The organism is Flavobacterium palustre, from assembly GCF_014639535.1.
Taxonomy (GTDB): domain Bacteria; phylum Bacteroidota; class Bacteroidia; order Flavobacteriales; family Flavobacteriaceae; genus Flavobacterium; species Flavobacterium palustre.
Genome location: NZ_BMGA01000002.1, coordinates 403,700 through 491,583 on the forward strand (window position 1 = coordinate 403,700; position 87,884 = coordinate 491,583).

General features: G+C 34.6%; 85 protein-coding genes (1 of these 85 cut by a window edge). 51 read left to right on the top strand and 34 right to left on the bottom strand.

Features of this window, described 5'->3' with window-relative positions; translation table 11 throughout:
* Both IEV84_RS06575 and IEV84_RS06580 read left to right on the top strand, forming a co-directional pair.
* Positions 1-669, top strand: partial view of an aldose 1-epimerase family protein gene (locus IEV84_RS06575; protein WP_188493494.1) — the 3' portion only. The gene continues 186 nt to the left of window position 1, outside the view; 669 of the gene's 855 nt are visible here — the last part of the coding sequence; its start codon lies off the left edge, out of view; it ends in the stop codon at positions 667-669.
* Positions 670-790: 121 nt separating this feature from the next.
* Entirely contained in the window at positions 791-1,348 is a 558-nt protein-coding gene (locus IEV84_RS06580; protein ID WP_188493495.1) for a DUF3575 domain-containing protein, read from the top strand.
* On the opposite strand, the gene IEV84_RS06585 is transcribed toward IEV84_RS06580, so the two are convergent.
* The gene (locus IEV84_RS06585; protein WP_188493496.1) at positions 1,345-1,572 is read right to left on the bottom strand and encodes a VF530 family protein; all 228 of its coding nucleotides are present in this window, start codon (positions 1,570-1,572) and stop codon (positions 1,345-1,347) included. The genes IEV84_RS06580 and IEV84_RS06585 overlap by 4 nt on opposite strands.
* A gap of 70 nt (positions 1,573-1,642) precedes the next feature.
* On the opposite strand from IEV84_RS06585, the gene smpB reads away from it, so the two are divergent.
* The gene (gene smpB / locus IEV84_RS06590; RefSeq protein WP_188493497.1) at positions 1,643-2,098 is read left to right on the top strand and encodes an SsrA-binding protein SmpB; all 456 of its coding nucleotides are present in this window, start codon (positions 1,643-1,645) and stop codon (positions 2,096-2,098) included.
* 11 nt (positions 2,099-2,109) lie between these two features.
* Here the strand turns inward: smpB and IEV84_RS06595 are convergent, their stop codons facing one another.
* The gene (locus IEV84_RS06595) at positions 2,110-2,751 is read right to left on the bottom strand and encodes a protein-L-isoaspartate(D-aspartate) O-methyltransferase (RefSeq protein WP_188493498.1); all 642 of its coding nucleotides are present in this window, start codon (positions 2,749-2,751) and stop codon (positions 2,110-2,112) included.
* A 122-nt stretch (positions 2,752-2,873) separates the two neighbouring features.
* On the opposite strand from IEV84_RS06595, the gene IEV84_RS06600 reads away from it, so the two are divergent.
* The 7 genes from IEV84_RS06600 to IEV84_RS06630 all read left to right on the top strand — a co-directional run bounded on the left by IEV84_RS06600 (position 2,874) and on the right by IEV84_RS06630 (position 9,680).
* Positions 2,874-3,839, top strand: coding sequence for a Gfo/Idh/MocA family protein (locus IEV84_RS06600; RefSeq protein ID WP_188493499.1), 966 nt, complete (start codon positions 2,874-2,876; stop codon positions 3,837-3,839).
* 88 nt (positions 3,840-3,927) lie between these two features.
* Complete coding sequence (locus IEV84_RS06605) at positions 3,928-4,815, top strand: 3-hydroxyacyl-CoA dehydrogenase family protein (protein ID WP_188493500.1); 888 nt, start codon at positions 3,928-3,930, stop codon at positions 4,813-4,815.
* Positions 4,816-4,843: 28 nt separating this feature from the next.
* Positions 4,844-5,503, top strand: coding sequence for a YggS family pyridoxal phosphate-dependent enzyme (locus tag IEV84_RS06610; protein WP_188493501.1), 660 nt, complete (start codon positions 4,844-4,846; stop codon positions 5,501-5,503).
* Positions 5,504-5,584: 81 nt separating this feature from the next.
* Entirely contained in the window at positions 5,585-6,946 is a 1,362-nt protein-coding gene (locus IEV84_RS06615) for an exonuclease domain-containing protein (protein WP_188493502.1), read from the top strand.
* 11 nt (positions 6,947-6,957) lie between these two features.
* A complete protein-coding gene (locus IEV84_RS06620; protein ID WP_188493503.1) occupies positions 6,958-7,791 on the top strand; it encodes an ion transporter in 834 nt (277 codons plus the stop codon).
* Position 7,792: 1 nt separating this feature from the next.
* Positions 7,793-8,710, top strand: a complete 918-nt coding sequence (miaA, locus tag IEV84_RS06625) for a tRNA (adenosine(37)-N6)-dimethylallyltransferase MiaA (protein ID WP_188493504.1) — start codon at positions 7,793-7,795, stop codon at positions 8,708-8,710.
* 229 nt (positions 8,711-8,939) lie between these two features.
* On the top strand, positions 8,940-9,680 hold the full coding sequence (locus tag IEV84_RS06630) for an acyl-[acyl-carrier-protein] thioesterase (RefSeq protein WP_188493505.1): 741 nt from the start codon (positions 8,940-8,942) through the stop codon (positions 9,678-9,680).
* Positions 9,681-9,773: 93 nt separating this feature from the next.
* Here IEV84_RS06630 and IEV84_RS06635 read toward each other — a convergent pair whose 3' ends face one another.
* From IEV84_RS06635 to IEV84_RS06670, 8 genes are all read right to left on the bottom strand, one after another.
* Positions 9,774-10,475, bottom strand: coding sequence for a sulfite exporter TauE/SafE family protein (locus IEV84_RS06635; protein ID WP_188493506.1), 702 nt, complete (start codon positions 10,473-10,475; stop codon positions 9,774-9,776).
* 63 nt (positions 10,476-10,538) lie between these two features.
* Positions 10,539-10,988, bottom strand: a complete 450-nt coding sequence (locus IEV84_RS06640; RefSeq protein WP_188493507.1) for a FixH family protein — start codon at positions 10,986-10,988, stop codon at positions 10,539-10,541.
* Positions 10,989-11,024: 36 nt separating this feature from the next.
* Positions 11,025-12,458 carry a cytochrome c oxidase accessory protein CcoG gene (gene ccoG, locus IEV84_RS06645; protein ID WP_188493508.1) on the bottom strand — a complete coding sequence of 478 codons (1,434 nt, stop codon included), beginning with the start codon at positions 12,456-12,458 and terminating at the stop codon, positions 11,025-11,027.
* 129 nt (positions 12,459-12,587) lie between these two features.
* Positions 12,588-13,487: a cbb3-type cytochrome c oxidase N-terminal domain-containing protein gene (locus tag IEV84_RS06650; protein ID WP_188493509.1), complete on the bottom strand. Its 900-nt coding sequence runs from the start codon at positions 13,485-13,487 to the stop codon at positions 12,588-12,590.
* Between the two features lie 116 nt (positions 13,488-13,603).
* Complete coding sequence (locus IEV84_RS06655; protein ID WP_188493510.1) at positions 13,604-13,774, bottom strand: CcoQ/FixQ family Cbb3-type cytochrome c oxidase assembly chaperone; 171 nt, start codon at positions 13,772-13,774, stop codon at positions 13,604-13,606.
* A 110-nt stretch (positions 13,775-13,884) separates the two neighbouring features.
* A complete protein-coding gene (ccoN, locus tag IEV84_RS06660) occupies positions 13,885-16,059 on the bottom strand; it encodes a cytochrome-c oxidase, cbb3-type subunit I (RefSeq protein WP_188493511.1) in 2,175 nt (724 codons plus the stop codon).
* A 2-nt stretch (positions 16,060-16,061) separates the two neighbouring features.
* Positions 16,062-16,253 carry a cbb3-type cytochrome oxidase assembly protein CcoS gene (gene ccoS, locus IEV84_RS06665; RefSeq protein WP_188493512.1) on the bottom strand — a complete coding sequence of 64 codons (192 nt, stop codon included), beginning with the start codon at positions 16,251-16,253 and terminating at the stop codon, positions 16,062-16,064.
* A 221-nt stretch (positions 16,254-16,474) separates the two neighbouring features.
* Positions 16,475-18,865, bottom strand: coding sequence for a heavy metal translocating P-type ATPase (locus tag IEV84_RS06670; RefSeq protein ID WP_188493513.1), 2,391 nt, complete (start codon positions 18,863-18,865; stop codon positions 16,475-16,477).
* Between the two features lie 109 nt (positions 18,866-18,974).
* Between IEV84_RS06670 and IEV84_RS06675 the strand changes: the two genes are divergently transcribed.
* From IEV84_RS06675 to IEV84_RS06760, 18 genes are all read left to right on the top strand, one after another.
* The gene (locus IEV84_RS06675; protein WP_188493514.1) at positions 18,975-19,652 is read left to right on the top strand and encodes a Crp/Fnr family transcriptional regulator; all 678 of its coding nucleotides are present in this window, start codon (positions 18,975-18,977) and stop codon (positions 19,650-19,652) included.
* 184 nt (positions 19,653-19,836) lie between these two features.
* Positions 19,837-20,751, top strand: a complete 915-nt coding sequence (locus IEV84_RS06680; RefSeq protein ID WP_188493515.1) for a hypothetical protein — start codon at positions 19,837-19,839, stop codon at positions 20,749-20,751.
* Between the two features lie 192 nt (positions 20,752-20,943).
* Positions 20,944-21,189, top strand: a complete 246-nt coding sequence (locus tag IEV84_RS06685) for an AbrB/MazE/SpoVT family DNA-binding domain-containing protein (RefSeq protein ID WP_188493516.1) — start codon at positions 20,944-20,946, stop codon at positions 21,187-21,189.
* The gene (locus IEV84_RS06690; RefSeq protein WP_188493517.1) at positions 21,180-21,503 is read left to right on the top strand and encodes a type II toxin-antitoxin system PemK/MazF family toxin; all 324 of its coding nucleotides are present in this window, start codon (positions 21,180-21,182) and stop codon (positions 21,501-21,503) included. Before IEV84_RS06685 ends, IEV84_RS06690 begins: the two co-directional genes overlap by 10 nt.
* Positions 21,504-22,024: 521 nt before the next feature.
* Positions 22,025-22,786: a DeoR/GlpR family DNA-binding transcription regulator gene (locus IEV84_RS06695; RefSeq protein ID WP_066328861.1), complete on the top strand. Its 762-nt coding sequence runs from the start codon at positions 22,025-22,027 to the stop codon at positions 22,784-22,786.
* Between the two features lie 49 nt (positions 22,787-22,835).
* On the top strand, positions 22,836-24,239 hold the full coding sequence (locus IEV84_RS06700; RefSeq protein WP_066328860.1) for an L-fucose/L-arabinose isomerase family protein: 1,404 nt from the start codon (positions 22,836-22,838) through the stop codon (positions 24,237-24,239).
* Between the two features lie 10 nt (positions 24,240-24,249).
* Positions 24,250-25,089: a transketolase gene (locus IEV84_RS06705; protein WP_188493518.1), complete on the top strand. Its 840-nt coding sequence runs from the start codon at positions 24,250-24,252 to the stop codon at positions 25,087-25,089.
* Positions 25,089-26,045 carry a transketolase family protein gene (locus tag IEV84_RS06710; protein ID WP_188493519.1) on the top strand — a complete coding sequence of 319 codons (957 nt, stop codon included), beginning with the start codon at positions 25,089-25,091 and terminating at the stop codon, positions 26,043-26,045. The genes IEV84_RS06705 and IEV84_RS06710 overlap by 1 nt, the downstream gene beginning before the upstream one ends.
* Entirely contained in the window at positions 26,042-26,962 is a 921-nt protein-coding gene (locus IEV84_RS06715; protein ID WP_188493520.1) for a D-ribose ABC transporter substrate-binding protein, read from the top strand. The genes IEV84_RS06710 and IEV84_RS06715 overlap by 4 nt, the downstream gene beginning before the upstream one ends.
* A 1-nt stretch (position 26,963) precedes the next feature.
* A complete protein-coding gene (locus tag IEV84_RS06720; protein ID WP_188493521.1) occupies positions 26,964-27,578 on the top strand; it encodes a DUF2291 domain-containing protein in 615 nt (204 codons plus the stop codon).
* 1 nt (position 27,579) lies between these two features.
* On the top strand, positions 27,580-29,070 hold the full coding sequence (locus tag IEV84_RS06725) for a sugar ABC transporter ATP-binding protein (RefSeq protein ID WP_188493522.1): 1,491 nt from the start codon (positions 27,580-27,582) through the stop codon (positions 29,068-29,070).
* Positions 29,071-29,072: 2 nt separating this feature from the next.
* A complete protein-coding gene (locus tag IEV84_RS06730) occupies positions 29,073-30,047 on the top strand; it encodes an ABC transporter permease (protein WP_188493523.1) in 975 nt (324 codons plus the stop codon).
* A 333-nt stretch (positions 30,048-30,380) separates the two neighbouring features.
* The gene (locus IEV84_RS06735; RefSeq protein WP_188493524.1) at positions 30,381-31,880 is read left to right on the top strand and encodes an FGGY family carbohydrate kinase; all 1,500 of its coding nucleotides are present in this window, start codon (positions 30,381-30,383) and stop codon (positions 31,878-31,880) included.
* Positions 31,881-32,187: 307 nt separating this feature from the next.
* Positions 32,188-32,589, top strand: coding sequence for a hypothetical protein (locus tag IEV84_RS06740; protein WP_188493525.1), 402 nt, complete (start codon positions 32,188-32,190; stop codon positions 32,587-32,589).
* 86 nt (positions 32,590-32,675) lie between these two features.
* Entirely contained in the window at positions 32,676-33,278 is a 603-nt protein-coding gene (locus IEV84_RS06745) for a DUF4145 domain-containing protein (RefSeq protein ID WP_229732627.1), read from the top strand.
* 389 nt (positions 33,279-33,667) lie between these two features.
* A complete protein-coding gene (locus tag IEV84_RS06750) occupies positions 33,668-34,462 on the top strand; it encodes an alpha/beta fold hydrolase (protein WP_188493527.1) in 795 nt (264 codons plus the stop codon).
* Positions 34,463-34,693: 231 nt separating this feature from the next.
* On the top strand, positions 34,694-35,602 hold the full coding sequence (locus IEV84_RS06755; protein WP_188493528.1) for a hypothetical protein: 909 nt from the start codon (positions 34,694-34,696) through the stop codon (positions 35,600-35,602).
* A 335-nt stretch (positions 35,603-35,937) separates the two neighbouring features.
* A complete protein-coding gene (locus IEV84_RS06760; RefSeq protein WP_188493529.1) occupies positions 35,938-36,411 on the top strand; it encodes a hypothetical protein in 474 nt (157 codons plus the stop codon).
* A 183-nt stretch (positions 36,412-36,594) separates the two neighbouring features.
* On the opposite strand, the gene IEV84_RS06765 is transcribed toward IEV84_RS06760, so the two are convergent.
* The 10 genes from IEV84_RS06765 to IEV84_RS06810 all read right to left on the bottom strand — a co-directional run bounded on the left by IEV84_RS06765 (position 36,595) and on the right by IEV84_RS06810 (position 45,239).
* Entirely contained in the window at positions 36,595-37,095 is a 501-nt protein-coding gene (locus IEV84_RS06765; RefSeq protein ID WP_188493530.1) for a hypothetical protein, read from the bottom strand.
* A gap of 121 nt (positions 37,096-37,216) precedes the next feature.
* Positions 37,217-38,089, bottom strand: coding sequence for a hypothetical protein (locus IEV84_RS06770; protein WP_188493531.1), 873 nt, complete (start codon positions 38,087-38,089; stop codon positions 37,217-37,219).
* A 73-nt stretch (positions 38,090-38,162) separates the two neighbouring features.
* Positions 38,163-38,588, bottom strand: a complete 426-nt coding sequence (locus tag IEV84_RS06775) for a hypothetical protein (RefSeq protein WP_188493532.1) — start codon at positions 38,586-38,588, stop codon at positions 38,163-38,165.
* An 11-nt stretch (positions 38,589-38,599) separates the two neighbouring features.
* Positions 38,600-39,118 (bottom strand): hypothetical protein, encoded by a 519-nt coding sequence (locus IEV84_RS06780; protein WP_188493533.1) that lies wholly within the window; start codon positions 39,116-39,118, stop codon positions 38,600-38,602.
* A gap of 59 nt (positions 39,119-39,177) precedes the next feature.
* The gene (locus IEV84_RS06785; protein ID WP_188493534.1) at positions 39,178-39,747 is read right to left on the bottom strand and encodes an RNA polymerase sigma factor; all 570 of its coding nucleotides are present in this window, start codon (positions 39,745-39,747) and stop codon (positions 39,178-39,180) included.
* Positions 39,748-40,017: 270 nt separating this feature from the next.
* Positions 40,018-41,061, bottom strand: a complete 1,044-nt coding sequence (locus IEV84_RS06790; protein WP_188493535.1) for an o-succinylbenzoate synthase — start codon at positions 41,059-41,061, stop codon at positions 40,018-40,020.
* Positions 41,062-41,217: 156 nt separating this feature from the next.
* Positions 41,218-42,417: a tetratricopeptide repeat protein gene (locus IEV84_RS06795; protein ID WP_188493536.1), complete on the bottom strand. Its 1,200-nt coding sequence runs from the start codon at positions 42,415-42,417 to the stop codon at positions 41,218-41,220.
* Between the two features lie 128 nt (positions 42,418-42,545).
* Entirely contained in the window at positions 42,546-43,223 is a 678-nt protein-coding gene (locus IEV84_RS06800) for a metal-dependent hydrolase (protein ID WP_188493537.1), read from the bottom strand.
* 111 nt (positions 43,224-43,334) lie between these two features.
* Entirely contained in the window at positions 43,335-44,297 is a 963-nt protein-coding gene (gene menA, locus IEV84_RS06805) for a 1,4-dihydroxy-2-naphthoate octaprenyltransferase (RefSeq protein ID WP_188493538.1), read from the bottom strand.
* Positions 44,298-44,408: 111 nt separating this feature from the next.
* Positions 44,409-45,239 (bottom strand): 1,4-dihydroxy-2-naphthoyl-CoA synthase, encoded by an 831-nt coding sequence (locus IEV84_RS06810; protein ID WP_188493539.1) that lies wholly within the window; start codon positions 45,237-45,239, stop codon positions 44,409-44,411.
* 218 nt (positions 45,240-45,457) lie between these two features.
* On the opposite strand from IEV84_RS06810, the gene IEV84_RS06815 reads away from it, so the two are divergent.
* From IEV84_RS06815 to IEV84_RS06825, 3 genes are all read left to right on the top strand, one after another.
* Positions 45,458-46,300 carry a hypothetical protein gene (locus tag IEV84_RS06815; RefSeq protein WP_188493540.1) on the top strand — a complete coding sequence of 281 codons (843 nt, stop codon included), beginning with the start codon at positions 45,458-45,460 and terminating at the stop codon, positions 46,298-46,300.
* Positions 46,301-47,028: 728 nt separating this feature from the next.
* A complete protein-coding gene (locus tag IEV84_RS06820) occupies positions 47,029-47,586 on the top strand; it encodes a DUF6642 family protein (RefSeq protein ID WP_188493541.1) in 558 nt (185 codons plus the stop codon).
* Between the two features lie 133 nt (positions 47,587-47,719).
* Complete coding sequence (locus IEV84_RS06825) at positions 47,720-48,451, top strand: DUF4339 domain-containing protein (RefSeq protein WP_188493542.1); 732 nt, start codon at positions 47,720-47,722, stop codon at positions 48,449-48,451.
* A 37-nt stretch (positions 48,452-48,488) separates the two neighbouring features.
* Here IEV84_RS06825 and IEV84_RS06830 read toward each other — a convergent pair whose 3' ends face one another.
* Entirely contained in the window at positions 48,489-49,511 is a 1,023-nt protein-coding gene (locus IEV84_RS06830; protein WP_188493543.1) for a LacI family DNA-binding transcriptional regulator, read from the bottom strand.
* A gap of 135 nt (positions 49,512-49,646) precedes the next feature.
* Between IEV84_RS06830 and IEV84_RS06835 the strand changes: the two genes are divergently transcribed.
* The 3 genes from IEV84_RS06835 to IEV84_RS06845 are packed head-to-tail and all read left to right on the top strand — an operon-like array spanning position 49,647 to position 52,288.
* Positions 49,647-50,663 carry a zinc-binding alcohol dehydrogenase family protein gene (locus IEV84_RS06835; RefSeq protein WP_188493544.1) on the top strand — a complete coding sequence of 339 codons (1,017 nt, stop codon included), beginning with the start codon at positions 49,647-49,649 and terminating at the stop codon, positions 50,661-50,663.
* Between the two features lie 2 nt (positions 50,664-50,665).
* The gene (locus tag IEV84_RS06840) at positions 50,666-51,493 is read left to right on the top strand and encodes an amidohydrolase family protein (RefSeq protein WP_188493545.1); all 828 of its coding nucleotides are present in this window, start codon (positions 50,666-50,668) and stop codon (positions 51,491-51,493) included.
* Between the two features lie 3 nt (positions 51,494-51,496).
* Entirely contained in the window at positions 51,497-52,288 is a 792-nt protein-coding gene (locus tag IEV84_RS06845; protein WP_188493546.1) for an SDR family oxidoreductase, read from the top strand.
* Between the two features lie 93 nt (positions 52,289-52,381).
* Here IEV84_RS06845 and IEV84_RS06850 read toward each other — a convergent pair whose 3' ends face one another.
* From IEV84_RS06850 to IEV84_RS06870, 5 genes are all read right to left on the bottom strand, one after another.
* A complete protein-coding gene (locus IEV84_RS06850) occupies positions 52,382-53,845 on the bottom strand; it encodes an AAA family ATPase (protein ID WP_188493547.1) in 1,464 nt (487 codons plus the stop codon).
* A 120-nt stretch (positions 53,846-53,965) separates the two neighbouring features.
* Positions 53,966-55,084 (bottom strand): vWA domain-containing protein, encoded by a 1,119-nt coding sequence (locus IEV84_RS06855; protein WP_188493548.1) that lies wholly within the window; start codon positions 55,082-55,084, stop codon positions 53,966-53,968.
* Between the two features lie 126 nt (positions 55,085-55,210).
* The gene (locus IEV84_RS06860) at positions 55,211-55,585 is read right to left on the bottom strand and encodes a YchJ family protein (protein ID WP_188493549.1); all 375 of its coding nucleotides are present in this window, start codon (positions 55,583-55,585) and stop codon (positions 55,211-55,213) included.
* Positions 55,586-55,597: 12 nt separating this feature from the next.
* Positions 55,598-55,828 carry a hypothetical protein gene (locus IEV84_RS06865; RefSeq protein WP_188493550.1) on the bottom strand — a complete coding sequence of 77 codons (231 nt, stop codon included), beginning with the start codon at positions 55,826-55,828 and terminating at the stop codon, positions 55,598-55,600.
* Positions 55,829-55,830: 2 nt separating this feature from the next.
* Complete coding sequence (locus IEV84_RS06870; RefSeq protein ID WP_188493551.1) at positions 55,831-55,983, bottom strand: hypothetical protein; 153 nt, start codon at positions 55,981-55,983, stop codon at positions 55,831-55,833.
* Positions 55,984-56,290: 307 nt separating this feature from the next.
* Between IEV84_RS06870 and IEV84_RS06875 the strand changes: the two genes are divergently transcribed.
* Both IEV84_RS06875 and IEV84_RS06880 read left to right on the top strand, forming a co-directional pair.
* Positions 56,291-58,648 (top strand): sensor histidine kinase, encoded by a 2,358-nt coding sequence (locus IEV84_RS06875; RefSeq protein ID WP_188493552.1) that lies wholly within the window; start codon positions 56,291-56,293, stop codon positions 58,646-58,648.
* A complete protein-coding gene (locus IEV84_RS06880) occupies positions 58,645-59,040 on the top strand; it encodes a response regulator (protein WP_188493553.1) in 396 nt (131 codons plus the stop codon). The genes IEV84_RS06875 and IEV84_RS06880 overlap by 4 nt, the downstream gene beginning before the upstream one ends.
* Here the strand turns inward: IEV84_RS06880 and IEV84_RS06885 are convergent.
* On the bottom strand, positions 59,034-59,594 hold the full coding sequence (locus IEV84_RS06885; protein ID WP_188493554.1) for a hypothetical protein: 561 nt from the start codon (positions 59,592-59,594) through the stop codon (positions 59,034-59,036). The two genes, IEV84_RS06880 and IEV84_RS06885, sit on opposite strands and share 7 nt — an antisense overlap.
* Positions 59,595-59,682: 88 nt before the next feature.
* Here IEV84_RS06885 and IEV84_RS06890 point away from each other — a divergent pair, with 88 nt between their 5' ends.
* Together IEV84_RS06890 and IEV84_RS06895 are read left to right on the top strand one after the other, a co-directional pair.
* Entirely contained in the window at positions 59,683-59,931 is a 249-nt protein-coding gene (locus IEV84_RS06890; RefSeq protein ID WP_188493555.1) for a hypothetical protein, read from the top strand.
* Positions 59,932-60,091: 160 nt separating this feature from the next.
* Positions 60,092-60,532, top strand: a complete 441-nt coding sequence (locus IEV84_RS06895; RefSeq protein WP_071185640.1) for a KTSC domain-containing protein — start codon at positions 60,092-60,094, stop codon at positions 60,530-60,532.
* 76 nt (positions 60,533-60,608) lie between these two features.
* Here the strand turns inward: IEV84_RS06895 and IEV84_RS06900 are convergent, their stop codons facing one another.
* From IEV84_RS06900 to IEV84_RS06915, 4 genes are all read right to left on the bottom strand, one after another.
* Complete coding sequence (locus IEV84_RS06900; RefSeq protein WP_188493556.1) at positions 60,609-61,298, bottom strand: SIMPL domain-containing protein; 690 nt, start codon at positions 61,296-61,298, stop codon at positions 60,609-60,611.
* A gap of 48 nt (positions 61,299-61,346) precedes the next feature.
* Entirely contained in the window at positions 61,347-61,985 is a 639-nt protein-coding gene (locus IEV84_RS06905; RefSeq protein ID WP_188493557.1) for a rhomboid family intramembrane serine protease, read from the bottom strand.
* A gap of 152 nt (positions 61,986-62,137) precedes the next feature.
* Positions 62,138-62,881, bottom strand: coding sequence for a membrane metalloprotease (locus tag IEV84_RS06910; protein WP_188493558.1), 744 nt, complete (start codon positions 62,879-62,881; stop codon positions 62,138-62,140).
* A 71-nt stretch (positions 62,882-62,952) separates the two neighbouring features.
* Positions 62,953-63,996 carry a hypothetical protein gene (locus IEV84_RS06915; protein WP_188493559.1) on the bottom strand — a complete coding sequence of 348 codons (1,044 nt, stop codon included), beginning with the start codon at positions 63,994-63,996 and terminating at the stop codon, positions 62,953-62,955.
* Between the two features lie 237 nt (positions 63,997-64,233).
* On the opposite strand from IEV84_RS06915, the gene IEV84_RS06920 reads away from it, so the two are divergent.
* From IEV84_RS06920 to IEV84_RS06940, 5 genes are all read left to right on the top strand, one after another.
* On the top strand, positions 64,234-64,749 hold the full coding sequence (locus IEV84_RS06920) for an RNA polymerase sigma factor (RefSeq protein ID WP_188493560.1): 516 nt from the start codon (positions 64,234-64,236) through the stop codon (positions 64,747-64,749).
* Between the two features lie 58 nt (positions 64,750-64,807).
* Complete coding sequence (locus IEV84_RS06925; RefSeq protein ID WP_188493561.1) at positions 64,808-65,722, top strand: FecR family protein; 915 nt, start codon at positions 64,808-64,810, stop codon at positions 65,720-65,722.
* Positions 65,709-68,237, top strand: a complete 2,529-nt coding sequence (locus IEV84_RS06930; RefSeq protein WP_188493562.1) for a TonB-dependent receptor — start codon at positions 65,709-65,711, stop codon at positions 68,235-68,237. The genes IEV84_RS06925 and IEV84_RS06930 overlap by 14 nt, the downstream gene beginning before the upstream one ends.
* A gap of 186 nt (positions 68,238-68,423) precedes the next feature.
* Positions 68,424-68,939 carry a hypothetical protein gene (locus tag IEV84_RS06935; RefSeq protein WP_188493563.1) on the top strand — a complete coding sequence of 172 codons (516 nt, stop codon included), beginning with the start codon at positions 68,424-68,426 and terminating at the stop codon, positions 68,937-68,939.
* Between the two features lie 50 nt (positions 68,940-68,989).
* Positions 68,990-69,628 carry a hypothetical protein gene (locus IEV84_RS06940; protein WP_188493564.1) on the top strand — a complete coding sequence of 213 codons (639 nt, stop codon included), beginning with the start codon at positions 68,990-68,992 and terminating at the stop codon, positions 69,626-69,628.
* 466 nt (positions 69,629-70,094) lie between these two features.
* Here the strand turns inward: IEV84_RS06940 and glmM are convergent, their stop codons facing one another.
* Positions 70,095-71,489: a phosphoglucosamine mutase gene (gene glmM / locus IEV84_RS06945; RefSeq protein WP_188493565.1), complete on the bottom strand. Its 1,395-nt coding sequence runs from the start codon at positions 71,487-71,489 to the stop codon at positions 70,095-70,097.
* 222 nt (positions 71,490-71,711) lie between these two features.
* Between glmM and IEV84_RS06950 the strand changes: the two genes are divergently transcribed.
* From IEV84_RS06950 to IEV84_RS06985, 8 genes are all read left to right on the top strand, one after another.
* Complete coding sequence (locus IEV84_RS06950) at positions 71,712-72,296, top strand: acyl carrier protein phosphodiesterase (RefSeq protein WP_188493566.1); 585 nt, start codon at positions 71,712-71,714, stop codon at positions 72,294-72,296.
* Positions 72,297-72,298: 2 nt separating this feature from the next.
* Positions 72,299-72,973: a DNA alkylation repair protein gene (locus IEV84_RS06955; protein ID WP_188493567.1), complete on the top strand. Its 675-nt coding sequence runs from the start codon at positions 72,299-72,301 to the stop codon at positions 72,971-72,973.
* A 37-nt stretch (positions 72,974-73,010) separates the two neighbouring features.
* Positions 73,011-74,795: a chloride channel protein gene (locus IEV84_RS06960; RefSeq protein ID WP_188493568.1), complete on the top strand. Its 1,785-nt coding sequence runs from the start codon at positions 73,011-73,013 to the stop codon at positions 74,793-74,795.
* A 209-nt stretch (positions 74,796-75,004) separates the two neighbouring features.
* Complete coding sequence (uvrA, locus tag IEV84_RS06965) at positions 75,005-77,836, top strand: excinuclease ABC subunit UvrA (protein WP_188493569.1); 2,832 nt, start codon at positions 75,005-75,007, stop codon at positions 77,834-77,836.
* Positions 77,837-77,975: 139 nt separating this feature from the next.
* The gene (locus IEV84_RS06970; RefSeq protein ID WP_188493570.1) at positions 77,976-78,863 is read left to right on the top strand and encodes an alpha/beta hydrolase; all 888 of its coding nucleotides are present in this window, start codon (positions 77,976-77,978) and stop codon (positions 78,861-78,863) included.
* Positions 78,864-79,036: 173 nt separating this feature from the next.
* A complete protein-coding gene (locus IEV84_RS06975) occupies positions 79,037-79,765 on the top strand; it encodes an LOG family protein (RefSeq protein ID WP_188493571.1) in 729 nt (242 codons plus the stop codon).
* A 174-nt stretch (positions 79,766-79,939) separates the two neighbouring features.
* Positions 79,940-82,690 (top strand): gluzincin family metallopeptidase, encoded by a 2,751-nt coding sequence (locus tag IEV84_RS06980; protein WP_188493585.1) that lies wholly within the window; start codon positions 79,940-79,942, stop codon positions 82,688-82,690.
* Positions 82,691-82,874: 184 nt separating this feature from the next.
* Complete coding sequence (locus tag IEV84_RS06985; protein WP_188493572.1) at positions 82,875-85,283, top strand: alpha-ketoacid dehydrogenase subunit alpha/beta; 2,409 nt, start codon at positions 82,875-82,877, stop codon at positions 85,281-85,283.
* Between the two features lie 84 nt (positions 85,284-85,367).
* On the opposite strand, the gene IEV84_RS06990 is transcribed toward IEV84_RS06985, so the two are convergent.
* Both IEV84_RS06990 and IEV84_RS06995 read right to left on the bottom strand, forming a co-directional pair.
* Positions 85,368-85,778 carry an OsmC family peroxiredoxin gene (locus IEV84_RS06990; RefSeq protein WP_188493573.1) on the bottom strand — a complete coding sequence of 137 codons (411 nt, stop codon included), beginning with the start codon at positions 85,776-85,778 and terminating at the stop codon, positions 85,368-85,370.
* Positions 85,779-85,935: 157 nt separating this feature from the next.
* The coding region (locus IEV84_RS06995) for a YDG domain-containing protein (protein WP_188493574.1) at positions 85,936-87,884 on the bottom strand (1,949 nt) is incomplete at its 5' end.

Sequence of the window (87,884 nt, forward strand, 5' to 3'; positions counted from 1 at the left end):
TATAACAATCAAAACTATTCGCTTTCCAGACACGGTTTTGCAAGAGAAATGGATTTCGATTTAATTCATAAAACAGAAAACAGCGCAGTTTTTTCGATACAATCCTCGGCAGAAACCTTAAAAAAATATCCTTTTGAATTTGAATTACAAATAATTTATTCGCTTGAAGAAAAAAAACTGATTATTGCATACAAAGTCATCAACAAAAGCCAGTCTAAAATGCCGTTTTCAATTGGAGCACATCCTGCTTTTGCTTTGAATGAAAATTTTGAAGACTATGCTATTGAATTCGAAAAAGACGAAGATTTAGTTTACAACCTTTTAGAAGATGATTTGATTTCGAATAAAACAAAAACCTTAGATAAAACAGAAAATCAGGTTAAACTAAACTATGAGTTATTCGCAAATGACGCTTTGATTTTTAAAACTTTGCAATCAAAAAGTTTAAGCATTTTAAAAAATCGAAAACCTTTTCTGAAAGTTCATTTTAATGGTTTTCCACATTTAGGCATTTGGACAAAAGTAAATGCTCCTTTTCTTTGTATTGAACCCTGGTATGGATTCTCAGACACCACTAATGCGACAGGAAATTTATTCGAAAAAGAAGGAATTCAAATTATTGAAGTAAATGAAATTTTTAATTCTAAATATACAATCGAAATTGTTTAATTCTCTTTTTACTTTCAAACAAACTTTCTATAATTAACATTTTGTAATAAAGGTATTACATTTTAAAGACTTATATTCGCTGCCAAAACAACAATAAGCAACGCTACTCAAAGACAAAATAATGAAAAACATAATTCTCTTGAGCTCATTTTTCCTTTTAACTTTAGCTTCAAACGCTCAAACTTATCTAAAAATTAACGGATTATCTGCTATAGTCGGAGTTCCACAAGTTGGTATTGAAACTAGTATTGGAGCTAAATCTACTTTTAGTGTTGATGTTTTTGCTTCATTTTGGAAATCTTTTGATGAAAAACCAATGCAGGCAGTGATGGTAACACCGGAATATCGCTACCATTTTAAAGAAAAAAACAATGGTATTTATATGGGAATTCATACTGGTGGAGATATTTATGCTCTCCAAAAATGGAATTATTGGGGGACGAATAAATACGAAAAAGGATTAGGTTATCATATTGGAGCGACTATCGGATATCAAAAAAAACTAAACAACAAGTTTGTTTTAGATGCCTTTTTAGGAGGTGGCTGGCATCAGGGATTTTATAAAGGATATTATACAGATGGAACACCCGGGAGATACGAGAAAGTTAGAAAATACAATAAAAGTGGCGAATGGCTTCCGTACAGAGGCGGAATTATGATTTCGTATAAATTAAACTAATCCAACTTCGGCAAGGATTTGATATACAATTCCTCTACTTTTTTTCGAGCCCAATCGGTTTTTCTTAAAAAAGTCAAACTTGATTTAATACTTGGATTATCATTAAAACATTTGATTTTTATCAATTCGCCCAAGGTGTCAAATCCATAAAAATCAACTAATTTTTCCAATATTGCTTTTAAAGTCTTTCCGTGAAGCGGATCGTTTGAAGTTTGTTTTTCCATGAAGCAAATTTAAATCAAAATCGCTAAAAAATTGTGGAGTTTTAGTAATTGTTCCTACATTTGCAATCCTATGCAGAAAAACGTCAACATACTTAATAAAAGAGCGCGGTTTGATTATGAAATAATCGAAAAATATACTGCCGGAATTGTTTTGGCAGGAACCGAAATCAAATCCATCCGTTTAGGAAAAGCGAATATTACTGAAAGTTTTTGTGAATTTAACGGCACTGAACTCTTTGCTATTAACACTTACATAGAAGAATACGCTTTTGGAAACCAATTCAACCACAAATCCAGAAGCGAAAGAAAATTGCTTTTAAACAAAAGAGAATTAAAAAGTCTTGCACGAAGTGTACAGGCCAAAGGTCTGACCATTATTCCTTTGCGTTTATTTACAAACGAAAAAGGAATTGCTAAACTGGAAATTGGTCTTTGTAAAGGAAAGAAAAACTACGACAAACGCGAATCGTTAAAAGAACAGGATACCAAACGCGATTTGGACAGAATAAAAAAGGCTTTTAATTAATTTTAAAAGCCTTAATTTTTATCTTCCAATAGAGGAACAAATCGAAACTCTCCCAATTCATGCTTTTCAAATTGAGTTTCGTTTTTACGAATCAATAAAGTCATTATCTGAATCTCCTCTCCTAAAGGAATTACTAACCTTCCTCCTATTTTCAACTGAGCCATCAAAGCTTGTGGAATATAAGGTGCACCGGCCGTAACAATAATACTATCAAAAGGTCCATAAGTAGGCAAACCTTTGTAACCATCGCCAAAAGTAAGGTGTTTTGGTCTGATTCCTAATTTTGGCAACAACGTTGAAGTTTTTTTAAATAACTCATTTTGCCTTTCTATACTGTACACTTTAGCACCCATCATACACAAAACAGCGGTTTGATAGCCGGAACCTGTTCCTATTTCCAAAACCTTGTGATCTTTCTTTATTTCCAGCAATTGAGTTTGAAATGCTACCGTATAAGGCTGTGAAATAGTCTGCCCTGCATCAATAGGAAATGCCTTATCCTGATACGCATAATTTTCAAAACTGGAGTTCAAAAAAAGGTGTCTTGGGATTTTTTTTATTGCATCAAGAACACGTAAATCAGTAATTCCTTTTTGTTGTAAAGTGCTTACTAATTGATTGCGAAGTCCTTGATGTTTGGCTGTGTCTTTCAAAGTTTAGGGTTTAATTTTTTGTAAAAATAACAGTAAAAAATCCAAAAAGCAAAACCCAAAATCCAAATCAATTTTTCTGTATTTTAATTTGAATTTCCTACTTTTGTTAAAAATACATTATCATGCTAAAAGTAGGGGTTTTAGGTGCCGGGCATCTGGGAAAAATTCATTTGCGTTTATTACAACAATCTGAAAAATATGAATTAGTTGGTTTTTATGATGAAAATCAGGAATACGCCCAAAAAATTTCAAAAGAATTTGGATATACCAACTTCAATACCATTGCCAAATTAATTCACGCCGTTGACGTAATTGACATTGTAACTCCTACCCTTTCGCACTACAAATGTGCCCGAGCAGCTATAAAATCAGGGAAGCACGTTTTTATCGAAAAACCCATTTCGAACACCATTGAAGAAGCCGAAGAAATTATAGCTTTGGCTAACGAATACAATGTTAAAGGACAAGTAGGTCACGTAGAGCGTTTTAACCCCGCTTTCATTGCTACTAAAAATATGATTGAAAACCCGATGTTTATAGAAACGCATCGTTTGGCCGAATTCAATCCGAGAGGAACTGACGTACCGGTTGTATTGGATTTGATGATTCATGATATTGATGTGATTTTAAGTGTAGTAAAATCCAAAGTAAAAAACATCAGTGCCAGTGGCGTTTCAGTTATTAGCGACACTCCTGATATAGCCAATGCGAGAATCGAATTTGAAAACGGCTGCGTTGCCAATTTAACTTCGAGCCGAATTTCGATGAAAAACATGCGCAAAACCCGTTTCTTTCAAAAAGACGCTTATATCTCTGTTGATTTTTTAGAAAAAAAATGCGAGGTAGTAAAAATGAAAGATGCTCCGGAAGTTCCGGGTGATTTTGATATGATTTTACAAAATGCAGAAGGTGTAAAAAAACAAATCTATTTTTCGAATCCTGACGTAACACAAAACAACGCTATTTTAGACGAACTGGAAACATTTGCCGATGCCATCAATAATAATGCTACCCCAATTGTAACCTTAGATCAGGCTACCGAAGCTTTGAGAGTAGCACATCAAATTATAGCTTGTTTTAAAAAATAATTTAAAAATTTTAAAAATAAATTAGCCACAAATTCACCAATTCATTAGTGAATTTGTGGCTAAAATTATAAATAGCAATTTTAAAAAGATGAAAATAGTAGCAGTAATAGGTGCAGGAACGATGGGCAACGGAATTGCTCATACTTTTGCCCAAAATGGTTTTACCGTAAAATTGATTGACATTTCCGAAGCAGCTTTGGAAAAAGGCATGACTGCTATTTTTACCAATTTAGAAAGAATGCAAAGCAAGGGCAGTATTTCTGCCGAAGACAAAATGAAAACGCTTTCCAACATCATTTGCTATACCGATATTGAAGATGGGATTGTAGGTGTTGATTTAGTCATTGAAGCTGCAACTGAAAATATCGATTTAAAACTGAGAATTTTTAAAAAGTTAAACGAATTGTGTCCACACAATACCATTTTAGCAACAAATACTTCTTCAATTTCCATTAGCCAAATTGCAGCAATTGTTGTACATCCGGAACGCGTAATAGGAATGCACTTTATGAATCCTGTTCCTTTAATGCCATTAGTAGAAGTCATCCGCGGAAGTCAAACTAGTGATGAAGTAACAAAAATCATTATGACTTTATCCGAAAAACTAGACAAAAATCCGGTAACAGTAAATGATGCTCCGGGATTTGTTGCTAACCGAATTTTAATGCCAATGATTAATGAAGCCATCGAAACTTTACATACTAAGGTAGCAGGTGTTATCGAAATTGACACGGTGATGAAATTAGGTATGGGACACCCAATGGGACCTTTACAACTGGCTGACTTCATCGGTCTGGACGTTTGTCTTTCAATTATGAATGTAATGTATGATGGTTTTAAAAATCCAAAATACGCTCCCTGCCCGCTTTTAGTCAATATGGTGAATGCTAAAAAATTAGGGGTAAAATCAGGAGAAGGATTTTATGATTATTCCGAAAACAAAAAAGCAGAAAAAGTTGCTAAACAGTTTCTTTAATTTTTTTTATTTAAACAAAAACTTTAAGATGTCCATACAATCTAATTTAGAAAATATAAAATCCTCTTTACCCGAAAATGTAACCTTGGTCGCCGTTTCTAAAACCAAACCCGTTTCGGATTTAATGGAAGCTTACAATGCCGGTCAACGCATTTTTGGTGAAAACAAAATCCAGGAAATGGTTGAAAAATGGGAACAAATGCCCAAAGACATTCAGTGGCACATGATAGGTCACGTGCAGACCAATAAGGTGAAATTCATGGCTCCTTTTGTGAGTTTGATTCACGGAGTGGATAGTTTGAAATTATTACAGGAAATCAACAAACAAGCTCAAAAAAACAATCGTGTAATTGATTGTTTGCTACAAATACACATTGCCGAAGAAGAAACGAAATTTGGTCTTGATGAAGAAGAACTTTCGTCACTTTTAAATTCAAATGAATTTCAGGAAATGAAAAATATTCGTATTTTGGGCTTAATGGGAATGGCAACTTTCACCGATAACCAAGAGCAAATTCAAAAAGAATTCACCCATTTGAAATCTATTTTTGACAAACTGCAATCTCTGAATACTGAAAACTGCCAACTGAATACTGTCTCAATGGGTATGTCCGGCGATTATAAACTAGCCATCGATTGTGGGAGTACAATGATTCGGGTAGGAAGTAGTATATTTGGCGGAAGATAAATTGATTTTTGATTAATGATAAACGATTTAAGAATTCAGATTTAAAACTGAATACTAAAAACTGTAAACTGAATACTTATTTTGTACGCAATATTAGACATAGAAACTACCGGAGGACAGTTTAATGAAGAAGGAATTACTGAAATTGCTATCTATAAATTTGACGGTCACCAAATAATAGATCAATTTATCAGTTTGGTCAATCCCGAAATTCCTATTCAGCCTTTTGTAGTTAAATTAACCGGGATAAACAATGCCATGTTGCGGTCGGCTCCAAAATTTCATGAAGTTGCCAAACGAATTGTTGAAATTACCAATGATTGTATTTTAGTAGCTCATAATGCTGATTTTGATTATCGAATTTTGCGAACTGAATTTCGCCGTTTAGGATACGATTTCAATACAAAAACACTTTGTACTGTAGAATTAGCTAAAAAACTATTACCTGAGCAAACTTCGCATAGTCTGGGAAAACTGGTTCGTGCCTTAGGAATCCCAATGGCCGACAGACATCGCGCCAGTGGCGATGCTATGGCAACAGTAAAATTGTTTAAAATGTTACTGGAAAAAGATGTTGAAAAATCAATCGTAAAAGATTTTATAAAAATTGAGGTCGAAAAAGGAATAGCTCCTAAATTACTTGATATCTTAAGAGGATTACCTACTAAAACCGGGGTTTATTACATTCATAATCAAACCGGAAACATTATTTATATTGGTAAAAGTAATAACATCAAAAAAAGGATTAACCAGCATTTTACGGGAATAACAAAAAAAAGCAAACGTATTCAGAACGAAGTTTTCACTGTTACTTTTGAAGAAACAGGCAGCGAACTCATTGCCTTGTTAAAAGAAAGTCAGGAAATAAAAGTTAACAAACCTATTTTAAATCGGGCTCAACGCAAAAATATTTTTATTTATGCGCTTTATTTGGAAAACGCTCCAAATGGCTACCTAAGTTTAAAATTACAAAAAACAGATGGTCGCAAAAAAGAAATAACTTCCTTCGCATCTTTGCAGGAAGGCAAAAGTTTTTTGTTTAGCATAACCGAAAAATATCAGTTGTGTCAGAAATTAAACGGATTGTATGAAACCAAAAAGGAATGTTTTCAATACAACATAAAAGAATGTGATGGCGCCTGCATCAATTTAGTTCCAACTGAAATTTACAATGATCGGGTACAAAATTTTATCAGTAATTATACTTTTGAAAATAAAAGTATGATTATCATTGGAAGAGGTCGAAACATTAACGAAAGAAGTGCTGTTTTAGTTGAAAACGGAGTTTACAAAGGCTATGCGTTTTATGATTTAAACTATCAGATTACCAACGCCAATATACTGAAAAACATACTAATTCCAATGGATAGCAATCGGGATATACAACGCATTATTCAGGCGTACATTAGAAAAAACAAAGGCATAAAAATTATTCATTTTTAAACTTTCAGCAAATGGAGTCTTCATCATTGTATTCTGAATTTAGAAAAAAAGTCTATATCGTAATTTATCACACAAATACCCGGGCGGGAAGATTGTTTGATTTAATACTATTAGGCGTTATTCTAATGTGCGTACTCTTAGTAATGATGGAAACAGTAACGGAATTTGATCAAAAATACCATTCCTACTTAATTACACTGGAGTGGATAATTACCGTATTTTTCACAATCGAATATATACTCCGGATTCTATGTATCAACAGCCCCATTCGATATATTTTTAGTTTTTACGGCATCATCGATTTACTGGCTATTTTACCAATGTATCTCTCTCTTTTTCTGACAGGTTACAACATTTTAACCGTTATACGCGCATTGCGATTGTTACGTTTGTTCAAAATTTTAAACAATCCTCATTTTACTAATCATTCCAATAAACTAAGAAGAGCACTGATTGCCAGTCGGGGAAAAATTGTGGTTTTTATTTATTTTGTACTTATTAGTACCATAATTATTGGATCAATAATGTATCTGGTTGAAGGAAAGGAAAATGGTTTTACCAGTATTCCAATAAGTATTTACTGGACTATAGTAACCCTAACTACAGTAGGCTACGGCGATATTTCCCCACAAACCCCTTTAGGTCAAATTATAGCCTCTTTTGTAATGATTATGGGTTATGGCATCATAGCTGTTCCTACCGGAATTGTATCTGCTGAAATAAGTAAAATTAGCCAGAACAAAGATTTGCAATTTCAAAATCCCTGTATTAATTGCGACAATACTAATTATCCTCCCAATGCTAAATTTTGTCCTCAATGCGGACATTCATTAGAAAACAATTAAAATGAAACAGCTAATTACCATCATAGGACCAACAGCCATTGGGAAAACAGCTTTGAGTATTCAATTAGCCAATTATTATAATTGCGAAATTGTTTCCTGCGACAGTCGTCAGTTTTTCAAGGAAATGACCATTGGAACCGCTGTACCCAATCCTAAAGAATTGGCTGCCGCCAAACATCATTTTATCCAAAATAAATCCATTTTTGAAAATTATACTGTAGGCGATTTTGAGAAAGAAGCTATCTCAACCATTGAAAAATTATTTAAGACGAATGATTATGTAGTTTTAGTTGGCGGTTCCGGTTTGTATGTCAATGCTATTCTGAAAGGATTTGATGATTTTCCCGAAATCAATTCATCTGTGCGTGAAGAAGTCAATGCTAATTATGAAAAATTAGGAATTGGTTATTTACAGGAACAACTTAAAAAACTGGATCCTGATTATTTCGAAAAAATCACGGCTGAAAATCCGCAAACCTTACTCAATCCACAACGCATGATGCGTTTTGTGGAAGTTTGCCTAGGAACAGGAAAACCATACTCTTCTTTTTTAAATCAAAAGAAAAACGAAAGAAGCTTCACTCCTATTCTTATTGGTCTGGAAGCCGACAGAAATGTGATGTACAACCGCATCAACCAGCGTGTAGATATAATGATAAACGAAGGTTTGTTGCAGGAAGCTAAAAATTTGTATCCTAACAAAGAGTTAAATGCGCTGCAAACGGTGGGATACCGCGAATTATTTAGTTATTTTGACAAAGAATTTACTTTAGAATTTGCCATTGAAGAAATCAAGAAAAACACCCGTCGTTTTGCCAAACGTCAACTGACCTGGTTCAAACGCGATGAAAATACCAAATGGTTTGATTTTGAAACACCACCACATAAAATAATTGATTATATCAATTCTAACAAATAAATACATATGCAAAATATAAAACTAATAGGAAAAATTTTGTTCTTGTTTTTTACAATTTATCTTTTAATTCCATTTTTCATAGCATTAAAAATGAAAATTGAAAAACCGAATTTTAAAAACTTAAATAATACCGAATTTATAATCTTGGGTTTAATATTATTTAGTTTTAGCATAATTAATATTCGACTTTTCAAACCCTATTTCAAAAGAATTTCCAAATCATAATTCCATGCCAATTTCTCTAAACTTCACCTCTATACTAAGCAAAGAATTCGAAATCAATTTCACCCAATGCTTACCTTCGGGATGTTTAAAATACACCGAATTGTGTAACCTTTTACAACTTACTGCAGCTGAACACGCTGAAATGGGAGGCATTAGTTTTACGGATATGCAGGAATTCAACCAGGCATGGGTACTGAGCAGAATGCGTGTTGAAATCAATGCTTTGCCTCAATGGAAAGATAAAGTCACCGTAAAAACATGGATTAACAGTCTGGAAAATTCACGTTCGGTACGTGCATTAGAAATGTATGTTAATGACACAAAAATTATAGGCTGCGAAACTTTTTGGGCGGTTTTCAATACTAAAAGCCGTCGTCCTGAACTCCTGACTTTAGCACATGATCATTTTGAATTATTTCCCGAAGTAAAAGCCACTCAGGAAGGTTTTTCAAAAATTGACATCAACCCTGAAAAAGAAGAAATTTTTAGCAAAACCGTTATTTTATCGGATTTGGACATTGTCAATCACGTTAATAATGTGAAATATTTGGAATGGTGTATGGATTTAGTGGATGAAAACATCATTTTGAAACAAAAAATAAAAAGCTTTGAAATGAATTTTATGAAAGAACTTTCACTGCGTGATCAGGTCATGATTCATGAAAATGTATCCGATTCCTGTATTGTTTTTAGTATTACCAAAGAAGATAAAAACTGTTTTGCCTTACAGTTGAATTTAGCATAATATTTCTCAATTTACTTTCAGTAAACCAAAAAGCTGCTTTACAAAACAGATAAAAGCAGCTTTTTTTCTAAAAACTATTTAAACTAAAATCTCCTAATGACAATTAGGATTTGCCTGAACAAACAAACTCATCGTGGAAGGAGACACATAAGGAATCCCCAAGCCTAATCCTCTTAAAATAAACAACACTCCTATTAAAACCACCACATAAGGGATTGCCTTTTGTATTTTATTACGTACAGAAACTGTCAAAAAAGAATTGATATATACCACTGTACTCATCAACGGCACGGTTCCTAAACCAAACAAAACCATATACACAATACTCAAACTAATACTCTGCATAGCAATTGCTCCAAACAGAGCCACATAAACCATTCCGCAAGGTAAAAATCCATTGAGTAAACCGATGGTAAAAAGCGATTGATACGATTTATTTTTAAACTGATTTCCTAAGGCTTGTTTTACTCTGGAAATAAGTCTGAAAACAGGTTTTGAAAAATTATATTGAGCAAATACTTTCTCCGGAATTACAATGGCTACAATCATCAAAATCCCTAGTATAATAGATAATTTTTGTTGTATTCCTGCTATAAAAAAACCTCTTCCCAGCAAACCAAAAACAAATCCAATAGTTGTATAAGCTGTTATCCGTCCTAAATGATATGTAATAATTTGAGTTACTTTTTTAGCTGGATTGCTTCGGTCCACGGGTAACATCATAGCAATAGGACCACACATTCCTATACAGTGAAAGCTACTTATTAATCCGAATATCAAAGCAGTGTAAAGCATTTTTTTGAGGTTTGTAGTTTTTCGTTTGTGGTTCTAAACTATAAACCACAAACTATAAACTTCTTAGTTAATATAAATCGGTTCTTTGGTCAAATACTTTTTCCCATCGTATTGCCATTCCATATTAATGCCCCATTGACCGCCTACCAATTTTGATTTAGGTATGAGCAAAGTTGGATTAGACAACGAAATCGGAGTATCGAAATCTAATTTTTTGTTAGACGGTCGGTAGAGGGACACTGTTCCTGTAATTTGATTAGCTTTAAATTCCTGAGGAAATTCAATAGTAATTCCTTCCTCTGTTTTGGTTATAATTGGTTTTTGGTCTAAATCCTGGGCATTTTGCACACGTTCCATTTCTTCCTGAAATCGGGCATCGTGCTTGTAATATTCTTCTACAACTAACTCGTTGTCATATTTAGAATTCGATTGTACTTTAATGACAAAATACAATATGAAACTCATAAATAGAGCTATGGCAATCACTAATCCTGTTCCCCAATTAATTTTCATAATATTATTTTTTTGAAGTAAAACTTCCGTTCATTATCAGTCAAACGTTCTCGGGCTTAAAAAACTCGTTGTTGTGCTTTCGATTTTTTTATCACCATCAAAAACTTCAATTTTTAATTTGGTTTTATCGCTTTCTAACAAATATTTATTGATTTCAACAAATAAAGTTCCGCTGGCCATACCTTGCTTTGGGACTTTTAAGCTTTGATTTCCAACCAGTTTTAAATCCCCTTTTATTCCTTTTAATTTAAAATGAATCGCATTAAAATCATTATTGGTCTTATTAATGATTTTGTAAGTAAATACGTTACTAACATTCTCTCCCTTATGCTGATACAACTGTCCCGGCAATCGTAAAATAAGTGCCTCAACATCAGTACGTAAAAACAATAAACCAACGAGCATTCCAACCAAAATCACTAAAACAGCAGTATAACCTTTCATTCTGGCAGTGAATTTAAAAGCTGCTTTTTTCTCTATTTCATCTTCAGAGGCATAGCGAATCAAGCCTTTTGGGAATCCCACACTTTCCATAATGGTATCACATTCGTCAATACAGGCGGTGCAATTGACACATTCCAGTTGGGTTCCGTTTCTAATATCAATTCCGGTAGGACATACATTTACACATTGTCGGCAGTCTATACAATCGCCTTTTCCGCTTAAAGTTCTGTCCTCTTTTTTATTGAATTTAGCTCTGCCTGCTTCTTTTTCTCCACGAACAAAATCGTAGGCTACATTAATTGATTTATTATCTAAAAGAACACCTTGCAATCTTCCGTAAGGACAAGCTATAATACATACCTGCTCTCTGAACCACACAAAAATAAAATAGAATATTCCTGTAAAAATCAGTAACGAAATCAAGGTTTTCAGATGATTTGCAGGACTGTCTTCAATCATTTCCATCAACACATCACTACCTATCAGATAAGCCAAAAACACATTGGCTATTCCGAAAGAAATAATCAAAAACACTGTCCATTTCAATCCTTTCTTTCTGATTTTTTCGACATTCCATTCCTGCTTTGCCAATCGCATTTGAGCACCACGGTCTCCTTCTATCCAATATTCAATTCTTCTGAAAACCATTTCCAGAAATATGGTTTGCGGACAAATCCAGCCACAAAAAATACGTCCAAAAATTACAGTGAATAAAATAATAAAAACCACCCCAATTATCATAAAAAGCACTACAAGATAAAAATCCTGCGGCCAAAACGGAAAACCAAAAATATTGAAGCGACGCTCTAAGATGTTAAACATCATGAACTGATTTCCATTTACTTTTAAAAACGGATTAACAACTAAAATTAGTAACAAAAAATAACTAAGCCATTTTCGGTAACTATAAAACTTACCTGAAGGTTTTTTAGGATAGATAAACTTTCTTTTCCCCTCATTGTCGATGGTCCCTATAGTATCCCGATAGCTATCGGGACTAAAAGTTTCGTCTGCTAACTTGGACATTTTGTTTGGTTTTTATATAAAACATTAGATTTTTTACCATTAAAAAATTTAGTTTCGTTAAAATTCAAAACTTAACTGGACTTAATTTCTTAATGGTTTATATAAAAACAATGTTTATCATTTGAATAATTATTTCACTGTTGGAGCTGCCGCTTCTTCTGCCCATAAATCTCCTTCAGCTTCCTTGGCGTCTTTTGGATTACTGCCTCTTAAAGACAAAATGTAACTGGCTACTTTTTGAATTTCTTTAGGTTTCAAAGTTCCTTTCCAGGCAATCATCCCCTTCCCATCACGACCTCCGTTAGTTATAGTATGAAATATATTTTTAACTCCGCCTCCAAGAATCCAGTGGTCATCGGTTAAATTTGGACCTATTTGCCCCCCTCCGTCTGCCTTATGACAAGCAGCACAGTTGGTTTCAAAAGTAGTTTTACCAATAGCCAAATCAGCCGGATCAGTAAGCTGCGTTACTGTTTTCTCATCCATTAAATCAGGGGCGTTTTTCATGTACTCTGCCACTTCAATTTTAGCCTGAGCCAATTCTTTTTTCAATTCCATTTCCTGATTATCAGCACCTAAAATTTCAAAACGAACTAGATAAATAGCTGCAAAAACAATACAGGCGTAGAAAGAATACACCCACCAAGGCGGTAAATTGTTATCTAATTCTTTAATACCATCATAATCGTGGTTCAACAACAACTCTGCCTCATTTTCAATAGGAACTGTTCTTGTTAACTTATTCATCAGGTTCTTAAACCATAACGATTCTTTCAACTCAGCCTGATCTTCGGCATCAATTTTTGCTTTTTCTTCCTCAGGCAAAATTTGGTAAACAATTCTATCGGCTGCACTAACAATCATTTCAATTGCAATCAGCAGCACTAAAACTACCACTAATACAATATTAACAATGGGATACTTTATGAATGCTGCTCTGTCACCAGAATCGACAAAATATTCTATAGCACCAAAGATGATAAAGAAAAGCACCATTACTCTAAGATATGCTGGAATTATTTTTTTCATTTTACTTATTTTTAAATCCTATTTTCATTTGTTTTAAATCATTTTATAAAAAAATAAAACAATATGAATCAGTAAATTAACAATTACTATTTTAACTCTTTAATTAATTAAATTAATTAATCTTCCTGAAAAGGAATTTGACTCAATTCGTCAATTTTTTCCTTTTTATAGAAAAAAACCCAAAATCCTAATCCTACAAAAAAAGAAAAGAAAATCAATAGCGATAGTATTGGATATATCGACACTCCGGCGATAGTCTCCATATTGTGTTTTATTTGTTCAAACATTTGCTTTATTTTTTAAAGTTTTTAAAAATTCTAAGAGTTTTAGGTTCTAAGTTTTGCTATTCCAAATCTTAACGACTTAGAACCTTAGCCTCCCAGCTATTTTTAAACTATTATTTTACTTTAATATCAGTTCCTAATCTTTGGATGTAAGCAATCAAAGCCACAATTTCTCTATCCTTCATTGGAACAAATTTTTCTCCTCTGGCAGCTGCTTTCTTTTTACTTTCCTCATAACTTTTAACAAAATCAGGATCAGCATGCAGGCTGTTTTCAATTTCCTGAGACTGTTTATTAATAGCGTTTTGAGCATTCGCAATTTCAGCATCAGTATAAGGAACTCCCAGCGTTTTCATCACTTCCATCTTACCTTCAATATCCGAAATATCCAGAGCTTTGTTGTCAAACAACCATTTATAACCCGGCATAATAGAACCTGCAGAAGTACTTTGTGGTGACCACATGTGATTAAAATGCCAATTGTCATTGTATTTTTCTCCTACTCTTAACAAATCAGGACCGGTACGTTTTGAACCCCAAAGGAAAGGGTGATCGTAAACAAATTCTCCGGCTTTTGATTGTGGTCCGTAACGTTCCACCTCACTTCTAAACGGACGCACCATTTGAGAGTGGCAAGACACACAACCTTCACGGATATACAAATCACGTCCTTCTAATTCTAATGGTGTATATGGTTTTACACTTGTAATTGTTGGAATATTAGATTTTACCATAATCGTAGGAACGATTTGAATAATTCCTCCAATTAAAATAGCCACAGTTGCCAGAATAGTCAATTGGATAGGTTTTCTTTCTAACCAAGGGTGGAATTTTTCTCCTTTTACCCTTCCACTGCTGATTTTTTGTAAAGCCGGAGCTTCGGCCAGTTCATCTTCAACAGCATTATTTGCCTGAACTGTTTTATAAACATTATAAACCAAAACAAACATCCCTGTAATGTATAAAGTACCACCTACAGCACGCATCCAATACATTGGAATAATTTGAGTTACGGTTTCTAAGAAATTACCATAAGTCAGCGTTCCGTCAGGATTAAATTGTTTCCACATAGACGCTTGCAGGAAACCGGCAACATACATTGGCAACGTATAAAGTATAATCCCTAAAGTCCCAATCCAGAAATGAACATTAGCTAATTTTAGAGAGTACAATGGCCCTTTTGTCATTCGGGGAATCAACCAATAAATAACTCCAAAAGCCATAAACCCGTTCCAAGCTAAAGCGCCTACGTGTACGTGAGCAACAATCCAATCGGTGAAATGGGCAATCGCATTTACATTTTTAAGAGATAGCATAGGCCCTTCAAATGTTGCCATTCCGTAACCTGTAATAGCTACTACAAAGAATTTCAAAACCGGTTCCATACGTACTTTATCCCATGCTCCACGCAAAGTCAAGAGTCCGTTTATCATCCCTCCCCAAGACGGAGCAATCAGCATTACTGAGAAAACAACTCCTAGATTCTGTGCCCAGTTAGGCAAAGCAGAATATAATAAATGGTGAGGTCCCGCCCAGATATATAAGAAAATCAAAGACCAAAAGTGTACAATAGACAATCGATAAGAATACACCGGACGATTAGCCGCTTTAGGGATATAATAATACATCAATCCTAAAAAGGGTGTGGTCAGAAAAAAAGCCACCGCATTATGTCCGTACCACCATTGCACCAAAGCATCCTGAACTCCTGCGTAAACAGAGTAACTTTTTAATCCTGAAACCGGTAAAGCCAAACTGTTAAAGATATGCAACACCGCAACGGTAACAAAAGTGGCTAAGTAAAACCAAATGGCTACATATAAATGACGTTCTCTTCTTTTTAAAATTGTACCAATCATATTGATACCAAAAACAACCCAAATCAACGCAATTGCAATATCTATAGGCCATTCCAGTTCAGCATATTCTTTTGAAGTGGTATAACCCAAAGGAAGCGAAATTGCCGCAGCAACAATAATTAATTGCCATCCCCAGAAATTAAGATTACTCAAAAAATCACTGTACATCCTTGCTTTTAAAAGACGTTGCAAAGAATAATAAATCCCCGCAAACATGGCATTCCCAACAAAAGCAAAAATAACCGCATTGGTATGTAATGGTCTTAAACGACCAAAACTCAACCAGGAAACTCCATCAGTCAGGTTAGGGAATAAAAATAAGATTGCTAATAAAAGTCCGACAGCCATTCCTACTACCCCAAAAACAATGGTAGCGTAAATGAACTTTTTGACAATTTTGTTGTCGTAATAAAACTGCTGCATTTCCATAATTAATTTTGTTTTTCTTCAGTTGTTTGTATTTCTTTTTTGGCTTTTAAATTAATTTCATCGTCAAAAAGCATTCTGACAGATGGCGTATAATCGTCGTCATATTGCCCGTTCTTCACTGCCACAAAAAAGGCAATCAAAAAGGCTATAGCTACGAGTATGCTAATAGTGATTAATAAATAGATGACACTCATACCTTAAATTTGTGTTAACAAAATTACTTTAGACCTTTTACAGAAAATATGACATTTATCATACTCCTCTTATTTATTATAATTTCTTTCTTCTTCCTTAATGCTGCCTTGTTTTTTAAACACAAAGCGCACTAAGAATTTTACTCTTGATTGCGCTTAAAAGCACAAAGACCACAAAGTTTCTCACTGCTTTCTGCTTTCTCAATTCTGCCTTCTGCTTTCTAACTCCTAACTTTAATTAACTTCCTCGCATAATAATTACTCATTAGTGTTACAAAACTCACAATGGTAACCGTACTCAAAGGCATTATAATTGCCGCTACCAAAGGTTCTAATTTGCCTGTAACCGCGAACGTCAAGCCTACTACATTATAAAGTAATGACAATCCAAAACTCATTTTGATAACCAGCATAGCTTTCTTAGAAAACTTTAAAAAATAATCCAGTTTTTCAAACTGGCTTGCTTCTAAAATAGCATCGCAGGCAGGTGAAAAAACATTCACATTTTCGGAAATCGAAATCCCCACATTACTCTGAGCTAAAGCCCCGGCATCATTCAAACCATCGCCTACCATCATTACATTCTTGCCGGATTCCTGTAATTGCCTGATAAATTCCAGTTTTTGTTCCGGTTTTTGATTAAAAACAAGCTCGGTACTTTTAGGTAAAAGTTGCCCTAAAGCGGCCTTTTCCCCGGCATTATCTCCTGACAATACTTTGATTTCATACTTACTTTTCAAGCTGTTAAACAACTGCTCTAATCCTTCCCGATATTCATTTTTAAAGATGTATTTTCCATAATATTCACCGTTAATTTGGATATGAACTGAAGTTTGCAATCCACTATTTTCTTCAGAATTTCCGGCAAAAGCCGCCGAACCTATTCTTATAAAATTTCCCACTACTTTTGCCTGAATTCCTTTTCCGGTGATTTCTTCAAAATCGCTAATTTTCACCTTTCCAACATCAGGTAGAAAGTCATACAGCATTCGGCTTAAAGGATGGTTGGAAGCCCTGAGTACTGATTTTATCCGAATCAAATTAGCTTCAGAAAGCGGCTCTCCTTCATACGAAATATTGGATTTTTTATTGGTCGTAATTGTTCCTGTTTTATCAAAAACAATCGTATCTACTTTTGCCAATTGTTCAATTACCAAGGCATTTTTAAGATAAAACTTTTGCTTACCTACAATTCGCAATACATTTCCCAATGTAAACGGAGCCGTCAAAGCCAAAGCACAAGGGCAAGCCACAATCAATACCGCAGTAAACACATTAAAAGCTGTATTGGCATCTTTAAAAATCCAATAAGCAAATCCCACAAAAGCAATCAATAATAATATGGGCGTGAAATAACGCGAAATACTGTCGGTAATATTTTTGTGTTTTTGCTCTACATTTTTCTGGAACACATCATTACTCCATAGCTGCGTCAGATAACTTTGAGAAACCGAAAACAACACTTCCATTTCGATTACTTCCCCAATTTGTTTTCCTCCTGCAAAGACTTTATCTCCTGATTTTTTATTTATCGGAATGGCTTCTCCGGTTACAAAACTGTAATCAATAGTCGCATTTTCACTGATTAGGATTCCGTCAACCGGAATTAATTCCTGGTTTCTAATTAATAATCGATCGCCTTTTTGAATATCATAAACAGCAACACTTTCTTCGGAAGCATCGGTATTGATTCGGGTAACGGCAACCGGAAAATAAGATTTAAAATCCCTTTCAAAACTCAGAAAACTGTAGGTTTTTATTTGGAACATTTTGCCCAGAAGCATAAAGAATACCAAACCGGTCAGACTATCAAAAAAACCGGAACCATAGTCCATCACAATATCAACAGTGCTTCGAATAAAAAAGACAACAATCCCTAAGGCAATAGGAATATCGATATTGAGCATTCCGGATTTAATACTTTTATAAGCAGAAACATAATAACCGCTGGCAGAATACAAGAAAGAAGGCAATGACAAAGCAAAAATCAACCATCTGAAAAACGGTTTGTAGTTGTCCAGCCAAAATTCTTTCACTTCAAAATATTCCGGAAAAGAAAGCAACATGATGTTTCCAAAACAAAAGAAGGCAACTCCAAGTTTGTAGGTCAAGCTTCTGTCTGTTTTTGCCTTAGTGGTTTCGTAATTCTCCAGACTAATGTAAGGTTCGTAACCAATGGAGCACAACAACTGTACTATTTCGCTCAGTGAAACTTCATTGGAATTATAAATAATTCGAACTTTTTTCTCCGGAAAATTAACCTGCGAATTGCTTATTCCTTTTTGAAGGCGTTGTAAATTTTCCAGAATCCAAATACAAGAGCTACAATGTATATGAGGAATACTAAGTGAAACAATAGCGGTTGTATCCTCCTGAAATTCCAATAATTTTGCAACGATGTTTTCATTTTCTAAAAAATCATATTTTCCTTTAATCTCCTGCGGAGTGGCTCCAGGTGATTTTTCGAAATCATAATAAGAAGTCAAATCATTCAGACTAAAAATTTCGTACACCGTTTTACAACCGGCGCAACAAAATGTTTTTGCGTCAAATAGAATTTCAGCTTCTTTTACAATATCTAAACCACAATGGAAACAATTTTGTGTATCCATAACTTTGCTCATTTTACCTAATGCAAAATTCTTAAAGGAACAGCTCATAAAATATGATATATATCATATAAATGATTAATTTTGCAAATAATCAAATCATCCATTCAAAATGAGCAAATGCGAACAATGTATCGTTAGAGAATTCAGCTCCCTGAAAGCACTAAACAAAGAGGAATTAGTAAAACTTGCCGAATGCAAGACCTCACGCTTAGTAAAAAAAGGAGAGGTGATTTTTGAAGAAGGCGAAAATGTCAATGGCATTTTTTGCGTTAAAGACGGCGTTTGCAAATTGACTAAATTGAGTCCGAATGGAAAAGATCATATCGTAAAACTGGTGACCAAAGGAGAACTGTTAGGACAACGTTCGATGATAAGTGAAGAACCTGTGAACCTAAGTGCTGTAGCGCTTGAAGATATGCAGGTATGCTTTATCCCGAAAAGTGAAATCATGGGATTCTTTGACAAAAACAATCAGTTTTCTATGAATGTCATGAGAACCATTTGTGGTGATTTGAAAGAGTCTGACGACCTTGTGGTCAATATGGCTCAAAAAACCGTAAAACAACGTCTGGCCGAAACCCTAATCTATCTTCAGGATACCTTTGGCAAAAATGAAGACGACAGCTTAAAAATCCAACTTACCCGTGACGAACTCGCCAGCATGATTGGTACCGCTACCGAAAGCTGTATTCGTTTATTATCTGATTTTAATAAATTAGGTTTAATCGAATTGAAAGCTAAAAAAATCACTCTTAAAAATATTCCTCAGCTGAAAAAGATGGCATAAAGTTTTTTTATTCTTCTAAGTTATAGCTTTCTCTTTTTTGTACTAAAAATATTATTTCTATATTTGGTAAAAATACGACTATTCATTAGTGACTATACTTCTAGAATTGGGGAGATTGTTGCTATTTTGTAACGGGTATATACAAGTTGTAGTGTACTTGAAAAAACATCGAAATTTAGAATAAATGAGTAAATATTTAATAAAACCTCTTGGAAGTGTTTGGCTGAACCCTTATGCTATTTCTGATTTGAAAAAAGATTTACTTCTTTATGATAAACTTGGTATGCTTAATCTTCACACCCTTCTTGAGGGATTACACCAATATAAGAAATACGACCTTTTTCAGAATCAATTAAATGAAGTAGAGTATTTAATCGAAAAAGGTGTCTTTATTGAGTTAAAGCAACTTATGAACTTTGCGAAAAAAGGTTCAGCTATGTTTCCAACTGATGATATGGAGATGGCTAATTATATAATGAAGCTCAAGGCTAAAATATCAGAAATAACAGATGAAAAAGAGCGTGATAAAATTTATTGGCAAATAAATGAATTAGATACTCGATTGTGGTCTAAAATAGTAAATATTAATAACGAATCTGTTGTTACTGTACCATACTTAAATGATGTATCTTCATTTGAGAGAACTGACACAGTTAAAGAGAAAGCATATAGCATAATTAATAAATCAATACCACTTCCAAGCGAAGGTACTTCTTGGGAAAAAATTTTTGATTTTAAAAGTGATAGTGAAAGTCAATTAAAATTACTTGCTTTAAAAAACTGGATTAATGATTTACCAGAAAATATGAGTTCAAACGAGCTTGAAGACAAAATTCAATACCTTTCATATCAATATACTGAATCACTGAAACGACATAAGATTAGCACTAGGCTAATTACATTTAAAACAATTATTACCGCACTACCTAAAGGTTTATCCGAACTATTGAGGTTAAGATTTGATAAAGCGATTGAGCCCTTCTTCGAAATCGCGGAACAACAAGTGAATTTTTCACAATTCAAAGAAAGAGAAGATCTTAAAGGAAATGAGTTAGCTTACATATCATTAACAAATAAAAAATTTAATAAAACAAAATAAAAACGTACACACACTGGCACTCGATTACACCGAGTGCCTACTTACATGAATAGACACATCGTAGCGTTTGCAACGCGGTTCACTAAAAAAATAATTCTTGAACAAATATATCAATGCCATTGTAAAAACTTCATACACAATTAAAAACCCCGAAATAAAGTAATAACTTTGTACTTACAAAAAAATATAGTTATGGAGGTTTCAGTTATACCAATAGGAAACTCAAAAGGAATAAGATTATCAAAAACTTTACTTGAAAAATACAATATCACAGATAAAGTGGAACTTATTTTAGAAAAAGGTTACATCATTTTAAAACCAAAATCAGAACCCAGAACTGGTTGGGATAAAGCATTTAAAAAAATGCATGAAAATGGCGATGATAAATTGATGATTGATGATGTATTTGAAGACGAAAATCTTGAAGAATGGATTTAAAGCAATATCAAATCGTTCTGGTAAATCTCGATCCAACAATTGGAAGCGAAATGAAGAAAACGCGTCCAAGCGTTATAATTTCGCCAAACGAAATGAATAAGTATTTGCAGACAATTGTCATCGCACCTATGACCAGTAATTCCAAAGCTTATCCAACCAGGGTTGAAATCAATCACGATAAGAAAAAAGGCTGGATTGTTTTAGATCAAATCAGAACGGTTGACAGGCAAAGAATAATTAAAATACTAGGAAATTTGACTGAAAAAGAAATCACAAAAGTCAAAGAAACGTTAAGAGAAACATTTGTTGACTGACAACACCTTAAAACAGCACGCTCCTATGGAGCTTTCTTCACATAGATTCTTTTTTTTCTACAAACATTTCACTCCTAACGGAGTTAGTCAAAGTCCCATTGGGACTTTCTGTTTATAGAAATAGAGGTTTTTTCGGCTTTTTAGCTCCATAGGAGCGAACTGTTATTTCATTTTTTACTGGATAACAATCTGTCAATAAAACTCCGCTCCTATGTAGCTTTCTTTGCATGGATTCTTTTTTTCTAAAAAATATTTCACTCCTAACGGAGTTAGTCAAAGTCCCATCGGGACTTTCTGTTTATAGAAACAGAGGGTATTTCGGATTTTTAGCTCCGTAGGAGCGACCTGTTATTCTTAATTATTCGATAACAATCCATCAACGAAACCGAATTATTTTTTAGAATTTTAAAATTGTTTCTTAAAATTTAATCCATTCAACCAAAATTAACTATTATTTTCTTTTTCTTTCGTTTATTTTCTTTTACATTTGTTTTAACACTAATACAAAAAGAAAACAAATTATGTTGCCAAATCAACGAAGAGAGAAAATACTGGATCTTTTAAAAGAAGATGGCTTTGCCAAAGTAATAGACCTCGCAAGATTATTTAAAGTAACCGAAGTTACTATTCGTCAGGACCTTGAAAAATTAGAAAGTGAGGGGCTAATTTTAAAAGAACACGGCGGAGCAAGTATTAAAAACGTTGAAGATCAAGTGAGAAGCTTTTCGCTTCAACGTCAGGAAAATTTAGAAGAAAAATCGGCAATAGCTGAAAAATGCCTAGAATTTATTGAAAACGGAGATACCATCATTTTAGATTCGGGTTCTACAACCACTGAAATAGCCAAGAAACTAAAAGGACTCAAACAACTTACCGTAATTACCAATGCTTTAAACATTGCTTTACTATTAGGAACCGATCCTGATATTGAGGTAATTATGACCGGAGGCGAATTTAAACCGCCTACATTATCATTAACCGGTCAAAAAGCCGCCGATTTCTTCAAAGGCTTAAATGTCCAAAAACTATTCTTAGCCACAGCGGGAATTTCCCTAAAATCAGGACTTACCTACCCTAGCATCAGCGACTTGGTAGTTAAAAAAGCCATGATTGATGCAGCCGAAGTTACTTATTTAGTCGCTGATAGCACAAAGATTGGCAAAAGTGCCCTGGCCAGTTTAGGCGCCTTATCCTTAATTGATTACATCATTACCGATAACGGAATTGAAGAGAAACACAAAGAAGTGTTTAGGGATAATGAAATTGAAGTTATCGTAGCATAAAAAGAAAATAAAGAGAAAAACATACAAAAAGAAAATAAAAACAAACACAATGGCAACATCAACATTAGGAGTAATTATAGGAAACAGAGATTTTTTCCCGGACAGTTTAGTAGAAAAAGCAAGATTTGAAATCATTGAAGTTTTTGCTAAATTAAACATCAAACCTATTTTATTAGAGAGTACTGATACCAAACTAGGCGGTGTCGAAACCTATAAAGAAGCGCAAAAATGTGCTGAATTATTCAAAAAACACCAGGATGAAATTATGGGAGTACTTGTTTTACTGCCTAATTTTGGTGATGAAAAAGGAGTAGCTGACACCTTAAAATTAGCCAACTTAAATGTTCCTGTTTTAATTCAGGCGTATCCGGATGAATTGACAAAAATGAATGTGGTAAACCGTCGTGATTCCTGGTGTGGAAAAATCTCCGTTTGCAACAATTTATACCAATACGGTATCAAATACTCATTGACAAGTCAGCATGTAATGAGTCCGTCAGATCCTATTTTCCAAAAAGACTTATTAGACTTTACTGCGGTATGCCGAGTGGTAAAAGGAATGCGTAATGTACGTATTGGTGCTATCGGTGCAAGACCGGGTGCTTTTAACACGGTTCGTTATTCTGAAAAAATATTACAAAGAAACGGTATCACGGTTACCACTGTAGATTTATCTGAAATTTTAGGAAAAGCTAACAAATTAACGGCTGATAGTCCGGCTGTAAAAAAACATCTGGAATCAATCAACGCTTACGTTGCCCAGGGAAAAACACCTAACGAAGCGATGCTTCAAATTGCAAAATTAGATGTGGTACTGAAAGATTTCATGGAAGAATACGCTTTAGACGCCACGGCAATCCAATGTTGGACTTCATTGCAACAAAACTATGGCTGTAATGTGTGTACGAGTATGAGTATCATGAGCGAAAACATGCTTCCAAGTGCTTGTGAGGTGGACGTTACAGGTACATTGAGTATGTATGCGATGCAATTGGCTTCCGGTTCACCAAGTGCATTGGTAGACTGGAATAACAACTATGCTGACGATCCTGAAAAATGCGTTTTATTCCACTGCGGAAACTGGGCAAAATCATTCCTTCCGGACATTTCATTGAGCACTGCTCCTATCTTAGGAACTACTGTGGGAGTTGAAAACACTTATGGAGCTTTGGATGGAAGAACGCCTGCTATGCCATTAACTTATGGTAGAATCAGTACTGATGACCCTAAAGGAATCATCAAAGTTTACATTGGCGAAGGTGAATTGACTAACGACGAATTGAACACTTTTGGAAACAGAGCCGTAGCCCAAATCCCGGATTTACAAGGATTGATGCAATACGTTTGTAAAAACGGATTTGAACATCACGTGGTAATGAACGCTTCAAAAACGGCAGCCATCTTAGAAGAAGCCCTTGGAAATTACATGGGTTGGGAAGTTTACAAACACTAAATAAATCAAGATGTATATCGAAAATTTAAAACGAAAATCCATTGAGAACAGAAAAAAAATTCTCAAATATATCTACAATGCCAAAGCGGGTCACACCGGAGGAAGTCTCTCTATTTTAGACATTCTGAATGTATTGTACAATGATGTGATGAACGTTTCTCCTGAGAATTTCGGTTCTAATGACAGAGACCGATTTATTCAGAGTAAAGGACATTGTGTGGAAGCTTTGTATGTGGTTTTGGCTGACAAAGGCTTTTTTCCCGAAGAAGATTTATTGACACTTTGCCAATACAACTCTCCTTACATTGGTCATCCTACCAAATCTATTCCCGGAATTGAACAAAATACTGGTGGTTTAGGTCACGGTTTGCCTATTTGTGCTGGAGCTGCTTTGGCTGCCAAAAAAGACAATTCGAAAGCTAAAGTATTTACCATTTTAGGAGATGGTGAAATGGCCGAAGGTTCTAACTGGGAAGCGATGATGTTTGCAGCACATTATAAATTGGATAATCTGTGCGCTATTTTAGATTACAACAAATTGCAAATTACTGCTCCTAACGAAGATGTGATGGGCTTAGAGCCAATTGATCAAAAACTGGAAGCCTTTGGCTGGGCAGTAAAACATGTTGACGGACATAATATAGAAAAGCTTTTAGAAACCTTCAGAGGGCTTCCTTTAGAAAATGGAAAACCTACCTTTATTATTGCGCATACTGTTAAAGGAAAAGGAATCAGCTATATGGAAAACGTATTGAAATGGCATCACGGTGTTCCATCGAAAGAGCAATACGATTTAGCTATTGAGGAATTAGACAAACAATTAGAAGAACTTGAAAACAGCTTGAAATAATGGAAGAAATAAAGACAATTGACGCCGCTAACCTTGAAGTGTTTTCTGAAGTACTTCAAAATTTAGCCGAAACAGACCGAGATATTATCGTTGTTACCAGCGATTCCCGTGGTTCAGGGAAATTAGTTCCTTTTGGACAAAAATATCCCGAACAAATTGTAGAAGTAGGTATTGCCGAACAAAACTTAGTAGGTGTTGCCACAGGATTAGCCAGCATGGGCAAAAAAGCATTTGCTGTTTCCCCGGCTTGTTTTCTTACCGCAAGAGCTTTGGAACAAATTAAAAATGACGTGGCTTATTCTGATAATCCCGTAAAACTTATCGGTATTAGTGCCGGGGTGAGTTATGGAGCATTAGGAACCACACACCATAGTTTGCACGATTATGCGGTTTTGAGAGCCATTAACAACATCAGTATTGTAGCTCCAGCCGATAATTTTGAAACTGCCGAAGCCATCAAACAAGCAGCCGAAATGCAAAGTCCAATTTACCTGCGTTTTGGTAAAAAAACAATGCCTGCCAACCTGAATCCGGAGGTAACTGATTTTAAAATCGGAAAAGGACGTGTCATTCAGGAAGGAAACGATTTGACGTTTATTGCGACTGGTGAAGCCGTACTTCCTTGTGTGGAAGCAGCGAAACTATTGAAAAAAGAGCATAATATCTCCTGTAAAATCATCAGTTTACACACTATTAAACCTTTGGATACCGAATTATTACTAGATTCTGCTTCCAACGGAAAACCAGTTATTACAGTGGAAGAACATTCTGTAAATGGCGGATTGGGCGAAGCTGTGGCTTCTTTATTATTCCAAAATGGTTTTACCAATAAATTCAAAATTGTAGGATTACCGGATGATCACACGGTTTCGGGTTCGCAAATCGAAATTTTCAATCATTATGGTATTTCAGCCGAAGGATTAAAAAATACTGCTTTAAACACAATCAACCTATGAAGATAAAACAGCTTTCCTTACTTATTTTAACTGTAATTTTTGTTTTTGGATGTTCTTCGAAAGAGAAGTCTGAAAAGCCTAAAATTGCAGTTGTGGTTTCGACATTGAACAATCCCTGGTTTGTGATGCTGGCCGAATCAGCTGCTGAAAATGCCAAAAAGTTAGGTTATGAAGCCAAAATTTTCGATTCGCAAAACAATCCTGCTATCGAATCGGACAATTTTGAGAACCTTATTTCTTCGGGTTATGATGCAATTCTGTTAAACCCAACTGATTCTGACGGTTCTATTTCGAATATCTTAAAGGCTAAAACAGCCGGAATTCCGGTTTTTTGCATGGACAGAGAAGTAAATGCCGATGATGCCGCTACCAGCCAGATTCTTTCAGACAATTATTCGGGTTGTGTGGCTATCGGAATCGAATTTGTAAAAGAATTAAAAGAAAAAGGAAAGTATGTAGAAATTCTGGGCTTGGTGGGTGATAACAACACCTGGGCGCGTTCAGGAGGATTCCATTCGGTGGTGGATAAATTTCCAAACCTAAAGATGGTAGCGCAACAAAGTGGCGATTTCGACCGAAATAAAGCTATGGAAGTTTTAGAAACAATCCTTCAGGCTAATCCTGATATTGATGGTGTTTTTTGTGGTAATGATGCGATGGCAATGGGTGCTTTTCAGGCCTTACAAGCAGCTGGAAAAGAAACTAAAGTTAAAATTTTCGGATTTGATGGTGCCAGCGATGTTGTTGAAAAAATCAGAGAAAAGAAAATTGTGGCTACAGGCATGCAATTTCCTAAAGTGATGGCTCAAACCGCTGCCCAATATGCAGATGAATATTTTAAAGGAAGAAAAGTGTTTCCTCAAAGAGTTCCTGTAGAAGTTGAATTAGTTAATGCAGCAAACATTAAAGACTATTAATATGAAAAAAAAGTATTTATATATTTTAGCTTTCGTAATCATTGCCATTTTAGGATACAATTCAGTTTATTTCAAAAAGCTGAGTGATGTCAAAAATGCAAACAAGGAAAATTTCGACTTTAAAGCTTACGCTGATTCCATTTACTACAAAGGGATTCTGAAAAGCAAAAAAACGATTGCTCTGACCAATTTGATTGCTTCGGTAAAAACCAATCAGGATGAGGCATTTAAAAAATACGGAAACCGACTTGGAATAGGAAATTCGGCTTATTTTATGATTAAAAGCACCGGAAAAATCATCGATATCAAAGACGGAATTTACACTATTGCTGACGAAAAAAATGGTGTGGTTTACATTGATACCAAATACATTTTCGGGAATGCTTTAAGAGATGCTTCGGGCTTAGTAAAACTGACCGATTTTAAAACCAATGCTCAATTCAACAAAGTTTCAGAATCTTTAAATGATATTGTTCGAAATGAAGTTGTACCAAAAGAAATCAAAAAAGTAAAAATTGGCGACAGCATTTCGTTTTCAGGAGCCATCAAATTAAGCAAAAAACAAATTTTGTTTACCGATCTTTTAATTATTCCATCACAAATTAAACTGCAGTAAATTGTTAGAAGCAATTAACATATCGAAAGAATTCCCGGGTGTAAAAGCACTGAATCAGGTCAATTTCAAATTTTATCCTGCCAAAGTCAATGCCATATTGGGAGAAAACGGTGCGGGAAAATCTACCTTGCTAAAAATTTTGACAGGGGTTTACACGCAATACGATGGCGAAATTCAATTAAATGGAAAAACGGTTTCTTTTTCGAGTATCAAAGAAGCACAAAATGCCGGAATTGCTATTATTCATCAGGAATTGAATTTAATCCCTGAGTTGAGTGTAACCGAAAATTTATTCCTGGGAAGAGAAATTAAAACTGCATTCGGACTTTTGGATTCTCAAAAAATGGAAACGGAAGCCAAACGGATTTTTGAAAAAATTCAATTGAATGTCAATCCGAAAACCTTAGTACAACAGCTGAAAGTAGGAGAACAACAATTAATTGAAATTGCCAAAGCACTGCTTTGTAATGCCGATGTGATTTTGATGGACGAACCTACTTCTGCCCTGAGCGACAAAGAAATAGACAACCTACACCGCATTATTTATGAGCTAAAAAAAGAAGGCAAAACCATTGTTTACATTTCTCATAAAATGGAGGAATTATTCAAAATTGCTGAACATTATACCGTTTTAAGAGACGGGAACAGCATTGATGCCGGTGAAATGAAAGACACTACCGAGCAGGAATTAATTCGGAAAATGGTAGGGCGTGATGTGCTTATCGAAAGAAAAAACAGCACAAATCATTTTCCAAACACCATTTTGAAAGTTGACAAACTCAACCTGATGCATCCAAATGATAAGAAAAGAAAATTGCTTCACGATATTTCTTTCGAATTAAAAAAAGGAGAAATTCTGGGGATATTTGGATTGATGGGAGCCGGCAGAACCGAACTTTTAGAAACCATCTTTGGCATGCACCCTTCAAACAGTGAGTATGCTTTAGAAATTGACGAGAAAAACACTTTTCACAAAAAACCGAAAGATGCCATTGCAAACCGATTGGCTTTTGTAACCGAAGACCGTAAAACCGAAGGATTAGTGTTGGGAATGGATATTGCTGAAAATATCAGTCTGACTAATTTGCCTACGTTTGGGCTTTTAAGTCCTTCAAAAGACAAAACTTCGTCACAGGATTATATCGAAAAATTACGCATCAAAACACCATCTGAAATGCAGTTGTGCCAGAATTTAAGTGGTGGAAATCAGCAAAAAGTAGTTTTAGCCAAATGGCTCGCAACCAATCCTCAGATTTTAATGATGGATGAGCCAACGCGCGGAATCGATATCAACGCCAAAAATGAAATTTACAATCTAATAAAAGATCTCGCAGCCAACCAAATGAGTATCATTTTAGTTTCTTCTGAAATTCCCGAAATACTAGCGCTTTCGGACAGAATTTTAGTAATGGCCGAAGGAAAGATTAAAGCTTCCTATTTAGCCGCAGAAGCCAATGAAGATAAATTATTAAAATCAGCCTTACCTGAATAATTATGACTATATCCTTAAACCACCCTATTATCAAAAAATCGCAATCGTTGATTGCACTGTTTCTTTTGTGTCTGTTTATCAGTTTGTTGTCTGATAAATTCATGACCAGCACGAATCTTTGGAATGTATTAAGACAAATCTCTGTGAATGTTTGTATTTCTGTTGGAATGACCTTAGTGGTTTTAATGGCAGGAATAGACTTATCCGTAGGTTCTGTTTTAGGTCTTACCGCAGCAATTTGCGCCGGACTATTAAAAAGCGGACTCTCTTTTGAATCCATGGATTTATTTGTAGGCTTTAGCGTTTTAGGAGCTATTTTAGCAGCCATACTTATCGGAATGGCCTTAGGTCTTTTCAACGGCTGGGTGATTACTAAATTCTCCATTCCTCCTTTTGTGGCAACACTGGCCATGTTAACCATTGCCCGTGGATTAACGATGCTTTATACAGCAGGTATCCCAATTTCTAATTTAGGACCTGAATTTGAATTCATTGGATCGGGTTGGATTTTAGGCATTCCGGTACCGGTTTGGATTTCGCTCTTTATGGTTCTGATTGTTGTTTTCTTAACTAAAAAAACAACTTTCGGAAGATACATTTATGCTATCGGAGGAAATGAAAAAGCAGCATTTTTATCTGGAATCAGCATCAATAAAATCAAATTAGCTGTTTATGGAATTGCCGGAATGATGGCAGCTGTAGGTGGAATATTAGTCACTTCAAGACTAAACTCAGCCCAACCGAATGCCGGTATGAGTTACGAACTGGATTCCATTGCAGCGGTGGTTATCGGTGGTACTTCACTGTCAGGCGGTGTGGGAACCGTTGCAGGAACTGTTATTGGTGCTGTAATTATTGGAGTTTTAAATAACGGACTGGTTTTACTGGATGTATCGCCTTTTTGGCAGCAGGTAGTAAAAGGAATCGTTATTTTATTGGCGGTGATTATTGACAAAATGAATCAGAAAAATAAATAAAACATTTTATTCTTTTTCACCATTAAGAAATTAAGAAAATTTAGGCTCAATGCTCCTTAACTTCTTAATGGTAAAACAATGTCACACTGAGCTTGTCGAAGTGCTTTCAAAACTGAAATTATTTTAAATATTTTTCTTTTTTGCTTGATCAAAAAAGAAACAAAAAAATCAAGTCTTACACTTCCTCGTCGGTCAAATTAGTTTTCGAATGCTAAAAGAAAAGAACTCGCTACGCTCAAACAGCTTTTCTTTTTACGCATTCTTCAAACATTTGACACTCGACTGCGGAAGCTAAGGACAACATCACAACAACAATTTGATTTATAATTGAAAATGAAAAAATATATTCTCGCGATAGACCAGGGTACCAGCAGTACCAAAACCATACTTTTTGACGAATCAGGTCAGGCTGCAGCCAAAGGCAGCGTCGATTTAAAAACCGATTATTTTGACAATGGTTTTGTCGAACAAAATCCCGAAGCCATTTTTCAAAATGTATTGGATTCGGTAACCGAATGTCTGAACGATTTCACAAAAAAAAGTCTGAATATTTCCGATATTGTTTCCTGTGGTATCAGCAATCAAAGGGAAACTTTTATCCTTTGGGACAAAGACGGAAAAGCCCTGGCTCCGGCGGTAGTTTGGGCCTGCAAGCGTTCGATAAATGTGTGTACGGATTTAATCGAAAAAGGGCAAAATGATTTTATCAAACTAAAAACAGGTTTGTTATTAGACCCGTATTTTTCAGGAACCAAATTGCTTTGGCTTTTGGAAAACGACTCCGAATTAAAACAAAAAGTAACCAACGGAGAAGTATATTTCGGAACGGTGGACTGCTGGCTTTTGTATAAACTAAGTAATGGAACCCAATTCAAAACCGATTATACCAATGCGTCCCGAACCTTGCTTTTCAATATCCATACTTTACAATGGGATGCTGAAATACTTGAAAAATGGGGATTGTCTAATTTAAACTTACCGCAACCCTGCCCTTCTTCCCATGATTTTGGAACAGTAAATTGGAGTGAAATTTTAAAATTAGATCAAAACTTTTCTATTCCGATGACATCGTTGATTGGCGATTCGCATGCGGCGACTTTTGGAGAAGGCTGTTTCGAAAAAGGCACTGCCAAAGTCACTCTGGGAACCGGAAGTTCGATTATGATGAATATTGGCGACAAAGCTGTTTTATCTAACTCGGGAATGTTGACTACGATTTGCTGGAGTACCGAAGACCGCGTGGATTATGCACTGGAAGGAGCCATCGTTTCCTGTGGTTCGACTATTGAATGGCTTAAAAACGAATTGCAATTGTTCTCCTCTCCTGCCGAAACCGCTGCCATGGCAACAGCTATAAATGACAATGCAGGTGTTTACTTGATTCCTGCTTTCAGCGGACTGGGAGCACCACACTGGCAAATGAGCCGTAAAGCTTCTATTGAAGGAATGACTTTTGGAACCACTAAAAATCATATTGTCAGAGCCGCCTTGGAAAGTATTCCGTACCAAATAAAAGATGTAGTGCAGGCAATGGAAAAAGACATGCAGGCCGCATTAAAATCAATATCGGTAAACGGAGGAATGACCCAAAATCAATTTGTAATTCATTTCCTTGTCGATTTATTAGGGATTCCATTAAACAAACAAAAGAACCCGGACGTTTCTGCCTTGGGAGCAGCTTATTTATCCGGATTAAAAAGTGGTGTTTATGAAAGTATTGAACAACTTTCGGCAATTAATAAAAGCCAAACCGAACAGGTTTTAGCTAACACTAGTAACGATTTACCAACTAATGGTTATAAGGGTTGGAAGGAAAAAATTGCTAAATTTTAGAATTGAGAAGGCAGAACGCAGAAGGCAGATTTCAGACTTCAAAATATAAAAAGCAGAAAACAGATTTTCAGAAAATATATAATACCCATTTACAGCCGTTTTTAAAGCGGCTGTTTTTGTGTATGTAAGAAATATTTTTACTTTTGTGTAGCGTAAAAAATAATACGCATGAATTAATATAAAAGCATGCGCATAACATTCCAGATTAGAGTAAAACTAGTTTAGTTTATGCGTGTATAAACTAGTTAGCGGTAATTTTAGGACGAAACACTTACATGAACCAACTCAATAATTAAAAAATAAACTTATGGCAACAACATACCATGAAAACGGAAAAATAAAATGGAGTGACTCCGGAACTGCTTATCATGACAATGGTAAAATAGCCTATTCATCATCAGGAACAGCATACCATGACAATGGAAAAATTGCTTATTCATCATCTGGGACTGCTTATCATGACAATGGAAAGATAGCATATTCATCTTCAGGCACTGCTTATCATTCAAATGGTAAAATTGCTTATTCATCATCTGGAACAGCTTATCACGACAATGGAAAAATTGCTTATTCTTCCTCAGGAACATTTTATGATTCAAATGGGCGAATAGTAAAAAAATCTAGCTTTAGTATAAGCCTAGGAAAAGGAATAACACTAAATATTATTCCCAATATTAAAATTACAGTTTACGGAAGAAAAATAAATTAAATACCATGGCTTTTAACTGGACATGTCCTCACTGCAACACTAGGACCACTATCAATAATGATAATTTCAGTTCTTCTGAAAATTCAATGACAATTAAAAATGCTGAAGGAAATAGACTAATTCGAAATGAGTGGATAGTTTGCCCAAATGAAGACTGCAAAAAAATCACTTTGATAGCAGCATTGTTTGAATATAATTGGAGACCAAATATTTGGGAAACAGGTGAGTTAATAAGACATTGGCGACTACTTCCAGATTCTTACGCCAAAGTATTCCCCGACTACATTCCAAAAGTTCTTAGAAACGATTATGAAGAAGCGGCTAAAATTCTTGAGCTAAGTCCAAAAGCATCTGCTACACTTTCAAGACGTTGCTTACAAGGCATAATTCGTGATTTTTGGGGTATTTCTAAAGCAAGACTCGTTGACGAAATAAATGCTATTGAAGATAAGGTAGACCCACTTACTTGGAAGTCTATTGATTCAGTTCGCAAAGTTGGAAATATTGGTGCTCATATGGAAAAGGACATCAACTTGATAATTGATGTTGACCCAGAAGAAGCATTTTTATTGCTTCAATTAATTGAACTCCTATTTGAAGAGTGGTATATTCATCGTCATGAACGAGAACTGAAATTAAAAGCTATTGTCGAACTCGCTGAACGGAAAGACGAACTTAAAAAGAAATAAAAACTACCGCTAACAGGCGTTTGGCCCCCCACTGGCGCTCGTTTACAACGAGTGCCTACTTACATTAAAAAACAAATCGTAGCATTTGCAATGCGGTAAATTAAAACATTACTTAATGAGATACTATCCCGACCGCGCGGATATATCAACGCAACGATAGCGCGGAAATGTTTTCCGTGCCCACAACAGTGAGCAATCGAATACTTTATAGAGTTACCTAATGAGATGCTTCCTTCGTCAGCATGACAAGATTACGGTAAGGTTTATTAAATTTGTTAAATCCCAGCTCAGGTGAAGTCTCCCGACTTCGTCACACAATTATCTATTTAGTGTTGACGATTTTCATATTGACTTTATGCAGCAACAAAACAAAAAATACAGCTAAAAATATGGCAGCAACAAGCGACAGTTTGACTTTTAGAAATGGATATTCTGAAGTGAATGGTCTGAAAATGTATTATGAAATCCACGGACAGGGAAAACCCATTGTTTTAATTCACGGTGGTGGTTCAACAATTCAGACCAATTTTGAAAAAATCATTCCGATACTTGCCCAAAACAGACTAGTAATTGCTGTTGAACTTCAGGCTCACGGACGTACAAATGACCGAAATGCGGACCTATCATTTGAACAGGACGCAGACGATGTTGCCAAATTTCTTAAAAATTTAAAGATTACTAAAGCAGACTTTTTAGGTTTTAGCAATGGTGGGACAACTACATTACAAATCGCTATTCGCCACCCTGAAGCAGTTGACAAAATAATTTTAGCTTCAGCACTTGCCAAACGAAACGGAGTTCCTGAATGGTTTTGGGAATTTATGGAAAATGCCAAATTGGAAAACATGCCCGAACTTTTAAAAGTGGGCTACAAAAAAGTAGCCGCAGATGCCAATGGTTTACAAGTTATGCACGACAGGGATGCCAAGAGAATGCTAAACTTCAAAGACATTCCGGACGAGCAAATTAAATCTATTAAAGCACCTACTTTAATCATTATTGGCGACAAAGACATTATCACTCCGGAACACGCTATTGAATTGCACAGACAAATTGCAAACGCTGAATTAGCAATCATTCCGGGTGGACACGGACAATATATTGGAGAAATCACAACAATAACAGCTGATTTTAAGGAAAGTGAACTTGTAATTCCAATGATTGAAAAATTCCTAAATAAATAATACTTAAAAATACGAACAGAAAAAGGGCAAACTGCTATCCTTTGTTCGTTCGAGAGCAGTTGAGAATCTCTAATAAACACAAAAAACATCTCGACTGCTCTCGATGTGACATTGCGCCAAATAAATTCTGCTAAGATTTGAAAATGCTGTAAAATAGCTTTTTTATTCCTATTTTCGTTCCTCGAAATACTCGTTTTCTGAAAAGAACGATTTACAATAAAAAACAATACAATGACTAAATTTACGAGAGAAATAGACAACGAAAATGTATGGTTGTCTCAAAATAACCAAACCGAATTTAATATTACGGATTATGGCGTAAAACCAATTGTTCTTGGTACTGAAGCCGAGGTGGGACAAGCCATGTTACAGGAACTATACAAAACGGCACAATCTAAAGAAGGCGATATTAATATTGCGCTGCTGGGTGGCCGAGGAGCTCAGGAGTTACACCGTTTGCTGGGAGCCTTAGCCCAAACATCAGAACAGGATGAGTTATTGGGCCGATTAAATGTGTTTACTCAGGATGCCTTGGCTCCTTTGGGAATGAAAAATAGCTTTAGTTTTGTGAGAGATTTTGAGCGTATTTTAGGAGAGGCTTTTTTCAAAAAAATAAAAAGCTTTACACCTATGCAAACCGATACTCAGGATATCGAGTCGGCTTTGATTGCCTATTTGAATAAACTGGAAGAGTTGGGTGGTTTGGATATCTTTTTTATTGGTCATGGACCGGAAGAAAATGAGGCCTCTCACCTTGCCTACATCAAACCTTTTTCGGGAGCAAAACCGCAACATATTGCAGGTATTATCCCAATTTCCAGTAGTATTTTAGAACACCACATTAGCAAGTTTAAAGCCGGTGGAAGTCTTGTCAATGAAAGCGATGAAATGGAATGTAGAGCGGCTCAGTATATTCTGACTTTAGGACCGGCTGCCATTTTACAGGCCAAAAAGATTGTTCAGTCTGTAGTCGATGCCGATTCAGCTCCTGCTAAAGTTAAAACTTATGCTAACGTACTTAACACCAAATTGAGTTTCAACAAAGAGGAAGCTTTGGAACAATTAAATACCAATCCGGGCTTATGGATACGATTGCATCAAAATACCAAATCTTTTGTACTGCCGAATTTAGGTGTATAATAGCAAATAAACCACCCCGCCTGTCGGGCACACTCCAAAGGCGGGTGTTTCTCAATAAAATCTTACCACAGCAATACAAGTTGTTTCCAGCGGGAGTCATACTTCACAAAAACACAAAAAACCAATACTAGTCAACAACTTAATCAATTCAATAGCAGCTCTATATTGGTATTTATTTAAAAACACAACATTTCGTTTTTTACTAGTCAGTTGACAATAATTAGCTATTAATTTCCAAAAAAAATCCTAAAGTTTCCTAATTTAAAGTTATAAAACTGACTGATTTTTTTAGCTTGATTATTTTTATTTTACTTTAGTTTTTTAAATTAAATAAAATGAAGAAACTAATTGTAATCTTAAGTATAATCGTTCTGGCTGGATGTAAATCAAAAAAAGTTACTCAAAGTGAAAAAACAGATGAAGTTGTCAAACTAACTTTGAACCAAATTAATAGCGGTCAAAAAAATAAAGCCTACGAATTAGGAAAACGTGTTTTAATGACCTGTAATACTTCTAAATTCAAGCCATTTACAACCAGCGAAGCCACAACATCAGTCATCAACAATATCACTATTGAAAAACTCTCCAAAACCTGTACTAAATACCGACAATGGTACGGCACTTTCAAAGATTTGGAATTAGCAGAAGTCTACCAAAACACCAAAGACCAAACAACAATCTATCGTTTTAAGGCTTTGTATTCTAAAAAAGTAGCCAACAAAGAACTGCGTGTTTTTATGAATTCTGAAAATTTAGTATCGGCCATAAAAACATCCGATTGGGCTACCACTTTTTCGTATAATAAATAAAAAATTATAAAACGACTCATTGAGAGAAATACAATAACAATCGCTTAAAAACAAAGACAATACTACAGGAGTTCAAATCAAAACTTCTATTCTTTACACTGAAACAATTTCACTATAAACTAAAAAAGGAATACCGTTTAAAACAGTATTCCTTTTTTATATTATCAGCAAAACGCTTAAAATTTAGTTTCTCTTATTGCCACGTCCTTTAAGTTCCACAATTGCTTCTACATCTCTTGCTTTAGCATTGTTTAAAGACCCTAACTGTTGGCGTTGTTCAGAAGTAAGCGTACTTCTAAACTCTTCTCTTAAAGCTCTCACACTTTCTTTATTAGCAGTAATTATAGCTCGTTGTTCAGCTGTAAAAGTAGCTGCCAAAGCGGCAAAAATATCCTTTTTACTCAAATCAGTATTCTCTAAAATAGCTAATTGTGCCTCTGTAAGTGATGCTTTAAATGCTTCTCTATTAGCAGCAATTAAATCTTTTTGAGCTTTTAAAAGTGCTACCTGATCTGCTGTTAATACCGCACCATGACTATCTGTCTCTGCCGTTACTTCTGTTGTCGTAGTAACTTCTGTAGTTGGTGCTGTATCAGTAGTAGGAGTTGTGTCTTGTGCTTTTGCATTGGAAAGCCCTAAAAAAAGACAGAATACGAATACGGAAATTGATTTTAATGTTTTCATCTTTACTATTTTTTAAAATAATTTATTAATATGTTATTGTTGAACGTTCATTCTATTAGACCCCTGTTTTTTAAAAAAGTTTTATTTCAAAATAAAAAAAAGCGGTTCTTATAAAATACAACTACAAATCAAACAAATAAGACATCGATACATTAAAAAAACCGGTACTCTTCAAATCTGTCTCATCTCCTATTGCTGTTGGTAAATTAATGGTATATCCTACCCCAACATCAAATGAATTATAACTAAATTCCAATGGAAAATTTAGCTGTGTATTTATCATACTAAAAACATCATTTTCACTGTACTCGGTAACTAATTGTCCAAAACGCATATAAGAACGGGCAAGTTCAACTGTTTGTTTTCCTGCAACCAAATTGATTTGTGGTCTGAAATCTAATTTGGTCTTAGTGGTTTTAAACAGGTTGAATGCCACAAAACTGGTTGAAGCGATTTGAAAAGAATCATCATTCCCAAACAAGTAAGATCCAGACAAGGACGTTCCAAGAGTTCTTTTTTTATTTTTTATTCCAATGGAAACACTGATATCATTAGTAAATAAATTATCCAAATCATTGTGATAAAAATATCTCGAATAAGAAAGGGAATAACGATAGGTTTTCTTTTTTCCGAAATTTTTCCCGTAACCAATTGTTGCTGTCGTTAAATCCCATTTGGGATCAAACTCACTATAATAAATACCCGATACACTTCCGTATAAACCGGAATAATGTAAATATGTAACTCTGGGACTGATGTTGAATTGATCGATTCCTATATCCCTACCCGAAAAATAAGTGTCGTCATTATAATTTACGGTAAGATATAAAAACTGATATTTAGAATATGATGCGAGAAAAGAATCAATAATTTGATTTTGTTCTAAAAGATCATCAATAAGAGCATCGGTTTTATTTTCTTTAGGTTTCGTTTCCTGAGAAAAAGAAATATAAAAAACAGAAAGGCAGAATAATAAAGTTAAGTTTTTTTTCATCTGGAACATTATTAAACAGCAAGTGATTGAAAATATTCAACCACTTACTTCTTTTATTTTGAATTGTTTTTATTTAGTTTCGTTTGTGCAAACGATTTCTGGATTCCTGAACTGATTCCCTAATTTTTCGCTCATTCAGTAAGCGTATTTGTTGGCGTTGCTCTTCGGTAAGCGAATTCCTGAATGCTTCTTTAAGCTGTTTGGCTTTTTCCTTACTATCAGCCAAAAGTTGTTTTTGGTCATTGGTTAACGAAGACAATAATGCAGCCTGCTGCTGTTTAGCATTTAGTTTTGGATTGGCTAAAATAGCCTGCTGTTCTGCCGAAAGGCTCGCTTTAAACGCCTCTCTATTGGCTACAATTAAATCACGTTGCGCCTTAATCAATGCTGCCTGATCGGCTGTTAATGTCTTAGGAATTGCATCACTGTTTTGCGCCTCCACATTGGAGAATCCAAAAAGAAAAAACAGAATAACACTAATTTTATATAATAATTTCATTATAATTTATTTTAAATATCTTCTAACATATAATTGTTTACCGATTCATTTATTTCATTTTCTTCCATAAATAATGACTCGACAACAATATCATTTTCAACAGATTTTACATTACTTGATGTTGAAATACTTCCTGATTCTTTGGTTAAAACAACATCTGTTTGACTGTCTTTTGAATAAACAGCGGGAGAATCAGTTACAACTACTTTTTCGGTTGAAGTATTTACAACAGAATCCACAACCACTGTAGGAGAATCATTAAAATTCAATACCGAAAATGGTTTATAAACCGTTATCCCAAGAATTAAAACAATAGAAGCTGCGACTATCCATGTACTTCTTTTTCTGTACATTGGAATTATTTTAGATTCTTGCTTAACTAAAACCTTCGATAGAATTTCACTTTTTGATTTAGCAAAATAATCTTCCGGTACATGCAAACCAAGTTCTTCAGAATGCTTTTTTTTCAGGTTTTCGTTGTTCAACTCGTGCAAATTCAAATCCGAATTAATATTTTTTGATGTTTTCATGATGTCATTTATTTTGTTACACACCCTGCGGTGATAGTATTCATTTCCAGTTCTGATTCTTAATTCACCTCTTTATCAGAAAAATTTTCAATGTTCAGAATGTTGTTTTCTATGTGTTTTACAGTATTGTAATACGATGTTTTGAGGGTTCCCTCTTTTATATCTAAAATCTCTGAAATTTCTCTGAACTTCAAATCATCATAATATTTCATATTAAAAATTTGTCTTTGCCTTTCGGGTAATTCAGAAAGTGTTCGCTGTAATTTTACCTGAAGTTCATTCCCTTCAAAAAAAGTATCTTCCATTAAATTATCCAGATACTTTTTATTCACATCATCAATTGAAATATGGTATTTGTTTTTGTTTTGCTCCAAAAACCGAAGCGATTCATTATAAGCAATTTTGTGCATCCAGGTATATAAAGCACTCTTTTGAGAAAAATTAGGCAGGCTTTTATAAATTCTTATGAACGTATTTTGTAATACGTCATCAGCATTTTCATGTGTTATCACTAATTTTCGAATATGCCAATACAAACGTTCCTGATAAAGATCCAATAATTTTTTGAATGCTTCATCTCTTTGATTATCACAAATCAATTGGTTTATAAAATTGGTTTCGCTAGCCAAAATTCAATTTATTTAATTTTTAAAAGTACCTAAAAAAACTCATTTATCATTAGACCCATGAAATTTGAAATAGTTTTTTTAATCCGTGATTTTTTTTAAATTATCACTACAATTAATATTAAATAAATATTTTCTGATTGAATATGATTGAATTTTAGTTAAATACAGTGTATTCCCTCTAAGCTTTTTGAGATGCTTATTACTAGCTAAAGCAAAGAAAATCCGGAATTGACTGATATAAAAAAAGGTTTTGTATAAATTTAAACAACGTTATAATTCAGCAAAAGAAAATCCCCAATCCAACTCTTTTTTATACCACAATTGTCCCAGAGAAACTTCAAGCGGACAATCAAAATTATTGGTATAAAGCGCTCCGGTTCCCAGTCCCTGAGGCATCGGATTTTGTAATAAATAAGTCCATTGTGCGATGGCATTCAATCCAATATTTGACTCTAAAGCCGATGTAATCCACCAGCCAATTTGATGTTTTTCTGCCAAAGAAATCCACTCTTGTGTTCCCTTAAAACCACCTACAAAACTGGGTTTTAAAATAATGTATTGAGGCTTAATTTTTTGTAATAATTGTTCTTTTTCTTCGAATGAAAATACTCCTATTAATTCTTCGTCCAAAGCAATAGGAAAAGGAGTTGTTTTACACAACTCTGCCATACTGTCAGTGTTGTTTTTTTGAATAGGCTGCTCAATACTATGTAATTCAAATTCAGATAATTGATTTAATTTATATAAAGCTTCATTTAAACCAAAAGCACCGTTAGCATCCACTCGTATTTCTACCTGTTCAGCTGTGAAATGTTCCCGAATATAGCGCAATAATTCCAGTTCTTTTTCGAAATCTATGGCTCCAATTTTCAGTTTGACACATCGGAATCCCTGAGCCAATTTTTCTTCAATTTGTTGCTTCATAAAAGCCGCTTCACCCATCCAAATCAGCCCGTTAATTTCGATTGATTTTTTACCTTCGGTAAACCCAGAAGGAAATAGTAAAAAGGGTGTTTCACTTGCCATGGACTGAAAGGCCATTTCCACTCCAAACTGTATCGAAGGAAATTCAATTAGCGCTTCCCACAGCGCATCTTTACCCAAATGAATATTAGCGCAAGTCCATTGCAACTTTTCTTCATAATCCGGTCGGTCATCAGCACTCAAACCCCTTAAAATTCCGCACTCTCCTATTCCCTTTTTTTCGTCTTTTTCAAGAACAATAAACCAGGTTTCTTTCTCGGTCATCACACCACGGGAAGTCCCTGAAGGACGTTTAAAGTTAAGAATGTATTTATGATAAGTTGCTTTCATTTTTTTATTTAACCACAAAGAGTTTTTTACTGCAAAGAATAAGTGTTTTTACCACAAAGAGCGCTAAGTTATTCGCAAAGGTTCGCTAAGATTTTAATAATTTTCTATTGATTACGATCCAAAATTTAATTCTCTTAATCCCTTAATGGTTTAAAATCATTTACTCAACTTTAAAATTTTCTCAAAATCTTCATTTTGGATTCCTGCTTTTGCAAAAGTTTGATAATCGTCTTTAATTTTTTGAGTCCAGCTCAGGCTGTCGGTTACATTTTGATTTTGGTATTCTTTATAAATCGTTTTGGCTTTTGCATATTCGCCATTCAGCAAATAAGCGTGCGCCAAATTTAATTTAAGCAATAACTCAGCATCATCCAGTTTTTCTCCTTCTTTCAACGATTTAATCGCTTTTCCGTATTGTTTTGTCAAAAGATAAGAATAGCCCAAATTGCTATAATCTAAAGCCGTTGCTTTTCTTTGATTGACAATCTCATTGTAGTTTTTTATAGCTGAGCCGTAATCGCCTTTCTTTATATTAGCGGAAGCTTTTGCACGCAAATCATTAAAAACGGTTTTAGCAATTCCGGTTTCTTCAAAGCAACTCGCTCCATAATCTTTATATACCTTAGACTGCTCCATTGGCAGCAATTTTTGAAATTCCTTAAAAGTATATTCTTTTTGAATTTTCTCTCCAATACACACACAGAAATCGTCCGAATTAGCCATTTTTCTCGCCAAAGCCGAAGTTTTACACTGACTGATAATGTTTTTTCGGTTTTCCAAAGTCCAACCTCTGCTTAATTTAGCATCAACCCAGGGTACAACTTCTAAGACAATTTTCTGTTTCATAATCCAATTGGAACTTTCGAAACCAAAATACAATTTGCCTGCATTCGATTTAATACAAGCCGATTTATCGATAGAAAGTCGCTTAGCATCTTTGCTTAAAGGCGTATTTTGAACCAAACAGGCATCCGAAGTTCCCCCGTTAGAAATATAATCAGCAGTTAATTCTTTTTTCGAAAAAATAACGTATTTGCATTTGTCATCTCCCGAAATTTTCGATGCCAAAAAAACAGCTCCCGCCGAACCCTGACTAATTCCTGTTGGATCAGGAATCGATTTCAAAACAGAAACCAAGCTGCTCGCCATTTGTTGATTATCATCCAATAGCGTGATTCTGTAAATCAATTCGGTGGTTCCTGCCGGAAAATCGTCGGTTTCTACAATGATTCTGTCTCTGGCTGAAACAGAAATTTCTTTATAGGTCGCTCGTTCCTTGTCCCAATAACCTGTTTTTTGAGCAAATGCAGACTGATAAAAAAAGCTAATAAATAGCCCTAAAATTATTTTTTTCACGAAGTAGTTCTTATTAACTGAATCTAATTAGCCCTGATAGTAACGAAAATCCTTGATTGCTGGTGTTCAGCAAGCAAGATTGTAGTGGATAGCTAGTCCCGATAGCTATCGGGAAGCTTCTAAAAATTTTACAATTCGATACTATCTCCTATTTCAAGCAGCATCAGGTCTTTTCCTTTGTCAAAGAATTTTTGAATAACTTCTTTATGATCAATTTTGATGTAACCAAAAGTATCGTAGTGATAACCCAGAATCTTATCGCATTCCACGAAATCAGAAGCCAAAATAGCATCTTCAACGTCCATCGTAAAATTATCACCTATTGGAAAAATGGCCAAATCGAGTTTGGTGCGCATTGGAATCAATTTCATATCCATTGTCAAAGCCGTATCACCGGCGATATAAATGTTTTTATGTTCACCTTCGATAACAAAACCACCCGGATTCCCTCCGTAAGTGCCATCAGGAAACGAACTAGAATGAATGGCTGTGACATATTTCACCTTTCCAAAGTCAAAATTCCAGCTTCCACCGTGATTCATAGGATGCGACTGAAAACCTTTGGCAGCATAATAAGCTGCAATTTCCGCATTCGATACAATTACTGCATTGGTGCGTTTGGCAATTGCCTCCACATCCAAAACATGATCGCCATGAGCATGAGTCAGCAAAATATAATCGGCTTTTAAATCTTCGATATCAATATGCTCAGCCAATGGATTTCCTGAAATAAAAGGATCCACAACAATGTGCTTTCCACCCACTTTAATTCCTAAAGCAGCGTGTCCGTAATAAGTTATTTTCATTTTTATTATATTTTAATTGGTACGCAGATTTAGCGGATTTATGCAAATTAAAAAAATCAGTAATGTTCTTTATAACTGTCAACCACAAACTAAAAACTACAAACCAAGAATTTATCTTCCGCCTAAAAAGGCATTAACAATGACATCTGAAAAAAAGTAAATCATGCACAAAGACAGCAAAACTGCAAGTGCAAAAGTACTCAAAGCTAATTTTTTCAATTCAGGATCTAATTCCTTAGGATTCTGGTTTTTGCTAACCGTAATTAAATGTTTAGTTAAAGGAATGTAAGCCAATAAAAACAGGTATTGATCAAATTTGAATTCGCTTATGATTGCAAATACCAAAGTCAAAACCATTGCACCAACAATTAAAAAGTAATGGTATTTTTTAGCTTTTGCTCCGCCAATTTTTACCACAATGGTATTTTTCCCGGCTTTTTTATCGGAAGCTTCATCGCGCATATTGTTTAAATTCAAAACACCTACACTTAAAAAACCGATAGCCATAGCCGGTAAAATCAATTCGAAATCCAATTGTTTGGAATATAAAAAATTGACTCCTAAAGTACTCACCAAGCCAAAAAACACAAACACAAATAAATCACCATAACCACGGTAACCATAAGCCGTATTCCCCACCGTATAACGAATAGCCGACATAATAGCCAAAACCCCTAAAACCAAATAGAAAACAGAATAAACCAAATGCGCATAGCCAAAAGCATAATAAATCAATGCTATTGCCGAAAGTAAGGTTAAAAAAGAAGTGATAATAATAGCCCTTTTCATAGCGGCAGGAGAAATCACACCGCTCTGAATGGCGCGTTTAGGACCTACACGGTCTTCATTATCAGTACCCTTGATTCCGTCGCCATAATCGTTGGCAAAATTAGAAAGGATTTGCAAGCCCAATGTAGTTAGTATCGCAAAGCCAAAAAGCCTCCAGTTAAAAACTTCTGTAGGTGTTAATATTTCATCGGTAGGATGTGCTAAGGCATACATACTTCCCACAATTATTCCTGATACAGACAAAGGTAAGGTGCGCAATCTCGCGGCTTCAATCCAGTGTTTCATTTTATTTTTGTTAGTTGCTAAGTAACTAAGATTCTAAGTTACAAAGCATTTTATTTTTTTATAGTTACTACTCTGAATCTGCTTTCTGAGTACTGATTACTGCTTACTGAATTATGGCAACCATTTTTTCTCAAAATTAGGCTTTCTTTTTTCAAGGAAAGCATTTCTTCCTTCTTTGGCTTCTTCAGTCATATAAGCTAATCTTGTTGCTTCTCCGGCAAAAACCTGTTGCCCTACCATGCCATCATCGGTAAGGTTCATCGCGAATTTCAGCATTTTAATGGATGTAGGCGACTTGGCCAAAATTTCCTGAGCCCATTCGTAAGCGGTAGCTTCTAATTCGTCGTGAGGAACTACAGCATTTACCATTCCCATTTCAAACGCTTCCTGAGCCGAATAATTACGTCCTAAAAAGAAAATTTCACGGGCTTTTTTCTGTCCCACCATTTTAGCCAAATATGCTGAACCATAACCGCCATCAAAACTGGTTACATCGGCATCGGTTTGTTTAAAAATGGCGTGTTCTTTACTAGCCAGAGTCATATCGCATACCACATGCAAACTGTGTCCTCCACCAACAGCCCAACCCGGAACCACTGCAATAACAGCCTTTGGCATAAAACGAATCAATCGTTGTACATCTAAAATATTCAATCGGTGGTAACCGTCTTCTCCTACATAACCCTGATGTCCGCGCGCTTTTTGGTCTCCTCCGCTGCAAAAAGACCAAATTCCGTCTTTAGTACTTGGCCCTTCGGCAGAAAGCAAGACTACTCCAATTGAAGTATCTTCCTGCGCATCATGAAAGGCATCTAAAAGTTCAGAGGTAGTTTTAGGTCTAAAAGCATTTCTAACATCCGGTCTGTTGAAAGCGATTCTGGCAACACCGTTGCATTTTTTATAAGTGATATCTTCGTATTCTTTTGCTGTGATCCAATCCATTTTAATGGGTTTAAATTATTTTAGCGTAAAAATAAATCATTTTTTACACTTTATCTATCCTAACTTTTATTTAGCGGAAAAAAAGAATCCTTAACTAAATAACAAAATTCAGGCAACAAAATATTAACCAACAAATTACCAATTAGGAATAAGTATTTTATTACTTTATTTTTTTATATTTACAGTAGTTCCTAACATATAAAAAATACCATTTGATTATGAATATATGGAATAAATACACCTCAGTTGTAAGAAACAACATTTTGATTTCTTCACAGGATAACAAAGACTTAAAATATTGGCGTGATGACATGTTTGCCAATACCATCATATACATCATTCCTTTAAGTATTATTGCCTTGATTCCTTCACTGATTTGGGCTTTTGAAGAAAAGCTCTATCTCATGGTTGTTGTTGATATTTTAGCCGTTTCTCTGGCTGTTTTTACAGGAATTAAAAGAGAAATAAAAATAAAACAACGCAAACTATTATTCATCGGTACCGTATATACATTGAGTTCGTTTCTTATTTATTATGTAGGCTTAAACAGTACACTTTACCTCCTTGCTGCCTGTTTTTTAGCTACTTTTATTTATACGTTTAAAAACCAATACGCTCCTGCTCTTTTTAATGTCTATATTTCTGTTTTTTATATATCATTATATTTTCTCGAATTGACTCCACCGCATAACATCAATTTTAAGTCGAGTGAACTTTTTGCTGTTTTTTCAAATCTGATTTTCCTGAGTTTTTTAGTTTGTTCATTGGTTCCAAAATTATTTCATGGTCTTGATGAAAGTTTTAAAAACAACATAAAGCACACTAAAAAAATCGAAAAACAAAACGAAGTTTTAAAAGAAATTACCTGGATTCAATCGCATGTGGTAAGAACTCCATTGTCCCGATTAATGGCTATAACCAATCTTTTAAAAGAAAACGACAATACCGAAGAAGAAATAACATTTTTGATAGACAATATTGTTATATCCAGTAACGAATTGGATCAAATTATTCAGGAAATTGTTTCCAAATCAGAAAAAATACGTTCTTCTGAAAATTAGTTTACGATTTTTTTAGCAACTTAATTTCTGCTTTATTTTTAAAAATTGTCTTTGCAGTAATCCTTCTCCCGTTAATCCTTTAATAGTGTTAAAATTTACCGATAAAAGACTTTTTTTTGAAAACTGAAACATTTTTTTTATTAATTTTAGACATAGTTAGTTCAGGAATTGGTCAAATATTTACAATACAGGCTAACTCGCGAGTTGTAAACTGATTTATTAACCTAAAAAAAGATTATTGAAAAAAACAACAAGCTTTATCACTCTTTTTTGTACGTTACTAAATTTAAACTTCGGAAGAAAAGAGCCCAAGAGGGAAACCCTGAATTATATTAGAATTTACTCAAAGTAGCACCAAAGGTAAAAAGTTGGATTACTATACGAGACACAAAAAGTCATTAAAATGAATACGTAAAATCCAAAGAAACCTTACTACCAACGGTTTTAATGCAAAATGAGATTTCAAATAGCATTTTGAGGTTAAAAAAAGATAAAGAAAGAACGGTAAACGAGAAACTAAAACAGTTTCCTATTGTTAAATACATTATAGCTTGTCCAAAAATAAGAGAGGCTATAAAAGAGAAAGACTAACCAACTTGGATTAGTCTTTCTTTTTTTATGCTGTTTTGAAAAAGTTCGTTTTTTATTCTCAAATACACCACAAATAAAAGTCATAAAAACTATTTTTGCGATGAACAAAGTACAACCGAATCGCATTTACATTGCTCATGAAGAACTTTATTTTTTGTCTGGAAGCTGTAGCTGATATAGAAAATATTATAGACACTCCGGTTATTAAAAACCTGGAAAATTTAGCCCTTGAACACCAAATAAACAGTATCTATAAAAGCTGTGATACCATTGAAGGACTTGAAGAAAGTTTAGGCGCTTTGCTTTATGACGATCATAATTTTAAAGACTACAAAGTCATCTACTTAGTCATGCCCGGTCAGGAAAACAACATCTGTCTTCATGAATATTATTACAGTTTAGACGAAATTGCCGAATTATTTGAAGGGAAATTAAAGGGAAAAATTATTCATTTTGCCAATTTGAAAGCCTTGGATTTAACCGAAGAAGAGGCGCAATATTTTCTTGATGTTACCGGGGCTAAAGCCATTTCGGGTTACGGCAGGGCACTCCCTCCCAAAATGGCCAGTATTAAACTTGACATTGCTTTTTTCAACTTGTGCCAGGAAGAAGACGATGTTGTAGAAATTGTAGAAGAATTGCATCAAAAACATTATGAAGCCTGCAAACTACTCGATTTCAGATTGTATTACTAAATGATTATTGCAAAAAATCAATTTCGGGAACTCATTAAACTTTAATAACTTCGCAAAAACGAACTCAATTAGTTATTATACTATTTTTTTAAAAAAATAGTTTTAACTCATATCATACATCAGCTTATTAGTAATGAAAAAATATTATTTACATAACGGCATCGAAAGCAGCGGGCCTTTTGATTTAGCCGAATTGGAAATGAAACAAATTACAGCCGCAACACCGGTGTGGTTTTCGGGAATGCCTGATTGGAAAACTGCTGCAGAAATAGAGGAATTACAAACTATTTTAAAAGTTACCCCACCTCCTTTTAAGACTGCTGCTCCGCCACCTCCTGCCCCAACACAGAAAAAGAAAGAGAAAAATCCTAAAATTATGGGATTACGCAAGAACACTTTTTATATCGTTTCTCTTTTTCTGGTTTTGATTACAGGCAGTATCTTTTTAACTATTTTACAAGAAAATAGAAGAATAGATTTCGAACAAAAAAATGATAAAACCGAGAAAGAAAATCGACAATTTCAGTTGCAGGAAAAAGAAATTCAAGAACAAAGACAGCGTTTAGCAGAACAGGAAAAACTCGAAGCAGAACAAATTGCCAAAGAAAGAAAAGAAACTATCAACAGTAGACTTTCGGAAATTCGAATCAAACAAATCGAAAATCAAACCCTTTTAGAAGATGCTAAAAACAGATTAATAAAAGCCAATGAATTTCAGTTTTTCAGAACCGCAGATGAAAAAACCAAAGAAATCAATCTGGTTCAAACAACTATTAATCAGTTAAAAAGCAGTATCGATTCTCTTGAAAATGAGCGTGATCAATTGAGTTCCGAATTGGAAAGAATGCGCATCAAATCACGTTAATCGTTTTTATATCATTTAAAAAGCATCAAATACTATTTTATTTTTTTTTATCAGAAGATTGTCTAATTATCAATTCCGGTTCCAGAATGATTCGGTTAATCGTTTTTTTCTTAGGATTCTTCATTCGTTCCAGAAAAGCTTCTGCAGTCAATTTTCCTATTTGGTCACTATGCTGATTTACAGTTGAAATCGAAGGTTGGGTAAGCGAAGTAAAAGGCTCATCGCTAAAACCTATCAAAGCAATTTCCTCAGGAACTTTGATATTATTTTCTAAAAGTACCTGCAAAGCTCCCAAAGCTGCAATATCTCCAGCAACATAAACCGCATCGGGTCTTTCCGACGACCCCAATAATTGCTGCATAATTCGGCGTCCGTCTTCCAGGCGCAAATTACTTTCTATAATCCAGTTTTCTTTACTTTCTAAATTCCATTTTTCAAGCGCATCTTTATAGCCCCGAATACGCTCTTTATAAATTCGAATGTGCTGGAAACCTGCAATATGAGCAATACGATTGCAATTTTGTGAAACCAAATGATCAACAACCAAATGGCTACTTTTATAATCATCAATTCCCACATAATCCACATTCAATTCCTCTTCACCTCTGTCAAACAATACCAGTTCTGTTTTGGATTTTATTTTTTGATAATATTCTAAATTGGTCGTTTCATTCGCCATCGAAGCAATAATCCCGTCGACCTGAATTTTTAACAAAGTATCAATTTCCTGGCATTCTTTGGCATACAATTCATTCGATTGCGTCATGATGATATTGTAACCATTGAGATTGAGTACTTTTTCGATATTTTCCACTACCGAAGAAAAAAAATGACTGTTTACACGTGGAATAATAACACCAACCAAATTACTCTTCCCTTTGCGTAAAGCACTCGACAAATAATTGGGCTGATAATCCAGTTGAATTGCCGCTTCTTTCACCGCAATTTTAGTCTTTTCACTTATTCTGGGATGATCATTCAATGCTTTAGAAACCGCAGAAGGTGTTAAACCCAATACGGCAGCAATATCTTTTATCGTGGATTTTTTTTTATTCTCCAATTAGTTTTTATATTTGTTCAATCGATTGAACAAAAATAAGATTTTAAACGAAAAGCACAATACATTTTTAGTTGTGTTTTTTTATTTCACAAACTGTTCAAACGTTGGAACAAATAAAAATAATTTTTTATAGCTATGAAATATATTGTTTGCGAAAAACCGGGTGAATTTATCCTGAAAGAAAAAGAAGCACCGATTAGAAAAGAAAATGAAGCCTTATTACAAATCAACAAAGTAGGAATTTGTGGAACCGATTTACACGCTTATGGCGGAAATCAGGCTTTTTTTACTTATCCTAGAATCTTAGGACATGAATTAGCTTCGACAGTTCTTGAAATTGGAGACAATCCTAGAGGAATTAAAGCCGGAGATAATGTGGTTATCATGCCTTATGTAAGCTGCGGGACTTGTATCGCTTGCCGAAACGGAAAAACCAACTGCTGTACCAATATCAAAGTTTTAGGTGTTCACACTGATGGCGGAATGCAGGAACAAATTACCGTTCCTACTTCTATCCTATTGCCTGCAAATAATTTATCTGATGACCAAATGGCTATTGTAGAACCATTGGCAATTGGTGCACACGCTATCCGCAGAGCAGCGATTGTTCCCGGAGAAACTGTTGCAGTTGTAGGTTGTGGCCCTATCGGAATTGGGATTATGAAACTGGCTCAAATTGCAGGAGCAAAAGTGATTGCTATTGACATGAATGAGCAACGTCTGGCTTACGCCAAAGAAAAAATTGGGGTGGATTACACCGTAAAAGCAGGAGAAAATACAGTTGAAGAAATCACAAAAATCACTAATGGCGATTTATGTACAGCGGTTTTTGATGCTTCAGGACACAAAGGAGCTTTAGAAACCTGCCCAAATTATATGTCTCATGGTGGTCGTTTTGTATTGGTTGGATTATCTAAAGGAGAATTGACTTATAGTCACCCTGCCATTCATGCTAAAGAGATGACTTTAATGTGCAGCCGAAATGCTACAACGGAAGATTTCGAACACGTAATTAGTATTTTAGACCAATTCCCAACGGAATCCTACATCAGCCATAACGTTCCTTACACAGAGATGATTGCTAATTTCGATAGTTGGCTAAATCCTGCAACCGGTGTGATTAAAGCTACTGTAGACTTTAAATTAAAATAATCATGGTAATAGATTCGCATCAGCATTTTTGGATATACGAAACCGAGAAACACGCCTGGATAGACGATGAGATGAAAGTCATTCGTAAAAATTTCCTGCCTGAAGATTTAAAAATCGTCTATAAGGAAAATAATATTGATGGTTGTGTAGCGGTTCAGGCTGATCAAACATTGGCAGAAACAGATTTCCTTTTGGATTTAGCAAAAAAAAACGACTTTATCAAAGGAATTGTTGGCTGGGTTGATTTAAGAGCTGACAATATTGAAGAGGTTTTAAAGCAATATTCTGCGTTTCCAAAACTAAAAGGTTTTAGACATGTAGTGCAAGGCGAAGCCGATCATAACTTTATGTTACGTCCTGATTTCCTAAACGGAATTACAGCATTGGAAAAACACAATTTCACTTATGACATTCTTATTTTCCCACACCAATTAGGAGCGGCATTGGAATTAGTAAAACGTTTTCCAAATCAAAAATTCGTAATTGATCACATTGCGAAACCCTACATAAAAGACGAATTTTATGACGGTTGGGCTTCTTTAATGAAAGCGATTAGTGAATATCCAAATGTCTATTGCAAACTTTCAGGAATGACCACCGAAGCCGATTACAACAACTGGACTCCGGAACAAATCGAACCTTATATGCAATTGGTTCTGGAAGCTTTTGGCGCCAACCGAATCCTTTTTGGTTCCGATTGGCCAGTGTGCTTAGTAGCCGGAAATTATACAAAAACAAAAGAATTAGTAACCAATTTTATTGCAAAATTAAACTCGGAAGAGCAAACCGCTATCATGGGTGGCAATGCAGTACAATTTTATAACTTATAAATTATGGATTTAGGATTAAAAGGAAAAGTAGTCGTTATTACGGGTGCTGCAGGAATCAAAGGAAGTATTGGAGAAACTATCCTTCAACATTTGGCAGCCGAAGGTGCTATACCAGCTGTTATTGACAGAAACGACAGAGGTTTTGGATATGTTGAGGAATTACAAAAAAAAGGAATTGATGCTTTATTTTGTAAAACAGATGTAACTAATCCTGTAGAAATTGAAAATGCCGTTGCTAAAATTGCGGAAAAATATGGTCGTATTGATGCCTTAATCAATAATGTAGGTGTAAATGACGGAGCCGGATTAGATGCTTCTTACGAGGAATTCATGAATTCTTTGAAATTAAATATGGTAAGTTATTTTGTAACTGTAAAAAGTGCACTTCCTTACTTAAAAGCGTCTAAAGGCCCAATTTTAAATATTGGTTCCAAAGTAGGATTAACAGGTCAGGGAGGTACTTCCGGTTATGCTGCTGCCAAAGGTGGAGTTCTGGGATTAACGCGCGAATGGGCTGTGGATTTAATTAAACATTCAATTCGTGTAAATGCAATTATCATTGCCGAAAGTTGGACTCCTGCTTATGATACCTGGATTAAAACATTGGAAAACGGAGAAGAAAAATTACAATCTATTGTAAAGAAAATTCCTTTAGAAAACCGTATGACTACTCCGGACGAAATTGCAGATACCTGCTTATTTACAATCTCTGAAAGATCATCACATACTACAGGACAATTTATTTTCTGTGACGGTGGTTATGTTCATTTAGATCGAGCTTTATTAACAGAATAAAAACTGTTTACTCATAAAAAATGCCTCAAATAGTATTTTACTTTTTGGGGCATTTTCCATTTATTGCAACGGATTTTTTCGTTTATAGAAACTTTATAATTTACTGATATAACTTCCGTAAATATCTTTAAACTGGTAGCCATCAGCAATTCGGTCTTTGCTTAATTTTCGATATTCTACTAAACCCCACAGAATAAATTCTTTTACAAAAAACGTATCTTCTTTGGCTAAATCCGGTTGGTATTCTTTTAGCAAAATTTCCAACGGCACCACTGTCGCTAAAATATTTTGATACTCCTCATCAGAACAATCATCCAATAATTCGAAACCACTTTCGGCAAAAAACCATTCTATCAAATCCGAATAAGCTGTTTTCTCATTGGGCTTTTCCAATTTTTCAATTTTAGGGAAATAAAAAGGAAAAATGGTACGCACTGCTGTAGCAATTAAACGTTCAGCAACCGCAGCAGCTCCCTCCTGTTCTCCTTCGTAAACCAATTCCACTTTTCCTGTTATGGCCGGAATAATTCCCATAAAATCAGATAATCGCAAAATAGTTTTATCAACACCTGATTTTAAAGCACGACGTTCGGCTGTACTTAGCAAATTCTCATAAGCGGTAATACTCATTCTGGCACTGACCCCACTTTTATGATCGATAAATTCGCTTTCTCTGGCCTCAAAACTAATTTGTTCCAATAAATCTTTAGCCAATGACGGAACATAAATCGTATCATTTTGAATCTTATCTAATTTAGCTTCCTGTTCGGTAATCTTTCGGGCAATTTCCAGATTTTCTGGATAATGTGTCAAAATTTGAGAACCGATCCTGTCTTTCAATGGGGTTACAATACTTCCCCTGTTAGTATAATCTTCAGGATTTGCGGTAAATACAAATTGCATATCGAGTGGCATTCGCACCTTAAATCCACGAATCTGAATATCACCTTCCTGTAAAATATTAAACAGAGCCACCTGAATTCGGGCTTGTAAATCAGGTAATTCGTTTATCACAAAAATACATCGATTGGCACGCGGAATCATCCCAAAATGAATAACACGATCATCCGCATAAGACAATTTTAAATTAGCAGCTTTTATAGGATCAACATCACCTATCAAATCGGCAACGGTTACATCTGGAGTGGCGAGTTTTTCAAAAAAACGCTCGCTTTTATGCAACCAGGAAATGGGAGTTTCATCACCTTTAGCTATAATTAAATCTTTAGCAAAACGCGAAATAGGATTGAAAGGATCATCGTTTATTTCAGAACCATTCACATACGGAATATATTCATCAAGTAATTCAACCATTTTACGGGCCAATCTGGTTTTGGCCTGACCGCGAAGTCCTAATAAATTGATATTGTGTCGCGAAAGAATAGCCCGTTCCAACTCAGGAATTACAGTGTTCTCAAAACCATGAACACCTTCAAACGTAGGAACTCCCAATTTAATTTTTTCCCTCAAATTGTTTCGCAGTTCGTCTTTTATACTTTTACTTTTATAGCCTGATGCTTTTAATTCGCCTAAAGTATTTATGTTTTCTATTTTCATGTTTCTTTATTTAACCACCAAATAATACGTTATCTTTTTTTACCGCTAAGAATGCAAAGTTTTTCGCCAAGTACTCTAAGTCTTTTATCTTTATTCTAATTTCTAGCTTCTGCCTTCTTATTACTTCAGTTTCTTTTTCCGATTCGTTTCATAATCTTCAAAAATCATTTCGCCTAAACCTTTCAAGCCGGTATAAAACGCTTTTCCCTGATTGGCTTCAGTAAATCTATTGACAAATTTTTGCAAATAAGGATCACTGGCAATCATAAAAGTAGTGATTGGAATGTGAAGTTTTCTAGCCTGCTGTGCCTGTGTATAACATTTGTCAACAATATATTCATCAAGTCCATTACTGTTCATATAATAAGAACCATCTCGTTCTCTTACACAGCTGGGTTTTCCATCGGTAATCATGAAAATCTGTTTGTTGGTATTTCGTTTTCTTCGAAGCATATCCATTGCCAATTGCAAACCCGCAACAGTGTTAGTATGAAACGGGCCAACTTTTAAATATGGTAAATCTTTAATGGCAATTGGCCAGGCGTCGTTTCCAAAAACCAAAATATCCAGAGTATCTTTTGGATAACGGGTAGTAATTAATTCAGCCAGTGCCATAGCCACTTTTTTAGCAGGTGTGATACGGTCTTCACCGTACAAAATCATACTGTGGCTGATATCAATCATTAAAACGGTACTCATTTGGGCTTTGTACTGAGTATCTTCAACAACCAAATCATTTTCGGTCAACATGAAATCATTCACGCCGTTATTGATTTGGGCATTTTTTAAACTTTCAGTCAGTGAAATTCGTTCCAGGCTGTCACCAAAATGAAATTCCCTGAATTCCCCTGTATGTTCGTCGCCGTTTCCGGCATGTTTTGTTTTGTGATTTCCGTTTCCGGAACGTTTTAATTTACCAAATATCTGGTCTAAGGCTTGTTGCCGAATCGCTCTTTCGGTTTTTGCAGTGATTCCAAAACCTGAAGTTCCATCGTCTTTCAGTTCGTCTTTGATGTAGCCTTTTTTCTTTAAATCTTCAATAAAATCATCGATAGTATAGTGTTCATCAGTCAATTTATATTCCTTGTCTAACTCCCGCAACCAATCGATAGCTTCATCAAAATCTCCCGAAGTATGTGTGATTAACTCTTTGAATATCTCAAAAAGTTTATCAAAAGGAGACTGATGAGGAGCCTGATACTGTTTAAAATAGAAACCTTTTTTAATGCTCTTTTCCATAACCATTAAAATTACATTATTTTAAAATGTACTTCAACTCAACGGTTATTAATTTTAAGTTAAAAAGAACTTTGGCAAGGGCAATTTCAATGACAATTTCAAAAAACTAGTTCTTCAATTAACGGATTAATAATACTCCCCGTCAACATAATACCAAATTCCGTCTTCCTGAACAAAAGTGGAAAACTCGTGATGAATATGCGGTTTTTTATTGGAATCCAAATAATAGGCTTTAAATTCAACTGTAGTAGAAGTTGCCTTTAGAACTTCTAATTTTTGCCATTGATTAGAAGTGGCCCAAAGCAAAATGTCTTCTTTAGGATATAAAGCCCTTTGTGAGACATGGGTTGTTGACACTAAATAATCAGCCTGATGAGTGGCATAAGCGCTATAACGGGAACGCATCAAGGCTTCTGCTGTGGGTGCCTTTTTTAATCCTTTAATATAAGGTTCGCAACAATCTTTAAATGATTTTTGCGAATTACAATAACAAAGACTCATAATTCTAAAAACTTAAGCCTGACCGTCAAGAGCCACAATTTTTTGATACAATTGATTCAATAAAACCTGATATTTACTGATTTCTACTAAATCTTCATCCTCATCACTGGTATCTAATAAATCATCTAATTGTTCGCTAACATCTACCAATTTATTATTGGCTTCTTTGGCATTTTTTGCGGCTATTAAATCAATTATTTCCTGAACTTCGGCTTTTAATTCGGCGTATTTATCGTTTTCCATTGCTATTTGTTTTCGTCGTTTTTGTTTTCATTGAATTTTTTGACAATCTCCTTCAATTTTTCTTTTCTAAGCATTTCGGCCTGTTTCGCTTTAGCCTGAGCCTTATGCAGCTTGTCATTATGTTTTTTAATGTTTTTTTCGTTATTTCTTCCCATTGTAGCATTTTTTTCAATTCATTATCCATTGAGCAGCTGAATAATTGAATAGTTGGAACAAAGTACGGCATTTTATATTAAAAATTAAAGCTATCAAAAAAAACGATTTTATCAATAATGAATTGCTATTTATTGTAATAAATTAAAAATAGACAAAATCACAAAAAACATTAAAACGAGTAAGAATAAACCCCTGTTATATAAAGTAATTTTACTATTTTTGGTAGCAACACTGATTTTTCTCTTATTTTTTGTTGATTTTTGGCATAAAATTGAATAAAAATCATTTAAAAGTATTTTATAATAAATGGAAGTAATCAATCATTTTTCAAAAAACAAGTATCAATCTCTGCTAAAACCTAAAAGTGTGGGATTTACAGTGTTTTTTATTTTATGTTCCATCTTTTATTACATCATACTGCAACAATATCAAATAGCCCAAAAAGCTAAAAATGACGAAATGTACAAGACTCTTGAAACAATTCGGCAAAATATTGATCAATCCTTAAAAAACAATTATACCACAGCACTATCTCTGGCTCTGACAATTAACGACAAAGGTGTTCCTGAAAATTTTGATGAAATAGGGAAACAACTCTTAGCTTCTAATAACAATATTGATGCCGTTCAATTAGTACCTAACGGAATTATTAGTCATATTTATCCTCTAAAAGGAAATGAAGCAGCGATTGGATTAAATATTCTGACTTCAAAAAAACATCAGTACGAAGCTTCACAATCTATTAAAAACAGTAAAATGTATTTTGCCGGACCGCTTGCATTAAAACAAGGCGGGCTGGGCATTGTAGGTCGGATGCCGGTATATAAAAACAATAAATTCTGGGGATTTTCGGCAGTTGTTATTCGATTAAATACCCTTTTGCGTAATTCAGGCATTAACAATATTGACAGTTCTAAATATTATTTTCAACTTTCTAAAATCAATCCTATTACACAAAAAGAATTGTTTTTTCTACCCATCGATAAAAATTTATCAAAAAACAGTTCTGTCACTACAGTCATACCTGATGGAGACTGGAAACTTTATCTAACAGACAAAAAACCTCATGAATTTTATCTATTCCTTTTTAGTTTAGGTTTTTTTGGAATACTCCTTGCTGCTTTAATTGCATTTGTAACAACCAATTTTTTAAAAAAACCGGCAGAATTAGAGGATTTACTTGAAAAACAAACCGCCAAACTTTTAAAAAACGAAATTAAATTTAAAAGTGTTTTTGATCAGGCGGCTGTAGGAATCACTTATGTTGATACTGTTACGGGACAACTTCTGGAGGCTAATAAAAAATATTGCGACTTATTAGGTTATACAGAACAGGAAATAAAACAAAAAACCATACAATCCATAATTCATCCCGATGATTTAAACGAATCTTTTTCAAACCTGGAAAAGTTAAGAAAAGGGATCATTAGAGAATACACTACTGAAAGAAAACATATTACAAAATCCAATGAACCTATTTGGATAAAACTTACTATTTCGCCGCTTTGGGAGAACAATGAATCACCTACAAACCATATTGCTATTGTTGAAAATATAACCAAACGCAAACTGGCAGAAGAAGCCATTGTGAATTCTCAAAAAAGAATAGAATCACTCATTAATACGGTTGACGGAATTGTTTGGGAATGTGATGCTAAAACTTTAGAATTTACCTTTGTTAGCAAAAAAGTAGAAAACATCTTAGGATATACTGCTCAGGAGTGGATGAGTTCACCTACGTTTTGGACAGATCATATTTATGAAAAAGATAAAAATTTTGCACTGGAATTTTGTGCAGAACAAACGACTAAAAAATTAAATCACGATTTCGAATACCGAATGATTGCCAAAGACGGAAGCATTGTATGGCTTAGAGATATTGTCAATGTAATCATTGAAGATGACGAAGTAAAAACACTCAGAGGAATCATGATTGACGTAACTAAAAATAAAGAAATTGAAAAAGATCTAAACAATTCTTTCAACTTAGTGAGCGAACAAAACAAACGACTTCTTAATTTTTCTTATATCGTTTCTCATAATCTAAGATCTCATACCAGCAACATCACTTCTATTGTTGATTTAATAACTAATTCCGATTCGGAAGAAGAAAAAGAAGAAATGGTTCAATTACTCAAATCAGTTTCCGATTCGCTAAACGAAACCATGCTTAACCTTAACGAAGTAGTTAATATTCAAACCAATGTTGCTCTAACTACTGAAAATCTGAACTTAAAACAATATATTGACAACGCTCTTTCTATTTTATCCGACCAAATTGCTCTAAAAGGAATTCAGGTAATTTCATCGGTAGAAAGTGACATCGAAGTCAATTATAACCCGGCTTATCTTGAAAGCATTTTATACAATTTAATATCAAATGCTATTCGTTACAGCCATCAGGAAAGACACCCAACAATACATATTGATACTTATAAAGAAGCTAAAAAAACGGTTCTGAAAATTTCCGACAATGGCATTGGAATCGATTTAAAAAGAAACGGACATAAAATTTTTGGGATGTATAAAAAATTCAGCACACACAAAGATTCAAAAGGAATCGGTCTATTTATAACCAAAAACCAGATTGATGCCATGGGAGGAAACATCACCGTTGAGAGCGAACCTAACCTGGGTACCACTTTTAAAGTATATATATCATGAAAGAAAAAACTATTTGGGTTATAGACGACGATCCTATTTATCAAATTATTATGAAAAAAATCATCCTCAAATCAGGACTTTTTTCTTCAATTCGTTCGTTTCAAAATGGCAAAGAAGCTATTACAGCCTTAAAAGATTTAATTTCCGGGAATGATTCCTTTCCTAATATTATTCTGTTAGATATTGAAATGCCCATTCTTGACGGCTGGGGTTTTATGGACGAAATAGCTATCTTAAAATCACGCATGAACACCGAAATTCAAATTTATATTTCCAGTTCATCAATAGCGATCGAAGACCGGGAACGCGCCAAAAACAACAATAGTATTTTAGGCTATATGTGCAAACCCATAAGTTTAGACGATTTAACCAAAATTGCTTCAGCTTATTGAACTAATTTTTCAGCAATTTCTCGTTTTATTGCTTCTAAACTTTTATTGGTATTGATTAATTCTTCGATGATTAGTTTTCGCAGAAGACTAATATCATCGCAATCAAAATATTTTGCCCATGAAGTAAGCTCCAGTAAATTCCTTATTTGCTTAATTCTTTTAGTAGTATCAGCGCTATTGCGGAGTACCGCTTTCTGATTATAATCAGGATTCATTTTATGCTGATAATTCACCGTATTTTTATCCTGATCCATTGCTATATAATACAACTTCTCAGTTGCATTATCCGGATAAAAACAATCCCATTTTGCAAAACCTATTTTAAATTTAGAAGCTGTTTCCGATTCCATAGCAATCAATCTCCATTTGCTGTTAGCCAGTCGTCCCCAATGATTCGATAGCCTGTACATGCCTTCCGGAGTATAATAATAGCTGCTTCCTGCCTTACTTTCATATTGCACTTTCAAGCCATCAATAGCATCAGGAAGAACTTCATGAAAAACACAAAAAGTGTTTTTAAAAGAATTAGGATGTGGTTTGTAATTTTTTTGCATAGCTGCAAATATACTCAGAAACCATAAAAACAAACTCAAGCCACAATTAATTGATTAACTTTGTCCTGAAATTTTTAAAGAAACAATCATGACCAAAGCTTCAGAAGAAAAGAGGTTACAAAAAGGAATATTTACAGGAGTTATTGAAAAAGACGAAAACAACAACTTCTTTTGTGGCGAATATTTGTTAGATTACAAAATGGTTCAGACTAAATTTGCTGTGGGAGATTGGATTACCATCAAGTCGGTTATTGAAAACCCAAGCGATATGAGTTACAAAAAATACCCTAAAAAGTCTAAAAACTTTGACAAAGCCAACAACAAACCAGAACAATAAGCACTGACAATCTGTGTTTTACGGTAAAAAAATCTTTTTTTCTTTTTTTTTACTGATAAAGTGAAAACTTAAAAAAAAGTGTACCTTTGCAAAAAAATTGTCGAATTTGAAACCTAACAATATTTGTTTCACACTAACAGACAAGTAGTTACCTTAATTTATGAAAAAAATAGTTGAATACCGCAAGCTCTTAAATGTAGATAAAACTGCACAGCTAAAAGATTTGAAAACCATCTACCGCAATGCGATGAAAGAAGCACACCCTGATAAATTTCAAGGAGATGAAGAAGGTTTAAAAGCAGCTGAAGAAAACAGTAAAAAAATTATTGAAGCTTACCACTTTTTAGTAAGTATCAATCCTGAAACAATTAAAGCTAATTTACCAGAGTACAACGAAACTATTGCAACTGCAACTGTTACAGATTACAAATTTGTTGAAGGTAGATTAATTATCAATTTCTCTAACGGAAGTGTTTACGAATACATCAGTGTTCCTAAAGCTACTTACGTGAAAATGGTAAATGCTGATTCTCCTGCACGATTTGCAAAAAGACACATCTTTAACGCATTTCCATACAGAAAAGTTACAAACCAAGATTAATTCAATTAATCTGAACCTATAAAAAAGCCGGTAAAAAATAATTTTACCGGCTTTTCTAATTTATCGCTTTAGAATTTTATTCTAAGATAAAATTCACACTTACATTGGCTGTAATAGTAATCTCCCCTACTGCCAGAGTTTCTCTTGGAGCTGCACCATCACTCATTTCCATTTTTCGCATAGTTGCAAATACAGGTTGCGGATAATACGTTTGAGAATTATCATTAATTGTGATTGCTTTACCTATTTTTTGTCCTAAAACCGACACATAATCTTCTGCTTTGTGTTTGGCTTCTTTCATAGCCAGTTTTCGGGCATCCGATTCATATTGTGCTAATTTAGACGATTGAAAAACCACATTATCAATTCTATTGATTCCCTGACTAACCAAACCTTCCATCAATTCATCGTATTTATTCAAATCTCTCACGATGATTTCTATAGTTTGGGTAGCATTATAAGTAGTTTTCTTTTTTTCATAATCATATTGCGGATTTAAAGCAACACGCTGTGTTCGGTAATCTGATGGCGCCAGATTCATTTTTTTAATTAATTTTAAAACAGCATCCATTTGCTCATCATTGATTTTTTTTACCTCTTTGGCAACATTGCCTTTGGTTTCAACGGTTGCTGTAATGGTAGCCTGATCAGGAACTACTTTTACTTTTCCTTCACCAGATACTGTTATTTGCGGAATTTGTTTTATTTCCTGACCATAAGACAAGGTCATGAACATTAGGGATAGAAATACTACTGCTCTTTTCATTTTTATACTTTTTTAAAATTTTAAAACCAATATTCAAAAGCTGTGCCATTAAATCTTCTTCATCTTTATTAAAATAAAAAGAATTACAATTGGAATTGTTAATAAACTCACCATCAACGGATTTAAAAAAAGTAAATCCGGATAAACTAATAGCGTAATTAAATAACCACCAATGGCTCCGCCAAAATGTGCTGTATGACCTATACCATCATTTTTAGCTTTCATGCCATAAATAGAATACAACAAATACAATATTCCAAATACATAAGCAGGCATAGGTATCACAAAAAAGATTCCCAACATCATGTCAGGACGCAATAAAATTGCCGAATACAATATCCCCGTAACCGCTCCCGAAGCTCCAATAGCTCTGTAATTGTAATCATTTTTATGTAAAACAAAAGTAAGCAAACTGCCAAAGAGAAGACTCGCCAAATAAATCATCAGAAACACCCAACTCCCTAAATAGAGAATTACCACCGGAGCAAAGAAAAAAAGTGTTATCATGTTAAACAGTAAATGTCCTATATCGGCATGAAGAAAACCTGAAGTCAACATGCGTAATTGCTCTCCCGAACGAATACTTCCGATATGAAATTCGTATTTTCTAAAAAAAGAATAATCATTAAATCCTTTATAACTAAAAAGTACATTAGCAATTATTATGGCAATCAAAAAAGTATTCATCGGCTGTTTTTATTAGGATGGTAAATATACTAATTCCGATAGTGTTGAAAGACTTTTACAAACAAAAAAAGCTTAGTCAAAATTTCGACTAAGCTTTGCATTATTTAGGGTTTGCGAATTATTTTTTATTTCGAAATTATTCCAAAAATGAATTATTTCCCACCATTGGCACGAAGGTCGGCAATACATTGCGCATCCAGTTGCGGAACGGTTCCTCCTAATATATTCCCACCCGATTCAGATTCCCAAAACATCAAACAACTTTCCACATTGCAATGTCTCTTATGATCAGGATCTTCGTGATCTGACTGCAGAGCTGTCCCTACATTAGTCAAACCTAAAATATGTCCAAATTCATGTTCTATCACTGTAGTTTCTAAAACAGCCGTACTGGGTTTAAAAGTGCCTCCGCTCATTTTTTTAACCGTATTTTCATAAATAACAAACGAAGTATTTCTATAAGCCGTTCCTAAAACCACCGAAGTACTGGTGTCTGAAGAAGATTTAGCATCAGCAAAAAAAGCCCAGACAGCAATTTGACTCCCATCGTTGTAATGAATCCGGTTAGCCTCCTCAATGGCTATAATTTGTGCATTTGTGTAACTTACATTCCCCGGTGAAGGAATGGCTCTTTTTTGAATTGTAATTCCGCCCGGTTTGTTAATTCGACTATTTAAAAATGAAACAAAATTAGTAATTGCTGTGGTGGTAGGTTCAAAACCTTCCACATAAACAATTTCGATAATCATACTGTCAAACTTGTCGGCTGACAATAAATCATTTGCTGAAGCTCCTAATGTTTTTTTATTATTAATTTGAACGTTTTCAGCACTGTCCTTTGAACAAGAGCTTAACACTAATAAAAACAAGCTAATTACAGCAATTATTTTCTTCATTTTTTACGTTTAAAAACTATTTTAGAATATAAATTAAACACAAATTAATTGCAAAAACTAATCATCACCAATTAAATTTGTTTTAGTACTAATTTTATAGCACTATTGGTCTTACTCTCTAAAGTAATTGTGGAAGCGGTAAAACTGCTTACTTTCCATGTTTTATTAAACAAACTAAAATCAGTGCTTCCGGTGAAACTCATTTGCAAATACACATTTACATCCGAAGTTACAGTATAAGTTCCTGTCGCAAGAGTTGCTAATGTAGTCATTGATTTTACTTTCCAATCATTGGCAAAATCAATTGTAGCACCTAAATAATTATTCGTCGAATCCACGCCGGCATTGATATATGAGTTTACCTTGAAAGTACCGTTTACTAAAATTGTTTCTAAATCCTCTTTATCGTCTTCCGCTTCATCCATTGTTTCTTTAATATTCAAAGCTGCTGTAACACTGGCTTTAAATTCAGTATCACTCTTAATTTCCATCTCAGATCCGTCAGCAAGTGTTACATTCACCGGATATTTTACCGAAAAATATTCCGTGCTGCTCAAATTTTGCATATAGGTAAAAAGTTCTTTTTCGGATGAAAAAGTAACACTTCCGGTTTGCACTAAACTGGCATCATAAGTTAATATGGTAACAGGATAATCAATATTTAGTGTCGAAATAGCATCTTTTCCATCATCTTCCGCATCATCACAATTGTCAATAATCGCGTCATATTGTGATTGACTGGTTACAGTAACTTCGGTATAATCACTCATTTTGATAGTAATAGGAAATTTAATTACCACTTTATCTTCATCATTATTCAATGTTCCAAGAATATTAATTGCCGATTCATAACTCAATTGGCTGATAAAAGTAAGTTCCACTCCGTTTACTATAGCCGTAAAAGGAAATTTTATAGATGAACAGGAAGAATCATCAATAAAATCATCGGATGAGCCATCATACATAGCAACTCGTTTCAGATTGGTGGCTGTAGTTGAATTAGCTGTGTTCGTATTTGGGTTTTCTCCCTCAATTTCTTCAATTTCACTTTGGCATGATGTTAAAGCAAAAATACTCATCAATGCAATTCCGGTAATCCATTTTAATGTTTTCATAACTTACAAATTTAATATTTTCTAATAGTTTATAATGACGATTTATTCGCATTTCTATTAGTAAGACAACAGCAAATAATTTTTCCCTACCCTGAAAAATTAAAAAAAATCAAATTTTACACAAATTACTGATTTACAAACAATTAGAATCAATAAAAAATATCCATCAAATACAAAGAGTTTAAAATCAAAAAAAATAATATAATTTTACGATAACCAAAATCCAAACCTACCAGAATGTCTGATAAAAAAAATAATCTTTGCGAAGAATCTTATTTTAGCGAATTTTATATAAAAAACGTACAATCAGCTACCAATTTTGCCTATTACAAATCGGGCGATAGTGATGCTGCTTTAGATATTGTACAGGATGCCTTTGCTAAAATTTGGGAAAACTGCTCCCAAATTGACTACACCAAAGTCAAAACCTATTTATTCACCACGGTAAATAATTTGTTCCTGAATACGGTTAAACATCAAAAAGTAGTTATGGCTTTCGCCAAAGACACTCCTGCTCTGGATAAAACCAATCAAAGTCCGGAATACCTTTTAGAAGAAGAAGAATTTAAAATCAAACTACAAAATGCCATCGCATCCTTAAGTGAAGCCCAACGCGAAGTATTTTTAATGAATCGAATTGACGGAAAAAAATACCGGGAAATTGCCGAAATATTGGACATCAGTCAAAAAGCGGTTGAAAAAAGAATGTCTGGAGCTTTAAAAACCTTAAAAGAACAAATAGAAAATATTTAATGTATTGAATAGTAGGGTAAAAAACGATACAGTTGTCTTATTACTATAGCGAGAACTCATGAAAAAGGAAAAAGAAATATTAAAATGGCTTGATGGCGAACTTTCGGCTGACGAAATTGCTGATTTAAAACAATCGGAGGATTTTGACACCATTGAAAAAATTGCGCATTATGCATCACACATCGATACACCAAAAATAAATGCCGAAGAAGCTTTGGCTGCATTTAAGAACCGAAAACTAACTAAAAAGAAAACTAAAGTACGTCCTTTATATTTTAGTACTGTTTTTAAAGTAGCAGCTGTTTTTGTGGTTCTTTTAGCCTCGGCTTATTGGCTGTTTTTGAATTCCAATCAAACTTTTGAAACCGGAATTGCACAAACACAAACCTTTAAATTACCGGATAATTCGGAAGTGCTTTTGAATGCTTCTTCCAAAATTACTTTCAACGAACACAATTGGGACAAGCAAAGAGATTTAACTCTGGAAGGAGAAGCTTATTTTCAGGTACAAAAAGGAAAAACTTTTAGTGTAAAAACCACTGATGGTGTGGTAAAAGTGTTAGGGACTCATTTTGATGTTAAACAAAGAGACAACTATTACGAAGTAAGCTGTTTTGAAGGTTTGGTAAGTGTGACTTACAATAATACAACCGTAAAATTACCTCCCGGAAAAAGCTTTAGAGTCATTAACAAACAGATTGAAAAAACAGATGATTTTGATGCTCAAACACCTTCATGGTTACAAAAAGAATCCAGTTTTACCCGTGTTCCTCTCAACCAGGTTATTGCCGAATTAGAGCGTCAATACGATATTAAAATTGAAACCCAAGGCATCGATACCTCAAAATTATTTACCGGAGGTTTTACACATACGAATCAAAAAACAGCTTTGGAATCCATTACTATTCCGCTGCAATTAAGCTATAGAATAAAAGGCAAAACCGTTACATTATACCAATATGAAGTTCAATAAATGGATTTTTTATTTAGTGTTTTTTGTTGGGAGTATTGGTACTGCGCAAACTAGCAGTAACAAAACTCCTTTAACCTCTATTATAAAAACCCTTGAACAACAATTTAATATTAAATTCTCCTATGCTGTAGAAGACATTGCTGCAATTAGCATCGAAAAACCTTCTAATTCCTTAAATCTGCAGCAAACCATTGATTATCTGAATGCAAAAGTTCCGCTTAATTTCAAAGCATTGGACAGTCGCTACATTACCATATCACCACTGGACAAAACCATAAATATTTGCGGATTTATTTTGGCAGAAGATTCTAAAAACACACTTTCGGGAGCAACTATTCGAACCAATAATTCAAAAGTAACGATTGCTTCAAAAAACGGAAGTTTCAGTCTGGAGAATATTCCTCTGGAAACGATTATTACTATTTCTTATTTGGGTTTTGAAACTAAAGAAGTAAGAGCAACTGCTTTTTTTGCTTCCGCAAAAGATTGTCAAACGATTTATTTAAAACCCTCCAAAGAAGAACTCAATCCGGTTTTAATTCCGGTATTTTTAACTTCCGGTTTACAAAAAAACACTGATGGCAGTACGGTTTTAAACACTAAAAAATTCAGTATTCTTCCCGGACTTACCGAACCTGATGTTTTACAATCCATACAAGTGCTGCCGGGAATTGAAAGCGCTAATGAAAGTGTTGCCAATATCAATGTTCGCGGAGGTACAAATGATCAAAACCTAATGCTTTGGGACAATATCAAAATGTATCATTCGGGACATTTTTTCGGTTTAATTTCAGCTTACAATCCCAATTTGACCAATAAAATTGTAGTGACTAAAAACGGTACCAGTGCCGAATTTAGTGATGGTGTTTCTAGTATGATTAATATGAGCACCAATAACGAAATCAAGAATTCCGTTTCCGGAGGTGCCGGTATCAATTTAATTAGCGGAGATGCTTTTGTTGAAATTCCGTTGGCCAAAAATCTGGAAATCGACCTTTCTGCCCGTCATTCCATCACCGATTTTGTCAACACGCCTACTTATACCAACTATTACAAAAAGAGTTTTCAGGATACCGAAATCAATGCAGATAACTCCGATAAAAACACCAATTCGGATTTTTATTTCTATGATTACACCGCAAAAATTCTTTATGATTTAAACGAAAAACACCAGTTTAGAGCAAATCTTATCGGGATAACTAACGAATTGAATTATTCTGAAAATAATAACAGCGATGACACCAAATCAAAATCCAGTGCGCTTTCGCAAAAGAACATCGGTTTTGGTGGCAACTGGAAAGCCCAATGGACACCCAAATTAAGCACCCAATTGAACAGCTATTTTTCCAGATACAACATTGATTCCCGTGATTATCGTGTGGCTACCAATCAGCTGTTGACCGAAGCCAATGAAGTGATTGAAACGGCGGCCAAACTGAATTTGCATTATTTATGGAATGAAAACACCCAACTTTTAGCAGGATACCAAGTCAATGAAACCGGAATGCTTAACCAAACCCGTGTAAGCGCACCATTCTATTCCAGTACGAAAAAGAATGTTTTATTAAATCAGGCTTTATACGCCGAAACCGAATACAACAAGAACAAAACCTACTTGCGTTTAGGACTTCGTTTGAATTATTTTCAGAAATTCCAAAAATTTCTTTTCGAACCCAGAATCAATTTCAGACAGGAACTTTCAAACCAATTCGCATTCAAACTGGAAGGTGAATTTAAAAATCAGACTTCTACGCAAATTATCGATTTTGAAGATGATTTTCTGGGCGTGGAAAAAAGACGCTGGCAATTAGTCAATAACAAAGACATCCCGATTGCCAAAAGCAAACAGGCTTCTTTTGGCTTCGAATTCAATGATAATAACTGGAACATTGACCTCACCGGATTTTACAAACTGGTTGACGGCATTACCGCTTCCAATCAGGGATTTTACAATAATTTCCAATACAAAAATGCTCACGGAAGCTACAACGATAAAGGAATCGAATTCTTAATTAACAAAACGTCCAAAAAACACAGCGCCTGGCTGAGTTATACTTTTAGTCAAAACAATTATCATTTTGAGAGTTTCATACCTTCTTCCTTTCCCAATAATGTTGACATTCGTCATTCAGTAAACATGGGATGGAATTATGCCATTCTGGAAAATTTAAAAATGGCCATTGGCGGCAGCTGGCACAATGGACTGCCGTACACCAAACCCGTTGCAGGAAACGAAACAGTACAAAATGGAAACCGCTATTTTGTAAATTACGATACCCCTAACAGTCAAAACCTGAATCATTTTCTTCGAATAAATGCTTCCTTTAGTTACAGTTTCAATTTCAGCTCGGCTATAAAAGCAATCCTAAGAGCTGGTGTAATCAACATTACCAATCAAAACAACATCATTAACCGTTACTACAAAGTAGATCCTAACGATACTTCGAAAACCATACAGGTCAACAACAAATCCCTGGGCTTGACTCCTAATGTGAGTTTTAGAGTGAATTTTTAATTAGCGAACTACCTTTAGTAAAAAATCTCCTCAAATAAAATACGCTGTAGTAATTTGTAATAATTTATCTATATATTTGGATAAAGCAAGTTAGGACCGACGGCATGGCTTTGTATGATTACATCTGGCTATATAAAAGTTATGAGCTAGTTGTACCGAAATTACGTAAATTAAAACAATCGGAAAATGAACAGTTGCAAAAATAATATTTCAAAAATGAAAAAACTTGGTTCAATAATAATATTGGTTTTATTCTGCAGTTGTGAAAAGGAAAAGAAAAGTTGTTATACAAACTTTACTTATTCAAAAGGAAATATTAAAACGATTTATAGATTAAAATTTAATTCTTCAGATACAGTTTACTATTTAAACGATAATCCGTTTCGACAAAAGGTATTAAACTATTTTATTCTCGAACAGAATGAGAAGAAAATATTAGATAGTTTAATCTGCGAATTTAAATTCCCTATCAAGGATTCTGTCATTTTAAATAACCAAATTGAAGATGGAACAACGATAGCTTTTTCAATTGACAATAAAAAATTAATGCTACACGGTGGTAAAGGTCCAAAAGAGTTTTGGAAATTTGAAGAATGGATGGATAATTTACAAACGTACAAACAGTTAAAACCGATAGATAGGAAAATAAAATTTGATGAGTTTGATAAAATGTTTCCTGTTCCTCCACCTATCATCAACTAATGACGTTACCTGCTATTTTGGGACGACACACATATTAACAAACTATTATAATGAAGATATTTCAAACCATAAAATCCATTTTTCACAAGACTGATAAAACAAGCCGAAATGTTTGGACAGATAAAGAGTTAATGGATTTTACAAAAAACCTAATTCAGGTTATATGTTGGACTGAAGAACTTTCTAAAAAATTTGACTTTCAAAATGGTAAATATGGATTGGTTTTTAGAAAGACAAATCCTGAATTAAACGGAAGCAAACTCTACTCTTTTGACGATGACTATGCTACTTGGACAATTGACGATTATTCATTTGACAACTATGACTTGCTCTTGGATTTAGCTCTTAAACAAAGACCAAACTCTGACCAAGTTGACTTATCTAAACTTGACGAATTAGGCAGAATTTTAAGTTTTCAAACTTGTGTTACGACACACGATGGAGCACCAATTGTGGAGAGCAGAAACTTCGTAGACGAAGGAGACGTCCCGCCAATTGACACTTGGTTTTACTTGAAGAGGAATTATTTTCATTCCGACTACAAATGTGAGCAAAGTTTATTCTGTTGGATACCTAAGAAGTTTGAAAAAGTAATTCAACAAGCAATTGACGTAGAAATATTAGACAGCTACAGATGGTTTGACGAAAATGATAAATACAATTACGATCGAATAAAAAACAGCAGATAACGACAGTAACCACTGCGCAACCTCTCCAAAAAATCAATTTAGATACAAAATAATAAAAAAATGAACTCCTACCGCCAATAATGGCACAGTCAGAACCATTGATTTTACCCTGCTACCGCGAGCGTCACGCTCGTGGACACAAAGAAATTGAAAAATTCAGGATGGGTACTAGCGTGACGCTCGCACCTGCAAGGGGTATTTTTCTTAAAATCAACTATTAACCAACTTAATTTTTTCATCATGAGTATTTTTACCTTATTTCCAATTTTAGTATCCCTTTGTTACTTCGGAATCGTTTTAGGAATTGTTTATGTCATCCATAAATGGGTCAATAAACTTTTCATTTTAAAACAAGAACAAAATGACTTACTTAGAGAAATTATCAAAAAAATGGACAATAAATAAAAACAAACCCTCTTTTAAATAAAAATTAAAAGAGGGTTTTATTGTTTAAAAACAGTAACAATTAAATTCCTGCGATAGCTTTAATTTCATCAATAATTCGCAAGGCCAAAGCATCGGCTTGTGATTGCAAAGGCGCTTCGGTATAAATACGAATAATAGGTTCTGTATTGGATTTTCTCAAATGAACCCATTCGTTAGCAAAATCAATTTTAACTCCGTCAATCGTAGAAATATCTTCGTTTTTGTATTTCTCGGTCATGGCTACCAAAATCGCATCCACATCAATTTGCGGAGTCAATTCGATTTTGTTTTTGCTCATATAATACTCAGGATAAGAAGCTCGCAAAGCTGAAACGCTCATATTCTTTTTAGCCAAATGCGTCAAAAACAAAGCCACACCTACCAAACTATCACGACCATAATGAGACTCCGGATAAATAATTCCACCGTTTCCTTCACCACCAATGATGGCATTATTCTTTTTCATCAATTCTACTACGTTCACCTCACCTACCGCACTGGCTTCGTAACTGCCGTTATGCGCATTGGTCACATCGCGTAAAGCACGGGAAGAAGACATATTAGAAACCGTATTTCCAGGGGTTTTACTCAACACATAATCAGCAACGGCTACCAAAGTATATTCTTCACCAAACATTTCCCCGTCTTCGCTAATGAAAGCCAAACGGTCTACATCCGGGTCAACAACGATACCTAAATGTGCTTTTTCTTCAACTACTAATTCGCAAATGTCCTTCAAATGCTCTTTTAAAGGTTCCGGATTGTGAGGGAAATGTCCGTTAGGCTCACAGTATAATTTTACCACTTCAACCCCCATTAATTCCAGTAATTTAGGAATAATAACCCCTCCTGATGAATTCACTCCATCAACAACTACTTTAAATTTGGCTGCTTTTACGGCGTCAACATCTACCAAAGCTAAGTTCAATACTTCATCGATATGAATGTCCATGTAAGCATCATTTTCAATAATTTCGCCTAAACTATCCACATCCGAGAAATCAAAAGCTTCAGCCTCAGCAATAGCTAAGATTTTTTCACCTTCAACTCCGTTCAAGAATTCTCCCTTATCATTCAACAATTTCAAGGCATTCCACTGTTTTGGATTGTGCGAAGCTGTTAAAATAATTCCACCATCGGCACTTTCTAATGGAACCGCCACTTCAACGGTAGGAGTTGTTGACAATCCTAAATCAATTACATCAATACCTAATCCTATTAAAGTATTCACAACTAAATTATGAATCATTGGTCCGGAAATTCGGGCATCACGACCTACAACCACCTTTAGGTTTTTATTATCCTTGCCATAGGTATTTTTCAACCAAGTTCCATAAGCCGAAGCAAATTTCACTGCGTCAACCGGAGTAAGATTGTCTCCTACCTTTCCGCCAATAGTTCCACGAATTCCTGATATTGATTTTATTAATGTCATTCTCTTATTTTTAAAATTTTAAGTAAATTGATGTTAAGTTGGACACAAATATAAAAAAGTTGTTGGGTTACTGAGATGCTGAGAAGCTAAGATTTTAAAATAATTTAAATTTAATTTTATTTAAAGCTTAAACTAGACAACAAAGTGATTCAAAAAAGTTTTAATACATTTACTAAAATAACTCAGCAGCTTAGCTTCTAAGAACCTTAGCAACTTCAAAAGATGAATTTCCTAGCACACATCTACCTTTCAGGAGACAATGAATTTATTAAAATTGGCAATTTCATGGCCGATGGTATCCGTGGAAGAAAATTTGAAGACTACCCTTCGGAAATTCAAAAAGGAATTCTGTTACACCGTGCAATCGATACTTATACTGATGCGCATCCTGTTTTCAGGGAAAGCACGAAGCGTTTACACAAGCGTTACCATCATTACGCCGGCGTAATTGTAGATATTTTTTATGATCATTTTTTGGCAAAAAACTGGAGCAACTATTCGGATGAAGATTTAGAAGAATATGTCAGTCGTTTTTACCAATCCATGCATACGCATCATGATTTACTTAGCGAAAGAGCCAAACAAATTCTTCCCTACATGGAAAAACAAAATTGGCTTTCAAGCTATCAGAGCATTGATGGAATCCATGAAATCTTAAGTCGAATGGATCGCCGAACTGACAACAATTCGAATATGCGTTTTGCTTCTGAAGAACTTCAGAAATATTATACGGAATTCGAAGCGGAATTCAGTTCTTTTTTCGAAGACATAAAAAGCTATTGTACATCAAAATTAAATACACTTTAAGAATGGCTTTTATACCGCAATTAGAAAATACTTTCCGGGAAATCAGCAATGCCGAAAACGCATTGGCAATGGCAAAATACATGAAAAATCATTTTTCTTTTTTTGGTATCAAAACAACCGAAAGAAGAAACGTTTTTAAAGAAATTTGGAAAGCTAACAAAGCGGAAGTTTCAGAAAATGCCAGAGCAATTGCTTTAGAATTGTACACAAAAGAACAAAGGGAATTACACTATTGCGCTATCGAAATTCTAATCAAAGAGCTCAAAGGCAATTACAAAAAAGAGGATATTTTACTCATAGAAAAACTACTCACCACAAATTCCTGGTGGGACAGCGTGGATACTATTTCGAAATATCTTTTGGGACAATACCTCGTAGAATTTCCAGATGCAATTCCTGATACTGTAGCATTTTTTTCAAATTCAAACAACATGTGGCTCAACAGAAGTGCTATTCTGTTTCAATTGGGTTACAAACAAAAAACGGATTTTGAGTTACTCAAAACCATTTGTATTCAGCATCAAAATGCAAGCGAATTTTTCATTCAAAAAGCCATTGGATGGGCTTTACGGGAATATGCAAAAACAAATTCTGAAGCCGTAAAACAATTTGTTTTGGTTAATAACTTAAAGCCTTTAAGCCGAAAAGAAGCCCTTAAAAATTTACCCGATGCTTAAAATTATAGTATTTTAGCACTTTCAAAAAAACACAATAATGTTCAAAAAATATATTTCAAAACTAGAAAGTATAATTGGTTTAGCGCAATCTTTGTTAACCGAAAAACAATTTATTTTCCTTTCGAGTGTATTAGTAGGCATTAGCTCGGCCATTGCCGTTATTGTTTTAAAATCATTTGCACACTGGGTATTTGTTTTTGCCACCAATATTAATAAAATCCTAAAACTGAGTTTCATTAACAGTATTCTGCCCATTGCGGGACTTTTATTAACTGCATTCGTTATTAAACGATTATTAGGAGGAACTATCGAAAAAGGGACTTCGCAAATTCTCTATTCGGTAGCCAAGAAAGCGAGTATTATTCCGCGTAAACAAATGTATGCCCAAATTGTAACCAGTTCCTTAACGGTAGGCTTAGGGGGTTCGGCAGGTTTAGAAAGTCCAATTGTGATAACAGGTGCTGCTTTTGGTTCTAATTTTGCACAAAATTACAAGCTAAACTATAAAGACAGAACCTTACTTATCGGTTGCGGTGTAGCTGCGGGTATCGGTGCTGCTTTTAATGCTCCTATTGCCGGAGTCTTATTTGCTATCGAATTTTTATTGGTTGATGTGAGTATTTCGGCCTTTACCCCTATCATGATTGCTGCAGCAACCGGAGCTTTGGTTTCTGTAATCACATTGGACGAAACCATTTTGCTAAAAGTACAGCAGCAAAAGGAATTCGATTACCATAACATTCCGTTTTATGTTTTACTGGGCGTAGTCACCGGATTTATCTCGATTTATTACACTCGAAACTTCCAAAGAACCGAGCATTTTTTCTCTCATCTCAGATTAAATCCATACAAAAAAGCACTTTTAGGTGCTTCCATATTAGCGGTACTGATTTTTATTTTTCCAACGCTTTTTGGTGAAGGATACGAAAGCATCCGAACCCTGGCAGATAATAATGCAGGGGAATTATTAGAAAACACCTTATTTAGTCAATTTCAGAACAACAGATGGATCATTCTTCTTTTTGTAGGCGCAACGATGATGATGAAAGTTTTTGCCACATCCATTACTTTAGGATCCGGAGGAAATGGAGGTAATTTTGCACCTTCTCTTTTTATGGGTTCTTACGTGGGTTATGTTTTTGCAAAAGCATTCAATTTAACAGGATTGACCCACTTACCTATCAGTAATTTTACAATGATAGGCATGGCCGGAATCTTAAGTGGATTATTCCATGCACCACTAACAGCCATTTTCCTTATTGCCGAAATTACAGGTGGTTACAGTCTCTTACTTCCACTTATGATTGTGGCTTCCATCAGTTTTGCAATTTCAAAAACTTTCGAAAAACATTCGATGGATGTAAAAAGTTTGGTTCAAAAAGGACATGCTTTTACCAATAACAAAGACACCAACGTATTAGCTACATTAAACACCAATTCGATTATTCATACTGATTATCTTACTCTTTCTCCGGATGATAATTTAGAAAAATTAGTGGATTTAATTTCGCATTCCACCCAAACCGTATTTGCTGTTGTTGATAAAGAAAAACATTTATTAGGCGTGGTACACTTTAACGAAATCAGAGAAGTTATTTTTAACAAGTACAGAGTTAAATACACGCTGATAAAAGAAATCATGAAAGATCCTGCCGATATTATTTATCCATTTAATAACATGGAGGTTGTCATGGACAAATTTGAAAAAACGAGAAAAACCTATTTACCCGTTATCAAGGATCAAAAATACTATGGTTTTATTTCTAAATCAGAAGCACTGGAAGCTTACAGAAGTAAACTGAAATCGATGACGATAGAGTAAAATTCCACAGAGATTCGCAAAGTTAAGACAGAGACACACAAAATAGTACTCAAAATACCAGCCAATGCATGAGTTAACTTAGCAAATTTTTATAAAATCACTCTTTTACCATAAATTCTCCGCGATACTCTGTATTAACTTTGCAAATCTCTGCGAAACAAATAGTAACTTTGCTGTCATTGTGATGAAAAAAGCAATCAGCAAAAATTATGTTAGACAAAGACAATACTCTTGAAGTTTTAGGCGCCAGAGTTCATAATCTAAAAAATATAGATATTTCCATTCCACGTGAAAAAATGGTAGTGATTACCGGTCTTTCAGGTTCCGGAAAATCCTCTTTAGCCTTCGATACTATTTATGCTGAAGGACAACGCCGTTATGTAGAAACCTTTTCGGCTTATGCCCGACAATTTCTTGGCGGTCTTGAACGTCCTGATGTGGATAAAATAGATGGCTTGTCACCTGTAATTGCTATTGAGCAAAAAACAACCAGTAAAAGCCCGCGTTCTACCGTTGGGACAATTACTGAAATATATGATTTCCTGCGTTTGCTTTACGCTCGTGGAGCCGATGCTTACAGTTACAATACCGGCGAAAAAATGATTTCGTATTCAGACGAGCAAATAAAAGATTTGATTGTAACTGATTTTGCTAACAAACGCATCAATATTTTAGCTCCGGTAATTCGCGCCCGAAAAGGACATTATGGTGAATTGTTTCAACAAATTGCCAAGCAAGGTTTTCTAAAAGTTCGTGTAAACGGTGATATTCTGGATATTACTCCCGGAATGAAACTGGATCGTTATAAAACCCACGATATTGAAATTGTGGTAGACAGAATGCTTATTGATAACAGTGAAGACAATCAAAAACGCCTTTCCGAAAGCATCAATACTGCCATGCACCACGGCGAAAATGTTTTGATGATTTTAGATCAAGACAGTCAAGAGGTTCGTTATTTTAGCCGAAACCTTATGTGTCCTTCAACTGGAATTTCGTACCAAAATCCGGAACCTAATTTATTTTCATTCAATTCTCCAAAAGGAGCCTGTGAACATTGCAACGGATTAGGAACGGTAAATGAAATTAATGTTAAAAAGATTATACCAGACCCAAAACTATCGATAAAAACGGGAGGTTTTGCGCCCCTTGGCGAATACAAATCTTCCTGGATTTTCAAACAATTGGAAATCATCGGACAGAAATACAATTTTAAAATCACCGATGCCATCGAAAGTATTCCTGAGGCCGCGATGGAAATGATTCTGAATGGTGGTAAAGAAAAATTCACCATCAATTCCAAAGATTTAGGTGTTGCCCGAGATTACAAAATAGATTTTGAAGGAATTGCAAATTTCATCAAAAACCAACACGACGAAAGTGGTTCGACAACCATTAAACGTTGGGCAAAAGATTTCATGGACGAATTAGAATGTCCTGTTTGTGAAGGTTCACGTCTAAAAAAAGAAGCCTTATTCTTTAAAATAGACGAAAAAAATATTGCCGAATTGTGCAATATGGATATCTCCGATTTAACAAAATGGTTTCGTAATTTAAACACCCATTTATCCGATAAACAACTACTTATCGCCTCTGAAGTAATTAAAGAGATTAAGGATCGATTAGACTTTTTAATGAACGTAGGTTTGGATTATTTGGCTTTAAGCCGAAGCTCCAAATCGCTTTCAGGTGGTGAAGCACAACGCATCCGATTAGCAACACAAATTGGTTCGCAACTCGTTGGTGTACTTTATATTTTAGATGAACCAAGTATTGGTTTACACCAAAGAGACAACGAAAAGCTAATTCATTCTCTGGAACAATTGCGTGACATTGGTAACTCGGTAATTGTAGTTGAACACGACAAAGACATGATTGAACGCGCCGATTATGTAATTGATATTGGTCCAAAAGCCGGGAAATTTGGTGGCGAAATTATTAGCATTGGAACACCTAAAGAAACCCTGAAATCCAACACTATTACAGCACAGTACCTTAATGGAAAGATGAAGTTTGACATTCCGTCAAAGCGTCGTGAAGGAAATGGAAAAATGCTAAAACTTACAGGAGCTACCGGAAATAATTTAAAGAATGTTTCTATCGAATTACCTTTAGGAAAAATGATTTGCGTAACAGGAGTTTCAGGTAGCGGAAAATCGACGTTAATTAACGAAACACTCTACCCTATTCTGAATGCTTATTATTTTAACGGAGTTAAAAAACCACAGCCTTATAAAAAAATTGAAGGTTTAGAGCACATTGATAAAGTCATCGATATTGACCAAAGTCCTATTGGAAGAACACCGCGTTCAAATCCGGCAACCTACACCGAAGTTTTTACCGAAATCCGAGCTTTGTTTACCAAAACTCCGGAAAGCATGATTCGTGGTTACAAGGCCGGACGATTTAGTTTTAACGTAGCTGGAGGTCGTTGCGAAACTTGTCAGGGATCTGGGGTACGCACTATTGAAATGAACTTTTTGCCGGATGTGTATGTTGAATGTGAGACCTGTCAGGGAAAACGCTTCAACAGAGAAACTTTAGAAATTCGCTATAAAGGAAAATCTATTTCAGATGTACTGGATATGACTGTGGACGAAGCCGTTCCTTTCTTTGAAAATATTCCAAAAATTTACCGCAAAATAAAAACCATTCAGGATGTTGGATTAGGATATATCACTCTGGGACAACAAAGTACTACGCTTTCCGGTGGTGAAGCACAGCGCATCAAACTGGCAGGAGAATTATCTAAAAAAGATACCGGAAATACTTTTTATATTCTGGACGAACCTACTACAGGATTACATTTTGAAGACATTCGCGTATTGATGGAAGTGATCAATAAATTAGTCGATAAAGGCAACACCATCCTGATTATCGAACACAATCTGGACGTTATCAAACTAGCCGACTACATCATCGATATTGGTCCTGAAGGAGGAAAAGGCGGCGGAACTGTTGTTGCTAAAGGAACTCCTGAAGAAGTTGCTCAGGTCAAAAAAAGCTATACCGCTAAATTTTTAAAGAAAGAGTTAATTTAATTCGCCATTCCCCTCCTCCGGAGGGGTTCCGAAGGGCGGGTTGGTTTTTGGTCACTATTATCATTTTTGTAAATTATATTTTATTACTATTTTTTATACATTTGATTCAAAACCAGTTAAGCAACCAATTATTTTAACCATGAACAAAATTACACCTTCTCTGTTCTTATTTTTTCTATTACAAAGCATTTCGATATTTGCACAAATCCCTAAAGAAATTCCTTTATTTCCAGACGGAATCAAAGACAATCCAATTATACATGAGCAAAAAGAAACGTATGTTGATTCGCTTGTAAAATCAGGTTCATTATCACAAAAAAATCGTGTTTTTTCTAATATTTCCGAACCAACTTATATGCTTTTCCCAGCTGCCGAAGCTAACAACAAACACATTGCAACCATCATTTTTCCAGGAGGCGGTTTTGTTACCAACTGGGTTGACAAAGAAGGAACCGATTTGGCACTTTGGCTTTCGCAACAAGGAATCACTTGTATGGTTGTAAAATACCGTACTAATACCAAAGATGAAAAAGGAAAATTTAAAATTCCTATGGAGACAGTCTATTTTGAAGCACTTAAAAAAGATGTAAATGCGAGTGTGATAACGATGATTGAATTGGCAGATAAATTAAAATTTGACAAAGACAAAATAGGTGTACTTGGTTTTTCAGCAGGTGGATTTATATCGGAATGGTTGACTTTTACAAGTGTTAATCAAAATTTACCTTGGAAACCAGCCTTTGCAGGCCTAATTTATGCAGGAGACAGATTAAAATTACTTGAAAGTATAAAAGACAAATCAACTTTACCTCCCTTTTTTATGGCTATTGCAAGGGATGATAAAAAATGGACTTTAAAAAGAGCGCTTCCCTTTTTATCTGCTGTAGTTGCCGAAGTTGACAAATCGGAATTACACGTTTATTCTAAAGGAGATCATGGTTTTGGATTAGCCTATAACGAAGGCCATTCCGTTGAAATGTGGAAAAACAGTTTTTCCAATTGGCTTTTAGATATTTACAAAAAATAATCCCTTCCAGAAACGTACAACCTAAGTACGCAAACAATTATATCACAATACATTAACAAATAAAAAATCATTTTAATAAAATTTTACAATTCGTTATAAGATATTTATTAGTAAAAAGTCTTACTTTAGTAAAAAGCGGTTTACCTGTTTAAACTAAATTAATACCAAGAAAAATGAGATTAGAAGACTTTGATAATGATGAAGAAAAAATAATCCAAAACAGTTTGAAACAAAAAACATGGAATGAAATTCGTACCAATGACAGTTGGGCGATTTTTAAAATCATGTCGGAGTTTGTAAATGGCTATGAAAACATGGGACGTATTGGTCCTTGTGTTTCTATTTTTGGATCGGCACGTACTAAACCGGATAACAAATACTATCAATTAGCCGAAAAAATTGCTTATAAAATAAGCAAAGCAGGTTATGGCGTGATTACCGGTGGTGGTCCGGGAATCATGGAAGCCGGTAACAAGGGCGCGCATTTAGGAGGAGGAACTTCGGTAGGCTTAAACATTGACTTGCCTTTTGAACAGCATTTCAATCCATATATTGACCACGACAAAAACCTTAATTTTGATTATTTCTTTGTTAGAAAAGTAATGTTTGTCAAATATTCTCAGGGATTTGTGGTCATGCCCGGTGGTTTTGGAACCTTAGATGAAATGTTTGAAGCCATCACTTTAATCCAAACCAAAAAAATTGCCCGTTTTCCAATTATTTTAGTAGGAAGCAGTTATTGGTCAGGATTAATCGACTGGATTAAAAAAGTCTTGCTGGAACAGGAAAACAATATCAATCCTGAAGATTTAAACCTCTTTAAAATTGTTGATCATGAAGATGAGGTGGTCGAAGTTTTAGATAATTTCTATAAGAAGTACACTCTTAAACCTAATTTTTAAAAGCTGTTTATTACAGCTTTTTTTATATTTTATTCGTTTTGGTTCAATAAAAAAATGTAACTTCAATAAGTATTAAACCCCAAACTACCGTTGAACACTATTGCTAAAATATGGCTTTTATTTCTTGTTGTTTTTACCACAACAAACAGCAGTATTGCACAACATTACAATAAAATAACGGCAGATGTAGATACCGAGACACACGTACTGAACATCGAACAAGAAATTACTTTTTACAACACTTCTACAGATAGTCTTTCGGAAATTGTTTTAAACGACTGGAACAATGCTTATTCTAATGTAAAAACTCCTTTAGCAGAACGATTTTCGGATGAATTTATCCGTAGCTTTCATTTGGCTAAAGAAGAAGAAAGAGGAAAAACAAGCAATATCAGTATTACTAATAGTGAACTTTTGGCATTATCCTGGAAAAGACCTGATAAAAATCCGGATTTAATTGTTATACAACTAGCTAAGAAACTGGCTCCAAACCAAAAAATCAATCTTCAGCTTCGTTATAAAGTAAAAATACCCAATAGTAAATTCACTAAATTTGGTTATGATGAATTCGGAAATATCAATCTAAGAGACTGGTTCCTCACTCCTGCTGCTTATAAAAACCACGGTTTTATACAATACAGCAATGAAAATTTAGACGACATTGCGAATGCTGTGACTGATTTTGAGATTGAACTAAAAGTAGCTGAAGGATTTGAAATCAATACCGATTTAGACATTGCAGAAGAAATTTCGAACAACGATTATTCAATTTATAAATTAAATGGGAAAAGCAGAGTTAACTTTAGTCTTTTTATCGAACCCAAATCAAGTTTTACCAACTTTAAAAGTGAGAGTTTTGAAGTAATAACCAATTTGGACGGAGATAAAATTACTCCTTTTGCTCAGGCCGAAGCTATTGACTGTGTCGTTCGTTTTGTAAAAACCTTTGTTGGTGAATATCCCTTCAAAAAGATACTCATTTCACAAAACGATTATGAGAGAAATCCTTTTTACGGACTCAATCAATTACCTTCCTTTATTCGTCCTTTTACTGATGAGTTTACATACGAACTAAAGTTCTTAAAAACCTATCTGAATGTTTATCTCAACAACAGTCTTTTTATTGATAATCGAAAAGAAAGTTGGGTACATGATGGTATTCAAATATATACCATGATGAAATATATTGAAGAAAACTATCCTAACACTAAGATGATGGGAAATGTTTCTACTTTTAAACTATTAAAAAGTTTCAATTTGGTTAATTTAGATTTCAACGAGCAATACAGCTATTTTTATATGCTAATGGCTCGAAAAAATCTGGATCAGGCACTGGGAACCCCTAAAAATACTTTAATTAAATTCAACGAACAAATTGCCAGTAAATACCGGGCAGGTTTAAGTCTGCGTTTCTTAAACAGTTACTTAGAAAATCAGGCAGTAACCAAAAGTATTTATGATTTTTACAGCAATAACAAAGGAATACAAACTACAGCTGTCGATTTTGAAAACAGACTAAAACATCAAACAGATAAAAATATTGATTGGTTTTTTAATACCGTAATCTATTCCCGAAATTTAATTGATTATAAATTTAACAAAGTAACTAAAACTCCCGACAGCATTCAGTTTACATTAAAAAACAAAACAGGAATTCACGTTCCTGTTCCTGTGTATGGAGTAAAAGGCAAAGAAATTGTATTTAAAAAATGGCTGGAACCTGCACCTAAAGACAGCGTTTTTAGCATTGAAAGAAATAATGCCAGCAAAATTGTACTGAATTATAAAAATGAAGTTCCCGAATATAACTTAAGAAACAATTGGAAATCATTAAAGTCCTTTTTCCCTAACAACCGTCCAATAAAATTTGTATTTATGAAGGATTTAGAAGATCCTTATTACAACCAAATTCTGTATGTTCCCACTTTAGAATACAATTTATATGACGGTTTAATTCCCGGAATGCGTCTTCATAACAAAACCATATTAGAAAAACCTTTTATTTTTGACATCAATCCCGCTTATTCAACCAATTCAAAAACAGTATCGGGTTCAGGATCTTTTACAATAAACCAAAATTACAGAAACAGTAAATTGTACAATGTAAAATACAATATGTCAGGATCATACTTCCATTATGCTCCCGACGCTTCTTACACCAAACTAAACCCTAATATCCAAATACGAATCAGAGAAAATGATTTCAGAGACAATAGAAAACAATTGATTTATTTGCGTCAGGTATTGGTAAATAGAGAAAAGAGTGCTATTGTTACTAACGATGTTGCAACGGAAAATTATTCGGTTTTTAATGCCAAATATTTTAATACCAAAACAGAAATCACAAAACACTTCAATTTTATTAGCGACATTCAAATTGCCAATAATTTTGGAAAAATAGCTGGTGAAATTGAATTTAGAAAACTCTTTGAGAACAATCAGCAATTGAATTTCCGTATGTTTGTTGGGAGGTTTCTGTACAACAACACCAATTCTGATTTTTTCAGTTTTGCCCTCGACCGACCTACCGATTATTTATTTGACTATGGCTATTATGGTCGTTCAGAAAGCAGCGGTTTTTTCAGCCAGCAATTGGTTATAGCCGAAGGAGGATTCAAATCTAAACTAAAAACACCTTATGCTAATCAATGGATGAGTACTGTAAATGCAAGTTATAAACTTTGGAATTGGATAGAAGTTTATGGCGATGCTGGACTTGTAAAAAATAAATTTCAAAAACAGAACTTTCTTTTTGACAGCGGCATCCGATTCAATTTGGTACCCGACTATTTTGAAATGTACCTGCCTGTTTATTCTTCAAACGGATGGGAAATTGGTCAACCTAATTATAATGAGAAAATTAGATTCATTATTACTCTTTCTCCAAAAATACTAATCAACTTATTTAATCGAAAATGGTTCTAAACAAACAACTTGGAATTTAGAATTACATAATAATCAAATATTTAAACAAAAATTAATTTTTATTAAAAAAAACAATATTTTTTTTGAATAAAAACACCAAATTATAAATGTTTTTTCTTTTATTGAGTTATGATAATAAGCAGTTTTTAAGTAAATTTGCGCCATGAATTATAATCTTTCAATTATGATAAAAGAAAAAAACAATGCTACATTGACTTTTGAGGATTTCAAGACTGAAGTATTGAATGATTATAAGATTGCTGTAACAAGTCGAGAATGCAGTCTTTTAGGACGCAGGGAAGTATTGACCGGTAAAGCTAAATTTGGAATTTTTGGAGACGGAAAAGAAGTGCCACAATTAGCAATGGCAAAATTCTTTAAAGATGGTGATTTTCGTTCGGGCTACTATCGTGACCAAACTTTTATGATGGCCATTGGCGAATTTACAACAGCTAATTTCTTTGCCGGATTATACGGTAATACCGATATTAAACAAGAACCTATGTCGGCCGGAAGACAGATGGGAGGACATTTTGTAACGCACAGTTTAAACGAAGACGGAAGTTGGAAAAACCTGACTAAACAAAAAAATTCCAGTTCTGATATTTCTCCCACAGCAGCTCAAATGCCACGTTTGCTAGGTTTAGCACAAGCATCTAAGGTTTATCGAAAAATAAATAATATCCCTAATCAAAGTAATTTTTCTAACGAAGGAGACGAAATTGCCTGGGGAACCATAGGAAATGCCAGTACATCAGAAGGCGTTTTTTTTGAAACTATAAATGCTGCCGGAGTACTGCAAGTACCTATGTTAATCAGTATTTGGGATGATGAATACGGTATTTCTGTACATGCCAGACACCAAACTACCAAAGAAAATATATCTGAAATTTTATCCGGATTTCAACGTGATAAAAACAGTAATGGAATCGAAATTTTTACTGTAAAAGGCTGGGATTACTCCGACTTGATTACCACTTACGAAAAAGCCTCTAAAATTGCCAGAGAACAACATGTTCCTGTTTTAGTTCACGTAACCGAATTAACACAACCACAGGGACATTCCAGTTCAGGATCGCACGAAAGATACAAAAGCACTGAGCGATTGAATTGGGAAAGAGAATTTGACTGTATCAGACAAATGCGACTGTGGATGATTGCCATCAATATCGCTTCGGCAGAAGAACTCGATGAGATTGATGCAACGATCAAAAAAGAAGTTTTAGAAGGTAAAAAAGCTGCCTGGAATTCATTCATAGCTCCTATTGTTGCCGAAAAAAATGAGCTAATTAATATTCTGGAAAAAATAGCTCCTTCAAGCAAAAATAAAGAACAGATTTTAAGACTTTCGAATAGTCTAAAAAATATTAAAGATCCTCTAAAAAAGGAAATTCTCGCAACAGCCAGAAAGTCGCTGCGTTTAGTTGTAAATGAAGTTCAGGGAACTGAATTATCCCTTTGGATACAAAAATACACTCAAATAAATCAGGCTGCCTTCAGCGACAATCTTTATTCGGAATCCAAAAACAATGTTTTTTCAGTTAAAGAAGTACTACCTGACTATGCTGCAGATGCCAGAAGGGATACTGATGGACGAATGATTATTCGTGATAACTTTGATGCTTTATTTGCCAAATATCCAGAGGTTCTCATTTTTGGAGAAGATTCAGGAAACATCGGGGATGTCAACCAAGGTTTAGAAGGTATGCAGGAAAAATACGGAGAAACCCGTGTTGCCGATACAGGTATTCGCGAAGCAACTATTATTGGTCAGGGAATAGGACTCGCACTGAGAGGCTTACGACCAATTGCTGAAATCCAATACCTCGATTATTTATTGTATGCAATCCAAATTCTAAGTGACGATTTAGCTTCATTACAATATCGAACTGTTGGTAAACAAAAAGCACCTTTAATCATCAGAACACGCGGACATCGTCTGGAAGGTATTTGGCACTCAGGATCACCTATGGGAATGATTATTAATGCCATTAGAGGAATTCATGTTTTGGTTCCCAGAAATATGACTAAGGCTGCCGGGTTTTACAATACCTTATTGGAATGCGACGAACCTGCCTTAGTGGTAGAATGCCTGAACGGATACCGATTAAAAGAAAAAATGCCTCTGAATTATGGTGAATTCAAAACACCAATAGGCGTTGTAGAAACCATAAAAGAAGGTAGCGACATCACACTTGTTTCCTACGGATCCACTCTCAGACTGGTTGAACAGGCTGCTATAGAATTAGCAGAAACCGGTATCGATTGCGAAGTAATTGATATTCAATCATTACTCCCACTCGATATTAATCATGATATTGCTAAAAGTATCCAAAAAACGAATCGTCTTTTAGTAATTGATGAAGATGTTCCCGGTGGCGCTTCTGCTTATATTTTACAACAAATTATTGAGCAGCAGGATGCTTACAAATTTTTAGACAGCAAACCCCAAACCTTATCTGCTAAAGAACACCGTCCTTCTTACGGAACTGATGGGGATTATTTTTCAAAACCTTCTATTGAAGATATTTACGAAAAAGTATATGGTATTCTGTCTGAATCTAACCCCGCTAAATATCCGAAATTATACTAAAACAATCCATAAATCGGATGGATTAACTCATCAAAAAAGGCTCGTTTTTTTATTCAAAACGAGCCTTTTGATTTGGAAACCATTTTAAATCAAAGTAGCCGATGTTGTAATTGTAGTATTAAACAACTTAGAAATTGGACAATTGTGTTCCGCTTTCGTTACCAATTCCTGAAATGCTGCATCTGAAATCCCTTCTATTTTAGCATTTACGGTTAAGTTAGATTCTTTAATTGTTCCTTCCAATAAATTAATAACACATTTGGTTTCGATACTTTCAATTTCAAATCCTGCTTCGGTAATATAAGCCGATAATTGCATTGTAAAACAGCCCGAATGTGCCGCAGCAACTAATTCTTCAGGATTTGTACCTACTCCTTCCTCAAAACGGGAATGAAAGGAATATTGAGTATTTTCTAATGTTTTACTTTGGGTGGTAAGAACTCCTTTTCCTTCTTTTAGAGAACCTTTCCAAACTGCTGTTGCGTTTCTTTTCATACTTTTATATTTATTGTTTTTTTTCTCTTTCTATTTTTTTAACCCGCTCTAATTTAATTCTTTTTTACATAAATCATTTCCGTTAAAACATATTTAATTAAAAATTAAAAGCCAACCCAAATGAATGAGTTGGCTTGTGATATAATTTTAAAGGTTATTAGTGTTTCACTAATTTAATAGTTTTTCTATTATCACCCTGAGTAACAATTGCAATATAAGTACTTAGAGGTAATTCCTCTCCAAAAACGATTGGTTCTCCGTCATTTTTCTCAATGACTTTTATCAATTTACCTAATAAGTCAAATACCTGAACGGATACCTTTTCACTACTAGCTCCTACCAGAGTTATAGTAAATTGGTTATTAGATGGGTTTGGATAAGCGATTACGTCGAAAGGAATTGGTTTTGTTATTTCTGATGTTTTATTTACTTCTTCAAAAATAACCGGTGTCTCTATTACTTGTTTTGAAATTGTTGGCGTACTCACACGAGCTGTTACCGTTGATACTGATGCTTGACAATTTCCACCACCATCAACATAAACTTTGCTACCTGATCCAACAGCTTTTTCTACCGTTTTAGTTCCATCCCAACTACTGGAGAACCAGATACCGCCCGCTTTTCTGTAAAGTGTAATAGCTATTTTCTGATCAGTTCCACATTGGTAAGCTGTCATTTGAAAAGTAGCCCCTCCCTCAATCGCAACTGTTGTTTCACCAATTTGCTCTACAAGATTAGCTTTTGCACTGAAGGTTCCTCTTGGAGCTGTCGCCACCATCGAAGCAATCGCATTTGTTGTGATGATATAAGTGTGCAGTTTATCATCCAATATTCCATCTGTCTTATAATAACTGTTAATCAAAACTTTCACTTTGCCTTTAGGATTAGTTCCTGATTTTGTGTATTGAATATCGAATTGATAATCTGTACACAGACCCGGTACTCCTTTGATATAACCTGCAGATTGCTGTGTTGTAACAGGATTAACAAACCTACTACCGCCACAAATAAATCCTCCGGATATTGGTTTACTTACCGAAACTATTACCTGTGAAAGTCCACAGTCTTTCAAAGTTTCATTTGAATATGCACCGGTAACCAATACTCCTACCTGGTAGTTCGCTGCATTCTGTGAGCCAATATCAAACTGAACAATGGCACTGGCGAATCCTATTGAACCATCATTAATATCTACAAGACCTACCGGTATATCTTTTGCACTTGGAATCGGTGACCACACACCATTATTAACATAACAGAAAGTAACTTTTGCACCTCTCAAATCACCTTTAGGAAGGTTCTTATCCTTAATCATTGCTGTCATAGTTAAAGTCCCCTTACTTGAATTAGGCCCGGTTGTCCATGCAAACACATCACCAGTATAGAATCCTTTTGCATCATATGGATCTGCATTCCTGGCTACTACTGTAAGTGGCTTAGACAATGAAGTACTTTCATCATAATTCGAAGGAGTGCCTGGAGTAAATACACCTACTACATTATAAGTTCCTGGATTTTCAGCAACCTGTTTGATAATAGTTGCTTCGAAAATGCTATTCGATGTACCTGGTACAGGCACAATAGATGCAGTTCCATAAGATACACCATTGATAAAGAATTTAACACTACCGGTCAATAATTGTGCTGTATTCGCAGGTGTTACTCTCGCTGTCATTGTTAAGTTATCCATGAACCTCACACTTGGTGCACTTGTAATAAGTGTAGTTATGGTAGAAGCTATTGTAATCTCAGCAGCAAGATCTATAGCTGTAGTACTTGTCAAATTATAATTTGGTGCATCCGCCCCGCCTATTGAGATACCCGTTACAGTTACCTTCCATGTACCCACATTAAAATCTGCGAAGTTTGAATTTGCAGGAAAATAAGACACAGTTATATCATCACCCGCTACTGCATCAGTTGTTAATGTTACTACTGCTGTAGTATTACCATCAAAGATCTTATTATCAGCAACTGCTGTTACAGTCAAATCTTTCTTCATAATATCTACACCTACTGTTCCTCCTGTTACTTTATAATTTGAATTTGATGATGTCAGTGAGTTAACTGTAAAGCTTGTGTAAGTGCCAACATTTTTACTCGATA

Bases quoted from the DNA above. Each gene is read 5' to 3' on its own strand.
- IEV84_RS06580 (WP_188493495.1), top strand. From the start codon at position 791: ATGAAAAACATAATTCTCTTGAGCTCATTTTTCCTTTTAACTTTAGCT.
- IEV84_RS06585 (WP_188493496.1), bottom strand. From the start codon at position 1,572: ATGGAAAAACAAACTTCAAACGATCCGCTTCACGGAAAGACTTTAAAA.
- smpB (WP_188493497.1), top strand. From the start codon at position 1,643: ATGCAGAAAAACGTCAACATACTTAATAAAAGAGCGCGGTTTGATTAT.
- IEV84_RS06600 (WP_188493499.1), top strand. From the start codon at position 2,874: ATGCTAAAAGTAGGGGTTTTAGGTGCCGGGCATCTGGGAAAAATTCAT.
- IEV84_RS06605 (WP_188493500.1), top strand. From the start codon at position 3,928: ATGAAAATAGTAGCAGTAATAGGTGCAGGAACGATGGGCAACGGAATT.
- IEV84_RS06610 (WP_188493501.1), top strand. From the start codon at position 4,844: ATGTCCATACAATCTAATTTAGAAAATATAAAATCCTCTTTACCCGAA.
- IEV84_RS06620 (WP_188493503.1), top strand. From the start codon at position 6,958: ATGGAGTCTTCATCATTGTATTCTGAATTTAGAAAAAAAGTCTATATC.
- miaA (WP_188493504.1), top strand. From the start codon at position 7,793: ATGAAACAGCTAATTACCATCATAGGACCAACAGCCATTGGGAAAACA.
- IEV84_RS06630 (WP_188493505.1), top strand. From the start codon at position 8,940: ATGCCAATTTCTCTAAACTTCACCTCTATACTAAGCAAAGAATTCGAA.
- IEV84_RS06635 (WP_188493506.1), bottom strand. From the start codon at position 10,475: ATGCTTTACACTGCTTTGATATTCGGATTAATAAGTAGCTTTCACTGT.
- IEV84_RS06640 (WP_188493507.1), bottom strand. From the start codon at position 10,988: ATGAAAATTAATTGGGGAACAGGATTAGTGATTGCCATAGCTCTATTT.
- ccoG (WP_188493508.1), bottom strand. From the start codon at position 12,458: ATGTCCAAGTTAGCAGACGAAACTTTTAGTCCCGATAGCTATCGGGAT.
- IEV84_RS06650 (WP_188493509.1), bottom strand. From the start codon at position 13,487: ATGAAAAAAATAATTCCAGCATATCTTAGAGTAATGGTGCTTTTCTTT.
- IEV84_RS06655 (WP_188493510.1), bottom strand. From the start codon at position 13,774: ATGTTTGAACAAATAAAACACAATATGGAGACTATCGCCGGAGTGTCG.
- ccoN (WP_188493511.1), bottom strand. From the start codon at position 16,059: ATGGAAATGCAGCAGTTTTATTACGACAACAAAATTGTCAAAAAGTTC.
- ccoS (WP_188493512.1), bottom strand. From the start codon at position 16,253: ATGAGTGTCATCTATTTATTAATCACTATTAGCATACTCGTAGCTATA.
- IEV84_RS06670 (WP_188493513.1), bottom strand. From the start codon at position 18,865: ATGGATACACAAAATTGTTTCCATTGTGGTTTAGATATTGTAAAAGAA.
- IEV84_RS06675 (WP_188493514.1), top strand. From the start codon at position 18,975: ATGAGCAAATGCGAACAATGTATCGTTAGAGAATTCAGCTCCCTGAAA.
- IEV84_RS06680 (WP_188493515.1), top strand. From the start codon at position 19,837: ATGAGTAAATATTTAATAAAACCTCTTGGAAGTGTTTGGCTGAACCCT.
- IEV84_RS06685 (WP_188493516.1), top strand. From the start codon at position 20,944: ATGGAGGTTTCAGTTATACCAATAGGAAACTCAAAAGGAATAAGATTA.
- IEV84_RS06690 (WP_188493517.1), top strand. From the start codon at position 21,180: ATGGATTTAAAGCAATATCAAATCGTTCTGGTAAATCTCGATCCAACA.
- IEV84_RS06695 (WP_066328861.1), top strand. From the start codon at position 22,025: ATGTTGCCAAATCAACGAAGAGAGAAAATACTGGATCTTTTAAAAGAA.
- IEV84_RS06700 (WP_066328860.1), top strand. From the start codon at position 22,836: ATGGCAACATCAACATTAGGAGTAATTATAGGAAACAGAGATTTTTTC.
- IEV84_RS06705 (WP_188493518.1), top strand. From the start codon at position 24,250: ATGTATATCGAAAATTTAAAACGAAAATCCATTGAGAACAGAAAAAAA.
- IEV84_RS06710 (WP_188493519.1), top strand. From the start codon at position 25,089: ATGGAAGAAATAAAGACAATTGACGCCGCTAACCTTGAAGTGTTTTCT.
- IEV84_RS06715 (WP_188493520.1), top strand. From the start codon at position 26,042: ATGAAGATAAAACAGCTTTCCTTACTTATTTTAACTGTAATTTTTGTT.
- IEV84_RS06720 (WP_188493521.1), top strand. From the start codon at position 26,964: ATGAAAAAAAAGTATTTATATATTTTAGCTTTCGTAATCATTGCCATT.
- IEV84_RS06730 (WP_188493523.1), top strand. From the start codon at position 29,073: ATGACTATATCCTTAAACCACCCTATTATCAAAAAATCGCAATCGTTG.
- IEV84_RS06735 (WP_188493524.1), top strand. From the start codon at position 30,381: ATGAAAAAATATATTCTCGCGATAGACCAGGGTACCAGCAGTACCAAA.
- IEV84_RS06740 (WP_188493525.1), top strand. From the start codon at position 32,188: ATGGCAACAACATACCATGAAAACGGAAAAATAAAATGGAGTGACTCC.
- IEV84_RS06745 (WP_229732627.1), top strand. From the start codon at position 32,676: ATGACAATTAAAAATGCTGAAGGAAATAGACTAATTCGAAATGAGTGG.
- IEV84_RS06750 (WP_188493527.1), top strand. From the start codon at position 33,668: ATGGCAGCAACAAGCGACAGTTTGACTTTTAGAAATGGATATTCTGAA.
- IEV84_RS06755 (WP_188493528.1), top strand. From the start codon at position 34,694: ATGACTAAATTTACGAGAGAAATAGACAACGAAAATGTATGGTTGTCT.
- IEV84_RS06760 (WP_188493529.1), top strand. From the start codon at position 35,938: ATGAAGAAACTAATTGTAATCTTAAGTATAATCGTTCTGGCTGGATGT.
- IEV84_RS06765 (WP_188493530.1), bottom strand. From the start codon at position 37,095: ATGAAAACATTAAAATCAATTTCCGTATTCGTATTCTGTCTTTTTTTA.
- IEV84_RS06770 (WP_188493531.1), bottom strand. From the start codon at position 38,089: ATGAAAAAAAACTTAACTTTATTATTCTGCCTTTCTGTTTTTTATATT.
- IEV84_RS06775 (WP_188493532.1), bottom strand. From the start codon at position 38,588: ATGAAATTATTATATAAAATTAGTGTTATTCTGTTTTTTCTTTTTGGA.
- IEV84_RS06780 (WP_188493533.1), bottom strand. From the start codon at position 39,118: ATGAAAACATCAAAAAATATTAATTCGGATTTGAATTTGCACGAGTTG.
- IEV84_RS06790 (WP_188493535.1), bottom strand. From the start codon at position 41,061: ATGAAAGCAACTTATCATAAATACATTCTTAACTTTAAACGTCCTTCA.
- IEV84_RS06800 (WP_188493537.1), bottom strand. From the start codon at position 43,223: ATGAAAATAACTTATTACGGACACGCTGCTTTAGGAATTAAAGTGGGT.
- menA (WP_188493538.1), bottom strand. From the start codon at position 44,297: ATGAAACACTGGATTGAAGCCGCGAGATTGCGCACCTTACCTTTGTCT.
- IEV84_RS06810 (WP_188493539.1), bottom strand. From the start codon at position 45,239: ATGGATTGGATCACAGCAAAAGAATACGAAGATATCACTTATAAAAAA.
- IEV84_RS06815 (WP_188493540.1), top strand. From the start codon at position 45,458: ATGAATATATGGAATAAATACACCTCAGTTGTAAGAAACAACATTTTG.
- IEV84_RS06820 (WP_188493541.1), top strand. From the start codon at position 47,029: ATGAAGAACTTTATTTTTTGTCTGGAAGCTGTAGCTGATATAGAAAAT.
- IEV84_RS06825 (WP_188493542.1), top strand. From the start codon at position 47,720: ATGAAAAAATATTATTTACATAACGGCATCGAAAGCAGCGGGCCTTTT.
- IEV84_RS06835 (WP_188493544.1), top strand. From the start codon at position 49,647: ATGAAATATATTGTTTGCGAAAAACCGGGTGAATTTATCCTGAAAGAA.
- IEV84_RS06840 (WP_188493545.1), top strand. From the start codon at position 50,666: ATGGTAATAGATTCGCATCAGCATTTTTGGATATACGAAACCGAGAAA.
- IEV84_RS06845 (WP_188493546.1), top strand. From the start codon at position 51,497: ATGGATTTAGGATTAAAAGGAAAAGTAGTCGTTATTACGGGTGCTGCA.
- IEV84_RS06850 (WP_188493547.1), bottom strand. From the start codon at position 53,845: ATGAAAATAGAAAACATAAATACTTTAGGCGAATTAAAAGCATCAGGC.
- IEV84_RS06855 (WP_188493548.1), bottom strand. From the start codon at position 55,084: ATGGAAAAGAGCATTAAAAAAGGTTTCTATTTTAAACAGTATCAGGCT.
- IEV84_RS06860 (WP_188493549.1), bottom strand. From the start codon at position 55,585: ATGAGTCTTTGTTATTGTAATTCGCAAAAATCATTTAAAGATTGTTGC.
- IEV84_RS06865 (WP_188493550.1), bottom strand. From the start codon at position 55,828: ATGGAAAACGATAAATACGCCGAATTAAAAGCCGAAGTTCAGGAAATA.
- IEV84_RS06870 (WP_188493551.1), bottom strand. From the start codon at position 55,983: ATGGGAAGAAATAACGAAAAAAACATTAAAAAACATAATGACAAGCTG.
- IEV84_RS06875 (WP_188493552.1), top strand. From the start codon at position 56,291: ATGGAAGTAATCAATCATTTTTCAAAAAACAAGTATCAATCTCTGCTA.
- IEV84_RS06880 (WP_188493553.1), top strand. From the start codon at position 58,645: ATGAAAGAAAAAACTATTTGGGTTATAGACGACGATCCTATTTATCAA.
- IEV84_RS06885 (WP_188493554.1), bottom strand. From the start codon at position 59,594: ATGCAAAAAAATTACAAACCACATCCTAATTCTTTTAAAAACACTTTT.
- IEV84_RS06890 (WP_188493555.1), top strand. From the start codon at position 59,683: ATGACCAAAGCTTCAGAAGAAAAGAGGTTACAAAAAGGAATATTTACA.
- IEV84_RS06895 (WP_071185640.1), top strand. From the start codon at position 60,092: ATGAAAAAAATAGTTGAATACCGCAAGCTCTTAAATGTAGATAAAACT.
- IEV84_RS06900 (WP_188493556.1), bottom strand. From the start codon at position 61,298: ATGAAAAGAGCAGTAGTATTTCTATCCCTAATGTTCATGACCTTGTCT.
- IEV84_RS06905 (WP_188493557.1), bottom strand. From the start codon at position 61,985: ATGAATACTTTTTTGATTGCCATAATAATTGCTAATGTACTTTTTAGT.
- IEV84_RS06910 (WP_188493558.1), bottom strand. From the start codon at position 62,881: ATGAAGAAAATAATTGCTGTAATTAGCTTGTTTTTATTAGTGTTAAGC.
- IEV84_RS06915 (WP_188493559.1), bottom strand. From the start codon at position 63,996: ATGAAAACATTAAAATGGATTACCGGAATTGCATTGATGAGTATTTTT.
- IEV84_RS06920 (WP_188493560.1), top strand. From the start codon at position 64,234: ATGTCTGATAAAAAAAATAATCTTTGCGAAGAATCTTATTTTAGCGAA.
- IEV84_RS06925 (WP_188493561.1), top strand. From the start codon at position 64,808: ATGAAAAAGGAAAAAGAAATATTAAAATGGCTTGATGGCGAACTTTCG.
- IEV84_RS06930 (WP_188493562.1), top strand. From the start codon at position 65,709: ATGAAGTTCAATAAATGGATTTTTTATTTAGTGTTTTTTGTTGGGAGT.
- IEV84_RS06935 (WP_188493563.1), top strand. From the start codon at position 68,424: ATGAACAGTTGCAAAAATAATATTTCAAAAATGAAAAAACTTGGTTCA.
- IEV84_RS06940 (WP_188493564.1), top strand. From the start codon at position 68,990: ATGAAGATATTTCAAACCATAAAATCCATTTTTCACAAGACTGATAAA.
- glmM (WP_188493565.1), bottom strand. From the start codon at position 71,489: ATGACATTAATAAAATCAATATCAGGAATTCGTGGAACTATTGGCGGA.
- IEV84_RS06950 (WP_188493566.1), top strand. From the start codon at position 71,712: ATGAATTTCCTAGCACACATCTACCTTTCAGGAGACAATGAATTTATT.
- IEV84_RS06955 (WP_188493567.1), top strand. From the start codon at position 72,299: ATGGCTTTTATACCGCAATTAGAAAATACTTTCCGGGAAATCAGCAAT.
- IEV84_RS06960 (WP_188493568.1), top strand. From the start codon at position 73,011: ATGTTCAAAAAATATATTTCAAAACTAGAAAGTATAATTGGTTTAGCG.
- uvrA (WP_188493569.1), top strand. From the start codon at position 75,005: ATGTTAGACAAAGACAATACTCTTGAAGTTTTAGGCGCCAGAGTTCAT.
- IEV84_RS06970 (WP_188493570.1), top strand. From the start codon at position 77,976: ATGAACAAAATTACACCTTCTCTGTTCTTATTTTTTCTATTACAAAGC.
- IEV84_RS06975 (WP_188493571.1), top strand. From the start codon at position 79,037: ATGAGATTAGAAGACTTTGATAATGATGAAGAAAAAATAATCCAAAAC.
- IEV84_RS06985 (WP_188493572.1), top strand. From the start codon at position 82,875: ATGATAAAAGAAAAAAACAATGCTACATTGACTTTTGAGGATTTCAAG.
- IEV84_RS06990 (WP_188493573.1), bottom strand. From the start codon at position 85,778: ATGAAAAGAAACGCAACAGCAGTTTGGAAAGGTTCTCTAAAAGAAGGA.